This window comes from Rhodanobacter sp. FW104-R8 (genome assembly GCF_001617365.1).
Taxonomy (GTDB): domain Bacteria; phylum Pseudomonadota; class Gammaproteobacteria; order Xanthomonadales; family Rhodanobacteraceae; genus Rhodanobacter.
Genome location: NZ_LVJR01000023.1, coordinates 1 through 115,343, shown reverse-complemented (window position 1 = coordinate 115,343; position 115,343 = coordinate 1). Strand labels below are relative to the sequence as shown.

Below are 115,343 nucleotides of genomic sequence, written 5' to 3'. Positions count from 1 at the left end.
GCGGGTATGGCAGAAGCTGGGCGGCGCCCGGCCGGCGCAGTTGTCCGGCCACAGCCTCGGCGAGTACAGCGCGCTGGTCTGCGCCGGCGCGCTGTCGCTGCACGACGCGGCGGCGCTGGTGGCCGAGCGCGGCCGGTTGATGCAGGCGGCGGTGCCGGCCGGCGTGGGCGCGATGGCGGCGATCCTCGGCGGTGACGACGTACAGACCGCGCAAGTGTGCGAGGAAGTGGCGCAAGGGCAGGTGGTGGCGCCGGCCAACTTCAATTCGCCGGGGCAGCTGGTGATCGCCGGCAACGCCGAGGCGGTCGATCGCGCCCTGGCCCGGCTGGCCGAGCTGGGCGTGAAGAAGGCGATCAAGCTGGCCGTGTCGGTGCCCTCGCACTGCATGCTGATGCGCGGAGCCGCCGACCGGCTGGGCGAGCGCATGGCCGCGTTGAGCTGGCAGCTGCCGTCGATCCCGGTGATCCAGAACGCCGAGGCGAAGAGCTATGCCACGCTCGAGGAGATCCGCGGCGCCCTGCAGCGCCAGCTGTACCTGCCGGTGCGCTGGACCGAATGCGTGCAGGCGCTGGCCGCCGGCGGCGCCACGCGCATCGCCGAATGCAGCCCGGGCAAGGTGCTGGCCGGCCTGGTCAAGCGCATCGACAAGAGCGTCGAGGCGCGCGCGATCGGCACCCCCGTCGAATTCGACGCCGCCCGCGCGGAGTGGGGCTAGGCAGCGACGGCTTTTGTGAAGAGTGCAGCCAAGGATGGCTGCTTCTTGATCCTCGCGATCATGGACGATCGCATTAACGAACAGCACGAGAAGACGACATGACCCTCCCACTGCAAGGTGAAATCGCGCTGGTCACCGGTGCCAGTCGCGGCATCGGCGCGGCGATCGCGGACGAGCTGGCGGCGATGGGCGCCACCGTGATCGGTACGGCCACCAGCGAGAGCGGCGCGGCCGCGATCGGCGATCGGCTGGCCGCGCACGGCGGCCACGGCCGCGTGCTGAACGTCACCGACGGCGCCGCGGTCGAGGGCCTGGTCGACGCGATCGCGAAGGAATCCGGCGCGATCTCGATCCTGGTCAACAACGCCGGCATCACCCGCGACCAGTTGCTGCTGCGCATGAAGGACGAGGACTGGCAGGCGATCATCGACACCAACCTCACCTCGGTCTACCGCACTTCCAAGGCGGTGTTGCGCGGCATGATGAAGGCGCGCAAGGGCCGCATCATCTCGATCGCCTCGGTGATCGGACTCACCGGCAACCCGGGCCAGTCCAACTACGCCGCGGCCAAGGCCGGCATCATCGCGTTCTCCAAGTCGCTGGCGCGCGAGATCGGCAGCCGCGGCATCACCGTCAACGTGGTGGCACCGGGCTTCATCGACACCGACATGACCCGCGCGCTGCCGGAGGAATCGAAGCAGGCGCTGCTCGGCCAGATCGCGCTGGGCCGGCTGGGCGAGGCGGCGGACATCGCCCGGGCGGTGGGCTTCCTGGCTTCGCCGGCGGCGGCCTACATCACCGGGGAAACCCTGCACGTCAACGGCGGCATGTACATGCCGTAGGACAGGTGGACGCAGTTGTCGCCAGCGGCCCCATTTTAGGCGACAATTGCACTTTCGCGCCGGTCATGGGGGGACAGCGTGCCTTCGTCATCGGCCAATCGTGGCGGCCTCGCGGTTTAGCCACTACAATGCGCCGGCCTTTCGCGGGCCTCGCGCCGGCACAGACAAATCAATTACTCCTTGAGAGGTATGGGCAACATGAGCACCATCGAAGAGCGCGTCAAGAAAATCGTCGTCGAGCAGTTGGGCGTGAAGGAAGATGAAGTCACGGCGAACGCTTCGTTCGTGGACGATCTGGGCGCAGATTCGCTGGACACGGTGGAACTGGTGATGGCGCTCGAGGAAGAGTTCGAGACCGAGATTCCCGACGAGGACGCCGAGAAGATCACCACCGTGCAGCAGGCCGTCGATTACATCAAGGCCCACTCCAAGGATTGATCGCCACGGAATTGATCGCCGCCGGCCGGGCCGGCCTGCTTCGCGCGGGTCGATCCATCCACGCGGCGGCACCGAACGCTGCGCCATCTTGGCGCAGTTTTCGTTTCTGCAATTTGTAACGTCCGATCCCGTATGGTGGGCGGCCCGCCCGCCGGACACGAACGGGCTGCGTTCCCCGCTCTCCGCGCGGGACGGCTGCCGGCAACGGCAGATCCACGCAATCACGTAAGGAACATCAGCATGAGCAAGCGACGTGTGGTAGTGACCGGCATGGGCATCATCTCGCCGGTCGGCAACGACATCGCCAGCGCCTGGGAACGTGTCCTCAAGGGCGTCAGCGGGATCGGTCCGGTCACCCACTTCGACACTTCCGCTTATTCCACGCGCATCGCCGGCCAGGTCAGCGGCTTCGATCCGGCCGAATGGATGCCGGCGAAGGACGTCAAGAAGATGGACCCGTTCATCCACTACGGCGTGGCGGCGGGCACCCAGGCCTTGCGCGATTCCGGGCTGGAAGTGACCGAGGCGAACGCGCCGCGCATCGGCGTGGCGGTCGGTGCCGGCATCGGCGGCCTGTACACGATCGAGGCGACCACGCTGGAACTCGCCGCGAAGGGGCCGCGCCGGGTCTCGCCGTTCTACGTGCCCAGCTCGATCATCAACATGGTCTCGGGTCAGCTGTCGATCATGTTCGGGCTGAAGGGGCCGAACATCGCCTGCGTGACGGCGTGCACCACCGGCGCGCACAACATCGGCCTGGCCGCACGGATGATCCAGTACGGCGACGCCGACGCGATGATCGCCGGCGGCGCCGAGTTCGCCACCACCGGCACCGCGATGGCCGGCTTCTGCTCGGCCAAGGCCATGTCCACCCGCAACGACGAGCCGACCAGGGCCAGCCGTCCGTGGGACAAGGACCGCGACGGCTTCGTGCTGTCCGACGGCGCCGGCGTGCTGGTACTGGAAGAGTACGAACATGCCAAGGCGCGCGGCGCGCGCATTTATGCCGAGCTGGTCGGCTTCGGCATGAGCGGCGACGCGTTCCACATGACCGCACCCAGCGAGGGCGGCGAAGGCGCTGCACGCTGCATGCAGACCGCACTGAACGACGCCGGCCTCAACCCCGCCGACGTGCACTACGTCAACGCGCACGGCACCTCCACGCCGCTGGGCGACCTGGGCGAGGTGATGGCGGCGAAGAAGGTGTTCGGCGACCACGCCTACAAGCTGGCGATGAGCTCGACCAAGTCCACCACCGGCCACCTGCTCGGCGCGGCCGGCGGCGTCGAGGCGATCTTCAGCATCCTGGCGCTGCGCGACCAGGTGATGCCGCCGACGATCAACCTGGACGAACCGGGCGAAGGCTGCGACCTCGATTTCGTGGCGCACACCGCGCGCGAGGCGAAGCTTGACGTGGCGATCTCCAACTCGTTCGGTTTCGGCGGCACCAACGGCACGCTGGCTTTCCGCCGCGTCTGAGCGTGACCTGCCATCGCCGTACTTTGACCGGCCGGCGCGACCTGCTCGCGCCGGCCGCTTCGTTTCCCGGCCGCTATCCGTGCCTGCTGGAAAGCGTGGTGCACGGCACCGCGCAGTCGCGCTACGACATCCTGTTCGCGTTTCCGGGCGAGCGGCTGACCCTGCATGCCGACGGCGTCCTGCGCGATGACGCGGGTGTCGTGCGCGAAGGGCGTTTCCTCGATGCGCTGGATGCGGCCTGGCGGGCCGAGCGGCTGCCGCTGGAGCGCGACGGGCTGCCGTTCCATGGCGGCTGGGTGCTGCTGCTGGCCTACGAGCTGGCCGGCGAGATCGAGCCGACGCTGAAGCTGCATGCGCCGTGTGCCATCCCGCTGGCACTGGCCGTGCGCTGTCCGGTGGCGGCGATCGTCGACCATCGACGCGATTGCACGATCCTGGTCGCCGAGGCGGGCCACGAGCACCTGCTCGACGTGCTGGAGGCCGATCTCGCCGTCGCGTCGCCGATGCCGCCGCTGGCGGCCCCGGTCGCCTGGGAGGAGGATGCGCCGCAGCGATTCCTCGACGGGGTGGCGCGCATCCACGAGCATCTGCACGCCGGCGACATTTTCCAGGTGAACCTGTCGCGCGCCTGGCGCGCGCGCTACGCGCCGCCGCCGATGCCGGCGGCGCTCTACGCGGCGCTGCGCCGGGCCAATCCGGCGCCGTTCGCCGGCCTGTTGCAGCAGCGTGGCTGGGCAGTGGCGAGTTCCTCGCCGGAGCGGCTGGTCGAGGTGCGCGACGGCGTGGCGCAGACCCGGCCGATCGCCGGCACCCGCCCGCGGCTGCCCGGCGACGACGAGGCGGCGCGCATCCGCGAACTGAGCGCGCACCCGAAGGAGCGCGCCGAGCACGTGATGCTGATCGACCTGGAGCGCAACGACCTCGGCCGCGTCTGCGTGCCGGGCACGGTCGAGGTGGACGAGCTGATGGTGGTGGAGAGTTACGCCCACGTTCACCACATCGTCTCCAATGTACGCGGACGCCTGCGCGCCGACGTGACGCCGGGCCAGGTGATCGCCGCCACCTTTCCCGGCGGCACCATCACCGGTTGCCCCAAGGTGCGCTGCATGGAAATCATCGCCGCGCTGGAAGACGCGCCGCGCGGCGCCTACACCGGCGCACTGGGCTATCTCGATCGCAACGGTGGGCTCGACTTGAACATCCTGATCCGCACCCTGACCCTGGCCGGCGATGAAGTCAGCCTGCGCGCGGGCGCCGGCATCGTGGCCGACTCGGTGGCGGCGAGCGAGCTGGACGAGACCCGCGCCAAGGCGCGCGGCCTGCTGCGCGCGCTGGGAGTGCCGGACTGATGACGGCGCGCCTGCTGGTCAACGGCGTGGCGACGGAACAGGTGCCGGCGCTGGATCGTGGTCTGGCCTATGGCGACGGCCTGTTCGAAAGCATCCGCCTGGTCGGCACGGCGGCGCCGCTGTGGACGCGCCATATGCAGCGATTGACCGAAGATTGCGCACGTTTGCGGATACCGGCGCCCGATCCGGCGCAACTGTGGCATGAGGCGTTGGAAGTCAGCCGTGGGATGCCGCAGTCGGTATTGCGCATCACCGTCACCCGTGGTCCCGGCGAGCGTGGCTACGGCTTGCCGTCATTGCCGCGGCCGACACGGGTGGTGGCCGCATTCGCACCGCCACCGGTTGCCGCCGGGATCCATGCGCAAGGCGTACGCATGCGCGTGTGTGACATCCGCCTGGCGGAACAGCCGCTGCTGGCCGGCATCAAGCACCTGAACCGGCTGGAGCAGGTGTTGGCACGCGCGGAATGGAATGACCCGGCGATCGCCGAAGGCGTGCTGCTCGATAGCCACGAGCGGGTGATTTCGGCGACCATGGCCAACCTGTTCGCGGTGGTCGACGGCGAACTGCTGACGCCGGTGCTGGATCGTTGCGGCGTGGCCGGCGTGGCCCGCGCCGAAGTGCTGGCGGCGTGTCCGCAGGCGCGGGCCGGCGAGCTGACGCTGGCCATGCTGCGTAGCGCCAGCGAGGTTTTCCTCAGTTCGAGCGTGCGCGGCATCGTGCCTGTACATTCGCTGGATGACCGCGGCTACGCGCCGGGCGCGACGACCCGCCAGCTGCAGCAGCATTGGCGCAACCTGGGATTTCCGATGGAGCAGGACGGATGAGCGACAAACCGACGCGCAAGCGCGCATGGCCGCGGCTGCTGCTGATCGTGCTGCTGGTGGCTGCCGGCGCGCTGGCCTATGGCTGGAACGACTACGCCCGCTTCGGGACCACGCCGCTGAACGTGACGGCGCGGGGCGAGAGCATCGACGTCGGTCGCGGCAGCAGCTTCAAGGCCATCGTGGGCGAGTTGCGCCAGCGCGGATTCAGCACGGCCAATTCGTGGTACTGGCGGCTGCTGGCCCGGCAGACGCACGTGGCCGGCAGGCTGCACGCCGGCGAGTATGCGCTGGAGCCGGGCATCACGCCGCGCCAGCTGCTTGCGAACATGGCGGCCGGCAAGGTGTTGCAGCGCAATGTCACCATCGTCGACGGCTGGACCTTCGGCGAGCTGCGCCAGGCGCTGGCCAGGGCCGAGAAACTGAATCACGACAGCGCCGGGCTGGACGATGCCGCGATCATGCAGAAGATCGGCGCCGGCGGCGAAACGCCGGAAGGCCGTTTCCTGCCCGAGACCTACGCCTACGTGAAGGGCGACGGCGACCTGGACATCCTCAGGCGCGCGCATGCCGCAATGGTGAAGACGCTCGATGAACTGTGGGCGGGACGCGCGCAGGGCCTGCCGCTGGCCTCGCCGTACGAGGCGCTGATCCTGGCTTCGATCGTGGAGAAGGAGACCGGCCGACCGGACGAGCGCGCGCAGATCGCCGGCGTATTCGTGCGGCGCCTGCGCAACCACATGCTGCTGCAGACCGACCCCAGCGTGATCTACGGCATGGGCGCGAGCTACGCCGGCAACATCCACAAGAGCGACCTCACCACCGACACGCCGTACAACACCTATACCCGCGCCGGCCTGCCGCCGACGCCGATCGCCCTGCCGGGCAAGCCAGCGCTGGTGGCGGCGCTGCATCCGGCCGATGGCGACACGCTGTATTTCGTGGCCCGCGGCGACGGCGGGCACGTGTTCTCGCGCACGCTGGAGGAACACAATCGCAACGTCGACTGCTACCAGCGGAAGCGCTGCCGATGACCACCGCGCGCGGAAAATTCATCAGCCTGGAAGGCGGCGAGGGCGCCGGCAAGAGCACCTTGCTGGCAGGCCTGCGTGCGTACCTCGAACGGCATGGCGTTGCCCTGGTGCAGACGCGCGAGCCCGGCGGCACCGCCGTCGGCGAGGCGGTGCGCGCGATCGTGCTCGACCCGGCCCTGAGCGGGCTGGCCGCCGAGACCGAACTGCTGCTGATGTTCGCCTCGCGCGCGCAACTGGTGCGCGAGGTGATCGGGCCGGCGCTGGCAGCCGGGCAATGGGTGCTGTGCGACCGCTTTGCCGACGCCAGTTACGCCTACCAGGGCGGCGGCCGCGGCCAGCCGGCGGAGCGCATTGCGGAACTGGAACGCTGGGCCTGCGCCGGCGTGAAACCCGACCTGACCCTGCTGCTCGACCTGCCGGTGGCGACCGGCCGTGCCCGCGCCGCGGGCCGCGGCGACGCCGACCGCATCGAGGTCGAGGCGGATGCGTTCTTCGAGCGGGTACGCGCCAGCTATCGCGAGCGTGCCGCGGCCGAGCCGGCGCGCTTCCGGGTGATCGACGCCAGCCAGTCACCTGCTGCCGTGCTGCAGGCCGCCATCCAGGCGCTGGCGCCATGGTTCGGGGAAGCGCAGGCATGAACGGGCTGCCCTGGCACGCCGAACACTGGACGCGGTTGCAGGCGCGCCGGCAGCGCGAGGCGCTGCCGCACGCCCTGCTGCTGTGCGGTGCCGCGGGCCTGGGCAAGCGCGCGTTTGCGCAGCGCTTCGTGCGGGGCCTGCTGTGCGGCGAGCCAGCGGGCGGCGACGCCTGCGGGCACTGTCGCAGCTGCCTGCTGCTCGCCGCGGGTTCGCACCCGGACCTGGTGGCGCTGGGCTTCGGCTTGCGCAAGGACGGCGTGCAGCGCAGCGAGATCGTGGTCGACCAGATCCGCGAACTGTCGGCGCGGCTGGCCATGAGCAGCCAGTTCGGCGGCTGGCAGGTGGCGGTCATCGACCCGGCCGACGCGATGAACCCGGCTGCCGCCAACGCGCTGCTGAAGACGCTGGAGGAGCCGGCGGCGCAGACCATGCTGATCCTGCTGGCCGATGCGCCGTGGCGTTTGCCGCAGACCATCCGCAGCCGTTGCCAGCGGATCGAGTTCCAGTTGCCCGCCACGGCGGATGCGCTGGCCTGGCTGCAGGCCCAGGGCGTGCGCGATGCGCCGGCCGCACTCGCCGCGGCCGGCGGCAATCCCGGCCTGGCCAGGGCCTGGGCCGGGGAGGGCGCATTGGAGCGACGGCAGGAAGTGCGCAAGGATCTGGCCGCACTGGCCGCGGGCCGCGGCCAGCCGACTGAGGTGGTCAAGCGCTGGCTGGACAGCGAGCCGGCACAGCGGCTGTGGTTCGCCGCGCAGGCTGCCGCCGACGAGATCAAGGCGCGCGCGCTGCCGGGCAACGGGCCGCTGGCCAGCACGCTGGATGTCGAGGCGCTCGGCCACTGGTACGACGCGGCCAACCGCACCCGCGAGGGCCTGCGCGGGCCGTTGCGCGCCGACCTGCTGCTGCTGGAACTGCTGGCGCAATGGCGGTGAGCGGAGCGCACGCCAGCGTGTCGCCGGCGACGGATCGAGCCGGCGGGCTGCCGCCTTTTTCCGCGCGCACCCGCCTGCTGGTGGTGGCGCCGCATCCGGACGACGAAACCATCGCGACCGGCCTGCTGATCCAGCAGGTGCGTGCGGCAGGCGGCGAAGTGCGGATCCTGCTGCTGACCGCGGGCGACAACAATCCGTGGCCGCAACGCTGGCTGGAACGGCGCCTGCTGATCCGTGCCGCCGATCGCCGACGCTGGGGGCGGCGGCGCCATGCGGAAGTGCTGCAGGCACTGCAGACTCTCGGCGTGCCGGAGCCGGCGCTGCAGTCGCTGGGCTGGCCGGACATGGGCCTCACCGAGGTGCTGCTGCAGGCGAATGGCGCGGCGATGGCGACGCTGGCCACGGCGATCGGCGAGTTCCGCCCCGATCTGGTGGCAGTTCCGGCGCTGTCGGATCGTCATCCCGACCATGGCACCGCCCATGTGCTGGTGCGCCTGGCGCTGGCCGGGCAGGCGCGGCCGCCGGCACTGCTGACGTACCTGGTGCACGGCCGGGAAGAGAGTCACCGCTCCGTTGAGATCCGCGGTACGGCGGCGCAGTCCGCGAACAAGCGTGCGGCGCTGGCGGCGCATCGCAGCCAGATGGCCCTGAGCGGCAAGCGCCTGGCCCGGCTTGCCGCCCGTCCCGAGCGCTATGCGTATGCGGAGGTGGCGGAAACCTCGCCCGGCGCCGCGACGGCATTGCCGTGGCAACCGCCGATGTGGCTGCGGCCGTGGTTGCAGCTCAGCGTGGCCAGTGCGGCGGGGGTGCATAGCTGGCGCTGGCGCGACGCCCCCCTGCAGCGCGACCCGGCCGGTTGTTTTCACCTGCCGCCGGCCGGAGCGGAACATCCCCGCTTCGTGCGGCTGGCGCTGACCTTGCGTTCGCCATGGATCTTCGATCATTGGGGCTGGTGCGAGCTGCCGGGCCGATCCCGCGGTGCCGCGGCGGCTCTCGCGCAGGCCGGTTGACCGGGCTGCCCTCGCCGAAGCGTCGTGACGGTGGTGCCGGTGGGGCGCAGCGTCTAAGATCGGCGGCGTCGATCGGGCGGTTCCGGCGCCCGACAGGAGCCCAGCATGAAACCCATGGCCGCCCGTCAGGGCATCATCTCGTTGAAAATCAAGGATGCGGCTTCGCTGTACAACGCCTATATGCCGTTCCTCAAGCATGGCGGCCTGTTCGCGGCGACGGCGCAATCCTATTCGCTGGGCGACGAGGTGGTGCTGCTGGTGACCCTAGCCGAGGAGACCGAGCGTCTGTCGGTGGTCGGCAAGGTGGTCTGGATCAGCCCGGTCGGCGCGCAGGGCAACCGCACCGCCGGCATCGGCATCCACTTCAACGAATCGGGCGATGCCGAAGCCGCCCGCAGCCGGATCGAAAACATCCTGGCTGGCACGCTGACCTCCGAGCGCCCCACCCACACCATGTGATGGCGTCATCATGGTGCCTGCACGCAGTCGGGTGTTAATGCGCATCACATCGGTCGTCAAGGCTTGTTGTGCCCATGCGCACTGATACAATGGCGGGATTCGCGGATCCATCCCGCGAGACATCGGATGCCTGCGCGCGGCGGCAGAGCCTGCAGGCAAGGCTGAAAAGTCCACGGCCGTGTCGGCCTGCCGAATCGAAGTCGCCGGACCGTGCGTTGCTGGATGCAAATCCCCGCGGTCACTGATGCGCCCCTGGCGCGGAGGTAAGTTGCATCGTGCTTGCCGAATACTGGCCTGTCCTGTTGTTCATCGGCGTTGCCGTCGGCCTTGGCGTGGCATTGCTGGCCATCGGCCTGCTGGCCGGGCCGCGTCGCCCCGAATCCGAGAAGCTCTCGCCCTACGAGTGCGGTTTCGAGGCGTTCGAAGACGCCCGCATGCGCTTCGACGTGCGCTACTACCTGCTCGCCATCCTGTTCATCATCTTCGATCTGGAAATCGCCTTCCTGTTTCCGTGGGCAGTGGTGTTCAAGCAGATCGGCCTCATCGCGTTGATCGAGATGGGCCTGTTCCTGCTGCTGCTGGTCGTCGGTTTCGCCTACGTGTGGAAGAAGGGAGCACTCGAATGGGAGTGATGGATTCCGTCAGCCGGGTGATGCACAACCCGGAGCCGCTGAACCTGGTCGACGACATCCTGCGGCCGGCGGGCGACAACCCGGTGGTGCAGCGCGGTTTCGCCACCACCAGCATCGACGCGCTGATGAACTGGGCGCGCACCGGCTCGATGTGGCCGATGACGTTCGGCCTGGCCTGCTGCGCGGTGGAGATGATGCACGCCGGCATGTCGCGGCTGGACCTGGACCGCTACGGCGTGATCTTCCGGCCCAGCCCGCGCCAGTCCGACGTGATGATCGTGGCCGGCACCCTGGTCAACAAGATGGCCCCGGCGCTGCGCAAGGTCTACGACCAGATGCCCGAGCCGAAATGGGTGATCTCGATGGGCAGCTGCGCCAACGGCGGCGGCTACTACCACTATTCCTATTCCGTGGTGCGCGGCTGCGACCGCATCGTGCCGGTGGACATCTACGTGCCGGGCTGTCCGCCCACGGCCGAGGCGTTGATCCACGGCATCCTGCAACTGCAGAAGAAGATCCGCCGCACCAGCACCATCGCGCGCTCTTGAATGGCACGTTTCTGAAGGCGCAGTCCATGACCGATACCCAAAAGACCTCGCTGGCCGGGCAGCTCGCTGCGCGATTCGGCGACACGCTGGCCGTCACCACCGTGCGTAACGAGACCGTGGCCGAACTGGCCGCCGCCGACCTGTTCGCGGTGGCCACCGCGCTGCGCGACGAGCCGGCGTTCCGCTTCAGCGAATTGATCGACCTGTGCGGCATCGACTACCTCGGTTATGGTCAGGTCGAGTGGGATACCGAAACGGTTTCCGGCACCGGTTTCTCGCGCGGCGTGGAAGGCCAGGCACAGGGGCGTTTCGACTGGGCCGGACGTCCGCGCGGCAACGGCGAGAACCAGCCGCGCCGGTTCGCCGCGGTGATCCAGCTGCTCTCGATCGAACACAACCGCCGCCTGCGCCTGCGCGTGTTCTGCGAGGACGACAGCCTGCCGGTGGTGCCGTCGCTGACTTCGGTGTGGCCGGGCGTGAACTGGTTCGAGCGCGAGGCGTTCGACCTGTACGGCATCATCTTCGACGGTCACCCGGACCTGCGCCGCATCCTCACCGACTACGGGTTCGTCGGCCATCCGTTCCGCAAGGACTTCCCGCTGATCGGCAACGTCGAGGTGCGCTACGACCCCGAGCAGCAGCGGGTGATCTACGAGCCGGTGTCGATCGAGCCGCGCGTGCTGGTGCCGCGCACCATCCGCGACGATGCCGACCTGATGCAGGCCAGGGCCGAAGCCGCCGACCACTGGCGGGAGAATTGAGCATGCAGGAAATTCGCAACTACACGATGAACTTCGGCCCGCAGCATCCGGCTGCGCACGGCGTGCTGCGCCTGATCATGGAGATGGACGGCGAGACCATCGTCCGCACCGATCCGCACGTCGGCCTGCTCCATCGCGGTACCGAGAAGCTGGCCGAATCCAAGCCGTTCAACCAGTCGATCGGCTACATGGACCGGCTCGACTACGTGTCGATGATGTGCAACGAGCACGCCTACGTGCGCGCGATCGAGACCCTGCTGGGGATCGAGGCGCCGGAGCGCGCGCAGTACATCCGCACCATGTTCGACGAGATCACCCGCATCCTGAACCACTTGATGTGGATCGGCTCGAACGCGCTCGACCTGGGCGCGATGGCGGTGATCCTGTACGCGTTCCGCGAACGCGAGGAACTGATGGACGTCTACGAGGCGGTGTCGGGCGCGCGCATGCACGCCACGTACTACCGCCCGGGCGGCGTCTACCGCGACCTGCCGGAGCAGATGTCGAAGTACCGCGAGTCGCCGTGGCACAAGGGCGCCGACCTGAAGCGCATCAACAGCTGGCGCGAAGGCTCGATGCTCGACTTCCTCGACGCGTTCACCGCCGACTTCCCGTCGAAGGTGGACGAGTACGAGGAACTGCTCACCACCAACCGCATCTGGAAGCAGCGCACCGTCGGCATCGGCGTGGTCAGCCCGGAGCTGGCCCAGCAGTGGGGCATGACCGGCGCGATGCTGCGCGGCTCGGGCGTCGAATGGGACCTGCGCAAGAAGCAGCCGTACGCGAAGTACGCCGAGATGGATTTCGACATCCCGGTCGGCGTCAACGGCGACTGCTACGACCGCTACCTGGTGCGCGTGGAAGAGATGCGCCAATCCAACCGCATCATCCGGCAGTGCGTGGAGTGGCTGCGCGCCAACCCCGGCCCGGTGATGGTGAAGAACTTCAAGGTGGCGCCGCCGTCGCGGGTCGAGATGAAGCAGGACATGGAAGCGCTCATCCATCACTTCAAGCTGTTCACCGAGGGCTACTGCGTGCCGGCCGGCGAAACCTATTGCGCGGTCGAGGCGCCCAAGGGCGAGTTCGGCTGCTACCTGGTTTCCGACGGCGCCAACAAGCCGTTCCGCGTGCACCTGCGCGCCCCGGGCTTTGCCCATCTGTCATCCATGGACACCATCGTGCGCGGCCACATGCTCGCCGACGTGGTGGCCATGATCGGTACCTACGACCTCGTGTTCGGCGAAGTGGACCGCTGAGCCGGCACGACGGAGAAACGCATGAAAGCCACCGGACATTACGAGCAGGTCAGGAACGTCGACCCCCTCGTCGAACTCAACGAGCATACCCGCCATCACATCGACGAGTGGGTGGCCAAGTTTCCGCCGGACCGCAAACGCTCGGCGCTGATCCAGGCGCTGTTCGGCGCGCAGGAGCAGAACCACGGCTTCCTCACCGACGAGCTGATCACCGCGGTCGCGAAGTACCTCGACCTGCCGGCGATCTGGGCCTACGAGGTGGCGAGCTTCTACTCGATGCTGGAGACCAAGCCGGTCGGCCGCAACAACGTGGCGATCTGCACCAACATCTCCTGCTGGCTCAACGGCGCCGAGGGACTGGTGCACCACTGCGAGAAGAAGCTGGGCATCAAGCTGGGCGAGAGCACGCCGGACGGCCGCGTCTACCTGAAGAAGGAAGAGGAGTGCATCGCGGCCTGCGTGTATGCGCCGGCGATGACGGTGAATGGTCACTATCACGAACACCTGACCATCGAGAAGCTCGACGAGATTCTCGACGGCCTGAGCATGGATGGCCCGGACCACGCCCACGATGCCGAGGGGAAGCACTGATGGCCGTCGGACCCGCTCCGCAGGAACACCAGGTGGTCTACACCACGCTGCATTTCGACACGCCGTGGTCGATGGAAAGCTACGAGAAGGTCGATGGCTACAAGGCATGGAGGAAGATCCTCGCCGAGAAGCCCGACCCGGTTTCGCTGGTCGACGAAATCAAGAAGAGCAGCCTGCGCGGCCGTGGCGGTGCGGGCTTTCCCACCGGCCTAAAGTGGTCCTTCATGCCGAAGGGCGACATGCAGAAATACATCCTGTGCAACTCGGACGAATCCGAGCCGGGCACGGCGAAGGATCGCGACATCCTGCGCTACAACCCGCATGCGGTGATCGAGGGCCTGGCGATCGCCTGTTACTGCACCGGCTCGACGGTGGCCTACAACTACCTGCGCGGCGAGTTCCACCACGAGCCGTACGAGCATTTCGAGGCGGCGCTGAAGGAAGCCTACGCGGCTGGCCTGCTCGGCAAGAACGTGCAGGGCACCGGGCTGGACGTGGACGTCTACGCGGCGCTCGGCGCCGGCGCCTATATCTGCGGCGAAGAAACCGCGCTGATGGAATCGCTGGAAGGCAAGAAGGGCTGGCCGCGCTTCAAGCCGCCGTTCCCGGCCAACTTCGGCCTGTACGGCAAGCCGACCACGATCAACAACACCGAGACCTATGCCTCGGTGCCGGCGATCCTGCGCAACGGCGCCGACTGGTTCCTCAACCTCGGCAAGCCGAACAACGGCGGCCCGAAGATCTTCTCGGTGTCCGGCCACGTCAACCGCCCCGGCAACTACGAGATCCGCCTGGGCACGCCGTTCGCCGAGCTGCTGGCGATGGCCGGCGGCGTGCGCAACGGGCACAGGATCAAGGCGGTGATCCCGGGCGGCTCCTCGATGCCGGTGCTGCCGGGCGAGACGATGATGGGCCTCACCATGGATTACGACGCGATCCAGAAGGCCGGTTCGGGCCTCGGTTCGGGCGCGGTGATCGTGATGGACGAGACCACCTGCATGGTGCGCGCCTGCGAGCGCATCAGCCAGTTCTACCACATGGAATCCTGCGGCCAGTGCACGCCGTGCCGCGAGGGCACCGGCTGGATGCACCGCGTGCTGACGCGCATCGTCGCCGGCAAGGGCAATGCCGACGATCTGCATCGCCTCAAGACGGTGGCCGGCCAGATCGAGGGCCACACCATCTGTGCCTTCGGCGAGGCGGCAGCCTGGCCGGTGCAGGGTTTCCTGCGCCATTACTGGCATGAGTTCGAATACTACGTCGAGCATGGGCACTCCATGGTCGACGCCACGCGTGGAGCCGCGGCATGAGCGCGCAGCCGACCCAGAACACCGCGCCGAACCTCGTCAACATCGAGGTCGACGGCAAGCCGATCCAGGTACCCAAGGGCTCGATGATCATCGAGGCCACCGATCGGGCCGGCATCCCGATTCCGCGTTTCTGCTATCACCGCAAGTTGCCGATCGCGGCGAGCTGCCGGCAGTGCCTGGTCGAGGTGGAGATGGGCGGTCGCCCGATGCCGAAGCCGCAGCCGGCCTGCGCCACCCCGGTGGCCGAAGGCATGAAGGTGCTGACCCGCTCGGACAAGGCGCTGCACGCGCAGCGCAACGTGATGGAATTCCTGCTCATCAACCACCCGCTGGACTGCCCGATCTGCGACCAGGGTGGCGAGTGCGAGCTGCAGGACATGGCGCTGGGCTACGGCCGCAGCGTGTCGCGCTTCACCGAGCGCAAGCGCACCGTTACCGACGAGAACATCGGCCCGCTGGTCGCCACCGAGATGACGCGCTGCATCCATTGCACGCGCTGCGTCCGTTTCATCAGCGAGATTGCCGGCACCTACGAGTTCGGCAGCATGGACCGTGGCGACCGCCATGTGATCGGCACGTATATCGGCAAGAACGTCGAGAGCGAGCTCTCGGGCAACATCATCGACGTCTGCCCGGTCGGTGCGCTCACCGACAAGCCGTTCCAGTTCAAGGCGCGCGCGTGGGAGCTGGTCGCCAAGCCGTCGATCGGCTATCACGACGCGCTGGGCTCCAACCTGTGGCTGCACACCCGCCGCGGCGAGGTGCTGCGCACGGTGCCGCGTGACAACGAGGCCGTCAACGAGTGCTGGCTGTCCGACCGCGACCGCTACAGCCACCAGGGCATGGTCGCCGCCGACCGCATCGGCGCGCCGGAAGTGAAGCGCAACGGCCAGTGGCAGGCGACCACCTGGGAAGACGCGCTGCAGGCCGCGGGCGAGGCGCTGAAGAAGGTGCCGGGCAGCGAGCTGGGCATCCTGCTGCATCCGGCCACCTCGAACGAGGAGGGCGACCTGCTGATGCGGCTGGCGCGCGGCTTGGGCAGCGCGCACGTCGACCACCGCCTGCGCCAGCTCGACTTCGCCGACCACGCCGTGGCGCAGCCGTTCGCGCTGCCGGTGACGGAAGTCGACCAGATCCGGGCCGCCTTGCTGGTCGGTTCCGACCTGCGCCATGAAATGCCGCTGCTGAACCATCGCCTGCATCAGGCGGCCAAGAAGGGCGCGAAGGTCTACGCGGTCAATCCGGCGCACTTCGATTTCAACTACAAGCTGGCCGGCGAGGCGGTCGTGGCGCCGCAGGCGCTGGTCGACGCGCTGCTGGCGCTGGCCAGGGCTGCCGTGGCCGCCGGCGCGGCCGCGCCGGCGGCACTGGCCGAGGCGGTTGCCGCGGCGCAGTACGACCAGGGCGACAGCGACGCGATCGCCGCGCTGAAACAGGCTGCATCGGAGCAGGGCAAGGCGGTGGTGATCCTCGGCGAGGCCGCCGTGACCCATCCGCAGGCCTCGTGGCTGCGGGCGGTCGCGCGCTTCGTCGCCGATGCCACCGGCGCCGGCTACGACGAACTGCCGGTCGGCGCGAATGCCGTCGGCCTGGCGCGGCTCGGCGTGGTGCCGGGCAACGGCGGCCTGGACGCGCAGGCGATGCTGGCGCAGCCGCGCAAGAGCTACCTGCTGTACGGCGTCGAGCCGCCGCACGACTTTGCCGATGGCGGCGCGGCCTTGCGGGCGCTGCATGGCGCGGACCAGGTGGTGGCGTTCAGCGCCTATGCCAGTGCCGCGCTGCGCGAGGTGGCCGACGTGATCCTGCCGATCGCGCTGTTGCCGGAGATCGACGCGACCCTGGTCAACGTCGATGGGCTGGCGCAGGGCGTGGCCGCCGGCGCGAAGGCGCCGGGCCAGGCCCGGCCGGGCTGGAAGGTGTTGCGTGCGCTGGGCGGCGCCCTGCAACTGGTCGGCTTCGAGTTCGACGATCTCGCCGGCCTGCGCGACGGCATCGCCGAGCGTGCGGCGATGCCGCGCAGCGGCCTGGCCGTGCGCACGGCCGTCAATGGCCTGACCCGCCTGGCCACCTGGCCGATCTACCGCAGCGATGCGGTATTGCGTCGCGCGACGGCGTTGAATGCGCACCCGCTGAACCGTGCGCCCGCGGTGCGCCTGAATGCGGCGGAAGCCGGCCGGCACGGCCTCGCCGCCGGCGACCAGGTACGCGCCGCCGACGCGCTGCTGCCGCTGGTGATCGATGCCGCCGTGCCCGACGGCACGGCGTGGATCGAGGCGGCCCAGGATCTCACCGTCACGCTGCCGCCCTACGGCGCGGCCATCACCTTGGGCAAGGCATAAGCATCATGGCTGATCAACTCATCAACCAGATCGTGTGGCCGATCATCTACATCCTATGCATCGTGCTGCCACTGGTGCTCGCGGTGGCGATGTTCGTCTACTGGGAGCGCAAGGTCCTCGGCTGGATGCACGTGCGCATGGGGCCGAACAAGGTCGGCCCGTTCGGCCTGCTGCAGGCCTTCGCCGACGTGGTGAAGCTGCTGATCAAGGAAGTGATCCTGCCGACCAAGGCCAACCGCTTCCTGTACTACACGGCGCCGATGATCGCGCTGGTGCCGGCACTGGCGGCATGGGCGGTGGTGCCGTTCAGCGGCAGGATGGTGCTGTCCAACGCCAATGCGGGCGTGCTGTACCTGCTGGCGATGACCTCGATGGGCGTGTACGGCATCATCATCGCCGGCTGGGCGTCCAACTCGCGCTACGCACTGCTCGGCGCGATGCGTTCGGCGGCGCAGGTGATCTCCTACGAGCTGGCGATGGGCCTGTGCCTGGTCTGCGTGCTGGTGCTGGCCGGCTCGCTCAACCTCAGCACGATCGTCAACGCGCAGGCCGGCAGCAAGGGCATCTTCGACTGGTTCTGGCTGCCGCTGCTGCCGGTGTTCGTGGTGTATTTCATCTCCGGCGTGGCCGAGACCAACCGCGCGCCGTTCGACGTGGCCGAAGGCGAGTCGGAAATCGTCGCCGGCTTCCACGTGGAATATTCCGGCTCGGCATTCGCGCTGTTCTTCCTGGCCGAATACGCCAACATGATCCTGCTCAGTTTCCTCGCCGCGGTGCTGTTCATGGGCGGCTGGCTGTCGCCGTTCCCGGCCTCGTGGGGCTTCATCGGCCACGGCGGTTTCCCCTGGCTGCTGGTCAAGGCGTTCCTGTTCTCCTTCATGTTCCTGTGGTTCCGCGCCACTTTTCCCCGCTATCGCTATGACCAGATCATGCGGCTGGGCTGGAAGGTGTTCATTCCCATCGCCATCGCGTGGGTCTTCGTGGCCGGTTGCCTGAAGTACTGGGGCCTGGTCAGCATCGGCACGGGGGCATAAGCCATGAATCGCGTTACCGGTTATTTCAAGAGCCTGCTGCTGGTCGAGCTGTTCCAGGGCATGGGCGTGACCCTGCGCTACCTGTTCAAGCCGAAGTACACGATGCGCTACCCGATGGAGCACATCCCCAAGTCGAACCGCTTCCGCGGCCTGCATGCGCTGCGCCGCTACGCGAACGGCGAGGAACGCTGCATCGCCTGCAAGCTGTGCGAGGCGGTGTGCCCCGCGCTGGCGATCACCATCGACTCGGCGCCGCGCGAGAGCGACGGCCAGCGCCGCACCACCCGCTACGAGATCGACCTGTTCAAGTGCATCTACTGCGGCTTCTGCGAGGAGAGCTGCCCGGTCGATTCGATCGTCGAGACCTCGATCCACGAATACCACTTCGAACACCGTGGCGAGAACGTGGTGAACAAGCAGCAGCTGCTTGCCATCGGCGACCGCTTCGAACAGCAGATTGCCGCCGACCGCACGCAGGATGCGGCGTACCGCTGAGGCCAACGATGAACCCCCAACTGTTGCAACTCATCTGTTTCTACGCCTTCGGCTTCGTCACCGCCGCCGCGGCATTGTCGGTGATCACGCTGAAGAACAGCGTGCACGCGGTGCTGGCGCTGGTGCTTACCTTCTTCAGTGCGGCCTGCCTGTGGCTTCTGCTCGAGGCCGAGTTCCTGGCGCTGGCGCTGATCGTGGTCTACGTGGGCGCGGTGATGGTGCTGTTCCTGTTCGTGGTGATGATGCTCGACATCGATCAGGAGAAACTGCGCGAGGGCTTCGTGAAATTCCTGCCGGTCGGCCTGATCGTGGCGGCGGTGATGCTGGTCGAGATGCTCGGCCTGATCGGCGTGCGCGCGATGCAGGCGAAGGTCATGGGCGCCGACCCCGCGCTGGCCGCGGGCATGAGCAACAATACCGAATGGCTGGGCCATGCGCTGTACACGAAGTTCCTGCTGCCGTTCGAGATCGCCGCGCTGATCCTCACCGTGGGCATCGTGGCGGCCGTGGCGCTGACCCTGCGCGAGCGCCGCGACGCGCGCTACGAATCGGCCAGCCAGCAGGTCAAGGTCAATCCGCGCGACCGCGTGCGCATCGTGAAGATGGCCGCCGTCCGCCCCGACGAACCGACCGCCCCCCAGGAGCCGCAGCCATGATCTCGCTCGCGCACTACATCGTGCTCGGCGCGGTGCTGTTCTGCATCGCCGTCGCCGGCATGTTCATCAATCGCAAGAACGTGATCGTGCTGCTGATGTCGATCGAGCTGATGCTGCTCGCCGTGAACATGAACTTCGTGGCGTTCTCGCGTTTCCTCGGCGACGTGGCGGGGCAGGTGTTCGTGTTCTTCATCCTCACCGTGGCGGCGGCGGAAGCCGCCATCGGCCTGGCGATCCTGGTGCTGCTGTTCCGTACGCGCAGCACCATCAACATCGCCGACATCGACAGCATGAAGGGCTGAACACATGGGTCTTTCCACCTCCATCCTGCTGACGATCGCGCTGGCGCCGCTGGTGGGCTGCGTGCTGGCCGGTTTCCTGGGCAAGTTCCTGGGGCGCGCCGGTTCGCACGGCGTCACCATCCTCGGCGTGGCCGTATCGTGCGCGCTGTCGTTCTACGTGCTGTACCAGCTCACCATGGGCGGGGCGGCCGAGTACAACCAGAACATCTACACCTGGTTCCAGATCGGCCCGTTCAACGCCAGCGTCGGCTTCATGGTCGACCGCCTGACCGCGCTGATGCTGGTGGTGGTGAGCTTCGTGTCGCTGCTGGTGCACGTCTACACCATCGGCTACATGGCCGACGACGACGGCTACACGCGCTTCTTCAGCTACATCTCGCTGTTCACCTTCTCGATGTTCATGCTGGTCATGAGCAACAACTTCATGCAGCTGTTCTTCGGCTGGGAAGCGGTGGGCCTGGTGTCGTACCTGCTGATCGGCTTCTGGTACAAGCGGCCGACCGCGATCTTCGCGAACCTGAAGGCGTTCCTGGTCAACCGCGTGGGCGACTTCGGCTTCCTGCTCGGCATCGCGGCGGTGCTGTATTTCCTCGGCACGCTGGACTACGCCACCGCGTTCGCCGCGGCCCCCGGCCTGGCCGGCAAGGCCCTGCAGATCACCGCGAACACGCAGTGGGACGCGGCCACGGTGATCTGCATCTGCCTGTTCGTCGGCGCGATGGGCAAGTCGGCGCAGGTGCCGCTGCACGTGTGGCTGCCCGACTCGATGGAAGGCCCGACCCCGATCTCCGCGCTGATCCATGCGGCGACGATGGTGACCGCCGGCATCTTCATGGTGGCGCGCATGTCGCCGCTGTTCGAGATGTCGTCCACGGCGCTGAGCTTCGTGCTGGTGATCGGCGCCACCACCGCGCTGTTCACCGGGCTGATCGGCATCGTGCAGAACGACATCAAGCGGGTGATCGCGTACTCCACGCTGTCGCAGCTGGGCTACATGACGGTGGCGCTGGGCGTGTCGATGTACTCGGGCGCGGTGTTCCACCTGATGACCCATGCGTTCTTCAAGGCGCTGCTGTTCCTCGGCGCCGGCTCGGTGATCATCGCGATGCACCACGAGCAGGACATGCGCTACATGGGCGGCCTGCGCAAGTACATGCCGGTCACCTGGATCACCATGTGGGTCGGTTCGCTGGCGCTGGTGGCGGTGCCGTTCACCTCGGGCTTCTACTCGAAGGACGCGATCATCGAGGCGGTCGGCCTGTCGCATCGCTGGGGCGCGCACTATGCCTATTTCTGCGTGATGGCCGGCGCGCTGGTGACGGGCCTGTACACGTTCCGCCAGATGTACCTCACGTTCCACGGCAAGGAGCGCTTCAAGGTGGTCGAGCCGCATGGCCACGGCCATCACGACGGCCATGACGACCATGGCCATCACGAGCCGGGCGTGCTGGCGCATGCGCCGAAGGAATCGCCGTGGGTGGTGACGCTGCCGCTGGTGCTGCTGGCGACCCCGTCGCTGCTGGTCGGATTTTTCACGGTCGGCCCCACGCTGTTCGGCAACTGGTTCCGCGGCGCGATCCGCGTGGACGAGGCGAACGACGTGCTGGCCGAGCTGGGCCACGAGTTCCATGGCGCGGCGGCGATGGCCCTGCATGGATTCACCCAGTTGCCGTTCCTGCTGGTGCTGGTCGCCTTCGCGGTCACCACCTACATCTACCTGTTCAACCCGGCGCTGGCGGACCGGATCAAGTCGGCGCTGCGGCCGCTGTGGACGGTGCTCGACCGCAAGTACTGGGTCGACGACGTCTACTTCGCGCTGTTTGCCCGTGGCAGCGTGCTGCTGGGTCGCGGCTTCTGGAAGGCCAGCGAGACGGCGCTGATCGACGGTGCGATGGTCAACGGCTCGGTGAACCTGGTGCATCGCGTCGCCGCCACGATGCGCCGCCTGCAGTCGGGCTACCTCTACCACTACGCCTTCGCGATGATTCTCGGCCTGATCCTGCTGCTTGGCGGATACTGGCTGGTCGGGTCCGGGCTGGCCGGGCACTAAGGGAAACGGGATCCATGTTCAATCACTTGCTCAGCCTGCTGATCTGGCTACCCGTCGTCGGCGCCATCCCGGTGCTGCTTGCCGGTTCGGCCCGGCCCAATCTCGCCCGCTGGCTGTCGCTGCTGGTGGCGGTGCTGACCTTCGTGGCCAGCCTGTTCCTGCTGGTGCAGTACAACCCCGCCGGCGCCGTGATGCAGCTGGTCGAAAGCCACCTGTGGATCGCCTCCTGGGGCGTCCATTACGGCCTGGCGGTCGACGGCATCTCGGTGGCGCTGATCGTGATGACGACCTTCGTCGGCGTCCTGGTGATCGCCGGCGCGTGGGAGGTCATTCAGGACAAGCCGCACCAGTACATGGCCGCGATGCTGGTCCTCGAGGGTCTGCTGATCGGCGTGTTCTGCGCCACCGACGCGCTGCTGTTCTACGCGCTGTTCGAGGCGATCCTGATCCCGATGTTCATCCTGATCGGCATCTGGGGCGGCCCGCGCCGCGTGTACGCGACGCTGAAGTTCTTCATCTACACGTTCTTCGGCTCGGTCTTCATGCTGATCGCGCTGCTGTACCTGTACCAGAAGGCGCACACGTTCGACCTGGCCACGCTGGCGGCGCTGCCGCTGACGTTCAAGGAGCAGGCCTGGATCTTCTTCGCGTTCCTGATCGCGTTCGCGATCAAGGTGCCGATGGTGCCGGTGCACACCTGGCTGCCGGACGCCCACGTCGAGGCGCCGACCGGCGGTTCGGTGGTGCTGGCGGCGGTGATGCTGAAGGTCGGTACCTACGGCATGCTGCGCTTCATCCTGCCGATCGTGCCCGATGCCGGTGCGCATTTCGCCTGGCTGGTCATCGTGCTCAGCCTGATCGCGATCGTCTACATCGGTTACGTCGCGCTGGTGCAGGAGGACATGAAGAAGCTGGTGGCGTACTCGTCCGTGGCGCACATGGGCTTCGTCACGCTGGGCATCTTCATCGCGTTCATGCTGGTGCGCGAGCAGGGCAGGACCGACACGGCGATGCTCGGCATGCAGGGTGCGATGGTGCAGATGATCTCGCACGGTTTCGTCTCCGGCGCGATGTTCACCTGCATCGGCGTGATGTACGACCGCATGCACACGCGCCTGATCAAGGACTACGGCGGCGTGATCAACGCGATGCCGTGGTTCGGCTTCTTCTACGTGCTGTTCGCGATGGCCAACTGCGGCCTGCCGGGCACCAGCGGTTTCGTGGGCGAATTCATGGTGATCCTGGCCAGCTTCACCGCCAATCCGTGGGTTGCGCTGTTCGCCGCGTTCACCCTGATCATCGGTGCGGGCTACACGCTGTGGCTGGTCAAGCGCGTGCTGTGGGGCGCGATCACCAATCCGCACGTGGCGGAGATGAAGGAGATCAACGGACGCGAGACGTTCGTGCTGGCCGCCTTCGCCGCCGCCGTGCTGGCGCTGGGCGTCTGGCCGCAGCCGCTGGTCCACCTGATGGACAGCTCGGTGTCGCAGCTGGTGCAGCAGCTGGCCATTCACAAGATTTGATCGGGACCCGACATGCCAACCTTGAATGACATCCTGATCCTGCTGCCGGAATTCTATTTGGTAGGGGCCGCGTGCGTGCTGTTGCTCGCTGACGCCTTCATGAGGCCGGCGCAGCGTCCCTGGCTGCACTGGATCTCGATCGCCGTGCTGCTGGTGGCGATCTACCTGGTGATCGCCGGCCAGCCGCCGCAGGCGGTGACCGCGTTCGGCGGCATGTTCGTGCGTGACGACGTGGCCGAGATCCTCAAGGTGTTCGCGCTGGGCACCACCGCGATGGTGTTCGTCTACGCCCGTCCGTACCTGATCGACCGCAAGCTGGTCAGCGGCGAGTTCTACACGCTGATGATCTTCGCCGTGCTCGGCATCATGCTGCTGGTGTCGGCCGGCAACCTGGTCACCGTCTATCTGGGGCTGGAGCTGCTGTCGCTGTCGTCGTACGCGCTGGTGGCGCTGAACCGCGACGCGAAGCTGCCGCCGGAGGCGGCGATCAAGTACTTCGTGCTGGGCGCGCTGGCCTCGGGCATGCTGCTGTACGGCATGTCGATGGTCTACGGCGCTTCCGGCATGGGCGGCACGCCGACCCTGGACCTGGCGCAGCTGCACAACGTGATGAGCTACACCACGGCGCCGACCCTGCTGCTGTTCGGCCTGGTCTTCATGGTCGTGGGCGTCGGCTTCAAGCTGGGCGCCGCGCCGTTCCACATGTGGATCCCCGACGTCTACCAGGGCGCGCCGACGCCGGTCACCACCTTCATCGCCTCGGGCTCCAAGCTCGCCGCGTTCGGCATGGCCTACCGCCTGCTCGATGCGGGCATGGGCGACCTGTCGCAGCACTGGCAGCTGATGCTGGCGGTGCTGGCGGTGGTTTCGCTGGCGATCGGCAACCTGGTCGCGATCGTGCAGACCAACCTCAAGCGCATGCTGGCGTACTCGACCATCTCGCACATGGGCTACCTGCTGCTCGGCCTCTCCGCCGCCGGTCCGGAGGGCTATGCCGCGGCGATGTTCTACGCGATCTGCTACGCACTGATGGGGGTGGCCGCGTTCGGCGTGATGCTGGCGCTGACCCGTGCTGGTTTCGAGTGCGAGGAAATCGCCGATCTCAAGGGGCTCAACCAGAAGTCGCCGTGGATGGCGTTCCTGATGCTGCTGGCGATGTTCTCGCTGGCCGGCGTGCCGCCGCTGTTCGGCTTCTGGGCCAAGGTGCTGGTGCTGGAGGCGGCGATCCACGCGAACATGCTGTGGCTGGCCATCGTCGGCATCGTATTCGCCATCATCGGCCTGTACTACTACCTGTACGTGGTCAAGGTGATGTACTTCGACGAGCCGGTCGCCGGCAGCGAGTTGCGGGTGCAGCCGGACAAGCCGCTGCGCATGGTGCTGTCGCTGAACGCGCTGTCGCTGCTGGTGCTGGGCTTGTACTGGGGACCGCTGCTGGGCTGGTGCCGACGCGCGTTCGGGTTGTGAGCAAGGGGTCCTGGCTCCGGCGAGGAAGGATTGCGTCGAGGCTTGCAAGAAACCGGCCACCCCGGTAAACTCTTCAGACTCTGATGCGGGGTGGAGCAGTCTGGCAGCTCGTCGGGCTCATAACCCGAAGGTCGCAGGTTCGAATCCTGCCCCCGCTACCAGATCTTTCTTGATGCAAGAAAGCCTCCTCGTGAGGCTTTTTTGTTGGGCGCAGGGATGCGTCGTGCGGGGGCGCCTCGGGTAGCACCCGCACCGGAAAGAGCTGCATGGAGTGGGACATCGGCGAGATAGGGAAATGGGCCGTTGGAGCCCATTTTTTGTTTCTGCGATTCTCACAGGTGATCTGGGAAGGCTACCCATGGATACACAGGCACTGGTGCAACGTTTCAGCGGGGTCCTGGCCGATCTGGGCCTGGAATGCCTCGGCGTGGAGTTCACCCCGTCGCACGGGCAGAGTACCCTGCGCGTTTATCTGGACTTGCTGGACAAGGAAGCGGGCGACGGCGAGCGCCGCGAGGTCGGTATCGAGGATTGTGAGACCGCCAGCCGCGAGTTGTCTGCCCTGCTCGACGTGGAAGACCCGATTCCGGGCCATTACGTGCTGGAGGTTTCCTCGCCGGGCCTGGATCGGCCGCTGTTCACCGCTGCGCAGTTTGCGCGGGCCGGCGGGCAGGAAGTGAAGGTGCTGCTGAGGGCGCCGCTTGAAGGTCGTCGTCGCCTGCGTGGCAAGCTGGTTTCGGTGGAAGGCGGGCGCATCGTGCTGGAAGCCGAAGGCAAGACGTTCGAATTCGACCACGCGCTGGTGGAAAGTGCGCGCGTGGTGCCGGACTGGGTGGCGCTCGGTTATGCGCCGCAGCCCAAGCCCGGCGGCAAGGCGCCCGGCAAGAAGCGGGCTGGCTGAATTGAATGGTGCGGCCATGGAAGGTCGCTTACTGATCTTCGCGCTCATGGACGAACGCAGAGAAACCGAATTGAACAGTGCGGCCAAGGAGGGCCGCCTCTTGATCCTCGCGTTCAGGGATGAACGCAAAAGTTACCGATCGGACGCCGCAGGGCGTTTATGGAGCTGCTGCAATGAGCAAAGAACTTTTGCTGGTCGTCGACGCGGTCGCCAATGAAAAGGGCGTGCCGGAGGAAGTGATTTTCGAAGCCATGGAGGCCGCGCTGGCCTCGGCCGCGAAAAAGCGCTATCCGGACGAGGAGCCGGACATCCGCGTGTCGATCGACCACAACACCGGCGAGTACGAGACGTTTCGACGTTGGGAAATCATCGCCGACGACGGCGAGATGGAGTCGCCGTCGTATCAGCTGCGCCTGATGGACGCGCTGGACGAGCGCGCCGACGCCATGGTGGGCGAGTATATCGAGCAGCAGATCGAGAACGCCGAGTTCGGCCGCATCGCGGCGCAGGCTGCCAAGCAGGTGATCGTGCAGCGCGTGCGCGAGGCCGAGCGCCAGCAGGTGGTCGACGCGTTCGCCGACCGCGTGGGGGAGCTGGTCACCGGCATCGTCAAGCGCGTGGAGCGCGGCAACATCTACCTCGACCTGGGCGGCAACGCCGAGGCGTTCATCCCGCGCGACAAGACGATTCCGCGCGAGTCGGTGCGCGTGGGCGATCGCGTGCGCGGCTACCTGTACGAGGTGCGCTCCGAGGCCCGTGGCCCGCAGCTGTTCGTGTCGCGCGCCGCGCCGGAGTTCATGATCGAGCTGTTCAAGCTGGAAGTGCCCGAGGTCGGCCAGGGCCTGGTCGAGATCAAGGGCTGCGCGCGCGACCCGGGCGACCGCGCCAAGATCGCCGTGCTGGCGCATGACACGCGCACCGATCCGATCGGCGCCTGCATCGGCATGCGCGGTTCACGCGTGCAGGCGGTGTCCAACGACCTCAACGGCGAGCGCGTGGACATCATCCTGTGGCACGAGAACCAGGCCCAGTACGTCATCAACGCGATGGCGCCGGCCGAGGTGCAGTCCATCATCATGGACGAGGAAAAGCACTCGATGGACATCGCGGTGGCCGAGGACAAGCTCTCGCAGGCCATCGGCCGCGGCGGCCAGAACGTGCGCCTGGCCAGCAAGCTCACCGGCTGGCAGCTCAACGTGATGACCCAGGACCAGGTCACCGCCAAGAGCGAGGCCGAACAGGAGGCCGCGAAGGCGCTGTTCATGGAGAAGCTCGAAGTGGACCAGGAAATTGCCGTGATCCTCGTGCAGGAAGGCTTTTCCAGCATCGAGGAAATCGCCTACGTGCCCAGCGCCGAACTGCTGGCGGTGGAGGGCTTCGACGAGGACATCGTCGAGGAACTGCGCGCCCGCGCCCGCGATGCGCTGCTGACCGAGGCACTGGCGGTGGAGGAGGGCGTCGACGAACATCAGCCTTCCGACGAGCTGCTTGCGCTGGAAGGGATGGACGAGGCGACGGCCTACGCGCTGGCCGCGCGCGAGGTGACCACGGTCGACGACCTGGCCGACCTGGCGGTGGACGACATGATCGATATCGAGGGCATGGACGAGGAACGCGCCGCAGCGCTGATCATGGCCGCGCGTGCGCCGATGATCGCGCGGCTGGAGAAGGGCGGCTAACCGCAGGCGGCGGCGCCCCGGACGGGCGTGCCGAGAAAGGCCATGAGGGGCCTTTCACCATGGATGGGGGTGGCGGTGCAGATGGTGCCGCACAGATGATAAGCGCGGGAACGGCGGAGCAAAGAACACGATGTCGGACGTCACGATCAAACAACTCGCCCAGGTGCTGGGCATGCCGGTCGACAGGCTGCTGACGCAGCTTGGCGAGGCGGGCATGAAATTCTCCGACCAGGAGCAGGTCATCAGCAGCACCGAGAAGGTGAAGCTGCTGGGCTTCCTGCGCCGCACGCACGGCAAGGGCGGAGTCGCCGCGGAGGTCGAGGACAGCGCGCCGCGCCAGATCACCCTCAAGCGGCGGACGGTCGGCGAATTGAAGGTGGCCACGCCGGGCGGCCGCGGCGCCACCGGCGCAGCCAAGACGGTCAACGTCGAGGTGCGCGCCAAGCGGACCTACGTCAAGCGCAGCGTGATCGCCGAGGAAGCCAGCGTCGAGCCCGAGCGCGAGGAGGCCGTGCGCAAACTGCAGGAATCGCAGCAGCAGCGCGAGCAGGAAGAACGCGAGCGGATCGAGGCCGAGCATCGCCGCCAGGTCGAAGCGCAGCAGCGCGCCCTGGACGAAGAGCGGCAGCAGGAGGAAAAGGCGCGGATCGAGGTCGAGGCAGCCGGTACCGCCGAGCCGGATACGACCGAGCCCGTCGCGGCGGCAGTGGAGACGCCGGCTGCCGAGGCGGCGCCGGCAAGCGCGGGTGGCGAGGCGGACGCATCGGTCCAGCGGATCGACCAGCGCGAGCTGGGCATGATCCTTCCGCGCATCCATGAACCGCGCAAGCGCGAGAAGCTGGTCAAGCCGGTCGCGGCGCCTGCCGCTGCGGCCGCTCCGGCCGTGCGTCCCGCCGCGGGTGACGGGACCGCGGCTGCCGCGGCCGAAGGCGGTCGCGGCAAGTCCAAGCATCCACGCGAACGCAACGACATTGCCGGGGACAAGGAAGGGCGCGAGAGCGCCAGCAAGCGTTTCGCCGGCGGCCAGATGCATCTCAGCGAGGCCGACCGCGCCCGCCGTTCTTCCAGCGGCAAGCGCGGCAAGGCGGCCCGCGGCGGCGGCCGCGAGCTTTCGCCGCGTGGCGGCGGCAGCGCACCGACCGGCTCGCACGGCTTCTCGCGGCCGACCGCACCGGTGGTGCGCGAGGTGGTCGTGAGCGATACCAACATCGTCGCCGAGCTGGCCCAGAAGATGGCGGTCAAGGGCTCCGAGGTGGTCAAGGCGCTGTTCAAGATGGGCGTGATGGCGACCATCAACCAGACCATCGACCACGACACTGCCGTACTGGTGGTCGAGGAACTCGGCCACACGCCGGTGGCCGACAACCAGAACAACGCCGAGGAGACGCTGGCGGCGCATACCCAGAACATCGAACTGGAGGGCGAAAAGGTCACGCGGCCGCCGGTAGTGACGATCATGGGCCACGTCGACCACGGCAAGACCTCGCTGCTCGATTACATCCGCCGCACCAAGGTTGCTTCCGGCGAAGCCGGCGGCATCACCCAGCACATCGGCGCCTATCACGTGGAGACTTCCAGGGGCGTCATCACGTTCCTGGATACCCCCGGCCATGCCGCCTTCACCTCGATGCGCGCCCGCGGCGCGCAGTCGACCGACATCGTGGTGCTGGTGGTGGCCGCCGACGACGGCGTGATGCCGCAGACGGTGGAAGCGGTGAAGCATGCGCGCGCCGCCAAGGTGCCGCTGATCGTCGCGGTCAACAAGATGGACAAGGACGGCGCCAACCCGGACAACGTCAAGCAGGGCCTGGTGCAGCACGAAGTCGTGCCGGAAGACTGGGGCGGCGACGTGCAGTTCATACCGGTATCGGCCAAGACCGGCGCGGGTGTCGAGGATCTGCTCGATGCGATCTCGGTGCAGGCCGAAGTGATGGAGCTGAAGGCCGTGGCCGATGGCCGCGCTTCCGGCGTGGTGATCGAATCCAGCCTGGATCGTGGTCGCGGCCCCGTCGCGACGGTACTGGTGCAGCAAGGCACGCTGCGCAAGGGCGATTTCGTGGTCTGCGGTGTCGAATACGGCCGCATGCGCGCGCTGATCGATGAAACCGGCAAGCAGGTGGCCGAAGCCGGCCCGTCGATCCCGGTGCAGGTGCTCGGCCTGTCCGGCGTGCCGGAAACCGGCGACGATTTCGTCGCTGTCGAGGACGAGCGGCTGGCCCGCGAGGTCGCCGAGGAGCGCCAACTCAAGCGGCGCGAGACGCGGATGGTCAGCAAGAGCAACCGGCTCGAGGACATCATCGCCAAGATGGGCCAGGGCGTGGAGCAGCAGACGCTCAACATCCTGGTCAAGGGCGACGTGCAGGGCTCGGTCGAGGCTTTGCGCGAGTCGCTGACCCAGATCGGCAACGACCGGGTCAGGGTCAACGTGGTGGCTTCCGGCGTCGGTGGCATCACCGAGTCCGACGCCACTTTGGCGGCTGCTTCGAAGGCGCTGGTGATCGGCTTCAACGTGCGTGCCGATGCTTCGGCGCGCAAGGTGATCGAGACGAACGCTGTGGATGTGCGCTACTTCTCGATCATCTACGACGTGATCGATCAGGTGACCCAGGCGGCCACCGGCCTGCTCGGCATGGAAGTGCGCGAGGACATCATCGGCACCGCCGAGGTGCGCGACGTGTTCCGCAGCTCGAAGTTCGGCGCCGTGGCCGGCTGCATGGTCACCGAGGGCGTGGTCAAGCGCAGCAAGCCGATCCGCGTGCTGCGCGACCACGTGGTGATCTTCGAGGGTGAGCTGGAATCGCTGCGCCGCTTCAAGGACCTGGTCGACGAGGTGCGCGCCGGCATGGAATGCGGCATTGCCGTGAAGCAGTACAACGACGTCAAGCCGGGCGACCAGATCGAGTGCTTCGAACGCACCGAAGTGGCGCGTACGCTCTAAAGCAGAAACGAGTGGGCAGGAGTGAGAAATGAGAGAAGCGCAAACGCGCTCTCTCGTTTCTCACTCCTCATCACTCACTACTCAGGTTTTTTTCATGCCCTCCCGCGATTTCAAACGTACCGACCGCATTGGTGCCGAACTGCGCCGCGAGCTGGGCTTGCTGGTGCATGCGGCCGTGCGCGACCACGGCTTGCCGTCGACCAGCGTGTGCGACGTGGAAATTACCCGTGACCTGGACTGGGCCACGGTGTGGGTGACCACCATGCTTCCCGAGCAGGGGTTGCCGGCGGTGAAGGCGCTCAACGAGATGAGCCACGAGATCCGCCACGCGCTGGCGCACAGCGGCATGCGCATGCGGCGGGTGCCGGAGCTGAAATTCAAGTACGACGATTCGGTCGACAAAGGCGAGCGCATCGAGTCGCTGCTGCGTCAGCAGGCGCGGGACCTGGCGCCGCCGGACGGCGGCAAGCAGGGTTGAACCGCAGCCATTGGGCACCGCCGAGCCGATGAGCCGTCCGCCGCGCATCCAGTTCCGTGATCTGCACGGCATCGTGCTGCTCGACAAGCCGCTGGGCCTGAGCTCCAACCAGGCGCTGCAGGCCGTGCGCCGGCTGCTGCGCGCGTCCAAGGGCGGCCATACCGGCGCGCTCGATCCGCTGGCCACCGGCCTGCTGCCGCTGTGCTTCGGCGAGGCGACCAAGCTGGCCGGCAGCCTGCTGGGGGCACGCAAGGCCTATCTGGCCGAGTGCCGGCTCGGCCTCACCACGGATACGGCCGACAGCGAGGGCGAGCTCGTTCAGCAACGCCCGCTGCCGCCGCTCGATGCTGCCGCGATCGAGGCGGCGCTGGCCAGATTGCGCGGCCGCATCCTGCAGGTGCCGCCGATGTACTCCGCGCTGAAGCGGGGCGGCGAACGGCTGTATGCCAAGGCGCGGCGCGGCGAAACCGTCGAGGTGGCGCCGCGTGAAGTGGATGTGTACCGGCTGGAGTTGCTGGCGCGCACCGATGACACGCTGCAGTTGCTGGTGGAGTGCGGTTCGGGCACCTACGTCCGTTCGCTGGCGGTGGACCTGGGCGAGGATCTGGGCTGCGGCGCCCACCTGACCGCGCTGCGCCGGATCTGGGTCGAACCGTTCCGCGAGCCGCGGATGGTGACCCTGGCGCAGCTGGAGCAGGCGGCGGAGCAGGGCGACGAGGCCTTGCTGGCATGGCTGCTGCCGGTCTCGGCCGGCCTGTCCGATTTGCCGGTATTGCGGCTCGATGAGACGCAGAGCATGGCGATCTCGCGCGGCCAGCAGATTACCCTGTCGGGCCTGCCGGAAGCCGGGCGCTGCGTGGCGTACGCCAGCGATGGCGCGTTGCTGGCGTTGTTGGAACCCGACGCCGAGGGGCGTGCCCGCATCCTGCGCGGCTTCAACCTTCCGCCGGATTGACGAATTCGCAAGGTTTGCCCGCGTCGCACTTGTTGTAACACCGCTCCCATCAGTAGAATAGACAAGTTATTTCAACGCTTTCATTCAACTAGGCGAAGCTTGCGCTTGCGTCATCGCGATGACGCAAGCGCAAGCTTCGCATCGCCTTCCAAGGAAACGCATATCCATGTCCCTTACCGCAGAACAGACCGGCAAGATCATTGCTGATTTCGGCCGCGTGCCGAACGACACCGGTTCGACCGAAGTCCAGGTGGCGCTGCTGTCCGCCCGCATCGACCATCTCACCGGCCACTTCAAGGAACACAAGCAGGACCATCACTCCCGCCGTGGCCTGCTGAAGCTGGTCAACCAGCGCAAGCGCCTGCTCAGCTATCTGAAGGATCGCGATCTTGCGCGCTATCAGACCCTGATCGAACGCCTCGGCCTGCGTCGGTGATCCCTGCGTTCGTCCACGAACGCGAGAATCAAGGAGCGGCCACCCGTGGCCGCACTAATTCAGCCATTGCGTTCGTCATTGAACGCGAAGATCAAGAGGTGGCCATCCATGGCCGCACTCTTCAAAAAGGCAGGAAATCAACGTGGCAAAAGTAACCAAGTCATTCCAGTACGGTAACCACCAAGTCACACTGGAGACGGGCGAAATTGCCCGCCAGGCGTCTGGTGCGGTGATGGTCAGCATGGGGGGTACGGTGGTGCTGGTCACCGCCGTGGCCGCCGCCAAGCAGAAGGAAGGCCAGGATTTCTTCCCGCTCACCGTCGACTACGTGGAGAAGTTCTACTCCGCCGGCCGCATTCCCGGCGGCTTCTTCAAGCGCGAAGGCCGCCCGACCGAGAAGGAGACGCTGACCTCGCGCCTGATCGACCGCCCGGTGCGCCCGCTGTTCCCCGACGATTTCAAGAACGAAGTGCAGGTGATCGCCCAGGTCGTTTCGCTCGACCCGGAGATCGACGGCGACATCCCCGCGCTGCTCGGTGCCTCCGCCGCGCTGAGCCTGGCCGGGATCCCCTTCAAGGGCCCGATCGGCGCTGCCCGTGTCGGCTACGCGAACGGCCAGTACCTGTTGAATCCGTCGGCCACCGAGCTGAAGACCTCCCAGCTGGACCTGGTCGTCGCAGGCACCGCCGGCGCCGTGCTGATGGTGGAATCCGAAGCCCATCTGCTGTCCGAGGACGTGATGCTCGGCGCGGTGATGTTCGGCCACCGGCAGATGCAGGCCGCGATCCGCGCGATCGCCGAGCTGGCCACCGAGGCCAGCCGCCCGTCGCTGGACTGGCAGGCGCCGGCCCGCAACGAGTCGCTGGTCGCCGCGCTCAAGGGCGCCGTAGGCAACAAGCTGGCCGAAGCGTTCCAGGTGCGCGACAAGCTGCAGCGCCGCGACGCGATCGCCGCGATCAAGGCTGACGTGCTGGAGTCGCTGAAGGCGCAGGCCGAAGCGAATGCCTGGTCGTCCGGCGAGCTGGCCAAGGAATTCGGCGAGCTCGAATACCACACCCTGCGCGACAGCGTGCTGAAGACCAAGGTGCGCATCGACGGCCGCCAGCTGGATGACGTGCGTGCGATCACCGCCCGCGTCGGCGTGCTGCCGCGCACCCACGGCTCGGCGCTGTTCACCCGCGGCGAGACGCAGGCCCTGGTCGTCGTCACCCTGGGTACCACGCGCGACGCGCAGATCATCGACGCGCCCGTCGGCGAGTCGAAGGATCCGTTCCTGTTCCACTACAACTTCCCGCCGTTCTCGGTGGGCGAGGCCGGCCGCTTCGGTGCGCCGAAGCGCCGCGAGATCGGCCATGGCCGCCTCGCCAAGCGTGGCGTGCAGGCGGTCAAGCCGACGATCGAGGAGTTCCCGTACGTGCTGCGGGTGGTCTCGGAGATCACCGAGTCCAACGGCTCCTCGTCGATGGCCTCGGTGTGCGGCTCCTCGCTGGCGATGATGGATGCCGGCGTGCCGCTGAAGGCACCGGTGGCCGGCATTGCGATGGGCCTGGTCAAGGAAGGCGAGGACTTCGTCGTGCTGTCCGACATCCTGGGCGACGAGGACCACCTCGGCGACATGGATTTCAAGGTGGCCGGCAGTGCCGAAGGCATCTCCGCGCTGCAGATGGACATCAAGATCGACGGCATCACCGAGGAGATCATGAAGGTGGCGCTGGCCCAGGCCAAGCGCGGCCGCCTGCACATCCTCGGCGAGATGAACAAGGCGATCAGCACCGCCCGTGCGGAAATGAGCGAGTACGCCCCGCGCCTGATCACCATCAAGATCCATCCGGACAAGATCCGCGAAGTGATCGGCAAGGGCGGCGCCACCATCCGCTCGATCACCGAGGAGACCGGCACCACGATCGACATCAGCGACGACGGCACCATCATCGTCGGCTCGGTCAACCGCGAGGCGGGCGAAGCGGCGCGCAAGCGCATCGAGCAGATCGTTTCCGACGTCGAGCCGGGCCGCATCTACGAAGGCAAGGTCGCCAAGCTGATGGATTTCGGCGCGTTCGTCACGATCATGCCGGGCAAGGACGGTCTGGTGCACGTGTCGCAGATTTCCGACGAGCGCGTGGAGAAGGTCTCCGACAAGCTGAAGGAAGGCGACATCGTCAAGGTCAAGGTGCTCGAAGTGGACAAGCAGGGCCGCATCCGCCTGTCGATGAAGGCGGTGACCGAAGAAGAGCGCGCCGGCGTCTGAGTTTCCGGACAAGGCGATTCCACGAGGCCCGGCCCATGCCGGGCCTCGTGCGTTTTGGCGCCGATGATTTTGTGCAACGGGCTTTTGCTAGGATGCCGTGGAACCTTGCGCGAGGATGCACCGATGACCGACCCGGCCAATGATTTCATCAGGGACTACCAGGCGCTGGCGCAGCAGTCGTGGGATGCCTGGGCGCGCCAGTTCCAGCCGCAGCCCGCGGCGAATCCGTTCGCCCCGCCGCCGGCACCGGTTGCCGGCAACGACATGCTGGAGCGTACGCTGGCCGGCCTGAAGGGGTACTTCGACTGGATGCAGGCGGCCGCTGCCGGCGGCACCGCCCCGCAGCCGGGCAGCGACTGGCGCCAGCAGCTGCAGCAGATGTTCGGCAGTGCCAGCCAGCCGTTCGCGCAGGCGTTCGGCGGCATCGACAGCGCCGGCGCGGAAGGCTTCGCGCGGCAGTGGCAATCGTGGATGCAGGCAGCCCAGCACAGCGGTTTCGGCGACCTGCCGGGTGCGCACGGGCCGACCCCGGCGTTCGGCCTCAACCGCGAGCAGCAGATGCAGCAGCAGGCCCTGACCGCCGCGTTGCTGGAAGCGATGCAGGCTTCCGCCCGGTACCAGGAGCTGATCCAGCGCGCCAACACGCAGGGCATGCAACGCCTGCAGGACCGACTGGCCCGGCATGCCGAGCCGGGCCGCCAGATCGATTCGCTGAAGGGGCTGTACGACCTCTGGGTGGACGCCTCGGAAGAAGCCTATGCCGAGATCGCGCTGTCCGACGAGTTCCGCGAAGCCTACGGCGAGATGGTCAATGCGCAGATGCGCGTGCGCAAACTGCAGCAACAGCAGACCGAGCAGCTCTGCCAGCAGCTCGGCGTGCCGACGCGCAGCGAAGTGTCCAGCCTCGGCGAACGATTGCAGGCCATGCGCCGCGAGCTGGCGGCGCTGAAGCGCCAGCTCGCCGAGAATCGGGCAGCGGTACCCGCAGTGAGCAAGGCCGCGCCGGCCAGGCCCGCGGTGGCGGCGAAGAAGGCGCCGGCCAAAGCGGCGCGCAAGCCGGCCGCTGCGTCCGGCCACAGCCAGCGCCAGCACCAGTAAGGAGACCCGCGATGCAAACGCCATTGCGCATCGACCCGGCCAGGATGCTGGCCGACATCGCCACGTTCCAGCGCAAGCTCGCCGCCGGCATGGGCCACTTGCGCGACATGCGCGAGCCCGAGTACGCGAACACCCCGCGCGAGCTGGTCTACAGCGAGGACAAGCTGAAGGTATGGCACTTCACCGGCCACGGCAGGGCGACCGCGAAGACTCCGCTGCTGATCGTCTACGCGCTGGTCAACACGGTGTGGATGACCGACCTGCAGGCCGACCGCTCGATGGTGCGCAACCTGCTGGCGCAAGGCGAGGACGTCTACCTGATCGATTGGGGCTATCCCGACGGCGCCGATCGCTGGCTGACACTGGACGACTACCTCAACGGCTACCTCGACCGCTGCGTGGATGCGGTGCGCGAGCGCCACGGGCTGGAGGCGATCAACCTGCTCGGCATCTGCCAGGGCGGCGCGTTCTCGCTGTGCTACACCGCGCTGCACCCGGGCAAGGTGAAGAACCTGGTCACGATGGTCACCCCGGTGGATTTCCACACGCCGGACAACATGCTGTCGAGCTGGTGCCGCAACATGGACGTGGACCTGTTCGTCGACGCCATGGGCAACATCCCGGCCGGGCTGATGAACTACGTCTACCTCACGCTCAAGCCGTTGCGGCTGAACCAGCAGAAATACATCGGCCTGGTCGACATCCTCGACAACCCGGTCGAACTGGAGAACTTCCTGCGCATGGAACGCTGGATCTTCGACTCGCCCGACCAGGCCGGCGAAGCGTTCCGCCAGTTCATCAAGGATTTCTACCAGGGCAACAAGCTGGTCAAGGGCACGCTGGAGATCGGCGGCCAGACAGTCGATCTGGGCATGATCACCCAGCCGGTGCTGAACATTTTCGCCGAGCAGGATCACCTGGTGCCGCCGGACGCGTCGCGCGCGCTGGGCAAGCACGTCGGCAGCACCGACTACACCCAGCTGGCGTTCAAGGGCGGCCACATCGGCATCTACGTGTCGGGCCGCGCACAGCGCGAGGTGCCGCCGGCGATCCACCAGTGGCTGCGCCAGCGCGACTGAACCGTCCTCGCCTGCCGTGTGAAATACGCACGCGGCAGGCGATAATGGACGGATGACCGCATCCACCGACACCCACGATTCCATCCGCGCCGTGCAGTGGCAGGGCGATCACCTGCGCCTGCTCGACCAGCGCCTGCTGCCCGGCGAGGAACGCTGGATCGACTGCCGTGACGCGGCGCAGGTCACCCAGGCGATCCGCGACCTGGCCGTGCGCGGCGCCCCGGCGATCGGCATTGCCGCCGCGTGGGGCGTGGCGATGGCGGCGCAGCAGGGCGTGCCGCTGGAGCCGGTACTGGCCACGCTGCGCGCCGCGCGTCCCACCGCGGTGAACCTGATGTGGGCGCTGGACCGGATGAAGCGGCGCATCGCGGCCGGCGCCGATGAGGGCGCGCTGCTGCGCGAGGCGCAGGCGATCCAGGACGAGGACCTGGCGGCGAACCGGCGGATGGGCGAGCTGGGTGCCGGCCTGATTTCATCCGGTTCGGGCGTGCTGACCCATTGCAACACCGGCTCGCTGGCCACTGCCGGCTATGGCACCGCGCTGGGCGTGATCCGCGCCGGCGTGGCGGCGGCGCGGATCGCGCGGGTCTACGCCGGCGAAACCCGGCCGTGGCAGCAAGGCGCGCGGCTGACCATGTGGGAGCTGGTGCGCGACGGCATCCCGGCCCGGCTGATCGCCGATTCCGCCGCCGCGCACCTGATGAAATCCGGCGCGGTGCAGTGGGTGATCGTGGGCGCCGACCGGATCGCCGCGAACGGCGATACCGCGAACAAGATTGGCACCTACCAGCTGGCGATCGCTGCGAAGTACCACGGCGTGAAATTCATGGTGGTGGCGCCATCCTCCACCGTCGACATGGCCACCGGCAGCGGCGAGGAAATCGAGATCGAGCTGCGTGACCCCGCCGAGTTGCTCAACGCCGCCGGCCGCCGCGTCGTGGTCGAGGGCGCGCAGGCCTGGAACCCGGTGTTCGACGTGACGCCGGCGGAGCTGATCGACGCCATCGTGACCGAGCGCGGCGTGATCGAGCGGCCGAACAGCCTGGCGATGCAGGCCATGTTCGGATGATGAAACTCTCGCGCGAGGTCGCGCTGTTCGCCGTCGGCGGCGTGCTGGGATTGCTGGTCGACGCCGGGATCGTGCAGGCACTGGTCGGCTGGGCGGGCTGGAATCCCTATCTTGCCCGCGTGCTGTCGTTCCTGGTCGCAGCAACGGTCACCTGGTGGTGGAACCGCCGCTACACCTTTGCCGCACGCAGCAGTGAGCGCGCGGCACATGCCGAATGGCTGCACTGGCTGGGGCTGATGAGCCTTGGCGCGGTGGTCAATTACGGGGTTTACGCCCTGCTGCTGGCGGGCTTCCCGCTGCTGCAGCGCTGGCCGGCACCGGCCACCGCGGCCGGTTCCGCCGTGGCCGCACTGATCAATTTTTCGACAGCGCGCGGGATGCTTTTCAAGTCCACCAGGACGTTATCCTAAGTCATTGATTTATATTGACTAAATACTGCCGTTTTGACGTCGTTCGTGCTATACTCCACAGGTTGATTTCGGGTCGCTTGCGCATGCGCTTGAGGCGCGGTGCCAGCGTCCTTTTTTCGTTATCAGGGAAGCCGATTCATGGCAGAACTCGCCAAAGAAGTGATTCGCGTCAACATCGAAGACGAGATGCGCCAGAGCTATCTCGATTACGCCATGAGCGTGATCGTGGGCCGCGCCCTCCCGGATGTCCGTGACGGTCTGAAACCCGTGCATCGCCGCGTGCTGTTCGCGATGAACGAACTCGGCAACGTGTGGAACAAGCCGTACAAGAAGTCGGCCCGCGTGGTCGGTGACGTGATCGGTAAATACCATCCGCACGGCGACCAGTCGGTGTACGACGCCATCGTGCGCATGGCGCAGCCGTTCTCGCTGCGTTACCTGATGGTCGACGGCCAGGGCAACTTCGGTTCGGTCGACGGCGACAGCGCTGCCGCGATGCGATACACCGAGGTGCGCATGTCGCGGCTCACCCACGAGCTGCTGGCCGACATCGACAAGGAAACCGTCGACTTCGGCCCGAACTACGACGAGAGCGAGCAGGAGCCGCTGGTGCTGCCCACCCGCGTGCCGAACCTGCTGGTGAACGGCTCGGCCGGCATCGCGGTGGGCATGGCCACCAACATCCCGCCGCACAACCTCAACGAGGTGATCGCGGCGACCATCGCGCTGATCGACGAGCCTTCACTCTCGATCGACGACCTGATGCACTACATCCCGGGGCCGGATTTCCCGACCTGGGGCATCATCAACGGCTCCTCCGGCATCGTCGAGGCATACCGCACCGGCCGCGGCCGCATCCTGGTACGCGCCAAGGCGGAGATCGAGACCGAGCCGAACGGCCGCGAGACGATCATTGTCCACGAGCTGCCGTACCAGGTGAACAAGGCGCGGCTGATCGAGAAGATCGCCGAGCTGGTCAAGGAAAAGAAGCTCGAGGGCATCAGCGAGCTGCGCGACGAGTCCGACAAGGACGGCATGCGCGTCGTCATCGAGATCCGCAAGGACGCGATGGGCGACGTGGTGCTGAACAACCTGTTCCAGCAGACCCAGCTGCAGGTGACGTTCGGCATCAACATGGTGGCGCTGCTGGACGGCCAGCCGAAGCTGCTGAACCTGAAGGACATCCTCGAGGCGTTCATCCGCCATCGGCGCGAGGTGGTCACCCGCCGCACCATCTTCGAACTGCGCAAGGCGCGAGCCCGTGCGCACATCCTCGAAGGCCTCACTGTCGCGCTGGCCAACATCGACGAAATGATCGAGCTGATCAAGACCTCGGCCTCGCCGGCCGAGGCGCGCGAGCGCATGCTGGCGCGCAAGTGGCAACCGGGCATGGTCGGCGCGCTGCTCTCCGCTGCCGGCGCCGGCGCCTCGCGCCCGGAGGACATGGACCCGCGCGACGGCCTCAAGGCCGACGGCTACCAGTTGTCCGACGTGCAGGCGCAGGAAATCCTGGCGATGCGCCTGCACCGCCTGACCGGGCTGGAGCAGGAGAAGCTTTCCGACGAGTACCGGCAGATCCTGGAAACCATCCGCGGCCTGATCGAGATCCTGGAAAACCCGAACCGCCTGCTCGAGGTGATCCGCGAGGAACTGGAGGTGATCAAGGCCGAGTTCGGCGACGCCCGCCGCACCGAGATCCAGCATTCGCAGGAGGACCTCAATGTTCTCGACCTGATCGCGCCGGAAGACGTCGTGGTCACGTTGTCGCATACCGGCTACGTCAAGCGCCAGCCGGCCAGCACGTACCGTGCGCAGAAGCGTGGCGGCAAGGGTCGTTCGGCGTCGGCGCTGAAGGACGAGGATTTCGTCGAGCAGCTGTGGGTGGTCAACACGCACGACACCCTGCTCACCTTCACCAGCACCGGCCGCGTCTACTGGCTCAAGGTCTACCAGATGCCGGACGCCGGCCCCGGCGCGCGCGGCAAGCCGATCATCAACCTGCTGCCGCTGGCCGCCGGCGAGAAGGTGCAGGCGGTGCTGCCGGTGCGCGAATACACCGACGACCGCTACGTGTTCTTCGCGACGAAGCACGGCACGGTCAAGAAGACCCCGCTAACCGAGTTCGCCTACCAGCTGCAGAAGGGCAAGCAGGCGATCAAGCTCGACGAGGGCGACGCGCTGGTCAACGTGGAACTCACCGACGGCAACAGCGACATCCTGCTGTTCGCTTCCAACGGCAAGGTCAACCGTTTCGACGAGGACACCGTGCGCTCGATGGGCCGCACCGCCACCGGCGTGCGTGGCATGCGGCTGGCCGAAGGCGCGCAAGTCGTTTCGCTGATCGTGGCTGCCGAAGGTGACATCCTCACCGCCACCGAACGCGGCTACGGCAAGCGTACCCAGCTCGACGAGTTCCCGAAGAAGGGCCGCGGCACCCAGGGCGTGATCGGCATCCAGTGCTCCGAGCGCAATGGCGCACTGGTGGCCGCGGTGCAGGTCACCGCGGCGCACGAGCTGATGCTGATCTCCAACCAGGGCACCCTGGTGCGTACCCGCGTGGCGGAAGTCTCTCAGCTCGGCCGCAACACCCAGGGCGTCACCCTGATCCGCCTGCCCGCCGACGAGACCCTGGTCAGCGTGGTGCGGCTGGAAGCGGACGAGGACAACGGCGAGGAGGCCGAATCCGCCGATATGCCGGGACCGGCCGATGACGGCGGCTCCCCGGCACAGGCCGGCGAGTAAGCCCGCGGCGAGCTGAGGAAAACCCCGGTCATGCCGGGGTTTTTCCTTTAGCGGCCGATCGCCACCAGCATCGCCTCGGCGCTGGAGACCCGCAGTTCGCCGGGCGCCTCGACCTGCAGCAGGCGCACCACGCCGTCTTCCGCGTACAGCGCAAAACGCCGCGCGCGCAGGCCCATGCCGAAGGCGGTGCCGTCCAGTTCCAGGCCCAGCGCACGGGTAAAGCTGGCGTTGCCGTCGGCCAGCATCAGCAGGCCCGGAGGGACCTGCTGGGCGCGGGCCCAGGCCTGCATCACATAGGCATCGTTGACCGCCAGGCACATCACCTTCACCCCGGCTTCGTGGAAGTCGGCGTAACGTTGCACGTAGCCGGGGAGATGCCGGCTGGAACAGGTCGGCGTGAAGGCACCGGGGACGGCGAACAGCACCACGCGGCTTCCGGCAAACAGTTCGCCACTGCGGCAGGGGCGGATCTCCTCGCCGACCGCTGACAGCTCGACATCCGGCAGCGACTGGCCGATCTGGATGGTCATGGTGATGGCTTCCTCCGTGGGCGGTCCCGCCATGCTAGCGCCGCCAGATGAGGTTTGTCGCCTTGAATCGGGAGCCATAAGAACCCACTTCCTGGACAGGCGGCGTCGAGCCGCAAAACCCCCATCGACGAGGAGATACGAGCATGAATCTGAGTCGCAATTTCCCCTGGAACCCGGCCAACATGGCCAATATCGGCGACATCCGCGAGGCTTTCGACCGCCTGCTCGGCAACCCAGCCGAGGCGGACCAGTCCAACGTGGTGACCAGCCAGTGGGCGCCGCGGGTGGACATCAAGGAAGAGGACAAGCGCTTCGTGATCTACGCCGACATTCCCGGCGTGGACCCGGAGAAGATCGAGGTGAGCATGGAGAAGGGCATCCTCGACATCAAGGGCGAGCGCACCGTGGAGAACCGCGAGCAGAACGGCAAGTTCACCCGGCTGGAGCGTTCGCACGGCCTGTTCTACCGCCGCTTTGCGTTGCCCGACAGCGCCGATGCCGATGGCATCACCGCCCACGGCAAGGATGGCGTGCTGGAGATCGTCATCCCGAAGAAGGCGGAGACCACGCCGCGCCGCATCACCATCAATACCGGCAGCTGAGACATCCCGCGAGTGTTGCGGAGGCGACCTGCCGCGGACGATGATCCGCGGCAGGTCGTCGCGTGTGGAAGGGATCGAATCGGCGGGAGTGGTGCGTGGAATTCAAAGACTACTACGAGATTTTGGGTGTGAAGCCCGATGCGAGCGAGGCCGAGATCAAGGCGGCTTATCGCAAGCTGGCGCGCAAGTACCACCCCGACAAGAACAAGGAGGCCGGCGCCGAGGAGAAATTCAAGGCGGTCAACGAGGCCAACGAAGTGCTCAGGGATGCGGAGAAGCGGCGTTCCTACGACCAGCTGCGCGCCGGCGGCTACCGGCAGGGCGAGCAGTTCCGGCCGCCGCCGGGCTGGCAGGGCCAGCAGGGTTTCGGCGGCGGTGACGACGGCGACTTCAGCGATTTCTTCGAGAGCCTGTTCGGCCGTGCCGCCGGCGGCGGCCATCGCGGCCAGCCGCGGCCGCGACGCGGCCAGGATGTGCAGGCTTCGGTGCAGATCGACCTGCAGACCGCGTTCGACGGCGGCCGCACGCGGCTGGCGATGCAGGATCCGGCCGGTGGCGAGCGCGTGCTGGAGGTGAAGATTCCCGCCGGGATCCAGCCGGGACAGGTGATCCGCCTGTCCGGCCAGGGTCGCAGCGGCGCCGCCGGCGGACCGAACGGCGACCTGCTGCTGGAGGTGGGCATCCGTGACGATGCGCGTTTCCGTCTGGACGGCCACAACGTGGTGCACGTGTTGCCGATCGCCCCGTGGGAAGCGGCACTGGGTGCCACCGTGCCGGTGCCGACCCTGGCCGGCACGGTCGACCTGCGCATCCCGGCGGGCTCGCAATCGGGCCGCAAGCTGCGCCTGAAGGGGCGCGGCATGCCGGGCGCGCATCCGGGTGATCAGCTGGTGGAGCTGTCGATTCGCACGCCACCGGCCGACAGCGACAAGCAGCGTGCCGCCTACGAGGCGCTGCATGAGGCGTTCAAGGGTTTCGATCCGCGCCATTGAGCCGGCGGATCGCATGAATGAAAACGGCGCCCGTGGGCGCCGTTTTCGCAGAAGCCGGGGGCAGGGATCAGCCGGGCAGGAATTCCTGCAGCGCCTTGAGCAGTTCCTCTTCCTTGATCGGCTTGGTCACGTAGGCCTTGGCGCCCTGGCGCATGCCCCAGACCCGGTCGGTTTCCTGATCCTTGGTGGTCACCAGGATGATCGGGATATGCGCGGTCTCGGCGTTCTTGCTGATCGTGCGGGTGGCCTGGAAACCGTTGAGGTTGGGCATCACCACGTCCATCAGGATCAGGTCGGGCTTCTCCGCCTTGGCCACTTCCACGCCGGCGGCACCGTCCTCGGCGGAAAGGGTCTCATGCCCGAGTTTTTCGACGATCCGCTTGATGCCAAGCAGTTGCGACGGGGAGTCGTCGACGATCAGGATGCGTGCCATAAGGTGATAATCCCCTGCGAGTTTCGATAATTCTAAGCCGTGGCGATGGTACTTCCAAGCACGGTTTCGTCAAACCGTGTTGCCGATGCGCACCACGGTGCGGCCGAAGGAATCACCGGCGAGCATACGCGCAAACACGCCGGGCAATTCGTCGAGGCCGGTTTCACGGGCGGCGATACGGTCGAGGTGCCGCGGCTTCCAGTCGCCGGCGAGCTGCCGCCAGACCCTGTCGCGGAGATCGCGCGCGGTGCCGGCCGAGGCGATGCCGAGCAGGCTCACGCCGCGGATGATGAACGGCATCACCGTGCTGTCGAAGGCGACGCCGCCGGCGTTGCCGCAGATCGCCACGTTGCCGTACGGGCTGACCAGCGGCAGCAGGCCGCCGAGCATGCTGCCGCCGACGTTGTCCAGCGCGCCGCCGAAGCGGGCGGAGTCCATGGGCTTGCCGCTGAAGGCGAGCTGGTGGCGGTCGACGCACTCGCTGGCGCCGAGGCCGCGCAGGAAATCGAAGTGGTCGGCCTTGCCGCTGATCGCATGTACCTCGTAGCCGGCGCGGCTGAAGATGTCGATTGCCAGCATGCCGACGCCGCCGCTGGCGCCGGTTACCGCGACCGGGCCCAGCGCGGGCGTCTGCCGGTTGTCCTGCATGCGCAGCAGCGCCAGTGCCGCGGTGAAGCCGGCGGTGCCGATGATCATGCTTTCGCGCAGGTCCAGGCCGGCCGGCAGCGGGATCGTCCAGCGTGCGTCGAGGCGCGCGTATTCGCCGTAGCCGCCATCGCGCGTCTCGGACAGGCCGCTGCCGGTGCACAACACCGCGTCGCCTTCCCTGAAGGCGGGATCGGTCGAGGCGACCACGTGGCCGGCAGCGTCGATGCCGCCGTTCAGCGGGTAATTGCGCAGGATCCGGCCCTTGCCGGTGCCGGCCAGCGCATCCTTGTAGTTGACCGAGGAGTACGCCACCTTGACCAGCACTTCGCCGGGCGAGAGCGCGTCGGTGCCCATGGCCTCGATGCCGGCGCGGTAGCCGGCGTCGTCGTTGTGGATGCGGAACGCGCGGAAGCTGGTCATCTCGATGTCCCTCGGCAGCCGTTCAGGCGCTGACGCTGCTGGTGTCGATCCACTTGGGGATGTAGCTGCCCTGGTAGGTCCGCATCCAGTCGAACAAGGTGGCTATCTCGTCGCCGAACCAGATGCTGTCGCGCTGCTCGGGGCGCACGAAGCGCTCGTCGACCATGTGCTCCATCATCGTGCGCAGGTCGCGGTAGTAGCCGCGCACGTCGAGGAAGGCGCAGGGATAGCGGTGCAGGCCGAGCTGGGCCCAGGTCAGCATCTCGAACATCTCGTCCATCGTGCCGAAGCCGCCGGGCAGGGCGACGAAGGCATCGGACAGTTCGTACATGCGCGTCTTGCGCTGGTGCATGGTCTCGACCACCACCAGCTCGCTCAGGCCCGGATGCGCCACCTCGAGTTCCACCAGCTGGCGCGGAATCACGCCGATCACCCTGCCGCCGCCGGCGAGCACCGCATCGGCCACCACGCCCATCAGGCCGACCTTGCCGCCGCCATAGACCAGCGCGATGCCGCGCCGGGCCATTTCCGTGCCGAACGCGCGCGCCTGTTCGGCGTACTCGGGATGCCGGCCGCTGCTGGAGCCGCAGTAGACGCAGATGGCGGTGGGTTGGGGCATGCGGATTCTGTTGAAACGCGTTTTCGTAGGAGCCCGCTTGCGGGCGATGCTCTTGGTTGGGATCAGAGCAGAAGCATCGCCCGCAAGCGGGCTCCTACAGCAGACGAAACGGCCCGCCCATGTCGCCACGAGCGGGCCGCGTTGTGGATGCGAAGGCGATCAATTGCCCTTGTGGATGGCGCGCTTGTCGACCGACAACGCGGCCTCGTGCACGGCCTCGGACAGGGTCGGGTGGGCGTGGACGATGCGCGCCAGGTCCTCGGACGAGCCCTTGAACTCCATCGCCACCACGCACTCGGCGATCAGCTCGGAGACGCCCGGGCCGACCATGTGCACGCCGAGGATGCGGTCGGTTTCGGCGTGGGCGAGCATCTTCACCTGGCCCACGGCCTCGTTCATCGCCACGGCGCGGCCGATGGCGGCGAACGGAAAAGTGCCGACCTTGTACGGAATGCCGGCGTCCTTCAGTTCCTTCTCGGTCTTGCCGGCCCAGGCGATTTCCGGCTCGGTGTAGATCACCCACGGCACGGTGTCGAGGTTGACGTGGCCGGCCTTGCCGGCGATCCACTCGGCCACCGCCACGCCTTCCTCGGAGCCCTTGTGCGCCAGCATCGGGCCGCGCACCGCGTCGCCGATCGCCCACACGCCGTCGACGCCGGTATGGTTGTGCTCGTCGACCACGATGCGGCCGCGCTCGTCCAGCTTTACGCCGGTGTCGTCGGCCAGCAGGCCGGCGGTGTAGGCACGGCGGCCCACGGCGACCAGCAGCTTGTCGACGACGAGCTGCTGCTCGCCATCCTTGTCGGTATAGGTGAGGTGCACACCGTCCTTCTTCGCCTCGGCCTTGTTGAGTTTGGCGTTGAGCTTGATGGTCAGGCCCTGCTTGGCGAATTCCTTGGCAGCGATCTTGGCCACGTCGGCGTCGGCGACAGAGAGGAAGTCCGGCAACGCCTCGATGATGGTGACTTCGGCACCCAGGCGCTTCCACACGCTGCCCAGTTCCAGGCCGATCACGCCCGCACCGATCACGCCCAGGCGCTTCGGCACTTCGGTGAAGTCCAGTGCGCCGGCGTTGTCGACGATCGCCTTGCCGTCGAATTTCGCGAACGGCAACTCGATCGGCACCGAGCCGGAAGCGAGGATGACGTTGGTCGCACTGATCGTCTGCTTGGCGCCATCGGCACCAGTGATCTCGACGTTGTTGCCCTTGAGCAGCTTGCCGGTACCGAAGTACGGCGTGATCTTGTTCGCCTTGAACAGCTGCGCCACGCCGCCGGTGAACTGCTTGACGATCTTGTCCTTGCGGCCGACGAAGGTGGGCACGTCGATCTTCGCGTTGTCGGCGGTGATACCGTGCACACCGAAGTTGTGCGTGAGGTTGTGGAACTGGCGCGAGGAATCGAGCAGCGCCTTGGACGGGATGCAGCCCACGTTGAGGCAGGTGCCCCCGAGTGCTTGCTTGCCGTCCTTGCCGGCGAAGGCATCCACACAGGCGGTCTTCAGGCCCAGCTGCGCGGCGCGGATCGCGGCCACATAGCCGGCCGGACCGGCGCCGATGACGATGACGTCGAATTTGTCGCTCATGAAAATCTTCCTTTTCGGCGAGTCAGTTCACTCGCGGATGTAGCGGAGATGGGCATCAAGACTGAAAACGCAACACTTGAAAACGATGCATCCACAAAATTCAGACAGAGAGCCTCGTTGCCGATTTGCCTTGATCGCCGAGGCGATCAAGGCGGGGCGGCGATTAGAGGCCGAGCAACATGCGCTGCGGGTTCTCCAGCTGGTTCTTGATGTCGACCAGGAACAGCACCGCGTCCTTGCCGTCGATGATGCGGTGGTCGTAGCTGAGCGCGATGTACATCATTGGCGCGGCGATGATCTGGCCGTTCTCGACGATGGGGCGCTCCTTGATCGTGTGCATGCCGAGGATCGCGCTCTGCGGCGGGTTGACGATCGGGGTGGAGAGCAGCGAGCCGAAGGTGCCGCCGTTGGTGATGGTGAACGTGCCGCCCTGCAGGTCGTCCAGCGACAGCTTGTTCGCGCGCGCCTTGGCGGCGTAGTCGGCGATGCCCTGCTCGACGTCGGCGAAGCTCATGTCCTGCACGTCGCGCAGCACCGGCGTGACCAGGCCCTTGTCGGTGGACACGGCGATCGAGATGTCCTGGTAGCCGTGGTAGACCACGTCGTTGCCGTCGACCGACGCGTTGACGAACGGATAGCGCTTCAGCGCCTCGGCGGCGGCCTTGACGAAGAAGCTCATGAAGCCGAGCTTGATGCCGTGTTCCTTCTGGAACGCGTCGCCCAGCGCCTTGCGCATCTTCACCACTTCGGCGAGGTTCACCTCGTTGAACGAGGTGAGCATGGCGATCGAGTTCTTCGACTGCATCAGGCGCTCGGCGATGCGCGCGCGCATGCGGGTCATCGGCACGCGCTCTTCCGGACGCGCGCCCGGGGTCGGCTTCGCGGCGGGTACGGCGGCGGCCGGGGCGCTGCCGCCCTTGCCGTAGTTGACCAGGTCTTCCTTGGTCACGCGGCCGTCGCGGCCGGTGCCGGCGACCTTGGACGGGTCGATCTTCTCTTCGGTGGCCACGCGCAGGCCGGCCGGGGAAAGATCCTCGGTGCCCTTGGCGGCGGCCTTCGGCGCGGCCGGCGCGGGAGCCGCAGCAACGGGCGCAGGCGCGGGTGCCGCCGCCGCGGGGGCCGGGGTGGCAGCCACGGCACCGGCCTCGATGATCGCGATGACCTGCTCGCTGTTCACCGTGTCGCCGACCTGGTGCCTGATTTCCTTCAGCACGCCGTCGACCGGCGAGGGCACCTCAAGCACCACCTTGTCGGTTTCGAGGTCGACCAGGTTCTCGTCGCGCTTCACCGCGTCGCCGGCCTTCTTGTGCCAGGTGGCGATGGTGGCATCGGAGACGGACTCAGGCAGGACGGGGACTTTGAGTTCGATGGACATAACGGGCCCTTAGGTAGGCACTCATCCGTGAGTGCGAAGATCAAAAAAGCGACCATCCGTGGCCGCACTATTCGAAGGAGCTTACTCCGCGGAGTGGTCGGTGCCGACCGGGGCGACCAGCGCCTGTTCGACGAGTGCCGCCTGTTCGGCGACATGGGTGTTGTGGTGGCCGGCGGCCGGCGCCGGCGAGCGAGCGCGCCCCGCGTAGGAGAGGCTGTGCTTGGCTCCGATGCAGGCCTGCAGGTGGTGGCGGATCTGGAACCAGGCGCCCTGGTTCATCGGCTCTTCCTGGCACCAGATCACTTCCTTGGCGGAAGGGTACTTGTCCAGCTCGGCGCCGACCTCGGCGCGCGGGAACGGGTACAGCTGCTCGACGCGCACGATCGCCACGTCGGCCAGCCTGCGCTTCTCGGCTTCCTCCAGCAGGTCGTAGTAGACCTTGCCCGAGCACAGCACCACGCGTCTGACCTTCTTGGCGGCCAGCTCGCGATGCTCGCCGATCACCAGCTGGAAGCTGCCGTTGGCCAGCTCGTCCAGCGTGGACACCGCCAGCTTGTGGCGCAGCAGCGACTTCGGCGTCATCACGATCAGCGGCTTGCGCACCGGGCGCAGCATCTGCCGGCGGATCATGTGGAAATCCTGCGCCGGCGTGGTCGGCACGCAGACCTGCATGTTGTCCATCGCGCACAGCTGCAGGAAGCGCTCGAGGCGGGCGGAGGAGTGCTCCGGGCCCTGGCCTTCGTAGCCGTGCGGCAGCAGCAGCACCAGACCGCACAGGCGGTTCCACTTCGCCTCGCCGGAGCTGATGAACTGGTCGATCACCACCTGCGCGCCGTTGGCGAAGTCGCCGAACTGGGCTTCCCAGATGTTGAGCGTGTCGGGGTCGGTGGTGGAATGGCCGTACTCGAACGCCATCACCGCCTCTTCGCTGAGCAGCGAGTCGATCACCTCGACGTCGGCGCCGGCGCGCACGCTGGCCAGCGGCATCCAGGTGTGGCCGTCCTTCTGGTCGTGCAGCACCGCATGGCGGTGGAAGAACGTGCCGCGGCCGGAATCCTGGCCGACCAGGCGCATGTCGTAGCCGCCGTCGACGAGGGTGGCGTAGGCGAGGTTCTCGGCAAAGCCCCAGTCGGCCGGCAGCTCGCCCGCGGCCATCTTGCGGCGGTCGTCGTAGATCTTCGCCACGCGGGCCTGCAGGGTGAGGCCGGCGGGCAGGGCGAGGATCTTGCCGGCCAGCTCCAGCAGCTTCTGCTTCGGCACCGTAGTGTCGGTCGGCATCGACAGCTTGCCGCCGAGGAAGCGGGCCCAGTCGACGTGGCCGTCGCGCACCGGCGCCGGATCCAGCTCGGTCATCGGCGCGCCCGCTTCCAGCCGCTGGCGGTAGGCGTCGAACTGCTTCGCGGCCTCGCCCTCGGCCAGCACGCCTTCCTTCACCAGCTGCTGCTGGTACAGGTCGCGCGCGGTCGGGCGCTTGCGGATGATCTGGTACATCACCGGCTGCGTGGCGGCCGGTTCGTCGGCCTCGTTGTGGCCGTGGCGGCGGTAGCAGACCAGGTCGATCACCACGTCCTTGCGGAACTGCTTGCGGAACTCGTAGGCAAGCCGGGTCACCAGGATCACCGCCTCCGGGTCGTCGCCGTTCACGTGCAGCACCGGCGCATTGACCATCTTGGCCAGGTCGGTGCAGTACATGGTGGAACGGGCGTCCTGCGGATTGGAGGTGGTGAAGCCGACCTGGTTGTTGATGACGACGTGCAGGCTGCCGCCGATCCTGAAGCCGCGCGCCTGCGACATGTTGAACAGTTCCATGTTCACGCCCTGGCCGGCCAGCGCGGCGTCGCCGTGGATCAGCACGGCCATCGACTGCGTGTGCGCGGTGTCGCGGCGGCGGGTCTGGCGCGCATGCACCGAGCCGGTCACCACCGGGTTGACGATCTCCAGGTGCGAGGGGTTGAACGCCAGCGCCACGTGCACGCCACCCTTGGGCGTCTTGACGTCGGCGGAAAAGCCCATGTGGTACTTCACGTCGCCGGAGTGGGCCGGATCGTCGGGGTGGTCGAAGCGGCCCTCGAACTCGTCGAACAGGGTCTTCGGCGGCTTGCCCAGGATGTTGACCAGCACGTTGAGGCGGCCGCGGTGGGCCATGCCGATCACCAGCTCCTTGATGCCGTTGTCGCCGGCGGCGCGCACCACGTCGTCGAGCATCGGGATCAGGCTGTCGCCGCCTTCCAGCGAGAAGCGCTTCTGGCCCACATATTTCGTGTGGAGGTAGCGCTCCAGGCCTTCGGCGGCGGTGAGGCCGTCCAGTACGCGCTGCTTGCCGGCCTTGTCCAGGCCGCTCCGGCCGGTGGCCTGCTCGAGCCGGCTGTAGATCCAGTTGCGCTGCTCGTGGTTGCTGATGTGCATGAACTCAGCGCCGATCGTGCTGGCGTAGGTCTTCTGCAGGCGGCCCAGCAGCTCGCGCAGTTTCAGGCGCTGGCCGCCGCCGGCGTAGTTGCCGGTGTCGAATTCGGTATCGAGGTCGGCGTCGGAGAGGCCGTGGAAGGCGAGGCCGAGGTCCGGCGCGGGCATCTTCTCGGTCAGGCCGAGCGGGTCGAGGTCGGCGGCGAGGTGGCCGCGCGAGCGGTAGGCGGTGAGCAGGCGCAGCACGCCGGCCTGCTTGCGCGCGTGTTCGTCGCTCACCGGCGCGGCGGCGACGCCGTTGTGGCGCTGCTTCTGCGCGGCTTCGATGCGCGCGATGGCCGCGGCGTGGGAGACGTCCCCCGATTCGCGGCCCTTGAAGGAGGCAAAGTAGCTGGCCCATTCGGCCGGTACCGACGAGGCGTCGGCCAGCCAGGCGTCATACAGAGATTCGACGTAATCGGCGTTGCCGCCAGCGAGTTGGGAGGATTCGAAGAACTCGCGGATCAGGTTTGTAGTCACGTCACCACCGGCAGGGAAGGGATGCTTGCAGCCATCCGTGTGACCTTTGAAGTCGCGGTTTCCGTCCGGTTTTCAAGCCCGGCAGACCGCTCGTACGGATGACTGGGGAGAATCCCGACGATTATAGCCTTTGGCTGCTGCGACGCGGCAACCCGCGGGCCGCCCGGAACGGGCTGTTGGCGGGCATTTCGACGATGGTCTAAGGCACGTTTCGCCGCAGGTTGCGGTTTCATGCGGGTTTGCCACGCGGGTCGGCGTCGCCCGGGGGAAAGGGGCGGCGGTCCAGCCGGCTCAGAGATCCACCGATTGCAGCACGCTGGCGCGCTCGGAGCGCTCCCAGACCTCATCGAAATGCTGCTGCAGCGGCACCTGGGCCGGACGGTCGAGGCGGGAGGCGCGGCCTTGCACGCGGTCCGCCTCGGGCAGGAACAGATAGCCGCCGGCGTCGTTGAGCAGGCAGGCCGAGGCATAGGCCAGATCGGCCTCCTCCACCGGCGTGCGGATCTGGATCGCACTGGACAGGCGCTGCGCCAGCGCGATCAGGCGGTGGTCGTCGCGCTGGGCCGCGGCCGCGTCGTGCAGCAGGATGCGGATTTGCGCGGCGCGGCCGGAGTTCGCGATGCGCCGCAACTCGGCCAGTTCCTCCGTGCTGGCGTAGCAGTCGCTCTCCAGCAGCGGCAGGCGGATGGAGAGCCGGTGGCGGGCGTCGCCGAGCAGTAGCAGGCGCGCGGCGGCGATCTCGCTGCGGCTGCCGGTGGGCAGGGCGATGCCGTCGCGCGGCGGCTCCCGCAGGCCGGCAGCCGCGGGCAGTTCGAGACGCATGGCCCGGTGCGGCAGGCCGGCGTCCTCGAACTCGTCGCCGAATGCGGTGAAACCCTGGCGTTCGTAGAAGCCGATCGCGCCGACCTGGGCATCCAGCGCCACCTGCGGCCAGCCCAGCGCGCGGGCGCGGGCGACCAGTTCGCGCAGCAGCGCCATGCCGACGCCGCGACCGCGCCACGCCGGCAGCACCGCCATGCGGCCGATCTTGTGCTGCGGCGTGAGCCGGCCGCAGCCGATCGGCTGGCCGGCCTCGTCGCGCGCCAGCACGTGCCAGCAGTCCGCATCCAGTCCGTCGCGCTCGCGCTGCTCGGGCACCCCCTGTTCCCGGATGAACACGACCTCGCGCAGATCGAGCAGGGCGCTGCGCTGGTCGGTGCGCGACCAGTCGGCGGGCTCGACGTGGAAGTCCTGCAGTTTCATCGGCGGCGGGGTTTGCGCGGCAGCAGGTGGCCGTCGTTGACCAGGGCCAGCAGCAGGGCGCGCTCGGTGGCATCGAGCCTGCGCGCGACGGTGGGCGCGCGCTGCTCGCACAGCTGCTGCGCCAGCGCCGGCGTGGCCGGGTATGCCTGCCCGTTGGCGTACAGCGTGCAGCCGGACTTGCCGCGGCTCCAGGCGAACCGCGACCACGGGTGGCGCAGCAACTGCGCGCCGGCATCGAGCTGCTTCGCCAGCGCGGCGTCGGTCAGCGGCCTGTCCGGTGCCGCCGGCGCCTGCGCGCTGCGGTAGCGGGTGATGAAGCGGCCGAACCAGTCGCGCAGCAGCTCCTCGCGCAGGGCGGCGGCAAACGGCAGCGCGTCCTTCAGCCGCTCGATCGCGGCACGGTCGATCTCGCCGGTGGCGGTGGCCGGCCTGAGGTCCGGATCGGCGTAGCGCAATTCCTCCGGCAGGCGCTCGGCGATGTAGTCGGCCAGGTCGCCGGTCAGCTCGGCCTGGGAGGGCGCGCGCATGCCCACCGAGAACGTCATGCAGGGGCCGCCGAAGGCGACGCCGTCGTGCGGCACACCCGGCGGCAGGTACAGCATGTCGCCCGGCTCCAGCAGCCATTCGTGGGTCGGCTCGAAATGCACCAGCTGCTTCAGCTCCACGTCGGGACGGAACGCCTTCGGCGCCAGCGGGTCGTCGCTGATCGCCCAGTGGCGCTGGCCCAGGCCCTGCAGCAGGAACACGTCGTACTGGTCGACGTGGGCGCCGACGCCGCCGCCCGGCTCGGCGTAGGAGACCATCACGTCGTCCACGCGCCAGCTCGGCAGGAAGCGGAAATGTTGCAGCAGGCCGGCCACGTCCGCGTCCCACTTGTCGACATCCTGCACCAGCAGGGTCCAGTGACTGTCGGGGGTGCCGGCGAAGTCGGCCTCGTCGAGCGGGCCCGATTTGACTTGCCAGCGGTCGCGCTTCTCGTCGTGCACGATCAGCCGCGCCAGCGCGGCCGGCTCGCAGGCCAGGCCGGCCAGGTCGTCCGGCTGCAGCGGCGGCTGGAAATCCGGGAAGGCGTTGCGAACCAGCAGCGGCCGCTTCTGCCAGTAATCGCGCAGGAAACGCGCGGGCGGCATGCCCAGGGGCTGTTTCGCGGAGCCGCGGACTTCGATCGGAAAGGGGGCTGGCTTGGTCATGCGCGCATTGTAGCGGCGACCGGCAGGGGCGATGTCAGTGCAGCGCCTTCACCACGGTGTTGAGCCCCAGCACCAGCACCGCGGTGGCGGCCAGCAACGTCGCGGCCCGTGCCGGCATGTGCCGGACGAGCAGGGCGCCCAGCGGCGCGGCGGTCACGCCCCCGACGATCAGGCCGAGCACGGCCACGCCGTTGGTGGCGCCGACGTGCAGCAGGAAGCTGACGCTGGCGGCGGCGCTGACCACGCACTTGGCCAGGTGCACGGTGCCGATCACCGTGCGCGGCGTGGCGCCGCGGGCGACCAGGGTGGTCACGGTCAGGGCGCTCCAGCCGCCGCCGGCCACGGCATCGGCGAAACCGGCCACCAGCCCCAGCGGGCGGGCCGCGCGCGGCACCACGTCGTCATGGCTGCGGTCGCCCCGGGTCGCCCGCCGCAGCAGGAACACGCCCATGCCAAGCATGTAGGGGGTGAGCAGCAGCCGCATCCAGCTTGCAGGGACATGGGTGACCACGTAGACACCGATCACGGCGCCGATCACGCCGGGGATGGCCAGCGTCCAGAACAGCCGCCGCCGCACGTTGCCGGCCGCCAGATGGCTGAGGCCGGAGGCGCCGCAGGTGAAGGTCTCGGCGTAGTGCACGCTGGCGCTGGCCACGGCCGGCGGCAACCCCAGCCCAAGCAGCATCGCCGCGGAGACGACGCCGTAAGCCATGCCCAGCGCGCCGTCGACCAGTTGGGCGAACGCGCCCACGGCAGCGAAGGTGAGGAATTCGGAAAGCGGAGGCATGGCAGGAGACATCCGTGCGCGATGCAAAAGTGTAGCAAGTATCGGAAGCGGCCTCATGGCGCGGAAATAAGCTCTCGGCATATGCACATGCCGACACATCCTTTCCAAGAAGGGCGTCCGGAAAATATTTTTCACATCGAGAGTTTGGACGTCCAAATGGAGTCATCGTGAATACCGTCGCCGTGCCGAACCTTCCAGCGCCGAGCCTGGATGCCGAAAAGCTGACCAGGCTGATCCGCGAGCTGGAGAGCCTGACGGCGGCCCAGCTGTACTGGATCGCCGCGTGGAGCGCGGCGCAGGCGGCGCAGGCGCCGCAGGACATCCCCGTCGCGGTCGCCGGGCGGACCGCCGAGCGGCTGAGCATCGTCTACGGCAGCCAGACCGGCAACGCGAAGCGCATCGCCGAGCAGCTGGCCAGCCGGGGCGAGGCGGCCGGCCTGCCGGTGCGGCTGCTGCGCGCCGATGCCTACCCGCAGCGCGAGCTGGCGCAGGAACGCCACCTGCTCGTGGTGATCAGCACCCAGGGCGACGGCGAACCGCCGGACGACGCGCGCGGCCTGTTCGAGTTCATCAGCGGCAAGCGCGCCCCGAAGCTGCCGGCGCTGCAGTTCGCCGTGCTGGGGCTGGGCGATTCGAGCTACCCGCAGTTCTGCACGATCGGGCGCCAGCTCGACGCGCGGCTGGCCGAGCTGGGCGGTAGCCGCATCGCCGCCTTCGGCGAGGCGGACGTGGAACTCGAGGCGGTGGCCGGGCCGTGGGTGGAGCAGGCGCTGGAACAGGCGCGGGAGCGGCTGCGGCAGGCCGGCGCACCGGTGCGGGCGACCCCGCTGCACGTCGTGCCCAGCCGCAGCGCCTGGTCGCGCGAGCAGCCGTTCCAGGCCGCGGTGCTGGCCAACCAGCGCATCGTGGCGCGCGGCAGTGCGCGCGACGTGCGGCATGTCGAGCTGTCGCTGGAAGGCTCCGGCCTGCGCTACCAGCCCGGCGACGCGCTGGGCGTGTGGCCGCGCAATCCGCCCGCGCTGGTGGCGCAGTGGCTGGAGGTGCTGCAGCTCGATGGCACGGTCGAGGTGAGCCACCAGGGCCGCGCGTTGCCGTTGCGGCAATGGCTGGAGGGCGAGCGCGAGATCACCCGGCTCCATCGCGGCTTCATCGCCGCGCTGGCGACCGCCGGCGGCCATGACGAACTGGCCGGGCTGCTGCAGCCGGAGCGGTCGGCGCAGCTGGCGGCGGTGCTCGCCGGCGACCAGCCGATCGACTTGCTGCGCCGCTACCCGGCCGCCTGGCAGCCCGAGGCGCTGCTGTCCGCGCTGCGGCCGCTGGCGCCGCGGCTGTATTCGATCGCCTCCAGTGCGAAGGCGGTGGGCGAGGAGGTGCACCTGACCCTGGCCGTGGTCGATTACGAGGCGCACGGCAGCACGCACTGGGGCGCGGCCTCCTCGTTCCTCGCCGCGGCCGCCGAGGACGGCAGGCTGCCGGTGTTCATCGAGCCGAACGAGCGTTTCCGCCTGCCGGCCGACGGCTCGCGCGACATCATCATGATCGGCCCCGGCACCGGCGTGGCGCCGTTCCGCGCGTTCGTGCAGGAGCGGCGCGAAAGCGGCGCCGCGGGCCGCAACTGGCTGTTCTTCGGCAACCGCCACTTCGCCAGCGACTTCCTCTACCAGGTGGAGTGGCAGCAGGCGCTGCAGGACGGTTCGCTGCATCGGCTCGACCTGGCGTTTTCCCGCGACTCCGAGCAAAAAACCTACGTCCAGCAGCGCTTGCGCGAGCGTGGCGCCGAGCTGTACGCGTGGCTGCAGGGCGGCGCGCATGTCTACGTCTGCGGCGACTCCACGCACATGGCCCGCGACGTGCATGCCGCGCTGGTCGACGTGATCGCCGCCCACGGCCACCGTTCCGCCGAGGAGGCGCAGGCCTGGCTCGGCGATCTCCTGCAACAGGGCCGCTACGCCCGCGACGTGTACTGAGATTTATTTCTGCGCTCATCCGTGAACGCGAGAGTCAAGAAGCGGCCATCCATGGCCGCACTCTTCAGAAAAGCACCCCATGACCTCTCAGCTCGAACATATCAAGGCGGCCAGCCGCCATCTGCGCGGCACCATCGCCGAAGGGCTGGCCGACCCGGTCACCGGCGCGATCGGCGACGACGACACCAAGCTGCTGAAGTTCCACGGCAGCTACCAGCAGGACGACCGCGACCTGCGCGAGGAGCGCCGCCGGCAGAAGCTGGAGCCGGCGTACTCGTTCATGCTGCGCGCGCGCCTGCCTGGCGGCGTGGTGACGCCGGCGCAGTGGCTGGTGTTCGACCGCATCGCCCGCGAGCATGCCAACGGCACGCTGCGCATCACCACGCGGCAGACCTTCCAGTGGCACGGCATCATCAAGCGCCGGCTGAAGCCGACCATCGCGGCGATCCACGAGGCGCTGGCCACCACCATCGCCGCCTGCGGCGACGTGGTGCGCAACGTGGTCAGCACGGCGAATCCGGTGGAATCGGCCGCGCACGCCGAGGCGTATGCCTGGGCGACGCGGCTCTCCGCCGAACTGGCGCCGAAGACGCACGCCTATCACGAGATCTGGCTGGACGGCGAGAAGCTGCATGGCGGCGCTCGCCCCGTGGAAGAGCATGAACCGCTGTACGGCGCCACCTATCTGCCGCGCAAGTTCAAGATCGGCCTGGCGATCCCTCCGCTCAACGACATCGACGTGTTCGCCCAGGACCTGGGCCTGATCGCGATCGCCGAGCAGGGCGTGCTGCGCGGCTTCAACATCGCCGTCGGCGGCGGCATGGGCGCGACCCATGGCGACGCCACCACTTATCCGCGGCTGGCCAGCGTGATCGGCTTCGTCACGCCTGAACAATTGTTCGGCGTGGCCGAGGCGGCGATCGGCGTGCAGCGCGACTGGGGCGACCGTGCCGAACGCAAGCACGCGCGGCTGAAGTACACGCTCGACCGGCACGGCCTGGACGCGTTCAAGGCCGAACTGGAATCGCGCCTTGGGTACGCGCTTGCCGCGCCGCGCGCGTACCGCTTCGAACACAACGGCGACCGTTACGGCTGGGTCGAGGGCGGCGACGGCCGCTGGCATCTTACCCTGCATATCGAATCCGGCCGGCTCGCCGACACCGGCGAACGGCGCTGGCTCACCGGCCTGCGCGAGCTGGCGAAGGCGCATGCCGGTGACTTCCGCCTGACCTGCAACCAGAACGTGATCGTGGCCAACGTCGCGGCGGGCGAGCGCGAGCGCATCGACGCGATCGTGCGCGAGCACGGTCTGGACGGCTACCGCCGGCAGAGCGCGATCCGCCGCCACGCGATCGCCTGCGTGGCACTGCCCACCTGCGGCCTGGCGATGGCCGAGAGCGAACGCTACCTGCCGGCGCTGCTGCCGAAACTGGAGGCGCGGCTCGACCATCACGGCCTCGCCGACGCGCCGATCCTGCTGCGCCTGTCCGGCTGCCCGAACGGCTGCTCGCGGCCGTACCTCGGCGAGATCGCCCTGGTCGGGCGCGGGCCGGGGCGCTACGACCTGCGCCTGGGCGCCGACTTCAGCGGCCAGCGGCTGAACCAGGTCTACCGCGAGAACGTGGACGAGGCGGCGATCCTCGCCGCACTCGATCCGCTGTTCGCGCGCTACGCCGCCGAGCGCACGGACGGCGAGGGCTTCGGCGATTTCCTGCTGCGCGCCGGCATCCTCGCGCCGCTGCCGTCGCGGCGCATTCCGGCGGAGCTGGTCGCGTGAGCGCGGCGCTGCTCGAGCAGGCGCCGCACGAGCCGCGGGCGCTGGCCGAATTGAACGCCGTGCTGTCCCGGCTCGATGCCGAACGCCGGGTGGCGTGGGCGCTGGAAAACGTCGCCGGCGAGCACGTGCTGTCGTCCAGCTTCGGCGCGCAGTCGGCGGTCTCGCTGCACCTGGTGACGCGGCAGCGGCCGCAGCTGCCGGTGGTGCTGATCGACACCGGCTACCTGTTTCCCGAGACGTATCGCTTCGTCGACGAGTTGACCGAGCGGCTCGGGCTGAACCTCAAGGTGTACAGCTCGCCGCTCAGCCCCGCCTGGATGGAGGCGCGCCACGGGCGGCTGTGGGAGCAGGGCGTGGCCGGGCTCGACCGCTACAACCGGCTGCGCAAGGTCGAGCCGATGCAGCGCGCGCTGGCCGACCTGCACGCGGTGGGTTGGTTCGCCGGCCTGCGCCGCGGGCAATCGAGGAGTCGGGCGGCGATCGAGTTCGCCGGGATCCGCAACGGCCGCTGGAAATTCCACCCGCTGGCCGACTGGAGCGATCGCGACATCGGCCAGTACCTCGCGCGCCACGGCCTGCCCTACCACCCGCTGTGGCAGCAGGGCTACGTCTCGATCGGCGACAGCCACACCAGCCATCGCTGGGAGCCGGGCATGGACGTCGAGGACACCCGTTTCTTCGGGCTCAAGCGCGAATGCGGACTGCACAGCCTCGCGTAGGCTCGCCGCCCCGAACCCGCCGGCATCCCATCCGGCGCGGCGGGATGCCGATCAGGCTTCAGGCCGCATCGGGCAGCGCCGCGGGCGAACGCTCGCGCCAGTGCGGCACCGCCGACCACTCGGCCGGCACGGTATCGGCGGCGAGCGCACGCACCACGTCGCGGCGGTCCAGGTGCGGCGCGAATTGCGAGATGAACTCCAGCACGTATTCGCGCAGCACGCTCTCGCGGCGCAGCACGATCCAGGTCGTGCACTGGGGGAACAGATGGTCGGCCGGCAGCGCGTGCAGGTCGGTATCGCTTTCCAGCATCGCCATCTCGGCCAGCACGCCGACGCCCAGGCCGGTGCGCACGTAGGTCTTGATCAGGTCGGCGTCGCCGGCGGTCATCGCGATCTGCGGGCGCAGGTCGACGGCCTCGAACGCGCGCCTCAGCGACGAGTCGGCCTTCAGCGAGGAGTCGTAGCTGACCAGCGGCAGGGCGGCCAGCTCGTCGAGCGTGGGCGGCTGCCCGCGCGCGCCCAGCGGATGCCCATGCGGCGTCACGATCACCCGGTGCCAGCGGTAGGCCGGCAGCGCGATGCCCGTGGCCGGCGGCGCGCCGGCCGTGCTGATCACCGCCAGGTCGACGCGGCCGGCCTCCAGCTGGGCCAGCACTTCGCTGTCGCGGCCCGGCTGCAGGTGCACGCTGACCTGCGGATAGCTCTGGCTCAGCGCGCCGATCGCGGCGGGCAGGGCGAAGCGGGCCTGGGTGTGGGTGGTGGCGATGCGCAACTCGCCGTGCGCCTCGTTGCGCAGATTGGCGGCGATCGAGCGGATGTTGGCCGCCTCGGCGAGGATGGTGCGGGCGCGTTCGAGCACGTGGCGGCCGGCATGGGTTACCGCGTCCAGGCTCTTGCCCTTGCGCACGAACAGCTGGAAGCCCAGCTCGTCCTCAAGCTGCCTGAGCCGCTTGCTCAGGCCGGGCTGGGTGGCGTGGACGCGCTCGGCGGCCAGCGTGATGTTGAGGCCGGAGTCGGCGATGGCAACGAGGTAACGTAATTGGGTCAGCGTCATGGCGATGGTCTCGTGGGCGGTCGGGATCGTGGGATCGGGGCGCGGACGGAACACGGATACATCGCATGGCGCGAGCCGGCATCGTGCATGGAGCCTGGGCGCAGGCGGCCGGCCAGGGGTTGGGGGCGGGTTCGTTCTGGTTGGAAAGGGGAGTCATGATTGGACGTCTATACGTCTATTTTGGTGAATGGTCAAGTGCGGCGTGGTCCGGCATGCGTCATAACGCGGCGGCATATCGGCGGAAGCGCAAATCATTTGCCGGGGCGGTGACGGCTGCGTAGCGTGGCTTCGCCCTCCCTTGCGCGATGCGGTTCCGCCCGAATGAAGCTCTATCCCCTGTTCGCCGACCTGTCCCGCCGCGCCGTGCTGGTGGTGGGCGGCGGCGCGGTGGCCGAGCGCAAGGTGGCGGCCCTGCTCGGCGCGCAGGCGCAGGTCACGGTGAACGCGCCCACGCTCACGCCGCAACTGCAGCGCTGGGCGGCGGCGGGGCGCATCGCCCACCGTCCCGATGCGTTCCGCGAGGCCTGGCTGGAACGGGTCTGGCTGGTGGTGGCCGCCACCTCCGACGCCGAACTGAACCGGCTGATCGCCACCTTCGCCGAATTGCGGCGGATCTTCGTCAACGTGGTCGACGACGCGGCGCTGTCGAGCTTCCACGTGCCGGCGGTGGTGGACCGCGCGCCGCTGACCATCGCGATCTCCAGCGGCGGCGAGGCGCCGATGCTGGCACGGCTGCTGCGCGAACGGCTGGAAACCCTGCTCGACCATTCGCTGGGCGCGCTGGCCACGCTGGCGGCGCGCCTGCGCCGGCGCATCCGCCTGCGCCATCCGCAGCCGGCGGCGCGGCGCGGTTTCTACGAGGCACTGTTCGCCGGCCCGGTCGCCGCGCTGCTGCGCCAGGGCCGGCCGGACGAGGCGTGGCGGGCGGCCGAACAGGCGCTGGCGGCGCCGTCGCCCGCGCGGGCGGGCTCGGTGGTGCTGGTCGGCGCCGGCCCCGGCGATCCGGGCCTGCTGACCCTGCGCGCGCTGCGTGCGCTGAACGAGGCGGACGTGATCCTGCATGACCGGCTGGTCAGCCCCGAGGTGCTGGAACTGGCCCGGCGCGACGCCGAGCGGATCGAGGTCGGCAAGCAGGCCGGCCACCACCACACCACCCAGGACGGCATCCACGCGCTGCTACTGCGGCATGCGCGGGCCGGGAAGCGGGTGGTGCGGCTGAAGGGCGGCGACCCGTTCGTGTTCGGCCGCGGCGGCGAGGAGCTGGAATTCCTGCGCGCGCACGACATTCCGTATGAAGTGGTGCCCGGCATCACCGCGGCGGTGGCTTGCGCGGCCCATGCAGGCGTTCCGCTGACCCATCGCGACCACGCGCAGTCGGTGCGTTTCGTCACCGCGCACTGCCAGTCCTCGCACGACAGCCTGGACTGGGCCGCGTTGGCGCAGGAGCGGCAGACCCTGGCCGTCTACATGGGCGTGGCCGGGCTGGGCGAGCTGCAGGCCCGGCTGATCGGGCATGGCCGCGCCCCGTCGACGCCGTTCGCCCTGGTCGAGAACGGTTCGCGCCCGGAGCAGCGGGTGGTCACCGGCACCCTGGCCAACCTGGCCGAACGGGCCGTGGTTCACGGGGTGCGTTCACCAGCCTTGCTGATCCTGGGCGAAGTGGCATCGCTGGCCACTTCGCTGGCCTGGTTCGGGGCGCCGCCGCTGGGTGCCGCGGTACGCGACATCCGCCCCGCGCGCGCGGCCGCCCCGGTCGCCACCGACGTGCTGGCGGCGGTGCACCGCGCCTGACAGTAGTTTCACCTGGGCGCGAGCATGCTTTCGCGACCGCTTTTTCACCCTGCCAAACGGAGCCTTCCCGTGATCCACGACAGCATCCTCGACACCATCGGCAATACCCCGATCATCCGGCTCCATCGCCTCCCCCCGAAGCACGTCGAGTTGTACGTGAAGGTGGAGGCGTTCAACCCCGCCGGCTCGGTGAAGGATCGGCTTGCCCTGGCGATCATCCTCGACGCCGAACAGCGCGGCGTTCTGAAACCCGGCCAGACCGTGATCGAGGCCACCTCGGGCAACACCGGCGTGGCGTTGGCGGCGATCTGCGCGGCGCGCGGCTACCCGTTCGTGGCGGTGATGTCGGACACGTTCTCGCTCGAGCGGCGCAAGCTGATCCGCGCCTACGGCGGCAGGGTGGTGCTCACGCCAGGCGCCGCGCGCGGCACCGGCATGGTGGCGAAGGCGGTGGAGCTGGCGCAAAAACACGGCTGGTTCTTCACCAACCAGTTCGAGAACCCGGCCAACCCGGCCTATCACCGGCAGACCACCGCGCCGGAGATCCTGCGCGACTTCGCCGGCCGCCGGCTGGACTACTTCGTCACCGGCTGGGGCACCGGCGGCACGCTCACCGGCGTGGGCGAAGTGCTGAAAGTGGCGCGGCCGGAAGTGAAGGTCATCGCCAGCGAGCCGACCGGCGCGGCGCTGCTCTCCGGCAAGGAATGGCAGCCGCACAAGATCCAGGGCTGGACGCCGGACTTCGTGCCGGCCGTGCTGAACCCCAAGGTGGTCGACCGCATCGTGCCGGTCGACGACGTGCTGGCCCGCGATACCTCGCGCGTGCTGGCGCAGCAGGAAGGCATCTTCACCGGTATTTCCTCCGGCGCCACGCTGGCCGCGGCGCTGCACGTCGCCGCGGAGGCACCCGAAGGCTCGGTGCTGCTGGCGATGCTGCCGGATACCGGCGAGCGGTATCTGTCGACCTTCCTGTTCGAGGGGGTCAACGAGGGTTCGGACGAAGTCTGAGCGTGGTCATGGGCCGGTCGCCCTGGCTTGCCGGTGACCGCCCGAGATCGTTCCGCGTGCGGCGGCGGGTGCGCGTTTCGACGCCCCCGCTTCCCATTCCGCGATCAGCTTCTGGCCCACGCTGGCCAGCGCCCGGATCGCCGGCAGCAGCTCGCGGCCGAGTGGCGTGAGCGCGTACTCGGCCGACGGCGGCGAGGTGTCGAGCACGCGCCGCGTCACCAGCCCGCGCGATTCCAGCTCGCGCAGCCGCGCGCTCAGCACGCGCGCGGAGATGCGCGGGATGTCGTGGCGCAGTTCGCCGAAGCGGCGCGGTTCGGCGCTCAGGTACCACACCACGTTCGGCGCCCACGCGCCGCGCAGCAGCGCCAGGCTCTCGGTGAGCGGGCAGGCCGGCGGTGCGGTGACCTTGCTCTTGCGTACGGGCAGGCCCATCGGAATTCCATCGGAGAGTGCGGTAACCGGAGGGATACTACATTTTCCCGCTAACCGATGGTTAGGTGGTATCCATGGGTAACCATGATGGCTAGCATGCCGCCATCGCTGTGTCGCGTGCAGGCAGCCGCCTCGCGCGGCCGCAGCGGTGGTTCTTCCCCACGCCCCCAACACGGAGAAAACACATGAAGCTTTATTACTCGCCGGGCGCCTGCTCGTTGTCGCCGCACATCGTGGCGCTGGAAGCCGGCATCGCGCTGCCGCTGGAAAAGGTCGACGGCAAGGCCAAGCGCACCGAGGGCGGCGCGGATTTCTGGCAGGTCAACCCGAAGGGCTACGTGCCGGCGCTGGCGCTGGACAACGGCGAACTGCTGACCGAAGGCCCGGCGATCGTGCAGTACCTGGCCGACCTCAAGCCCGAGAGCGGCCTGGCGCCCGCCAACGGCACGCTGGCGCGCTACCGCCTGCAGGAGATGCTGGGCTACATCAACTCCGAGATCCACAAGAGCTACAGCCCGCTGTTCAAGCCGGACACGCCCGAGGCCACCCGCGCCGAGCGCAAGGCATACCTGCTGAAGCGCTACCAGTTGATCGAAGACGTGCTGGCTAAGCAGCTATGGTTGCTGGGCGACCATTTCACCGCCGCCGACGCCTACCTGTTCACCGTCACCAACTGGGCCAGGCACATCGACCTGGACCTGTCCGGCTTCCCGGCGTTGCTGGCTTTCCAGAAGCGCGTGGCGGAGCGGCCGGCGGTGCAGAAGGCGATGGAGGCAGAAGGGCTGATCAAGGCGGCCGCCTGATCGGTCGCCGCTCAAGCGCAAACGGCCGGTATCGCGAGGTGCCGGCCGTTTGCATTTGGTGGGATGGCGCAGGTTGTGCGGAGGGGTTTCGCGAACAGGGCTGGCTTCATTTTCGGCGCAAGCTTTTCTTCATGGAGTAAGTGAACTCGGCCCCGTTTTTCGCCCCTACGCTCCCTACAATTTAACCAAGCCACTTGAATTGATCTCCGCAAAGCGCGGCAGATTCTGTTGCCGAGATTCTCCATTATTTAAGCGTCGTAAAAATATAGGGAATTGACCATATGCGGTTGAAATGAAGTAGTGCAGCCCAAGGCCGTTCGCGTTCGGTCTTTTCACCGTCATCCGTAGTAGGTTCCATGGTCGGTTAGGAAAGAGCGCGCCATCAATTGCTCCGCTGAAATGCTTCATCGTATTGCCAGCTACAATTTGCTTGTCGAATTCTGGTTCTTGAGTGGATGCTGCTATTTCAATTCTATCGTCAACAAAAATATGCCAATAGATTTCATTCGTGGCGAAGTTTAACCGACCAAGATTTCGAGCTAGCACTTCGAATTCAATGCTTTCCTCATTTTCTCCTTTTAGTAATGCTTCAATCCGTAGCATGGGATGCCGATACCAGCGCACAACGGCGTAGGCCACAAGGATGACAGCCAATCCCGCAAATAGATTCGGCTCTCTCGCGTTTGGTGTGGTTGACGTCGGCCCGATCTTGCCATGGATGGCGTGTTGAAGGCAGGCTTGGTCGATGGAAACACTCTTTACTCAAGCCCTCGGGCTCGCCGCGCCGTGGCGCGTGGTCAACGTCGACTTTCAGCAGGCTGCAGGCCGCATCGTATTCACGGTCGAGAACACGGCGAAACGGCTGACCTGCCCGGCGTGCGGTGCCGCCGATCAGCCCATCCATGATCGCCTGTCGCGCCGCTGGCAACACCTGCACTTCTTCCAGTACCGGGCCATCATCGGGGCCAACGTGCCGCGCGTCGGCTGCCGGGAGTGCGAGAAGACCACGCAAGTCGGGGTGCCGTGGGCGCGTGCGGGTGCGGGGTTCACGGAAACGCTGGAAGCCTTCGTCATCGCATTGTGCATGCAGATGCCGGTGGACGCGGTGGCGCAGCTGCTGGGCGTTTCCGACGACCGCATCTGGCGTGTGTTGGACTTCCACGTCAACGCGGCGCGTGCGCGCGAAGACTACGCCGAGGTGCGCCGGATCAGCGCGGACGAGCGCAGTGCGCGCAAGGGGCAGCGCTTCCTGACCCTGTTCTGCGACCTGGATGCGCGCCGCCTGCTGTTTGCCACGCAGGGCCGCACCGCCGCGACGTTCAAGGCCTTCGCCGAGGATCTGGCAGCGCACGGCGGCGACGCCGAGGCGATCACCGACGTCAGCCTGGACTTGGGCGCGGCCTACCAGGCCGGCACGCGCGAGCACTGCCCGAACGCCAAGGTCAGCTTCGACCCGTTCCATGTGGTGGCGCTGGCCAACGCGGCGCTGGATCAAGTGCGGCGCGCCGAGGTCAAGCAGGTGGGTGACCTGAAACACATCCGCTGGGGCACGCTCAAGGATGCAGCGAACTGGACGCGCGCGCAGATCGACCAGATGCACTGGCTGCAGCGCACGAACCTGCAGACGGCGCGGGCGTGGCGGCTCAAGCAGGCGCTGCGCGACGTGTTCGCTCGCGGCGGCATGATCGAGCAGGCCGAGGCGCTGCTCGATGGCTGGATCCGCTGGGCCCGGCGTTGCCGGCTGACGCCGTTCAAGCGGTTGGCGGCCACCATCAAGAAGCATCGGGACGGCATCCTCGAACACTTCCGCTCCGGCCTCAGCAACGGCTTTGCCGAAGGGATCAATGGGCGCATCCAGGCTGCCAAGGCGCGCGCCCGTGGCTACGGCACCGACCGCCACCTGATTGCCATCAGCTACCTGATCTGCGCCAAGCTGGGGTTCGGGGAGCAATGGAACGGAAAACCGGGATAAGGGAAAATTACCACTTAAAAACATTGATTTAGATGTTTTTCGGATGATGACATCTCCCCGTCAGTCATCCTCGCCATCGTCCGGATTCCGTAACGGACGCAACTCCCCGCGGGCTACGGCCTCGGGCACGGCAAAGGAATACCGTCCAAGCATGTTGATGTGGTCGTGGGTTAGCGGCGAGAGTCGTGCGACATCCTCATCGCGTACGGGAAAGCCTTCTTGACGTAACTGGTCCAATGCCGCCTCCATGTAGATGGTGTTCCACAAGACAACCATGTTGAGTACCAGACCCAGCGCCCCTAGCTGGTCCTCCTGACCTTCTTGGTAGCGCTGCCGAAGTTCGCCGCGTTTTCCATGAAAGATCGCACGCGCAACGCTGTGGCGTCCTTCACCGCGATTGAGCTGAGTCAGTGTTCCGCGTCGTTTCGCTTCGTCGTCGATATAGGTCAGCGTATGTAGCGTTTTTTCAATCCTTCCAAACTCCGCCAATGCTTGTGCCAGGCGAGTGGGACGGTCGCCAATCTGCAAGGTCCGCATGATGCCGTTTGCCGATACGCACCCCAGTTTCAACGAGCCCACGAGCCGCAGAATGTCATCCCACTGCTGCTCGATCAATGGCATGTTCACACGCTGGCGTGCCACGGCGTTGAGATCACCATAGTCCGCCTGCGCATCAATACGCCAAAACCGCGTGCCGCCGACATCGGCCAAGCGCGGACAGAATCGATACCCCAATAGACGGAATAATCCAAACACCACATCGCTGTAGGCGCCGGTGTCGGTCATGATCTGGGTCGGTTGCAATTCGGTCGGCTGTTCCAGCACGACGCCCAGCAAGATCAAGCTGTCGCGTAACGTGCCCGGCACGGTGATGTCATTGAGGCCGCTGAACTGATCAGAGATCAGGTTGTACCAAGTCACGCCGCGCTCTCGACCAAAATACTTCGGGTTGGCGGCGGCATGGACGGTGCGCACGGGAACGACGAAGCGCATGCCGTCGGCCGAAGCCACCTCTCCCCCTCCCCACTGCTGGGCGAGTACCAAGCGGTTCTGGGCCGCCACCAAGATGGCATTGGCCGGTGTGATGGTGTCGTTGCGGAAGTAATTCTGGTCGACCCACGACAGACGCGACCGCTTCAGGGCGGCCATATCCGAGCGAATGAGTGGTTCGAATCCGGTATTGCTCGCTTCGGCCAGCAAGACGGCGCAGATACTGATCGGGAGATCCGCGGCGCGAGCGGAGCGTTCAGTGAGATGCGTGAAGGCATCGGTGAAACCGGTACGCGCGGCGATCTCCAGCAAAATTTCCTCGATGTCCACACGCGGAAGACGCGCATTGACCGCGGTGCGCAATGCCAGAAGGGACGCGGGTTCTTCGAGCTTGTCGAGGGAACTGACGACCAATTCGTTCGTTCCTTCGAAGCGCACGGCTGGGTTGTCCGGCAGTCGGGAAGCGACTGCTCGATAGGTGTCATCCAGTTCTTTGGTGATCGCGAGGAGCGTCGGCGAGGGTGTCGGTGATAGACCCAGCGTGCGGCAAATGATGGGACGCGCGGTTTCCCATTCATTGCCGTTGAGCAAGCCTGCGCGCGGATCGGCATACTTCCAGCTGGGAGCGACGAACACGTCACGTCGGCGCAATGACGTGTACAGTTCATCGAGCACGCAGAAGGTATAGGCCCGGTGATCGATACTGCCGTCCTCGCGTACTGCATAGCGCTGCCAGCGTTTGCGAATCACCTCGCGAGGGACATCGTCATCGACCTTGAATCGTCCGGGGTGCGTACGAAGCCACTCATAGGCAGCAACAACCGCCTCACCCGCCGGACTTGCTCCGAAACGAAGGTTCTCCAAGACGAAGGGCAGAAAGCGGCGAATGCGTCGGTAGCGCTCACTCAGTTCGCTATAAAACACATCGTCGGGTGGCCGCACCAAGTTGCTCACTTCCTGAAGCGCCCGTGCAAGGATGTCACGAGGCACCTTGGCGAACAGCGTCTTGCGCAACGTCTTGTCAGGGAGTGTGGTGTCCAACACCACTTGGCAGGCATCGGCCAATAGGGTGGCAGCCCGATCAAGGTCTTTCAGCGTGCGCAAACGCGTCTTTCGATCCTCTTTCCGTGCCGTGGCAAATACGTCCCGCAGTAGCATTTCCAAGACTTCGACGGCATCGTCGTGCGCGGTGGCTTCCAGGCAGTGCACGAAAGCTACCAGGGTGGCCAAGCGCCGAATATCGGGCAAACGGCTAACCGCGCTGGCTTTGGCAGCTCCCGCAAAGCGGGCCAGTGCCGTGACTCGACTGGCCGGAAGATGGGCTACGGTAGGTAGCTCGATGCCGAGTTCGCGGACCACCTGCAGCCGGGTCAGCGCTTGGATGAGTGACGGGCCACTGACTCGGACGGGACCTGATCGCAGCTGATCCAGATGCGAATTTCGGCTGCCGGCCGGCACGGTCAGCAAGCGCTCCAGTCGTTCGCGCTGCTCATCGGAGAGGCTGGTTCCCAATCGCCGCCATAGGTGCTCTTCGACGCGACTCTTTACACGGGCGACAAACCGTTCGAGCGTGCTGCGACCGGGCAGCAGCACCTTATGTGTCAAGAGCCATGCCGTTGCCCGCTCAAACAGAACGCTGGGTCGCTCCGTTCCCGTCCAGCACAACGCATACAGCCAACGCCCCAATCGAAAGCCGACGGACGGTTCGGTGATTTCGACAAAGCCGCAATGACGACGAATATCACTCTGATGATCCCATCGTAGCTCCCCCGTGCGATAGCCATGGAGGGAGGGATCGGTGTCCGTAATCCCCAACTGTTTGGCAACGGTGGACAGCACCAGCGAAGGAAGATCCAGTGGGTCATCGAGGAACGCGCCAAGGTAACGGAGTGTCGTGAGCTGTAACGCGATACCTAGACGATTCGCGTGGCCGCGCCTGCGAGCGATATACACACGATCTGCATCGTCGAGATGGAAATAGCGCGCCAAATCATCGCTGGAAGGTGGGCCGTTGTATCGACCATAGCTCTCACGTTGTTCCTCGGTGACGTAGCTCACAGGCATCAGGGCTTCTTCCATAGAAAGTCGATGCGGGTATGCCATCACAGAAAAATGTGTCTGACCAGAGTGTGCTGCCATCTACCCCGTTCACTCACTCGGCAAGGCCTTATTCCCAGCGACAATCGTTCGCAGTGTTGCGAATCGACGCATCGAGTGTGTCTTAACGAACAGTTGAGAAATGGTTGAGGGGCAGCACGAGCCTCGCTCGCTACTGTGCCGCGGATGTCATAGCGCGCAGGGATATTCGTGGCCCCGATCCGCCTCACCGTTGTGGTGCCCGCGTACAACGAAGCGGAAGTGCTCCCCCTGTTTCATGCGCGTCTTGTCGGCGTGCTCGATGGGATGGCGCTCGATGCGCGGGTGATCTATGTCGATGACGGAAGTCGCGATGGCACATGGCTCGTACTCAACCGGCTGATGGGCCAAGACCCGCGCATCGGCACGCTGCGCTTGAGCCGCAACTTCGGCAAGGAAGCCGCACTGACCGCGGGTCTCGACGCCGTGACGGATGAGGCCGATGCCATCGTCATCATTGATGCCGATCTGCAAGATCCCCCCGAACTCATTCCGGACCTGCTGACACGCTGGCGCGATGGCTACGACGTGGTTTACGCCACTCGCGAACACCGTGAAGGCGAGAGCTGGTTCAAGCGAGCGACGGCACATCTCTTCTATCGATTGATGGCGCGCATGGCGGCGTTCAACGTGCCGCACGATACCGGTGATTTCCGCCTGATGTCGGCGCGTGCGGTGGCCGCGCTGCGCCAGTTGCGCGAGCGCCAACGTTTCATGAAGGGCCTGTTCGGCTGGATCGGCTATCCCCATACGGCGGTCATGTATCAGCGCAGCCCGCGCCAGGCGGGTCGCACCAAATGGAACTACTGGCGGCTGTTCAATCTGGCAGTGGAAGGCATCACTTCGTTTTCCATTTTGCCACTGCGACTGGCCACGGCAGTGGGTGTGGCCACATCGGTGTGCGCTTTCAGCTACGGCGCAGGGGCCTTCATCAAGGCCGTGCTGTGGGGTGATCCGGTCAAAGGGTATCCCTCGCTGATGGTCGTGGTCCTGGTGCTGGGCGGTCTACAACTGCTGGCATTGGGCGTGGTCGGCGAATACCTCGGCCGTGTGTACGCCGAGGTCAAACAGCGGCCGATCTATCTGATCGAAACGGCGTGTCAGGTGCCGATGATGCCCCCGCTACACAGCACGGCACGCGCCGACGCGCCGCCATCGGTGGCCGTCGCATCGCTTCCCACCAAGGACCCTCGATGAGCGTCAAGCACATGGCTCAGAACGATGTTCGTCCAGCGGGTGCGTGGCACGCGCGATTCAGCGCAGCCGCCGTGCTACTGGGGATCGGATGGCTCGCGGCCTGGTTCTACGGATTGGCTGGCCGTGCGCTCGCCGAACCCGACGAGGGACGGTATGCGGAAGTGGCCCACGAGATGTTCACGAGCGGCGATTGGATCACGCCCCGCCTGGATGGCTTCAATTTCTTCGACAAGCCGCCCTTGCATTACTGGGCCAGCGCGACGGCCTATGCGCTCTTCGGTGCGCATCCGTGGAGCGCACGCCTGTGGTGCGCGCTTACCGGTTTGCTGGCGATCGTGGCGATCGGCTGGGCCGGGGCGCGGCTTTTCGGTCGTGAGGCGGGCGGCTACGCGGCCGTCATCCTCGGCAGCTCGTTACTGTTCGTCTTTGCCGCGCATATCAATACGCTGGATATAGGGGTTGCGGCGTTTCTCGCCGTGGGCATGGCGTGTTTTCTGGTCGCGCAATTCGATCCGACCGCACGGCATCTGCGCACGCGACTGAATCTGCTGATGTGGGCAGCGCTGGCCTTGGCGGTGCTGTCCAAAGGGCTCATCGGCGTGGTGTTGCCCGGCATGATCCTGGGCATCTTCATGCTGTGGCAGCGTGACTGGGGGGTACTGCGGCGCGTGTCCCTCGTGCCCGGTGTACTGGTGCTGCTGGTGCTGTGCGCGCCTTGGTTCATTTTGATATGCCGCCTGCATCCGGATTTCTTCGACTATTTCTTCATCCGGGAGCATTTCACGCGGTTCTTGACCTCGGCCGACGGTCGCTCCAAGGTCTTTGGGTTCTTTCTCCCCGTCGTGCTCCTCGGCCTGTTTCCCTGGACGTTGCTGTTGCCGTGGAGCAAAACCAGTTGGCGTGCCATTGGTGCCGGTGGTCCCGCACAACGCTTCCTGCTGGTATGGGTGGGCGTGGTCTTCGTGTTCTTTTCGTTCTCGCATTCCCAGCTGCCGTTCTACATTTTGCCGGTGTTTCCTGCTTTGGCGCTGCTGCTGGGTCGTGCAGCCACGGTGCTGTCGCTGCAGGCCTTGGTGCGCCGTTTTTGGTGGGTCGCCACGCTCACGACCCTGGGTGCCGCCACCGCCACGGCAATCGCGCTCGCCGCGCGCACGGCGATCCCGAAAGCCGTGTTGCAGGATGTGTTGAGCGGCTTGTCTTTGGCCTTGGTGCTGATGGCGCTCGCCGCGATGGTGGGCACCTGGGCGTTGCATCGCGGCCGGCGCCGTACGGCCATCCATGGGCTTGCCCTGGCCACCTTGATCGCGTGGCAGCTCACGCTAGTGTCATCGCAGCCCTTGAACGACATGCGTTCCGCGGATCCGGTCGCTCGCCTCATCCAACCGGAGCTCGGACCGCACACCGAAGTATTCACGGTGCATGCCTATTTGCGGGCGTTGCCGTTCTACCTCGGGCGGCCAGTTACCGTGGTCGACCAGGATTCCGATGATCTGACGCCCGGCTTGGCGTCGCGGCCTGATGGCTACATCGCCGACCTCGCCACGTTCGAGCAGCGCTGGCGCGCCAGCCACGATGCGATCGCGTTGGTCGCGGACGACCTGGTGGGACAGCTGCGCAGCGAAGGGCTGCCGTTTCGTGAGCTGGGCCGGGAAGCCACCGGTGTCATTATCACGCGACACGAAACGGCGCCGCCCTTGCGGTCGACGCCATGACGGGGCGCCGATGATGCGTGATGACACTGACGGGAAGGCAGGGTTCGCACGATGCCCTTTCCCTCGAAGGAACCGACTGATCTCCTGCGCGGAAGATTCATGAATAAGCACGCTACACGCCTCCTGGTCATCGGACTGACGCTCGGTTTGACCGCCTGCGCAAGCTATCGGCCACGACCGCTGGAACCGGCCACCACCGTCGCTGCCTTCGAGCAACGGTCGCTGCGCGATCCGGGGCTGCAGGTGTTTCTGCAACGCCATGACGCCACGCCGACCACGACCACGACGCCATCCTCCTGGGATCTGCGCTCCCTCACGTGGGTGGCTTTGTACTATCAGCCGGATCTTGATGTGGCGCGCGCGAAATGGCGCGTTGCCGAGGCGGCGGTGATCACGGCCGGCGCCCGTCCGAATCCGACGTTGGATTTCACCAATCAGTACAACGTCGATGCACCCGCTGGCGTCGGGCCCTGGACGGTGGGCCCGACGCTCAATGTGCCGATCGAGACGGCAGGTAAGCGCGGCGACCGGATTCGACAGGCGCAGCAACTGGCCGAAGCGGCACGCTTGAATATCGCGGAGACCGCGTGGCAGGTACGCCGTCGCGTGCGCAGCAGCTTGCTTGGCGTGTATCCCACCGTGCCCTTGCTGCGTCGACAACAGGAGCGACAAGCGGAGCTGGTCAGGTTGATCGAACGGCGCACGGCAACCGGGGAGGCATCGCAACCGGAGCTCACCCAGGCACGCATCACGCTCAACCAGCTCAGCTTGAATCTGCAGGAGGCGCAGAAGCGTCTCGCAGAAAACCGGGTGCAGTTGGCCTCGGCCCTGGGCCTGCCCGTGAGTGCGCTTGATGGCATCACGCTGTCGCTGACGGCGTTCGAGCAGGTACCACCCCTGAGCGCGCTGCCGTCGCATGACGTGCGACGGCAAGCGCTGCGGGATCGACCCGACGTCCGCGCGGCACTGGCGGACTACGAAGCCAGTCAGGCCGCGTTGCAAGGCGAAGTGGCGAAACAATATCCCGACATCACGCTCGGTCCGGGCTTTCTGTGGGATGCCGCACAGGCCAAGTGGTCGTTGGGGTTGTCACTGGTACTGCCGTTGCTCAACCACAATCAGGGCCCGATCGCCGAAGCCCGAGCGCGTCGTCAGCAAGCGGCCGCCAACTTTCTTGCCGTGCAAGCGCAGGCGATCGGCGAAGTCGATCAGGCGCTGGCCGGTTATCGCCAGGTCGTCCGCAAACTCGCCACGGCCGATGCCTTGCTGGCGGCCCAACGCAAGGCATCCCTTTCCGCCGAAGCGCTGTACCGGGCGGGCGAAACGGATCGGTTGAGTCTGATCGGCGCCCAGGTGGAATTGGCCGCGGCCGAACTGGCCCGTCTCGATACCCTCCTGCAGGCCCAGCAATCGCTGGGCGCGCTCGAAGATGCCATGCGGCACCCCTTGGGTGCACTTGCGACCGACATTCATACCCTTGAAAACGCGCCCCGCATGCAGGATTCCCAGCCATGAACAAGAAATCCATTCTCGCGGCCCTTCTGGGTGCCATCGTGCTGGCGCTAGCGGTCTGGGGATTCCTGGCCGGCCAGAAGGAGCGTGCTACGGAGGCCCAGCGCGAGACACCGGTGAAGGCGCCGTCGCGCGTCTCGCAAGTGCAGGATCTGACGGCGGTCACGCTGGATGCCGCGGATCAAAAGCAGAGTGGGATCGTCGTGGTCACGCCACAGTCCATGGCCCATCGTCCGATGCTGCAGACGTTCGGTACGGTGCTGGATGTGGCGGATCTGATCGCGTTGCGCAACGCCGACGTCGCCGCCCAGGCCCAGGCGGACAAAGCCGACGCCGCGCTGCAGGCTTCCCACGCCGAATACCAGCGACTGCAGTCGTTGCATCGTGACGAACGGAACATTTCCGACAAGGCCTTGCAGGCGGCCGCCGCGGTGTGGCATGCCGACCAAGCCGCGTCGCGGGCAGCGCAAGCCGCGCTGACCGCCGCGCAACAGACCGCGAGCCAGCAATGGGGCGACGTCCTGGCGAAGGCGGCGGCCGCGAATACGTCGTTGTTTACGCGTCTGGCCACCCGCCAGCAAGTCCTCGTCCAGGTGGTGCTGCCCGCGGTCACCGCACTCGCCCCCCCTGTCCAGGCGCGCGTGCAGACCGTCAACGGGGACTTTCACGCCGCCACCTTGATCTCGCCCGCGCCACGCACGGACCCCCGTTTGCAAGGGCTCAGTTTCTTCTATGCCGTGTCCGCTGAGGGTCTCCTGCCTGGCATGGCGATCACCGCGTATCTACCCTCGGGCACGGTGGTCCAGGGAACGATGATTCCCGGCTCGGCGGTGGTGTGGTGGCAGGGTCGCTCGTGGGTCTATAGCCGCAACCAGCCCGATCGTTTTGTGCGCCATGCGCTGCCGGTCGACAACCCGGTGGACGGTGGCTGGTTCGTGGCCCAGGGATTTGCGCGGGGCGAACCGATCGTGGCGACGGGCGCGCAACTGCTGCTGTCGGAAGAGCAGCGTTCACGCATTGCCGTCGGTGAAGACGGAGACAAGCAATGAGGCAGGACGCACCGGGTCTGCTGGCGGCGATCGTCCGCTTCTCGTTGCGGTTTCGCGGCGTGGTGCTGGTGCTGGCGGGCATCCTGATCGTCTATGGCGCGCTCACGCTGTCGCGCAGCAAGTACGACGTGTTTCCTGAATTTGCCCCGCCGCAGGTGTCGATTCAGACCGAAGCCCCGGGGTTGGCGCCTGAACAGGTGGAGGTATTGGCGACCCAGCCGATCGAGAACGCGATCAACGGTCTGCCGGGACTGCAGGCGCTGCGCTCGCAATCGATCCAGGGCTTGTCGGTGATCACTATCACCTTCAATCCGGGCAGCGACATCTATCGGGATCGGCAGAATCTCGGGGAACGTCTCGGCGCGCTCGCCACCCAGCTGCCGCAAGGCGTGCAGGTGCCCGTGATGTCGCCGCTGACCTCTTCCACCAGTGTGGTGCTGGATATCGGTCTGACCTCCGACAAGCGATCACTGATGGAGCTGCGCACGCTGGCCGACTGGACGCTGAAACCGGCGTTGCTGGCGGTACCGGGCGTCGCGAAGGTCGCGGTGTTCGGCGGTGACACCAAGGAATACCAGGTCCAGATCCGCCCGGAGCAATTGCTCAAATACAATCTCGCGGTTGACGACGTCCTGACGGCGGCGCGGCGGGCCACGGGGGTGCGTGGTGCCGGTTTCATCGACACGCCCAATCAGCGCATCGTCCTGCAGAGCGACGGTCAGGCGCTCGCCGTGCAGGAGATCGCCGGTACCATCGTGCGGCATCAGGCGGGCGGCAATGTCACCTTGGGCGATGTCGCGCAGGTGGTCGTCGCGCCGGAGCCGCCCATCGGAGCGTCCTCGGTCATGGGCCATCCGGCTGTGCAACTGGTGATTTCCGAGCAATACGGCGCCAATACGCTTGTCGTGACTCAGAGCGTGGAAAAGGCGTTGGCCAGCATGAAGTCCGGTCTGACCGCGCAGGGCATCACCCTGCATGCCGATCTGTTTCGTCCGGCCAATTTCATCACGACCGCAACCGGCAACATCAAGTCCTCGCTGCTGATCGGCGGCGTGCTGGTCGTGATCGTGCTGATGCTGTTCCTTTACAACCTGCGCACGGCCGCGATCTCGCTGGTGGCGATCCCGTTGTCGCTGCTCGCCGCCGTGACGGTGCTGGAATACTTCGGCTTCAGCCTCAACACTATGACCTTGGGTGGATTGGCCATCGCCATCGGTTTGCTGGTGGACGATGCGGTGATCGTGGTGGAGAACATCTACCGCCGACTGCGCGAGAATCGCCATGCCGAGGTACCGCGTCCCGTCTTCGCGGTGCTGCTGGACGCCTCGCTGGAAGTGCGCAGCGCGGTGGTCTATGCGACGCTGGCGATCGCGCTGGTATTCATTCCCGTGCTGACCATGTCGGGCATCGCCGGCCGTCTGTTCGCGCCGTTGGGCATTGCCTATGTGCTGGCGACACTCGCCTCGCTGCTGGTGGCCATGACGGTCACCCCAGCCTTGTGCTACTTGCTGTTGGCCAACCGCCCGTTGCCGGAACGCGAGGCTCCCTTGGTGCGTTGGACCAAGGACCGGTATCGCGGCGTGCTGTTGCGGGTAGAGACCAGCTACCGTGCGGTCATGACCGTGGTCCTCGTGCTGACGCTGATGGCGGTGGCGGCGCTGCCGTTCTTCGGGGGCGGCTTTCTGCCGGAGCTGCGTGAGGGCCATTTCATCGTCCACATGTCGGCGGTGCCGGGAACCTCGCTGCAGGAGTCGATCCGTATCGGCAACCATGTGACTGCCGCGCTGCTGAAGCTGCCCTTCGTTCGTTCGGTGGCGCAGAACGCGGGACGTGCCGAAAAGGCGGATGACACGTGGGGCACGCAATACAGCGAATTCAACGTCGATCTCAAACCTCTCAGCGGCGATGCCGCCGAAGCGGCCGTCTCGGATATTCGCAAGGCGCTGGCACCGTTTCCCGGCGTCAACTTTGCGGTCAAGACCTTCCTGACGGAACGTGTCGAAGAAACCCTGTCGGGCTTTACCGCCGCCGTGGCGGTCAATATCTACGGCAACGACCTGGACACACTCGACACCAAGGCGGCGGACGTCGCGAAAATTCTGGGGCAGCTGCCTGGCGCAGCGGATGTCCAGGTGCAGTCACCGCCGGGGACGCCGCAGTTGGTGGTGCGCCTGCGCAAACAAGCGTTGGCCCGCTGGGGGTTCGATGCCGTGACAGTGCTCGATGCCATCCGCACCGCGTATCAAGGCGACCAGGTCGGTCAGGTCTACGACGGTAACCGCGTGTTCAATGTCTCAGTCATCCTCGCGCCTCAACAACGCGGAAAGGTGGCCGAAGTGGGGGCATTGCCGATACGCAACGCCGCCGGCACGTATGTCCCGCTGAAGGAACTGGCCGACATCTACGAAGATGCGGGGCGCTACGTCGTGTTGCACGACGGCGCCCGACGCGTGCAGACCGTGACCGCCAATGTGAGCGGGGGCAACGTGTCGGCCTTTGTCGCCGCCGCCAAACAACAGATTGCCGCCAAGGTCGCGCTGCCGCCCGGCAGCTACGTGGAGTTTGGTGGTGCAGCGGCGGCGCAGAGCCAGTCCACGCATGATCTGCTGATCAACTCACTGATCGCCGGTGTCGCCATCGTCTTGTTGTTGTTCATGGTGCTCGGCAGCATGCGCAGTTTGTTGCTGGTGCTGGCCAACCTGCCGTTCGCGCTGGTCGGCGGCGTGCTGGCGGTGTTCGCCACCGGCGGCGGCCTTTCCATCGGCTCGATGGTGGGCTTCGTCACCCTGTTTGGCATCACCTTGCGCAACTCGATCATGCTGCTGTCGCACTACGACCATCTGGTCAACGTCGAAGGCATGACCTGGGGGCCGGAGGCCGCCCTGCGCGGCGCGCAAGAACGCCTCTCGCCCATTTTGATGACGGCGCTGGTCACCGCCTTGGGGCTGCTTCCACTGGCGATTGGCAGTGGTGCTCCGGGTCGCGAGATCGAGGGACCGATGGCGCTGGTCATTCTCGGCGGGCTGGTTACCAGCACGGCGCTCAATCTGCTGGTGCTGCCCACGCTGGCCCTGCGTTACGGTCGTTTCCAGCGCGATACGCCGGAAGACGCCAACCCCGCGGTGGCCTAACGATCATGTTGCGCGTGCTGCTCATCGAAGACAATCGCGACTTGGCCACCACTCTGTGGGATTACCTGGAGTTGCATGGTTTCGCGGTGGATCATGCCTACGACGGCATGACCGGGTTGCGTCTGGCGTTGACGGGCACGCACGATCTGATCGTGCTGGATCTGGGGCTGCCACGTCTGGATGGCCTGGAGGTCTGCCGTCATCTGCGCGCTGCCCAGCACGACATGCCGGTGTTGATGTTGACGGCCCGCGAGACCCTGGACGACAAGCTGCGCGGTTTCGCCGAGGGTGCGGACGATTACCTGGTCAAACCGTTCGCTATGAAGGAACTGGTGGCGCGGCTGCATGCGCTGCATCGACGCGTGCAGCCCCTGCTCGGTGCGCCCCTGCAGGTCGCTGATCTCGAATACGATGCCGCTCGTTTTCGGGTTCGCCGTGGGGGTGTTTCCGTCACGGTGACCCGTGCCGGCCTGCGCCTGCTGGAGGTGTTGATGCGTCGCTCGCCGCTCGTGGTGAGCCATGCGGATTTGGCACGGGCGCTGTGGGGCGAGGCGGTGGGTGACCCCAATGCCATGCGCACGCACCTGCATGCCCTGCGGCAAGCGATCGACAAACCCTTCGAGAAACCCCTACTGCACAGCGTGCATGGTATCGGCTACCGTTTGGCGGATGACGATGCGTCCTAGATTCACTCTCCGCACCCGGATTATCTTGGCGTTCCTCGCCTTCGGCGTGGTGTTGTCCAGCTTGTTCGCCGCCGTGGCCCTCACCTCGATGGCCGACTTCGAACGCATCCTGATGACGGAGTTGCTGCAGGTCGAAACCAGCAACCTGATCGCACACCTTCACATTCAACCCAGTACGCCCCTACCAGCCTCGCAGCGGATCTATGCGTATGTGAGCCGAGTGAGCGATCGCCATGATGTACCCGCAGAAATGGCCGGCCTGCCACCGGGGACACACATACTGGATCGCGAAGGGAATCGGGAAACCTATGTCGCCGTCTCGGACGACGGCGCACAGCGGCTGTACTTCGTCATCGATCTGAGCGACATCGCCCAGCGCGAAGTTTTCCTGCGCTGGTTGATGGCCGGTGTCATCCTGATCGGCACGCTAGTCTCAGGCGCGCTGGGCCTTCTCCTGGCCGGTCGGCTGATTGCCCCGGTTCAGCGACTGGCGCAATGGGTCGAGGCATCGGCGCCGCCCCGTCGTGATAACCGGCTTCGTACCCACTTCGCCAATGACGAGGTCGGTGCATTGGCGGTCGCCTTCGAGCACTACCAGGCACGTTTGGATGCGTTCCTGACGCGCGAACGGGAGTTCACCGCAGACACCAGTCATGAATTGCGTTCACCGCTGTCGGTGATACAGGCAAGCGTCGATCTACTGGCGGAAGACCCCACGGTAAGCCTTCCCGGCCAACGTGCCATCGAGCGGGTGCGGCGGCGTACCACTGAATTGACCGATCTGCTCGATGCACTGCTTTACTTGGCCCGTCACGAGACGGACATGGCGATCGTTGCCGAACCTGTTCCGGTGTGGGCCATATGGCAACACCTCGTCGACGAGCAGATGCAGGCCACGTCGACGTCGGTGAAATTGCACGGCGATGCCAGCGTCACCGTGCTGGCTCCCCCACGTGCCGCATCGTTGGTGTTTGGGCAATTGCTACGCCGAGCGGTCGAACTTTCGAATGGGGCCGCGGTATCCGTTGCCATTACCTCCGCGGGCATCGAACTCAGCCCCTGGCCGGAGGCTGGTGAGAAGACGCCGCCGAATGTCGACCAACAGCGGTCCGACAATGGCTTCGGGTTGACCTTGATCAGTCGTCTATGCGAACGGTTGGGATGGACGGTGCGCTGGCCACAGCAGCCCGGTGAGCCGTTGACGCTCACCTTTGCGGACTCCAACCATGCATGACGGCCGCCCCGATACGTCACAGACCGCCGCTGACTCGGGAAAGAGGGACCCATGGGACCCCATCCCGTTCGTTGAACGCGAACGATGAGGCCAACCGTTTCCAAGACCGTCATCGTGCTCGGCGTCGTGAGCTTTCTCAACGAACTGTCGTCGCAGATCGTTGCACCGCTGATCCCGCTGTTGCTGGTCACGACGTTGGGTGCGGGTCCGGTGGCGATGGGCCTCGTCGATGGCGTGGCGGATGCGGTCGCCAGCGGGTTTCGTTTGTGGGCCGGTCGTCGCTCAGATGTGCGTGGGCGCCGGCGCAAGATCTTCGTCATCATGGGCTATGGTCTGTCGAGCATCGCGCGACCGCTCGTGGGACTGGCGCTCAACTGGCCGATGGTGCTGTTGCTGCGCAGTCTCGACCGCGTCGGCAAGGGGGTGCGTGGTGCCCCCCGCGATGCGTTGGTGGCCGATGCCACGCCGGCGGCATTGCGGGGGTATGCGTACGGCATCAATCGCGCCTTTGATTACGCCGGCGCGGTCGGCGGCAGCCTGATCGCTGCGGCGGCATTGCTGTGGATCAGCCATCGCATCAGCGTGGTCATCATGCTATCGGCCATTCCCGCGGCCCTCGCGCTGGTGGTTTTGATGACTCTCGTCAAGGATGTGCCGGCGAAAACGATCAAGCCAGGAACGGCGCCAGCGCCTTTGCGCTGGCGTGCGTTGACCGTTCCATCGCGGCGTTTCCTGACCGTCTTCATGCTTTTTGCCTTCGCCAGTGCGTCGGAGAGTTTCATTCTGTTACGTGCTCACGAAATCGGTATGGGCAATGTCCAGGTGCTTCTGCTTTGGGCCGTGTTGTGCGCTGTGCAAGCAGGGGTCGCCTGGCGTGCCGGAAAGGTTTCCGACCGTTTCAACAAAGTCGGGGTCGTGACCTTCACCTGGTTGGCCTACGGCGTGGGCTTGCTGCTGTTCGCGTTCGTGGAAAATATCCTGGGCCTGTGGATCGTCGTGATCGTCTATGCGTTGCTCAGCGGCGTCGGCGAAGGCGCGGAAAAAACGCTGGTCAGCACCTTGGCGACGGAAGCTGACCGCGGTACCGCCTTCGGGTGGTTCACGATGATTTCGGGGTTGGGAGCCATCCCTGCCGGGTTGATGTTCGGCGTCATTTGGCAGCAGTCCACCGCAGGTACCGCGTTCGGGGCGTTCGGCGTCCTGGCCATCGTGAGCGCGGTACTGTTGTGGGTGATCTTGCCGACACGGCGTGCGGCAACTATCTGAAGGATGGACAGCGTGCTTATTCAATCGGCTATCTCCAGCAAACATGCGACTGCTCTCTCGTCGCGTCAACACTCAATGAGTTATTCAAGCATGTCTATCAGATCGATCGCCTTGAATGAGGGCGTCCGCCGAACCTTTTTCTTCTTCCTCGCGGGCGGTACTGGATTCCTGCTCTATCTGTGCATTTCGATGGTCTTGCATTATGTGTTTCACGTCGGCGAGGTCGTTTCAGCGATCTGCGGAACGTTACTGCCCATTCCGCCGACATTCTGGATGCAGCGCCGGCTTACATTTCAAAGTGATGCGCCGAAGCGACAGGCACTCCCACGCTATGCGGCGCTCCAGCTGGGCAATGCGGCACTCGTTTCGGGGCTCACCGCATGGGGGACAACCATGGGATTGTCGGGAGGTCTGATCTTTCTCATTGCAGGAATCACGGGCGCTTTGATTTCCTATGTCGTCCAGTCAAAGCTGGTGTTTCACAGCCACTGATACGGTAATTGCATCGACCGAATGCGTTCGGTCGATGTAGTGCACTTTGGTGCGCATTTTCCGCCGCACCATGTCTCCCATTAGGGATGCTCTGATCAATGAAGTTCGAAACAGCCGTCCAGACGGCCGTGCCAAAACTTCCGGTCTTGTTACATAGAAAGATGACTTTTGAGCAGTTCCAGCACTGTCACGGTGCCGTTTTGCGCCGAATCACCATGATTGGGTGCCTCACGGGCGCACCTCCCCTACGGAAGTCAGCAACGTTCGCCGTGCCATCCAAAGATTTGAGAGTGCGAACAACGTCAGTACCTGCGCGGTGTTCTTGAATAGTCCCTTGAAACGCACTTTTTGATAGCCGAACTGGCGCTTCACCACCCGGAACGGGTGCTCTACCTTGGAACGAACCGCTGCCTTCATGTGTTCGGTGTGCTTCACCGCTTCCTTCAACTCACCTTCGGGCATCGCCTTGACGCTGCCGCGTTTGGCAGCGATGTACCAAGTGCGACCGCGCTTGGCTGCTCGCTTCTCGGCACCCTGGTAACCGGCATCGGCGTACACCGTCTTCTCTTTGCCGTGCAGCAGCTTGTCTACTTCCGTCACGTCACCCACGTTTGCTGGTGTGGTGGTCACCGTGTGCACCAAGCCCGATTCAACGTCCACTCCGATGTGCGCTTTCATGCCGAAGTACCACTGCTGGCCTTTCTTCGTCTGATGCATTTCGGGGTCGCGCTGCTTGTCGCGGTTCTTCGTCGACGACGGAGCCTGGATGATCGTGGCATCCACGATAGTGCCCTGACGCAAGAGCAAGCCCTGTTTACCGAGGTAGGAGTTCACCGTTTCGAGAATCCGAACCGCCAAGCCGTGCTGTTCCAGAAACCGGCGGAATTTGAGAATCGTTGTCTCATCCGGGATCGCCTCCTCGTTCAACTCCAACCCAGCGAAGCGCCGCATTGACTCGATCTCATACAGCGCGTCTTCCATCGCAGGATCGCTCAGCGCATACCATTGCTGCATGAAGTGGATGCGCAGCATGGTCGCTGCTGGCATGGGCGGTCGGCCACGTCGGCCAGACGTCGGATAGGCGGGTGCGATCAACGCCAACAGCGCTTCCCACGGCACCACCTTGTCCATCTCTCCAAGAAATTTCTCCCGCCGCGTCGGCTTCTTCTTGGACTCGAAACTGAGCGAGGCAAAGGAACGTTGCTTCATCGACGGGTGCTTCCTGAGGTCTGTCGCTATGATGCCGCAGATCGGGAATAAATCAGAGCATCCTTAGCTGGTTGTCTTATGTCATTCCGTTCAAACCGTTTCGACGCGCTGCGCATGCTGTGGCCCTGGCTCCCCCTGTGGATGGCTGTCGCGTTGGTCGCGATCTTCATGCACGGCCCGATGCCGATGTATTCCACCCGTACGCTCGCGGTGGCGTGGGACATGTGGCATCGGCACAGCTTCATCGTGCCATCCCTCAACGGCGCGCCTTACAGCGACAAACCGCCCATGCTGTTCTGGCTGATTCATGTGGGATGGGCTGTCGGAGGCGTGGGCGACGTCTGGCCCCGTGTGCTCGAAGTTTTGATGGGGGCTGTCGAGTTGGTGCTTGCCACCGTGCTCGCACATCGTTTGTTCCCCGAACGCGCGGCGGTCGCGCGAACGACTCCATGGGTGTTATTCGCCTTCAGCTATGCGTTCTTGTTCGGCCTGCAAACCATGTACGAAGTGCTGCTTGCCGCCAGTGTTCTTGGTGCCTTGGTCAGTCTTGCCCCGAGCTCGCGTCGTGAAGCGCCTTGTTTCATCGGATTCGCACTGGCGATCGGCGTGGGGTTGCTTACCAAAGGCCCGGTGATGCTGTTGCACGTCGCCTTTCCCTGGTTACTGGGTCCACTGTGGAATGACTGGGCGCGGCGTGAATCACGGCGGTGGTACGCCGGCGGTCTGCTCGCTGTACTGACCGGATGCGGCATGCTGCTAGCGTGGGCGCTCACGGCCGCCTCGATCGGTGGCCCCACCTATCGCGAGCAATTGCTGTTCCACCAGACGGCAGGGCGCGTGGTGGAAGCGTTCGCGCATGCGAAACCGCTCTGGTGGTACCTGCCGCTACTGCCGCTGTTGGTGTTTCCGTTCGCGCTATGGCCGAGGCTGTGGTTCGCACTAGGGGCCCTGCGGCGTCCGTTCGAACCAGGACTGCGTTTCGTGTTCGCTTGGCTGGGTCCGGTGTTACTGGTGTTCTCGCTGATCAGCGGCAAGCAGCCGTATTACCTGTTGCCGGAATGTGCGGGTTTCGCCTTGCTGTTCGCCGCCGCCGTGGCTCGGAAACATGCTCCTCCGGGAAGGAGCCGTTGGCTCGGTCCGTGGCCGTTGGCATTCTTGTCCGTGGGAGCTGGTCTGTCCCTGTTTGCACTTCCGCAGCTCATTGCGCGCGGGGTAGTCCGTGATCCGCAGCTCGCCACGCTGGGGGCTTTCAGCAGCGCGTTCGGCGTGTTCTATATTTTGCTCGGTGGCCTGCTTCTGCCAAGAAGGGGCGAGTTGCACCGCATTGCTTTGGTGGGCCTTGTGGGTGCCGTCGCCGCCAACGGTCTATTCACGCTCACCTGGTGGCCGGCTTTCGATCTCAAGCCGGCGGCGGTGTTACTGGCACGTGCCGAAGCTCAGGGCAGACCCATCGCCAATGTGGAAACGTACGACGGTCAGTTCGACTTTCTGGGCCGATTGACACGGCCCATGACGCAGCTGTCCGAAGGCGAGTCGGTGCAAGTGTGGGCAAAGGCACATCCCCGAGGATGGATCGTGAGCTACCCAGCCACGGTGACATCTCTCGATCGACGTATAGCTCTTTATGTACAGCCGTTTCGTGGCGTGTGGTTGACCATATGGCCAGCCAGCGAATTGGCCGCCGGCCGCGAAGGCCTGCCGAAGGCGAACTAAACAACCGCACCCTTTGGACGAATTTTCCAACTGAACCCGGTTGAAAAAAGCACGCTATCAAATTTTCAAATAATCATCACACGCGGTGATGAGTTCTCGCAGTGTCGGCTCATCCGCATCAGGACGGGCCGCCAGCAGGGCGCGAAGTTCCCCAATCTGTTTATTGTCTGGAATCAGTTCGGACGGACTTTCCCACATCCAGTCGATCACGATCGGCAAAAGTTGGGTGGCAGACAACGTGGCCACTTCATGCCGGGTGGGTACATACATGCCCGCCCGAAAAACGGGGCTATCCAGCCCATGACTTTCCCTGGCCGCCTTGAAAGCACTGGCGGGCATGCCGAAACGATCGTCGGGGTCAGTCATGGCAGGTCTCCTTCTCTTTGCTGCGAGGCGTCGGCTCGCGTTCTCGTTGTGCTTGCATGCCGTGAATCTTCTTCTGCGTGGAGGTAAATCGATGTCGTGCCGATCGAGCTGTGGCGAAGATTCTGCTGGATGTGGTGGATCGGTGTTCCGTCTTCGGCCTGATGCGTGGCGGCCGTATGCCGTAGCCAATGAGTCGACGCCCGCCGCACTCGGGAGGCTTTGGCGGCATCTTCCTTTTGGAGCGTATCCGCAACATGCCGGAAGGTGGCCTTGACGATCTGATAGATCGCCGTGGGAGTGAGCGCAGAAGCGCGGCCGGCGATCCCCAGAATGGCCGGTATCTTGCCATTGTCGGCCGGCGCGGGCGGCAACCCATGGAAGCCGCGATAGCGCGCGAAATCCTCCATGAGATGGTCGCTGAGGGGGATCTGACCCTCGACGCCGCCTTTGCCCACGACATGGAGCCACCACCGACCACGAACGCGCTGGAAATCGCTCTCGCAGGCCGCGGCGGCCTCGGAAGCCCGTAAAGCCGTTTCGTACAGGAAACGCAGTACCCAACGAGCGCGTTCGTAGCGTTGGCAATCCCGGTTCGTCGACCGTGGCCAACCGTCGATGCTGTGAAGCACGTCGTCCCAAAGGGATCGGTCCAGATAGCGCTCGATAGCACGGGGCATCCCGCGACGCGCCCGTCGCCGCTGCAGCACAAACGGACTGCCGGCGAGATAGCCGGCGCGTACGAGATAGTTGAACAGCCCTGCGAGGATGCCCAAGGCCTGACGTCGGCTGCGCTCGGCCAATGGTCCCGTGAACAGGCGCCGATGCTCACCACGACGGGCCAGACTGTCGTCGCACCAAGTGGCGGGCGGATGGCAGAGAAATGCTTCGTAGGCGATCACATCCTCGCGGGTGAGGCTCGACACCGGCTTGCCACGTATTTGCGTGGCCCAGAGCAGCAGCCGTTCTGCCTCCTTGCGGTAGCTGCGAAAGGTATGGGGCGAGTCGTGATATTCCGCCAGCCACAGGCCGATCGCCGCCACGTCGTCATTGGCCGCAATCTGTCGGGCCACGTTCGCCGGAGCACGGTTGGTTCCGGCGCATCCCGACAGGACAGGAGGCAGGGCCTGGGGTACGGCGAGGCTCAAAGGATGTTCAGTCATGCTTTCCGATGTCCAATGCCGCGGGACCACCAGCGTACTGCTGAATTACTTTCGATTATAGGGATTATCATAACTTTCTTGATTTAATCATTACACATATAACGTAATACTATGATATACATGATTCATATCCTGCGAAATTGACCCGCCAGCAACTGAGAATGCCCATGAGCCGTGTCAGTGATACCCGCCAACGTACCCGCGAAGCCGCTGCCCAGCTCGTTGTCGGCGGCAAACGACCCCACGAAATCACGGTCGACCAGATCTATACGGCCATCCAGCAGGGCAGCCGCACGACGATCAATGACGAGTTGAAGCTGTGGAAGGACGAACGTACAAAAGCGGACGCCCTCGGCGCCGATCTCCCGGCCGCTGTGGCCGATGCGATGCGCACCCTGTGGGTGTCCGCTGTCGAGCAGGGCGAAGCGGTATTTGCCGAACAGCGGGGCGCCTTGGAGACCGCTTTGGCGGAGGCCGAGCAGCAGCGGAATGCAGCCCTGCAAACGCGCGCCGATGCCATGGAGATGGCGACAGCACTGACCGAACAGTGCGAAACACTTCGACATGAAGTTGCCGCGCAGCAAGGTGTCACCTTGTTTTAGGTGCAAATAGTAACGCTTAGCCTCGTCAAGCAACTCTTTGATTTGACGGGGAATAATGTAGGCGCCCGGGAAGCAATCTTCATAAAATCAACAGTTTGCTGTTAGCCTCAGATCTTCTCCACGGAAAGGCCGGAGGTAGGCATGCAGTACTGGCAGGCGCCGTATCTTGGGCTGCGCACCATTCCCAAGGAGCTCAATCAGTTCGAGCTCCATGCCTTCTTCACTTACTCGGCCAAGGAACGGCGCGTCATTCTCGCCAAGCGCGACGCGCTGCACCGGCTGGGCCTGGCGTTGCAGATCGGCTTCATCCGGATGACTGGCAGCGTGCTTGCGGCCGTCAAAGTAGTCCCTGCCGAGCTATGGGCACATCTAGGCAAAACGCTGGAGATCACGACGCCGGATATTGCCTCGCTCCGCTCGCTATATCGCCGCCGGCCGACCTTGTTCGCGCACCAGAACGCCGCCATGGAAACGTTGGGTTTTGGTCGCATGTCCGAACACCAGCGCCGTGCCCTGGTGCGCTACCTGCGTGTCGAGGTGCTGTCCGAGTTCGATCGTCATCGTTTGAAAACACACGTCAAAACGTGGCTGTACGAGCACGGCATCCTCATTGAGGGCGAGCGCCCACTGAAGAGCGCCATCGATGTCGCGCTAAAGCTGGCCGAGGATGAACTCGGCACCGTGCTGCAGAAGGACGCCCCTTTCACTGTCCTCGATGCGTGGGTGCGGGCCTGCGACGAACCCCATCGCTCTGGTCTTTCCTTTCAGGAATGGCTTGCGCAAGCACCACGCCGGCAGTCGCTCCCCCAGATTCGCGAACAGTTCGAGCGGATCCAATACCTGACCCAACTCGGTGTGGCCGCACACCCCATGCCTTCCGTGTCGGATCACATCAAGCGCCATTACGCCCAGGCGATGGCAGATCGGCCACCCGCGGCGAGTAAGCGTATTGCGGCAACGCGCCGGACCATCGAGGTCGCCTGTTACCTGCAGACGGCGCTGTGCACCGCCACGGACCGGGTGCTGGCCATGACGCGCCAACACGTAGCCGATCTTTGGGGCAACGGGATGCGCGCCGTGGTCCAATCCGCCGAGGCGCGTGCGCGCACGCTGACCACCTTTGCGAAGGAAGTCCGCGAGCTGGCCCTCGATCGCTCCCTTCGCGAAGAGGATCTGCGTGCGGCGATTCTGCGTGCGGTGGAACAGGTCGGCGGCGGCAAGAAACTCAGCCGAGCGCACCTGACCCGTGAACAACTCCTCCTCAAAAACAACCGCCACTCGCGCTCGCTGTTGAAAATGCTGTGTGCGCTTCCCTTTGAGAGCGTGGCGCCGCACCCGGTTCGTCAGGCGCTGGACGCCTTGCGCGAGATCTATCTGCAGCGCAAACCAGCACTGCCCGAGGCGATACCGGTTCACCTCGGCAAAGTGTGGGACGACATGCTGGCAAATCCCGACCGGCAACGTGCCCTGCAGGCCTTCGAGGTGGCGACGCTGCTGGCGTTACGCCGTGCCCTGAAGAACGGCAGCGTGTATGTCGCGCACAGTTTCAGCTTCCGCAGTCGCGAAAGCATGCTGATTCCGTCCGCGGAATGGACCAAGAGCAAGACGCATCATTACGCGCGCTTGAAGCTGCCCCGCGACGCGAAGGAATTCACCGGTCCGCTGGTCGAGGAAGTGTCCAAGCAGCTCCAGCACCTGAGTGAAGCCGCGCAGGCTGGCGACGTCACCGTGGACAGAGACGGTGTGCACTTGCCCAAACTCCCGGCGGAGGACGTGCCGGAAGCCGTGATGGTGCTTCGGGATGCCCTGATGGAGCGCATGGGAGCGGAAGAGCTGCCGGGCGTCATGATGGAAGTGGACAGCCACACCCGCTTCAGCTGGACGCTGCTGGGCCGCGAGCCGCGCTCGATCGATGAGTTGCGCTTGGTGTATGCCGGTCTTCTTGCGCACGGCACGGCATTGTCCGCCGCCGATACGGCGCGCATGATGCCGGGCCTCTCCGCGGATGCCGTCAATCAGAGCATGCGTTGGATCGCCCAAGAAAAGCGCTTACGGGAAGCCAATACCGCCGTCTTCGAGTACATGCACAGCCACCCCATTGCCGAATCCTGGGGACGCGCCGATCTGGCGTCCGCGGACATGATGAGTCGTGAAACCGTCAAGAGCAGCCCCCTGGCACGTCGCGACCCGCGCACGAAGAAGAAGTCGATTGGCATCTACACGCACATCCATGACCGCTGGGGCATCTTTCACGACCAGCCCGTCGTGCTCGGCGAACGGCAACAGGGTGTGGCCTTGGAAGGGGTCCTTCGCCAAAGCACGGTCACGATCAACCAATTGGCGGTGGATACGCACGGTCAAACCGAATTCGGCATGTTCTTGGCGAAAACGGTGGGAAAGGATATGTGCCCACGGCTGCGTGATGCCAGCGCACACAAGCTGTATGTGACCCCGGCGATGACGGTGCCCGAGGGGCTGCGCAGCGTGATCGCCAAGAACCGAGCGCATCCTGAGAAGGTGGAGCCCGTATGGGATGAATGGGTCCGCATGGCGGCCTCCACCCATGTCGGCAAAGCGAGCGCGGTCGACATCCTGTCCCGCTTCGGCTCCGCCGCGGCCGGTGAGCAGTTGTACGACGCGGGCGTCCAGATCGGCCGATTGCTACTCACGCTCTATCTGTGCCGCTGGTTCACGCTACCCGACTTCCGCCGGGAAATCCTGCGCACCCTCAATCACGGGGAACGTGTCCATGTGCTGGAGCATGCGCTGGAAACGGGCAAGGTGCCGCGGCATCAGATGAGCCACAACGCGCGCCTCCGAAGTGTCTCCTCCGCCATCACGCTGTTGAGCAACATCGTCATGGCGTGGACCACGGCGCGCATGCAGCAATCGCTCGCGACCTTGCCCGCCGACATCGCAGCCCTCGCGGTGCCCGAGAACCTGCGCCATATCGCGCCGATCCAGGAGCGTCTCGTGAATTTTCGCGGGCTGTTCCTGTTCCCGGTCGAGCGGTACATGGCGCGGTTGCTGCCCACCCTGCAGCCGGTCAGGCCGGTGCTGCGGAACATGCGTTAACGTCGTTGGAAGCCGCCACGCGTTCGCACGGAATCCCGCATGACCTCCCAACGCAAATCGCCCGCCGAAGCGGCTGCCGGATTAAAGCTGCCACCGGATGTGTCCTTTCACCGCGACCCTTTGCCGGACGGTATCGCCTACGTCTTTCGGCACGCCGAACTGGGGGAGTTGGGACGCCTGCGCGTCACAGGTACCGCGTCCGGCGAAACCTGCGTGGTCACCGACATCGCCGGCGACGAACGGGAGGCGATGTTTGCCCAGCGGCGCGCGATATTGGAACCCCTGTCGCACCAGATCGTGACGGCGCTGGAGTCCATTCGCGGTCCGAGCAGTACGCCACCACCACCCTTGGCGGCAAAGCACTCGCTGCCCGGCGGCACCATCCCCGTCGAAGAAGTGCGTTGCGACCGCTGCGGTGCATGGGTGGCTTTGCTGGTGTTTGCCGAAGGCGCCACCGATCATGGTCGGTTCGAAGACGTCGCGCGGCAGATGTACCCGCACTACGCGGTCACCACGGTGCCGACCTACATCATTGGTCCCGAGCAAGGCAGCACGCCCGCCAATTTCCGAGCCGCCATCCTGAAGGTATGGCCGCAGCGCGAACCGATCACGACGTTGACCCCTGACCAGTTTCGGTCGCGCATCACGCGGCTGCTGACGGGGCATTGCCGATAAGCCGGCGAACAGCTTGCCTTCATGTCCGGCTGATCCACCAAAGAGTGCGCCAGGCTGTCAGGCGTCGCCGGCAGGACGTCTCAACGGCCATGCAGGGAGGCGATGAGGGGGCAGGTAATGGTGCCGCGATGCGAATGACATTGCGCGACCAATCGAGCCAGTACGGTTTCCATGCGCTTGAGGTCTTTCAGGCGTCCCCGCACGTCGGCCAGGTGCTGCGCGGCGAATTGTGCCGCCTCACTGCAATGGGTGCCGTCCTCCAGGGCGAGCAACTGTGCGACTTCGTCGAGGCTGAAGCCCAAACGCTGCGCTGACTTGATGAATTTCACACGAGCGACATCGGTATCACCATAGCGGCGGATGCTGCCATAGGGTTTGTCCGGTTCCGGAAGCAGCCCCTTGCGCTGATAAAACCGGATGGTTTCCAGGTTGACCCCCGCGGCTTTGGCAAACGCACCGATGGTCAGTTGTTCCGATGGCTTCCCCATACCCATTGACTCCGTACATGACTACGGACATAGCGTACACCCACCTCACCCCCTGGGAGACGTTCGTGTTCATTCACTTCTACACGGTGCCGCTCGTGTGCGAGGCGGTGCCGCAGATCGGTTGCGGGTGCCTTGCCAAACCCGTTTTGGCACGCCTGGAGGTTCATCCTGATATTGCAGAGGTTTGGCTGCACCATCGCGGTGACGTGATCGCGATCAAATGGCTGCGTGAGCTTCGGGTCGACCAGCAGGTCGGCCTCCTGCGTGCTGCCCTCGGCGGTGACAGCCAGGTTGCTTTGGTAGCTGCCACGACGGCGTCGGCGTTGCTTGCCACATTTCCGAACCCTTCATACTGGTACCGGCGCGAGACGGTCGATCAGCTCAGTCAGGAGGAGGCGCACACCATGGCCGCCCGTCTCGTCCAGCGGCTGTCGCAAGCACGCGTTCCGTTGCCCGATGGGGCCGCGCTGCAATGCGATCTCGCGTGTGCGCTGCTAGAGGTTCTTGTGGCAGACGAGGCCTTGCCTATCGAAGCTCGACTTGCCCGGCTACTCGGGGTGGCGCGAAACACATTCCAGCAGCATCTCGGACCGAACGCGCTGCCGCAGCTGGAGGCGTGGTTGACGCCCGCTGCGCTCCTGCCCGAGGCCGCGGGTTGACGTGCCGACTTCGCGTCAGATCGTGGGTACGACTCCGTGCTTCAGGACCGACATCTGCGATCCGCCGCGTCTCAGGCTACGACAGGACGGCTCCGCCACGCGAGTTGGATCATGACTGACGTTTGCGTGTGCCACAGCGTGACCGAGGAGGACATTCGCCACGCGGTGGTGGCCGGGGTGCGCAGTTTCGAAGCATTGCAGTGGCTCACCGGCTGCTCGGGTGGCTGCGGAGGCTGCGAGCAGGAAGCACGCCAGCTGCTAAGCGACATCATCACGGAAATCGCATGCGCACATCCGACCTTCCATCTCAGGCCGAGCCACGATGGGCAGTAGGACGTCGGTCAAGGCTCCCGCGGTCTTGGCAATCCACGCTTGATGTCGTACCGAAGTACGGCAGTAGGCTCTGCGCCATGGGCGGAGATTGACCGGACGCGCGGTTCGAAGATGAGGATGGCTGCTGGTCGACACGGGAAAGTTTCTGCATGGGTTACCGATTGTCATTTTCAAAGAAGGCCAGAGTGTTTCTGGCCACGTACTGGAGAGTTGAGAATGAATACCGCATCGATTCTGAAATCCGTTCTGGCGGGAGGACTCACGTTGGGTCTGACCACAGTCGCAGCGGCCGCAGGCATGCAGAGCAAACCGATGTCAATGAGTCATATGGAGAAGTGTTACGGCATCAACGCTGCGCAGAAGAACGACTGCAAAGCAGCAGGCCACTCCTGCGCCAGCCAGGACACCAAGGCCCGCGATCCAAACTCTTTCGTCGCGGTGCCCAAGGGCTTGTGCGAGAAGATCGACGGCGGCAAACTCGAACCGGCACAGAAGGGCTGAGCAACACCACGATGCACGACGCGAGCACGCTCGCGGCGCCACCGATCTCGGCTCCTTCTGGAGTCGGGATCGGTCTGCGTGCGCCACACATGCAGCGGGTGTTGAGCGAACGTCCGCGCGTGGCGTGGTTCGAGGTGCACAGTGAGAATTTGTTTGCCGACGGCGGAGCACTGCATGCGGCGATCGAGCATGTGCGCGCCGACTATCCGCTGAGCCTGCACGGTGTCGGCCTCTCGCTGGGATCAGCCGACACATTCGACGACGAGCATCTGGCGACGCTGTGTGCGCTGGTGCAACGCTTCGAACCGGGGCTGGTCTCCGATCACATTTGCTGGGGCGCGATCGGCGGCATCCACCTCAACGACCTGCTGCCGCTACCGTTCACCCGGGAGGCGCTGGACCTGATAGTGACGCGCGTGCAGCAGGTGCAGGACGCGCTGGGCCGCGAGTTCCTGGTCGAGAACGTTTCCAGCTATCTCACGTTCCAACACGCCGAGATGAGCGAGTGGGAGTTCGTCGCCGAATTGATACGTCGCAGTGGCTGCGGCCTGTTGCTCGACGTCAACAATGTCTACGTCAACAGCGTCAATCACGGCTTCGACGCGCATGCCTATCTGCGTGCGATGCCGCGCGCGGCGGTGCGCGAGATCCACTTGGGTGGATTTATTCGCAAGACCGATCTCGCGGTACCGCTATTGATCGACAGCCACAGCCGGCCGGTGGATGCCGAAGTCTGGGCGCTTTATGCCGGGGCACTGGATCTGTTCGGCCCCGTACCCACCCTGATTGAGTGGGATCAGGACATCCCCGAACTTGAGGTGTTGCTGGCGGAAGCCGGCCGCGCGGAGGCCCTGCTCAATGGTCACCGCACCCACATTGCTTGAGTTGCAACGCGGTTTCGCCAACGCCGTGCTCGATCGCGGCAGTGACCTCGCGCAGTGGGTTGTCGGTGCCGGCCTCGCCCCCGCTGCACGGTTGCAGGTGTACGGCAACGCCATCGCCAGTACGCAGATCGAAACGCTGCGCGCCACGTACCCCGCGGTGCAAGCGCTGGTCGGCGAGGCCTTCTTCGAGGCCGCAGCGACGCGCTATCGCCTGCATCATCCGTCGACGCGCGGCAACCTGCAGGCGTTCGGCGGCGCCTTCGCCGCGTTTCTGGCCACGATGCCCGAAGCGGCAGCACTTGCCTATTTGCCTGATGTGGCGCAGTTGGAGTGGCTACGCCAGCAGTCCGCACTGGCCGCTGAAGCATCGCCACTGGCTCCGGCCACGCTCGATGACACGACATCGTTGTCCTGGCGGTTGCATCCCAGCGTGCGCCTGCTGGGCAGTACGCATCCGGTGCTGACGATCTGGCGTTACGCCACCGCCCCCGAAGGCGAGCGGCTGCAGCTGGATGGTCGCGGCGAACAGGTCGTGTTGTGGCGTGACGGCGGCGAGGTGGCGATGACCGTGCTGGACGCAGCGAGCTTCGCCTGCATCGCCGCGCTGATCGATACGCGTGATCTGGAGGCCGCGTATGCGGCGGCTCGGGCCATCGACGGAGCATTCGATCTCGCGGTTTGTCTGCGCAGTCTGCTGAAGCACCAACTGATTGCAGCGGGTTGACGCTAAAAATTCTTGCGCTTGACTCTGTACCTAAGTACGCGAATAGAGTGCTCCCATAGTCGCCCCCATCCACGCAGAGCCCTCCATGAAAAATACCCAAGTCGTCAAGAAAACAGGTTCCGGCGCTCTTCTGGCCGGGGGTATCACCGCACTACTGGCGTCGACCTGTTGCCTTGGTCCCCTGGTCTTGGTCGCCCTTGGGTTCAGTGGCGCCTGGATCGGCAACCTGACTGTGCTTGAGCCGTACCGCCCGTACTTTATCGGTGCAGCGCTGATCGCGATGGTCTTCGCCTGGCGACGCATCTACCGGCCTGCTACGGCGTGCGCGCCTGGTGACGTCTGCGCTGTGCCGCAGGTCAGGACCACCTACAAAGTCTTGTTCTGGATCGTCGCAGCCCTGGTGCTCGTGGCGCTGACCTTTCCCTATCTCGCCACGCTGTTTTACTGACCCGTCGGAGGATCCACCCATGAAGAAACTTGCCGCTCTCATCGTCCTTGCCACCGCCATTTCCGCGCCTGCCTGGGCGGCTACGAAGACCGCCACCCTGTCGGTGTCCGGTATGACGTGTGCCGCATGTCCCATCACCGTCAAGAAAGCGCTGTCCCAGGTTCCCGGTGTCGAAAAGACCGAGATCCTGTTCGACAAGAAGGAAGCCGTTGTGACCTTCGATGATGCCAAGACCAGCACCCGGGCACTCGTCAGCGCCACGACGGATGCGGGCTACCCCTCCACCGTTAAGAATTGAAGCGCCCGAGGTCATTCCCATGTCTCTCACTCCACTCACACGCACCGCCGACAAAGCGGGCGTAATCGGGGCCATCGTCACAGCGATGGGATGCGCTGCTTGCTTTCCTGCACTCGCCAGCCTGGGCGCCGCGATCGGATTGGGCTTTCTGAGCCAGTACGAGGGCGTATTCATCCATTACTTGCTGCCACTGTTTGCGATGGTCGCCTTGCTTGCCAACGGGATCGCCGGCTTCCGTCATCGGCAGTGGTTACGCATGGCCCTTGGCGTGATCGGACCGGTCTTGGTGCTGATCGGGGCCTTGCGCATGGCGGCGTGGCTGCTCTATCCCGGGCTGGTCTTGATGGTCGCGGTATCCATCTGGGATCTGGTATCGCCGCCGGGAAAGGGGCACCGCGGTGCGAAGCGAGACGACGCCTGCTGTTGAACACTCACCCCACCTTCCGCGGGTGGAGATGTGGGATCAAACCCCGTGGAGTACCGGCGTTCGTTGGATCACCCTATCGGAGATGACACCCATGAAAGCATGGCTGAGTGCCAAGAAAACCGACCTCATCACGGCCGCGATCGTCATCGGCATCGTGCTTTTGTTGATCGTCGTGGTGCCCTATTGCTGCTAACGGAAGGTGCCGTCACTGCGATGGTTGATGGGGCCCTCTATTGATTCAACGGTGTGCCGCTCTGCTTCGAACCGAAGCGACACGCGTTCATTTGCCAGGAACATCATGAACGAACAAACCCTCTCTGTGATCGGCATGACGTGCGCCGATTGCGCCCGACATGTTGAAAAAGCGCTCCGGGCGTTGCCTGACGTCGTCGCCGCTGACGTCGCCTACCCGCAAAATGTGGCGCACGTCCGTAGTACCCAGCCATTGACGGTGGAGCAACTCAACGCGGGTCTGCCGCAAAACTACCGGATCGCCGCCGCCTCGGCACCGCAAGCCGACACACTCGCGCGCAAGTCCTCCATGCTCGACCAGGCCTTGGGCTCGCTGGGTGGTTGGTTCAAGCCGCGTGGCGATGTCGACCGCACGCCCACCGCTTCGGAGCAGCGACTGCACGTTGCTGTCATCGGCACGGGCGGCGGGGCCATGGCGGCAGCGCTGAAGGCCGTTGAACTCGGCGCCCGGGTGACCGTCATCGAGCGCGGAACCGTCGGTGGTACCTGCGTCAATATCGGCTGCGTGCCGTCGAAGATCATGATCCGCGCCGCGCACGTGGCCCACCTGCGTCGAAGCAGTCCGTTCGATGACGGCATCTCCAGTACGGGGCCGGTGGTTCGGCGTGACCGACTGCTCGCCCAACAGCAAGGTCGTGTCGACGAACTGCGTCACGCCAAGTACGAGGGGATTCTCGATACCAACCCCAACATCCAGCTGCTGCGTGGCGAAGCGCGTTTCAAGGACGCACACACGCTCGTCGTCACGTCGACGACGGGGCGTGGTGAATCGGAGGTGTCTTTCGATCGCTGCCTGATCGCCACGGGTGCCCACGCGGCGGTGCCGCCCATCCCCGGCTTGAAGGACACCCCGTATTGGACGTCCACCGAGGCATTAGCCAGTGACGCGATTCCGCCGCGGCTCGCCGTCATCGGCTCGTCAGTGGTTGCGGTGGAATTGGCGCAAGCCTTCGCGCGGTTGGGCAGTCACGTCACCATCTTGGCGCGCAGCAGCTTGTTCTTTCGCGAAGATCCGGCCATCGGCGAGGCGATCACGGCGGCGTTCCGTGCCGAAGGCATCGAGGTGTTGGAGCACACCCAGGCCAGCCAAGTTGCCCATGCCAACGGTGAATTCGTGCTCACCACCGGGCACGGCGAAGTGCGTGCCGATCGGTTGCTGGTGGCCACGGGCCGGACCGCCAACACGCGTGACCTCGCGCTGGAGGCGGCGGGTGTTGCGGTGAATGCTCAAAACGCCATCGTGGTCGATCGCGGTATGCGAACCAGTGCGCCGCACATCTATGCTGCGGGCGATTGCACCGACCAGCCGCAGTTCGTCTACGTGGCGGCCGCCGCCGGTACACGTGCCGCCATCAACCTGATGGGGGGCGAGGCGACCTTGGATCTCACCACCATGCCGGCGGTGGTGTTCACGGAGCCCCAAGTCGCGACCGTAGGCCTTAGCGAGGCGGAAGCGCACCTGCAGGGTATCGAGACGGATAGCCGCACACTTTCACTCGATAACGTGCCGCGGGCGCTCGTCAATTTCGACACCCATGGCTTTATCAAGCTGGTGGCCGAAGCGGGTAGCGGCCGGCTCATCGGGGTGCAGGCGGTGACGCCGGAAGCCGGCGAGATCATCCAGGCGGCCGCACTGGCGATCCGGGCGCGCATGACCGTGCAGGAGCTTGCCGATCAGTTGTTCCCGTACCTGACGATGGTCGAGGGCCTGAAACTGGCGGCACAGACCTTCACCAAGGACGTCAAGCAACTTTCCTGCTGTGCCGGATGAGGAGACGGGGTGTTCGATGAACGCCTACACCGTGTCACAGCTGGCTAAAGACGCCGGCGTGAGCGTGCATATCGTGCGTGACTACCTGGTGCGCGGGCTGCTGCATCCGGCCGCGCGCACCGATGGAGGTTATGGCGTGTTCGACGCGAACGCCCTGCACCGGCTTTGTTTCGTGCGGTCCGCGGTCGAGGCAGGGGTCGGCCTGGACGTCGTGACGCGACTGTGCCGGTCGCTGGATGCATCGAATGCCGATAAGACGGTGATGTGCCTGGCAGAGGTAGGCGGAATCGTCGATGAGCGGCGGCAGGCATTGGTGGGGTTGGAGGCGCAATTGAGCGCGCTGCGGGCAGAGGTTGGTCGACACGAAGAGGCACGGCGATGAACGGTCACGAGCGCAAATCCATCACGGGTTACCTGTGGGCCGGGCTGGCTGTGCTGACGTGCCCGTGTCACCTCCCGATCCTGGCCGCGCTCTTGGCGGGTACGACGGCCGGCGCCTTTTTCAGTGCGCACTGGGTCATCGCGGCACTGGGGTTGATCAGCTTGTTCGGGCTATCCGTGTGGCGGGCGATACGTGCGTTTGGAGGACGCGTATGAGCGGTTTGATGCACGGCCGGCTTGAATTCGTCGAGGGCCGATCGGACGCATCCGCATGCCCTTGAGCGCCAGGTGAAAACGATCGCCATGGATTCGCGTGAACTGAACTCACCGGAGGCCATTGCCGACTTCGTGGACGCCTTTTACGCCAAGGTGAGGGTTGATGCCGCGCTTGGACCGATCTTCAAAGACGTTGACCTGCAGCAACATATACCAAAGATTCGCGCGTATTGGCGCAAGATGCTGCTCGGTGACCATGAGGGCTATCGACGCAACATGATTGCCCAGCACATGGCGCTGCACACGCGACATTCCTTGCACCACCACCACTTTCAGCGGTGGTTGGCGTTATTTGTGGCAACCGTGGACGAGCAATTCCGCGGGCACGCCGCCATCCAGGCCAAGCGCCTTGCGTCCACGATCGCTGTCAACCTCGAAGCGCTGCTCGACGTCCGTCGGAAGTAAAGGAGCATGGCATGAACCCAAATGAGAGTTTCGACCTGATCGTGATCGGGGCCGGTACCGGCGGTACGGGCGTCGCCCGCATGGCTGCGGCGGCAGGCTGGAAGGTCGCCGTGGTCGATAGCTTGCCTTATGGCGGTACGTGCGCCTTACGCGGGTGTGACCCCAAAAAAATGCTGATCGCCGTGACCGAGGGCGTCGACTGGGCGCGCAACTTGAAAGGCAAGGGGCTTCGGGCGCAAACCGCTGTCGATTGGCCCGACATGATCGCTTTCAAGCGCAGCTTTACCGACCTCATGTCAGGTCGGATCGAAGCCGGGATGCAGCGGGCCGGTGTCGTTCCCCTGCATGGCCAGGCCCGCTTCACCGGACCAAACACGATTGAAGTGAATGGCGAACTCCTGACCGCTCGGCATTTTCACCTTGCCACCGGCGCCCGGCCGATGACCTTGAATATCCCGGGCGAAAACCTGCTGATCACCAGCACCGACTTCCTCGAATTGCCGGAGCGGCCGGACAGGGTCGTCTTCGTCGGCGGCGGATTCATCGCGATGGAATTTGCCCACATCTGCAAACGCGCCGGCTCAAGGGACGTCACGGTACTAGAAATGATGAAGCGCCCGTTGGGCAATTTCGACCCCGACATGGTCGGCATGCTTTCCGAAGCGACCGCCGATCTGGGCATCGACCTGCGGACCGAGGCCAGGGTGTTGACGATCGAGCAGGACGGCGCCGGGTTCATCGTGACCTATGAAACGCCGCAAGGCACCCAGACCATTGCCTGCGACAGGGTGGTGCATGCCACCGGGCGCGTGCCCAACATCGAGCATCTCAACCTGGACGCCGCGGGCGTGGCCTACGGCCGTAAGGGCATCCAAGTCAGTCCCTTCATGCGCACGACCAACCCGGCGATCTTCGCGGCCGGCGACTGCGCGGACAGCGGCCCCAATCTCACCCCGGTCTCGGCCAACGAGGGCCGGATCGCGGGCAAGAACCTGCTCGCCGGAAAAGACGAGCGCGCGATCCACTACCCGCCGATCCCCAGCGTCGTCTTCACGCTTCCGCCCGTGGCGTCCGTCGGGCTGTCCGAAGACGCGGCACGCGAGCAGGGGCTGGACTTTGACGCGCATTTCGAGATAACCGCGCAGTGGTATTCCTCCCTGCGCGTGGGCGCGCGACACAGCGCCTACAAGGTGTTGGTCGAGAAAGGCAGCGGGAACATCCTGGGCGCGCATCTGATCGGCCCCGGCGCCGAGGAACAGATCAATCTGCTCGCCATGGCCATGGGCGCTGGACTGACGGCGAACAAGCTCAAGGGCATCATCTTTGCCTATCCCAGCTATGCCTCGGACATCAGTTCGATGGTGTAGCAGGCGCGCCAAGCAAAAAGTCCGCACGGCGTGTAGCTTTCCTGACGTGACCTAGTGCAGCACCTCAACCCACGCGAGGCGCATAACGAACTCGTCAAGACAAGGGCAGCCTTCGCGTTTCCTCTCATGCATCGAAGAGTCCAAGCCAGCACACCCTCTGCCATGCATTTAGCGCAACCCCCATCGCCTCGTGCCGGTACCGCCCGGTTGTTTTCGGTGCTCACCCTGGATGGGGACGGCGCCCGCGGTTATTTGACACTCAAGATTCTCGAATGCGTCGAAGCGTATTTGAATACGCTGACTGATAACGCGCTGCCGCTGGGGGCGCGTTTCGACCTCATCTGTGGTACGTCGACGGGCGGGATCATCGCACTGGCGCTGGCACTGGGCCGACCGGTGAGCGAGATATCCGCCCTGTATGAAAGACACGTGCCGCGCATCTTCGGTTCAACGATGCGGCGCTTCGGGTGGATGAGAAATTTCCGCCCCCGTTACCGCAGCGACGCCTTACGCGAGGCGATGCATGCGTTCTTCGGCGACCTCACCTTAGGCGCGGTGCAGACGGATGTCTGCGTCACCGCGGCCTCGCTGACCAATGCACGACCCCATCTCTTCCGCAGCGATTACGCGAAGCCAGGCCCATGGCGTGGCGAAGATCGTCTCGCCGATCTGGCATTAGCCACCTCGGCGGCGCCAACCTTCTTCGCCGCCCACGCGACGGAACGCCTGAGCGATCTCGTCGATGGTGGGCTCTACGCCAACAACCCCGCGCTACTCGGTGTGGTGGAGGCGTTCCAGTTCAGCCGCCCGAGTCGGCGCGGTATCGCGCCGCCTCACGACCTTGGTGCCACGTGCCTGGCACAACTGGCCGTATTGTCGATAGGCACCGGTGAGCAATGTGCCATGCCCTATACCCCAGAACGCTTGCGTAACGGCGGTTTGCTGGCCTGGGGTGCGCACTTCCACAACGTCATCGACGAAAGCCAGTCGCAGTACACCAATCTGTTGGCGGCGGGCCTGCTGGGTACCGCCTACCACCGCATCAACCCGCGTCTGGATTTTCCGATGGCCATGGATGGGGTCGTGCCCGGATAAGGGTAAAATTGGGTCATAAGCCTCAAACAAGGCTTACGCGTCTCACTTCTTGCCCTGTTTCTTCCGAGGCGTTGCTGGCGACTTCCGTTCGTCCAGCAGCGTACTGATACGCGACTCGGCGGTGATAGCCCGAGTTTCGAGCGACTGCATCGCCGTTCCCAAACCTTCCAATTGCCCGCGAGCTGCGGCCAGTTCGATGGCCATGCGATCGCGATCCGCGACAGCCGCGGCCAATGCCCCCAAGCGGGTATCACGCTCGGCCAGTTCACGACGGTGATGTCCTGCTTCGGTGCGCAGCTCCGCCAAACTGGCTTGTTGTCGCTCCAGTCGTTCTCGCGTTTTGACCATCTGCTGTTCTGCGCGCCGCTGGCCTTCGCGAGCTGTATCGATCTCCTGCAGCATGCGGGCTTGGGCGGCCTCCAGCCGCTCGTTCGCTGTATCACGTTCGACCTGAAAAGCCGCATCCCGGCTCGCAATCACGGCTTGGAATTCTTCGGCCTGGTCAGTTTGCGCTTGACGGATGCGTTCGATCTGTTCGGCGGTGTCGGTCTGGAGTGCGATGAGTTTCTGCTGCAGTGCCTGGCCATCCTGAAGCGCTTGATTCTTCGCGGTGGCCTCGAACTCCACTCGCGTTTGCAGCGTGGTGATCTGCTGTCGAAGTGTTTCGCACTGTTCGGTCAGTGTCGTTGAGGTCGCCAATGCGTCGTCGCGCGCCTGCGTAACCGTAGCGTGCTGCTGCTCCGCATCTGCCACGGCAGCTTCCAAAGTGCTCCGCTGTTCGGCGAACACCACCTCGCCCTGTTCGACGGCCACCACCCACAGGGCACGCATGGCGTCGGCCACAGCAGCCGGGAGATCAGCACCGAGCGCATCGGCCTTCGTACGTTCGTCCTTCCACTGCTTCAGCTCGTCATTGATCGTCGTACGGCTGCCTTGCTGGATGACGGCGTAGATCTGGTCGACGGTGATTTCGTGCGGCCGCTTCGCACCGGCAACGAGTTGGGCGGCGGCTTCACGGGTACGCTGACGGGTATCGCTGACACGGCTCATGGCAAATTCCCAGTCGCTCGGAGGGTCAATTTCGAAGGATAAGAGAATGTATATCATAGTATTACGTTATATACGTAATGATTAAATCAAGAAATTTACGATAACTCCTATAATCGAAAGTCTTTTGGCAGTACGCTGTGTTTTCCGTGGCGTCGGACATCGGAAAGCATGACTGAGCCTGCAGTGACCCTTTTGGCGTTGCCCCAAGCCTTGCCGCCCGCCCTGTCGGGAGGTGTCGGCACCAACCGCGCACCGGCCAGTGTGGCGCGGCAGATCGCCGCCAACGACGACGTGGCCGCGATCGGCCTGTGGCTGGCGGAATATCACGACTCGCCGCATACCTTCCGCAGCTACCGCAAGGAGGCCGAGCGATTGCTGCTTTGGGCCACCCAAGTGCGTGGCAAGCCGGTGTCCAGTCTCACCCGCGAGGATGTCATCGCCTATGAGGCGTTTCTTGCCCAGCCACCGGCGACCTGGTGCGACGCCGGTCTCGCCCGTCGCGGTGAGCATCGGCGACTGTTCATCGGGCCGCTGGCCGAGCGCAGTCGCCGGCAGGCCTTGGGCATCCTGGCGGGGCTGTTCAATTACCTCGTGCGCGCTGGCTATCTCGCGGGCAGTCCGTTTGTGCTGCAGCGCCGACGGGCACGCCGCGGCCCCCGCCGCACGATCGAACGCTACCTGGACCGTGCCCTCTGGGACCAGGTGCTACGCGTCGTCGACGGCTGGCCACAGACAACTGCGCGGGAACGGCAGCGCTACGAACGCGTTCGCTGGATCCTTCGCTTTCTCTATGAAACCGCCTTGCGGGCCGCCGAAGCCGCGGCCGCCAGCGAGGGCGATTTTCAGCCTATTCGTGGCCGGTGGTGGCTGCATACCGTGGGGAAAGGCGGCGTCGAGGGCACGATTCCCCTAAGCGACGGTCTCATGGAAGACTTTGCACGCTATCGGCGCTTCCATGGACTGCCGGCGTTGCCTTCGGGCGACGGCACAGCCCCGGCCATTCTGGGCATCGCCGGACGGTCTTCCCCGCTGACACCCACGGCGGTCTACCAGATCGTCAAGGACACCTTCCGGCGCGTGGCCGACGAGCTGCAAAAGCACGATGGTGCCCAAGCCGCGCGGGTGCGGCGGGCCTCGACCCATTGGCTGCGGCATACGGCCGCCACGCACCAGGCCGAGGACGGCACCCCGATCCACCACATCCAGCAGAATCTGCGTCACAGCTCCATTGGTACGACCTCGATCTATATTCATGCGGAAGAGGATGCGCGACATGCCAGCACCACGAAGCCACGCATCGAGCCATCGGTGTCCCACGGAGACGTGCCATGACTGACCCCGACGACCGCTTTGGCATGCCAGACAGTGCGTTCAAGGCCGCCCGGAAAAGCCACGGCGTGAATAGCCCGGTTTTTCGGGCGGGCATGTATGTCCCGACTCGGCAGGAAGTAGCTACCCTTTCTGCCGCCAAACTCCTCCCGATCGTGGTCGACTGGATGTGGGAAAGCCCGTCGGAGTTGATCCCGAACAACGACCAGATTTCGCAGCTTCGCGCGATACTTCTGGCGCGTACCGATGCCGGCGAACCCGAGGTACGCGAACTCATTGTGGCCTGTGAGGATTATTTAAAGGTGTAACCACATTGCCCGTAGCAAAGTGGACAATCGGCCGGAATTTCAACTTGCGTACACACAAATGGGCACACGCTCGACACTGTTGCGTTTGGCAACTCATCGTTGGGACAGCCATATGACTACTTCACGCAAATCACTACTTTCGACGCTTGGCTCTCTGGCGCTCGCATTGGCCCTCAGTGGCGTCGCCGTGGCCCAAGACAGCACGCCCACAAGCGGCATGGACAAGATGGGTGCGATGCACTCGGACATGAAGGGCATGCACGACAACATGATGGGCATGCACATGATGCCGGCGACGGTGACGGCGGCCGATACGAAGACCGGCGTGGTTGATGTGACGACTGAGGGCATGGCCTTGAAGGTGCATTTCCCACCGTCCGCCATGGCCAGCCTGAAGGCCGGCGACAAAATCACCTTGCATATGGGTTTCAGCAAGCCGTGAATCCCCTGAACCCACCTCCAGAGTTGAGGGTGTCAGGTCACACGGGTAAGCTCCCCCTATGACCTTCTCGCTACGTCTGCTTGCTCGTTCACGTCGCCTTCGGGCGATGGGCGTGTTGGCGTGGCTGATGCTGGTCATCAACTCATTGGCCGCTGCACCGATGGGCATGACGGGAGGTCCTCACTCCCATCCCATGCACGCAACGGTCGCGGCGGTCAGTGAACACTGTCACCACCATGTGGCCGTCAAGGCATCCCGATCCTGTTGCGACGATCAGGCCGGTTGCTGCGGTGGCATGACGGGACACACCTGCAATTGTGCCGCGATGTGCAGTACCACGTTGCCACCCGGACCAGCAGTTGCCCTGATCTCGACTGCGATCACCGCCCGCTACGCCTTGCCGCTGCCCAGCAGCGCGCCTTCGTTGAATACCGCCCCTCCGTTGCGACCACCGGCGGTCTGACTCTCCCTCGTTGCTAATGAGCTTTGCGTTCGATCGTCGCGTGTCGGCGATCGCAAGCAATCGGCTGTGATCGGTATCGGTAATGTTCGATATCACCTGCCTTGGAGAGATCCCATGAACTTGTTTTCCCCGCCCCCGGCGGATCTGTCGCGGCGTCGTTTCGTGCAAGGCGTGGCCATCGGCGGTGCCGTAGCCGGCCTGGGCCTGCTGCGTCCTTCGAATGCCTGGGCGCTGACCAGCCCCGGCCAGCCCACCGTGCTGAGCGGCACCGATTTCGCACTCGATATTGCCGAAACACCGGTCAACTACACCGGCGCCACGCGTCTGGCGACCACCGTCAATGGCGGCATCCCGGGTCCAATTCTGCGCTGGAAGGAAGGCACTACGGTGAACCTTCGAGTGACCAACCGGTTACGCGTGCCGACCTCGATCCATTGGCACGGCATCATCCTGCCGTTCCAGGAAGATGGGGTGCCGGGTATCAGCTTCGACGGCATCGCTCCCGGCGAAACCTTTCTCTACCAGTTCAAGGTGCGCCAGAGCGGTACCTATTGGTACCACTCGCACTCGGGCTTCCAGGAACAGACGGGTTTGTATGGCCCGTTGGTGATCGAACCGGCCAGCCCGGATCGCCATCCGACCGATCGCGATTACGTGGTGATGCTCAACGACTGGACCGATGAAAATCCCGAGCGCATCTACGCCAAGCTAAAGAAGCAGAGCGACTACTACAACTTCGCCCAGCCCACGGTGCCGGATTTCTTTCGCGATGTGCGCGAGAAGGGGCTGGGCCAGGCCTTGGCCATGCGCAAGATGTGGAACGAGATGCGCATGAACCCGACCGATTTCGGCGACGTCTCCGGCTACACCTACACCTACCTGATGAACGGTGCGGCGCCGGCGGGCAACTGGACCGGCATCTTCAAACCCGGCGAGAAGATCCGGTTGCGCTTCATCAACGGATCGGCGCAGACGATCTTCGACGTGCGCATTCCGGGCCTGAAGATGACGGTGATCTCGGCCGATGGCCAGGACGTCGAGCCGGTGTCGGTCGACGAATTTCGCATCTCGGTGGCCGAAACCTACGACGTGATGGTCGAGCCGCAGGACGAGCGCGCGTACACGCTGTTCGCCCAGTCGATCGATCGCAGCGGCTACGCTCGCGGCACGCTGGCGCCGCGCGCCGGCATGGAAGCAGACGTGCCCAAGCCCGATCCCATTCAGTGGCTGGCCATGCAGGACATGATGGGTGCGATGGCGATGGGTGATGCCGGTCACGGGAACATGCAAGGCATGTCGGGCATGAGCGGCATGCAGGGCATGCAGGGCATGGCCGGCATGGATCACGGTGCGATGCCGGGCATGGCACCTGCGCCAGCGCCTGTGGTGCGCCACGCCCGCACCGAATACGGCCCCGGCGTGGACATGCATGTGGACATGCCGCGTACCAACCTCGACGACCCGGGCATCGGCCTGCGCGACAACGGTCGACGCGTGCTGACCTACGCCGACCTGCACACCATCGGCGGACCGATCGACGCGCGCGAACCCAGCCGGGAGATCGAGCTGCACTTGACCGGCAATATGGATCGCTTCATCTGGTCGTTCGATGGCGTGAAGTTTTCCGACGCCAAGCCGGTGCATTTCAACAGCGGCGAACGGCTGCGCATCGTGCTGGTCAACGACACCATGATGAACCATCCGATCCACCTGCACGGCATGTGGAGCGAGCTGGAGAATCCCGAAGGCCAGTTCCAGGTACGCAAGCACACCATCAACGTGCAGCCGGCGCAGCGCATCACCTATGCGGTGTCGGCCGACAACCCCGGTCGGTGGGCCTACCACTGCCACCTGCTGTATCACATGGAAGCGGGCATGTTCCGCGAAGTGGTGGTGTCATGAAAATGAATCGCCGCAGCACCTCAGTCGTCCCGCTGCGTTCCGCGTTGCTGGCCGCAATATTGCTGGCGTTGCCACCGGTGGTCACGGCGCAGAGTGCACCCGCGTCCAGCAGCACATCGTCGATGGACATGAGCTCCATGCCAGGCATGGATCACGGCAGCATGTCCGGTATGGCCATGCCGGCTGCTGCGAGCAGCACGGCGAAGCCGGCAACGAAACCGCCTGCCAAGAAAGCCAGGAAGAAACCCGTCGCAGCCCCGCCGACGCCGGCTTCCCACAACATGGATGGCATGAAGGGCATGGATCACAGCAGCATGCCTGGCATGGATCACCGCGCGATGTCGGACATGCCCACGCCCGCCAAACCTGCCGCATCGGCAGCACCCGCCGGCGACATGTCGGGGATGGATCACTCGTCGATGCCCGGCATGAGCCCGGAAGCGATGCAGGGGATGGACCACAGCGGCATGGCCGGTATGGATCACGGCGCGATGCCGAAGAAGGATCAAGGCGACATGACCGGCATGGGTGCGATGCCGGGCATGACGATGGGCCCGATGCAGGGCGGGAGTCCGCCAGCGAATGCGCGCAGCTCCGACTACTCCGACGGCGTCGGCTACGGCTCCATGAAAGGCATGGACATGGCCGACAACGCACCGCTGGGCAGGCTGTTGATCGACCAGTTGGAAGCCTTCCACGGCCGCGATGCCAACGGCCAGAGTTGGGAAGCCGAAGGCTGGTACGGCAACGACGAGAACAAGCTGTGGGTACGCACTGAAGGCGAGCGCAGCCGCGGCAAGCTGGAAGACGGCGACCTCGAAGCGTTTTGGAACCACAACATCGCCACGTTCTGGAGCACTCAGCTCGGCGGTCGCCAGGACGTGGGCGAAGGCCCCAAGCGCACGTGGGCGGCCTTTGGCGTGCAGGGCCTGGCACCGTACTGGTTCGAGGTGGAAGCGACGGGTTACGTCGGGGCTTCCGGTCGTACAGCCGCGCGTCTGCGCGCCGAATACGAAATGCTCTTCACCCAGCGCCTGATCCTGCAGCCGGAAGCGGAGATCAACCTGTACGGCAAGAACGATCCGCAACGCCGGATCGGTAGCGGCGTGTCCGACATTCAGTTCGGCTTGCGTCTGCGCTACGAGATCCGTCGTCAGTTCGCGCCGTACATCGGCGTGAACTGGGTGCGTCGCATCGGCACCACCGCCGACTACGCGCGGCAGGATCATCAACCCGTTCTCGACCGGCAGATCGTGGCCGGCGTTCGCATCTGGTTTTAAGGGGAAACATCATGAAACAGCACATCAAGCATCACAGCATCACCGTCGCCGTTGTTCTTGGCGTCCTTGCCATCGGTGCAGGCGCGTTCGTGTACTCCGGCATCTACAACATCGGCGCCGACGACCATCACACCAAGCCGGTGTTCGCGGTCATGCAGACCCTGCGCGAGCGCTCCATTCATGTCCGCTCGGAAGACCTCACGGTTCCGGATCTCAACGATCCCCAGCTGATCCTGAAAGGGGCCGGCCAGTACGCGGCTATGTGTACCCAGTGCCACCTCAAGCCGGGCATGAAGGACTCGGAGCTTCGCCCCGGACTGTACCCGCAGCCACCGAATCTGTCACAGACGCGGGTCGATCCGAAGGACGCGTTCTGGATCATCAAGCACGGCATCAAGATGAGCGCGATGCCGGCATGGGGTGGCAGTCACGACGATCCCACCATCTGGAGCATGGTCGCGTTCCTGCAGAAGCTGCCGGCCATGACGCCGGAGCAATACAAGGACATGGTGGCGAAGGCGCCGCCGGATGAAGACATGGACATGGGCGACGAAGGCGGCCATAGCCACGGTGGGGCTGCTGACGAGGACGCTCACGGTGCTGCCGACATGAAAGACATGGTCATGTCCGGCGAGGCCGGTCACAGCCATGGCGCCGCTCCAGAGGATAGCCATGATCATGCGTCGACCACCGCGCCTGCAGCCGAAACCCCGCTGTCGCTGGATGGAATGAAGCCAAAGGCGGCACCAGAGGCCGAAGCTGTGGCACAGGCGTTCCACACGGCCTTGCAGCATGGCGATCGAACGGCGGTGCTTGCCCTGCTGGCACCTGATGTCACCATCAGCGAAGGCGGGCATACCCAGACGCGTGACGACTACGCGAACGGCCATCTCGGCGAGGACATCGCGTTCCTGAAGAGCGCGAGGATCACACCCGTCTCGCTCGGTTCGATGCCGATGGGCGACACCGCGATGGTCGGCAGCGAGAGCGACATCCAAGCCATGGTCAAGGGCAAGCCGACCATGTTGCGCAGCCGCGAACTGCTCAATCTCAAGAAGGACGGCAAAGACTGGAAGATCGTCTCGATCCAGTGGCAATCCGCACCGGTATCGGGAGAATGACCGTGAAGCGAATGAGCATCTCAGCCATGAATGCAAGAAACGTTTTGTTCGCAGCCATCTCCGTTGTTTCCTTCAGCGCGCTTGGTGCCTGCACCTACCCCGTCGATGCGCAGTCCAGCCAGCCATCCTCCGCGACAATCCATGCCGCAACAGCAAGCTCACCGGCCGCATCGCTTCCAGTCATGCTGGTGCACAAAAGCGCTACGTGTGGATGTTGCGGCGCGTGGGTCGACCATATGCGTGCCGCGGGCTTCAACGTCGACGTGCGCGATGTCGACGACCTCGATTCGGTGAAGAGTCAGGTCGGCATTCCGTTCGGCAAAGGGTCATGCCATACCGCCGAAGTGGGCGGCTATTTTGTCGAAGGCCATGTGCCGGCGCCGGACATCAAGCGGCTCCTGGCTGAAAAGCCCGATGCCAAGGGCCTCGTCGTGCCGGGCATGCCGGCCGGTTCGCCGGGCATGGAGATGCCCGATGGCCGCGTCCAGCCTTACGTGGTTGAGCTGGTCGGCCGCGACGGCACGACGTCCGACTTCGCCCGCCACGGACACTGACACGTCGATCAACGTCAAGCCATTGCCATCGTCATGGGAGGATGCATGAACACCCATCATCACCACACGGGCGCCGACAACCACGGACGTCACACCCAACCCGGCGCAGTGACAACCGCGATCGATCCGGTTTGTGGCATGCAGGTCGATCCACACCAGACCGCCCATCACGCCGAACATGATGGAGTAACGCATCATTTTTGTTCGGCGCGCTGCCTGGAAAGTTTCACGAGGGATCCGGCCAAATATCTGACCCGGCGACCCGATGGTGCCCCCGTGCAGGCACCGACGGGAACGATGTATGTCTGTCCGATGCATCCGCAAGTGCGCCAGGACGGTCCCGGCATCTGCCCGATCTGCGGCATGGCACTGGAGCCGGAAATGCCAGGACTGAACGATGAGGACCATCCCGAACTGCGTGATTTCAGCCACCGCTTCTGGTGGACCTTGCCGGCAACGCTGGTGGTGCTCGTACTGGCGATGTTCGGCCACCACTTCCCCCGATTGCCGGTGGACGCCCGGACCTGGATCGAGCTGGTACTGACCACGCCGGTGGTGTTGTGGGCAGGCTGGCCCTTCTTCGTTCGATGCGTGCAGTCGGTCCGCAACCTCAGTCCCAACATGTGGACCCTGATCGGCATCGGCGTCGGCGCGGCGTTCGGCTACAGCATCGTCGCCACCCTTGTACCGGACCTGTTCCCGGAGTCATTCCACGAACACGGCCGCGTGGGCGTCTACTTCGAAGCCGCCGCGGTGATCGTCTCGCTGACCTTGCTCGGCCAGCTACTCGAACTGCGTGCCCGCTCGAAGACCTCGACTGCCCTGAAAGCCCTGCTAGGGCTGGCCCCCAAAACCGCACGCCGCCTGCGCGACGATGGCGGCGAGGAGGATGTCGAACTCAGCCGCGTTCACGTCGGTGATCGCCTGCGCGTACGCCCCGGCGAAAAGGTGCCGGTGGACGGCGAAGTCATCGAGGGACACTCCCATGTCGACGAGTCGATGCTGACCGGGGAGCCCGTCCCGGTCGAAAAGGCCATCGGCTCCAGCGTGATCGGCGCGACCCTCAACGGCACCGGCAGCCTGGTGATCCGGGCGGAGAAAGTCGGCTCGGCGACCGTGCTGTCGCAGATCGTGCAACTGGTCGCACAGGCGCAACGCTCGCGCGCACCGATGCAGCGCATGGCCGACAAGGTAGCTTTCTGGTTCGTGCTCGCGGTCCTCGCGATCGCCGTCGCGACCTTCTTCGTGTGGGGACTGTTCGGCCCGGACCCGTCGTGGACGTTCGCAGTGCTCAACGCGATCTCGGTCTTGATCATTGCCTGCCCTTGCGCGCTGGGATTGGCCACGCCGATGTCGATCATGGTGGCGACCGGCCGCGCCGCCGGGGAAGGCGTGTTGTTCCGTGATGCCGAGGCGATCGAGAACCTGCGCAAGATTGACACCCTGATCGTGGACAAGACGGGAACCTTGACCGAGGGACGTCCGGCGTTCCACACCGCGCTCGCGGCCGAAGGGTTCACCGAGCAGGAGGTGCTGCGCCTGGCGGCCAGCCTCGATCAGGGCAGCGAGCACCCACTGGCCGACGCGATCGTCGCGGAAGCCCGCCATCGTAACCTGACGCTAGAAACGCCGGAGAGCTTCGAGTCGTCCACCGGCATCGGGGTACGCGGCAAAGTGGGAGGCGCCATCCTGGCGATCGGCAATACCGCGCTGATGCACGAGGTCGGGGTCGATGCCTCCGTTCTTTCCATCCCGTCCGAAGAGCTGCGCCGGGCCGGTGCCAGCGTGATGTATCTGGCGGTCGATGGCGTCCTGGCCGGCCTGCTCGCGGTGGCCGATCCGATCAAGGCCACCACCGAAGATGCCATCGTGGCACTGCACGATGCGGGCCTGAACATCGTGATGGCCACCGGTGACGGCGTCACCACCGCCCATGCGGTCGCGCGTACCCTGGGCATCGACGAAGTACATGGCGAGGTCCGCCCGAAGGACAAAATCGAACTTGTACAACAGCTGCAAGCCGAGGGACACCGGGTCGCGATGGCTGGCGACGGGATCAACGACGCACCCGCGCTTGCCGGCGCCGATGTCGGCATCGCCATGGGCACCGGCACCGACGTGGCAATGTCGAGCGCGCAGGTGACGCTGGTGAAGGGCGACTTGCGCGGCATCGTGCGGGCACGGTCGATTTCCAACGACACCGTCGCCAACATGAAGCAGAACCTGGGCTTTGCGTTCCTCTACAACGCGCTGGGTGTACCGATTGCGGCCGGCGTGCTGTACCCCGTGACGGGCCTGTTGCTCAGCCCGATGATCGCCGCTTTGGCGATGAGCCTGAGCTCCGTGTCGGTGGTTGCCAACGCATTGCGACTGGGCCGAAAACGGCATGGCTGAGATGACCAACGCCGGCGAATGAAGCGAAGCGAATCCAGCGCGATGCCTTCGCCGGCACGCGGGAGTACGCCACCATGTGTTTCCTTCCTCACGCCCAGCACACCTTGGTATCGGGCTTGGCGACCACCCCGTTCTCCAGGAGGGCCGGGGTTGGCCGGCAAGAACAGCGAAGGAGACCGGGCCGACAATCTGTAGTTGATTCAGGTCAATGAAATTCTTGGTATTTTGGAGATATAGTGTTGCCTATGGCCCGTCCTTTCCGCATGCATCGCGCCACACGTCGCCGCCTTATCTGGCTGGTGACGCTGCTGCTGCTTTGGCAGCAGACGGCACTGGCTGCCTACGTTTGTCCGACGGTCCCCGAAGCGACACCGGCGGCTGCGCTGATGACTTCGATGTCGGGCATGGACGGCGGCTGTGCGCAGAATCAGGATGCCCCCGCCAGCCCGCTGTGCCAAAAGCATTGCACGCCCGATCACGCGACGCAGGTTGAAGCGCATACGACGGCGGTGCCATTAAGCGTGTTGCCGGCAATGCCATCGATGCTGATGGCGCCCGCCGTCGTTGCGCTGCCATCGAATCGCGCGCTCCAACGGGCCGGGCATCTGCGCGCGCCGCCACCTCCGCCCATGTTGTTGTTCTGCTCACTCCTGATCTGATCTGACACGTTGCGGCATTGACGTATGTGGCGTCGCGCCTGCATGGCGCGACGCAGATCGCAGACCAGCGGAGTATTCACCCATGTTGTCCCATCACTTTGCCCGGCGCCTGATGGTGCCGGGTCTGGCCGCGCTCCTGTGGGGAGCCTTGGCCACGGCGGCCGGTGCCATCGAGCCACCGCTGACGCTTGAGGCGGCCGTTCGGCAAGGCCTGGCGCGGGCGCCGCAACTTGAAGCGCGTACCGCCGATACGGCGGCAGCCCGCGAGGAAGGTGCGCGCGCCGGACAGTTGCCGGATCCCACCCTGACGCTCGGACTTTCCAATTTCCCCGTCACCAGCCCAGGGGCTTTCAGCCTGCGCTCGGACAGTATGACCATGCGCACCGTCGGCGTGATGCAGACGATTCCATCGCGAGCGGCGCGCGACGCCGAGCGCGGTTTGGCCGCTGCGCAGATTGACGCAGCCGAAGCCGATTACGTCGGCGCCGCGCAAACGGTGCGCGAACGCATTGCCGATGCGTGGATCGAGGTATGGGCCACACAACAGAAACGTGCGCTGCTGGGCGAGTTGCGCGGCGAAAGCGCATTAGCCGTGCTGATTGCGCAGGCGCGGCTGCGCGGTGGCGACGGCAGCGCCACCGACGCGCTGGCGGCGCGCACGGATGCGGCCACACTGGACAACCGACTGGAGGCCGTTGACGCCGATCTCGCCGCAGCACATACGGGGTTGCAGCGTTGGCTTGGTGAGGACGCGGCCACCGTGGCCGACACGCCTGATTTCCAGGTGCTGCCGGTAGCGCCTGCTCGACTTGAGCAAGCCATTGATCAGCAGGCACCCATGCAGGCGTGGCAAGCACGCGAACAGGTAGCTGAGGCCGCACTCGCCCAGGCACGGGCTGCCAAACACCCGGATTGGAACGTGTCGGTGGAGTATGGCCGGCGCGCGCCGTATCTCTCGGACATGGTGACCTTGCAGGTGGGTGTGAGCCTGCCGCTGTTCACCCGCAACCGGCAGGATCGGGGAATCAGCGCCAAGCAGGCGCAATGGGATGCAGTGCAGGCCGATCACGAAGATGCGCGTCGCGCCCAGCGCGAAGCGGTGGCGCGTGCGGTGGTGAATTGGCAGGGTTGGGGACGACAAGTCCAGCGCTATCAGGACACGTTGCTGCCACTCGCACGGGATCGTGCACGCACGGCGCTGGCCAGCTACCGCGGTGGTGGTGCGCTGCAGCCATGGCTCGATGCTCGTCGCGATGAAATCGAACAGCGGCTGGCCTACGCCGAGGCACTGGCGACCCATGCGCGCCTGTGGGCCGCGCTGGCCTATCTGCTACCCAATTCGGAGACGACGCCATGAAGCGCGCACACTTGAAACCTGCCCTGATGATTTTCGCCGGCGTCTTGCTCGCGGCGGTACTGCTGGTGGTTGGCTATCTCGGCGGTCGCCGGCATGCACCGTCGGCATCGGCGTCGACTGGCAACGCGGCATCAGCAACGGATGCCGGTGAGCGAAAAGTCCTGTACTGGTACGACACGATGGTGCCGCAGCAGCATTTCGACAAGCCGGGCCTGTCGCCGATGGGCATGCAGATGGTGCCCAAGTATGCCGATGATGGTGGACCCAAGGATGTCATCCAAATCGATCCCACCACCGTGCAAAACCTCGGCGTGCGCACGGCACTAGTCGAGCGGCGGGTGCTGGCTTCGGCCATCAGGGTGCCCGGTACGATTACCTGGGACTTGCGCCAGGCCAGCACGATCAGCGCGCGGGTTGATGCGGTAATCAGCAAGCTTGATGTGCGCGCGCCGTATACCGTGGTCGCTGCCGGCGCACCGCTGGCGCAGTTGCTGGCGCCGCAATGGAACAGTGCGTTGGCGGAATATCGCGCGCTGGAGCAGGCGCGGTCCGCCGACGCGCGCGAGCTGCGCTCCGCAGCGCGGCAACGGCTGCAGGTGTTGGGGCTGACAGCGGCGGATATTCAGTCGTCGCGTCATGGCGCGGATGCGGCGATCACACTGCACGCCCCGCAAGCGGGCGTCGTCACGACACTGGATGTGCGTGAAGGCCAGCGCGTCACTGCAGGCCAGACCCTGATGACCTTGAACGGTCTGTCCACCGTGTGGGTCGAGGCGGCACTCCCGCAGGCGGTGGCCGGCACGGTGCGCAGCGGCACGCCGGTGGGGGTCACGGTCGATGCCCTGCCGGGTCGGTCGTTCCACGGCACCGTGGAAACCTTGCTGTCGGACGTGGATGCGGTGACGCGCACCCAGCGCGCCCGCATCGTGCTCGACAATCCCGACGGTGCCTTGAGTCCGGGCATGTTCGCTACCGTGCAACTCAACCCGACTCCGGACGTGGCCGTACCGGTGGTACCGGACGACGCGCTGATCGCGACGGGCACCCACACGCGAGTCATTCTCGCCGAGGGAGATGGCCACTTTCGTGCCGTATCGGTGCGCATCGGGCGGGCGGCCGGCGGCTATACGGAAATTCTCGATGGCCTCGCGGGTGGTGAGAAAGTCGTGGTCTCCGGCCAGTTTCTGATCGATTCCGAAGCGAGCCTGTCCGGTGCGCTGGAGCGTCTGAATGACGCCCCCACCAAACCGGCGCCGGCCACGAGCGTGCCCATGCCGGGCATGCCGATGGGAGACCGACCATGATCGCCGCCCTGATTCGCGCGGCGATTGCGCATCGCGTGTTCGTGCTGTTGGCTGCACTGGCCTTGGCCCTGATGGGCATGTTCTCGGTGACGCGCACGCCGGTCGACGCGCTGCCCGACCTGTCTGACACCCAGGTGATCATCCGCACCAGTTACCCGGGCCAATCGCCGCAGGTGGTCGAGGATCAGGTCACCTATCCATTGGCCACCACCATGCTCTCGGTACCTGGCGCGACGACGGTGCGCGCCTTTTCGTTCTTCGGCGACTCCTACGTCGATGTGTTGTTCGATGACAGCACTGACTTGTACTGGGCACGTTCGCGTGTGCTGGAGTACCTGAGCCAGGCGCGGGATCGCCTGCCGGCCGGAGTCACGCCTGCCCTCGGCCCTGATGCCACGGGACTCGGCTGGATCTACGAATACGCGCTGGTGGATCGTACCGGTCAGCACGATCTTGGCCAGTTGCGTGCGCTACAGGACTGGTTCCTGCGCTATCAGCTCAAAACCGTGCCGAATGTCGCCGAGGTCGCCACTTTGGGCGGCATGGAGCGCGCCTGGCAGATCGTGCCCGATCCGCAGGCGCTGGCGGCGCGCGGCGTCACCGTGGCGCAGCTGGTCGATGCGGTACGCAGCGCGAACGGCGCCAACGGTGGCTCGGTGATCGAACAGGGCGAAGCGGAACTGATGGTACGCAGCGAAGGCTATCTGAAGAGCCGCGCGGACTTCGAGAACGTGCCGATCACCACCAACGCCGGCGGTGTGCCGGTGCTGCTGCGCGATGTGGCGACGGTGCGGCGGGGCCCGACGTTTCGCCGTGGCATTGCCGAGCTGGACGGGCAAGGTGAAGTGGTCGGCGGCATTATCGTGATGCGCACGGGCAAGAACGCGAAGGCCACCATTGCCGCCGTGAAAGCACGGCTAGCGGAACTGCAGCGCAGCCTGCCGGCCGGCGTCGAGATCGTGCCTACCTACGACCGCTCGCAGCTGATCGACGCCGCGGTGGAGAACCTGTGGAGCAAGTTGTTCGAAGAATTCCTGGTGGTGACGCTGGTCTGCGTGTTGTTTCTGGGGCACCTGCGCTCG

The 115,343-nt window shown here is 65.7% G+C and carries 103 protein-coding genes, 1 tRNA gene and 1 pseudogene (1 of these 105 running past the window's edge); 86 read left to right on the top strand and 19 right to left on the bottom strand.

The window, feature by feature from the left end:
- The 38 genes from fabD to gyrA form a co-directional block, all read left to right on the top strand.
- On the top strand, positions 1–715 hold the 3' portion of the coding sequence (gene fabD, locus RHOFW104R8_RS07015; protein WP_068091085.1) for an ACP S-malonyltransferase. Its footprint begins 233 nt before the window's first position; 715 of the gene's 948 nt are visible here — the last part of the coding sequence; the start codon falls outside the window, past its left edge; the stop codon is at positions 713–715.
- A 98-nt stretch (positions 716–813) separates the two neighbouring features.
- Positions 814–1,557 (top strand): 3-oxoacyl-ACP reductase FabG, encoded by a 744-nt coding sequence (fabG, locus tag RHOFW104R8_RS07010; protein WP_068091083.1) that lies wholly within the window; start codon positions 814–816, stop codon positions 1,555–1,557.
- 198 nt (positions 1,558–1,755) lie between these two features.
- The gene (gene acpP, locus RHOFW104R8_RS07005; RefSeq protein ID WP_007513179.1) at positions 1,756–1,995 is read left to right on the top strand and encodes an acyl carrier protein; all 240 of its coding nucleotides are present in this window, start codon (positions 1,756–1,758) and stop codon (positions 1,993–1,995) included.
- A 240-nt stretch (positions 1,996–2,235) separates the two neighbouring features.
- Positions 2,236–3,474, top strand: coding sequence for a beta-ketoacyl-ACP synthase II (gene fabF / locus RHOFW104R8_RS07000; protein ID WP_068091081.1), 1,239 nt, complete (start codon positions 2,236–2,238; stop codon positions 3,472–3,474).
- A 2-nt stretch (positions 3,475–3,476) separates the two neighbouring features.
- Positions 3,477–4,823, top strand: coding sequence for an aminodeoxychorismate synthase component I (locus RHOFW104R8_RS06995; RefSeq protein WP_068091078.1), 1,347 nt, complete (start codon positions 3,477–3,479; stop codon positions 4,821–4,823).
- Positions 4,823–5,650 (top strand): aminodeoxychorismate lyase, encoded by an 828-nt coding sequence (gene pabC / locus RHOFW104R8_RS06990; RefSeq protein ID WP_068091076.1) that lies wholly within the window; start codon positions 4,823–4,825, stop codon positions 5,648–5,650. Before RHOFW104R8_RS06995 ends, pabC begins: the two co-directional genes overlap by 1 nt.
- The gene (gene mltG / locus RHOFW104R8_RS06985; protein ID WP_068091074.1) at positions 5,647–6,681 is read left to right on the top strand and encodes an endolytic transglycosylase MltG; all 1,035 of its coding nucleotides are present in this window, start codon (positions 5,647–5,649) and stop codon (positions 6,679–6,681) included. The genes pabC and mltG overlap by 4 nt, the downstream gene beginning before the upstream one ends.
- Complete coding sequence (gene tmk, locus RHOFW104R8_RS06980; RefSeq protein WP_068091071.1) at positions 6,678–7,319, top strand: dTMP kinase; 642 nt, start codon at positions 6,678–6,680, stop codon at positions 7,317–7,319. The genes mltG and tmk overlap by 4 nt, the downstream gene beginning before the upstream one ends.
- A complete protein-coding gene (gene holB / locus RHOFW104R8_RS06975) occupies positions 7,316–8,251 on the top strand; it encodes a DNA polymerase III subunit delta' (RefSeq protein ID WP_068091068.1) in 936 nt (311 codons plus the stop codon). The genes tmk and holB overlap by 4 nt, the downstream gene beginning before the upstream one ends.
- Entirely contained in the window at positions 8,242–9,261 is a 1,020-nt protein-coding gene (locus RHOFW104R8_RS06970) for a PIG-L deacetylase family protein (RefSeq protein ID WP_068091066.1), read from the top strand. The genes holB and RHOFW104R8_RS06970 overlap by 10 nt, the downstream gene beginning before the upstream one ends.
- 105 nt (positions 9,262–9,366) lie before the next feature.
- Positions 9,367–9,720: a PilZ domain-containing protein gene (locus RHOFW104R8_RS06965; RefSeq protein ID WP_068091064.1), complete on the top strand. Its 354-nt coding sequence runs from the start codon at positions 9,367–9,369 to the stop codon at positions 9,718–9,720.
- A gap of 275 nt (positions 9,721–9,995) precedes the next feature.
- Complete coding sequence (locus RHOFW104R8_RS06960; protein ID WP_068091061.1) at positions 9,996–10,352, top strand: NADH-quinone oxidoreductase subunit A; 357 nt, start codon at positions 9,996–9,998, stop codon at positions 10,350–10,352.
- Positions 10,343–10,900, top strand: coding sequence for an NADH-quinone oxidoreductase subunit B family protein (locus RHOFW104R8_RS06955; protein ID WP_007513194.1), 558 nt, complete (start codon positions 10,343–10,345; stop codon positions 10,898–10,900). The genes RHOFW104R8_RS06960 and RHOFW104R8_RS06955 overlap by 10 nt, the downstream gene beginning before the upstream one ends.
- A gap of 26 nt (positions 10,901–10,926) precedes the next feature.
- Positions 10,927–11,661, top strand: coding sequence for an NADH-quinone oxidoreductase subunit C (locus RHOFW104R8_RS06950; RefSeq protein WP_068091142.1), 735 nt, complete (start codon positions 10,927–10,929; stop codon positions 11,659–11,661).
- Between the two features lie 2 nt (positions 11,662–11,663).
- A complete protein-coding gene (locus RHOFW104R8_RS06945) occupies positions 11,664–12,917 on the top strand; it encodes an NADH-quinone oxidoreductase subunit D (RefSeq protein ID WP_068091059.1) in 1,254 nt (417 codons plus the stop codon).
- Positions 12,918–12,938: 21 nt separating this feature from the next.
- Positions 12,939–13,508, top strand: a complete 570-nt coding sequence (nuoE, locus tag RHOFW104R8_RS06940; protein WP_068091057.1) for an NADH-quinone oxidoreductase subunit NuoE — start codon at positions 12,939–12,941, stop codon at positions 13,506–13,508.
- On the top strand, positions 13,508–14,818 hold the full coding sequence (gene nuoF, locus RHOFW104R8_RS06935; RefSeq protein ID WP_068091055.1) for an NADH-quinone oxidoreductase subunit NuoF: 1,311 nt from the start codon (positions 13,508–13,510) through the stop codon (positions 14,816–14,818). The genes nuoE and nuoF overlap by 1 nt, the downstream gene beginning before the upstream one ends.
- Positions 14,815–17,157 (top strand): NADH-quinone oxidoreductase subunit NuoG, encoded by a 2,343-nt coding sequence (gene nuoG, locus RHOFW104R8_RS06930; RefSeq protein ID WP_068091053.1) that lies wholly within the window; start codon positions 14,815–14,817, stop codon positions 17,155–17,157. Before nuoF ends, nuoG begins: the two co-directional genes overlap by 4 nt.
- A gap of 5 nt (positions 17,158–17,162) precedes the next feature.
- The gene (gene nuoH, locus RHOFW104R8_RS06925; RefSeq protein ID WP_068091052.1) at positions 17,163–18,191 is read left to right on the top strand and encodes an NADH-quinone oxidoreductase subunit NuoH; all 1,029 of its coding nucleotides are present in this window, start codon (positions 17,163–17,165) and stop codon (positions 18,189–18,191) included.
- 3 nt (positions 18,192–18,194) lie between these two features.
- Positions 18,195–18,686, top strand: coding sequence for an NADH-quinone oxidoreductase subunit NuoI (gene nuoI, locus RHOFW104R8_RS06920; protein ID WP_068091050.1), 492 nt, complete (start codon positions 18,195–18,197; stop codon positions 18,684–18,686).
- Positions 18,687–18,694: 8 nt separating this feature from the next.
- The gene (locus RHOFW104R8_RS06915) at positions 18,695–19,342 is read left to right on the top strand and encodes an NADH-quinone oxidoreductase subunit J (protein WP_068091047.1); all 648 of its coding nucleotides are present in this window, start codon (positions 18,695–18,697) and stop codon (positions 19,340–19,342) included.
- Positions 19,339–19,644, top strand: a complete 306-nt coding sequence (nuoK, locus tag RHOFW104R8_RS06910) for an NADH-quinone oxidoreductase subunit NuoK (RefSeq protein ID WP_068091045.1) — start codon at positions 19,339–19,341, stop codon at positions 19,642–19,644. The genes RHOFW104R8_RS06915 and nuoK overlap by 4 nt, the downstream gene beginning before the upstream one ends.
- A 4-nt stretch (positions 19,645–19,648) precedes the next feature.
- Positions 19,649–21,694 carry an NADH-quinone oxidoreductase subunit L gene (nuoL, locus tag RHOFW104R8_RS06905; RefSeq protein ID WP_068091043.1) on the top strand — a complete coding sequence of 682 codons (2,046 nt, stop codon included), beginning with the start codon at positions 19,649–19,651 and terminating at the stop codon, positions 21,692–21,694.
- Between the two features lie 14 nt (positions 21,695–21,708).
- Positions 21,709–23,217 (top strand): NADH-quinone oxidoreductase subunit M, encoded by a 1,509-nt coding sequence (locus RHOFW104R8_RS06900; RefSeq protein ID WP_068091041.1) that lies wholly within the window; start codon positions 21,709–21,711, stop codon positions 23,215–23,217.
- Between the two features lie 12 nt (positions 23,218–23,229).
- Complete coding sequence (gene nuoN / locus RHOFW104R8_RS06895) at positions 23,230–24,684, top strand: NADH-quinone oxidoreductase subunit NuoN (RefSeq protein ID WP_068091039.1); 1,455 nt, start codon at positions 23,230–23,232, stop codon at positions 24,682–24,684.
- Positions 24,685–24,768: 84 nt separating this feature from the next.
- Positions 24,769–24,845: transfer RNA gene (locus RHOFW104R8_RS06890), tRNA-Met, on the top strand.
- A 197-nt stretch (positions 24,846–25,042) separates the two neighbouring features.
- Positions 25,043–25,585 carry a ribosome maturation factor RimP gene (rimP, locus tag RHOFW104R8_RS06885; RefSeq protein ID WP_068091036.1) on the top strand — a complete coding sequence of 181 codons (543 nt, stop codon included), beginning with the start codon at positions 25,043–25,045 and terminating at the stop codon, positions 25,583–25,585.
- Between the two features lie 173 nt (positions 25,586–25,758).
- Entirely contained in the window at positions 25,759–27,264 is a 1,506-nt protein-coding gene (nusA, locus tag RHOFW104R8_RS06880) for a transcription termination factor NusA (protein WP_068091034.1), read from the top strand.
- 130 nt (positions 27,265–27,394) lie between these two features.
- Positions 27,395–30,202 (top strand): translation initiation factor IF-2, encoded by a 2,808-nt coding sequence (gene infB, locus RHOFW104R8_RS06875; RefSeq protein WP_068091032.1) that lies wholly within the window; start codon positions 27,395–27,397, stop codon positions 30,200–30,202.
- 94 nt (positions 30,203–30,296) lie between these two features.
- Positions 30,297–30,680, top strand: coding sequence for a 30S ribosome-binding factor RbfA (gene rbfA, locus RHOFW104R8_RS06870; protein WP_068091030.1), 384 nt, complete (start codon positions 30,297–30,299; stop codon positions 30,678–30,680).
- A gap of 28 nt (positions 30,681–30,708) precedes the next feature.
- Positions 30,709–31,635 (top strand): tRNA pseudouridine(55) synthase TruB, encoded by a 927-nt coding sequence (gene truB / locus RHOFW104R8_RS06865; protein WP_068091137.1) that lies wholly within the window; start codon positions 30,709–30,711, stop codon positions 31,633–31,635.
- Positions 31,636–31,801: 166 nt separating this feature from the next.
- A complete protein-coding gene (gene rpsO / locus RHOFW104R8_RS06860; RefSeq protein ID WP_007513234.1) occupies positions 31,802–32,071 on the top strand; it encodes a 30S ribosomal protein S15 in 270 nt (89 codons plus the stop codon).
- A 142-nt stretch (positions 32,072–32,213) separates the two neighbouring features.
- Positions 32,214–34,319, top strand: coding sequence for a polyribonucleotide nucleotidyltransferase (gene pnp, locus RHOFW104R8_RS06855; protein WP_068091028.1), 2,106 nt, complete (start codon positions 32,214–32,216; stop codon positions 34,317–34,319).
- Positions 34,320–34,442: 123 nt separating this feature from the next.
- The gene (locus tag RHOFW104R8_RS06850) at positions 34,443–35,417 is read left to right on the top strand and encodes a poly(R)-hydroxyalkanoic acid synthase subunit PhaE (protein WP_068091026.1); all 975 of its coding nucleotides are present in this window, start codon (positions 34,443–34,445) and stop codon (positions 35,415–35,417) included.
- Positions 35,418–35,428: 11 nt separating this feature from the next.
- Entirely contained in the window at positions 35,429–36,496 is a 1,068-nt protein-coding gene (locus tag RHOFW104R8_RS06845) for a class III poly(R)-hydroxyalkanoic acid synthase subunit PhaC (RefSeq protein ID WP_068091024.1), read from the top strand.
- 52 nt (positions 36,497–36,548) lie between these two features.
- Positions 36,549–37,565, top strand: a complete 1,017-nt coding sequence (gene mtnA / locus RHOFW104R8_RS06840; RefSeq protein ID WP_068091022.1) for an S-methyl-5-thioribose-1-phosphate isomerase — start codon at positions 36,549–36,551, stop codon at positions 37,563–37,565.
- Entirely contained in the window at positions 37,562–37,975 is a 414-nt protein-coding gene (locus RHOFW104R8_RS06835; protein WP_235605135.1) for a GtrA family protein, read from the top strand. The genes mtnA and RHOFW104R8_RS06835 overlap by 4 nt, the downstream gene beginning before the upstream one ends.
- A gap of 138 nt (positions 37,976–38,113) precedes the next feature.
- Entirely contained in the window at positions 38,114–40,717 is a 2,604-nt protein-coding gene (gene gyrA, locus RHOFW104R8_RS06830; RefSeq protein ID WP_068091017.1) for a DNA gyrase subunit A, read from the top strand.
- A 47-nt stretch (positions 40,718–40,764) separates the two neighbouring features.
- On the opposite strand, the gene RHOFW104R8_RS06825 is transcribed toward gyrA, so the two are convergent.
- Complete coding sequence (locus RHOFW104R8_RS06825) at positions 40,765–41,247, bottom strand: peroxiredoxin (protein WP_068091135.1); 483 nt, start codon at positions 41,245–41,247, stop codon at positions 40,765–40,767.
- Positions 41,248–41,390: 143 nt separating this feature from the next.
- Here RHOFW104R8_RS06825 and RHOFW104R8_RS06820 point away from each other — a divergent pair, with 143 nt between their 5' ends.
- A complete protein-coding gene (locus RHOFW104R8_RS06820) occupies positions 41,391–41,849 on the top strand; it encodes an Hsp20/alpha crystallin family protein (protein ID WP_068091015.1) in 459 nt (152 codons plus the stop codon).
- A gap of 95 nt (positions 41,850–41,944) precedes the next feature.
- Positions 41,945–42,841: a DnaJ C-terminal domain-containing protein gene (locus RHOFW104R8_RS06815; protein WP_068091013.1), complete on the top strand. Its 897-nt coding sequence runs from the start codon at positions 41,945–41,947 to the stop codon at positions 42,839–42,841.
- Positions 42,842–42,908: 67 nt separating this feature from the next.
- On the opposite strand, the gene pilH is transcribed toward RHOFW104R8_RS06815, so the two are convergent.
- The 9 genes from pilH to RHOFW104R8_RS06770 all read right to left on the bottom strand — a co-directional run bounded on the left by pilH (position 42,909) and on the right by RHOFW104R8_RS06770 (position 54,061).
- The gene (gene pilH / locus RHOFW104R8_RS06810) at positions 42,909–43,274 is read right to left on the bottom strand and encodes a twitching motility response regulator PilH (protein ID WP_008435575.1); all 366 of its coding nucleotides are present in this window, start codon (positions 43,272–43,274) and stop codon (positions 42,909–42,911) included.
- Between the two features lie 69 nt (positions 43,275–43,343).
- Positions 43,344–44,342, bottom strand: coding sequence for a YhdH/YhfP family quinone oxidoreductase (locus RHOFW104R8_RS06805; protein WP_068091011.1), 999 nt, complete (start codon positions 44,340–44,342; stop codon positions 43,344–43,346).
- Positions 44,343–44,364: 22 nt separating this feature from the next.
- The gene (locus RHOFW104R8_RS06800; protein WP_068091010.1) at positions 44,365–44,961 is read right to left on the bottom strand and encodes a TIGR00730 family Rossman fold protein; all 597 of its coding nucleotides are present in this window, start codon (positions 44,959–44,961) and stop codon (positions 44,365–44,367) included.
- A 159-nt stretch (positions 44,962–45,120) separates the two neighbouring features.
- The gene (lpdA, locus tag RHOFW104R8_RS06795; RefSeq protein ID WP_068091008.1) at positions 45,121–46,545 is read right to left on the bottom strand and encodes a dihydrolipoyl dehydrogenase; all 1,425 of its coding nucleotides are present in this window, start codon (positions 46,543–46,545) and stop codon (positions 45,121–45,123) included.
- Positions 46,546–46,708: 163 nt separating this feature from the next.
- On the bottom strand, positions 46,709–47,920 hold the full coding sequence (gene odhB, locus RHOFW104R8_RS06790; RefSeq protein WP_068091006.1) for a 2-oxoglutarate dehydrogenase complex dihydrolipoyllysine-residue succinyltransferase: 1,212 nt from the start codon (positions 47,918–47,920) through the stop codon (positions 46,709–46,711).
- A gap of 81 nt (positions 47,921–48,001) precedes the next feature.
- Positions 48,002–50,842, bottom strand: coding sequence for a 2-oxoglutarate dehydrogenase E1 component (locus RHOFW104R8_RS06785; RefSeq protein ID WP_068091004.1), 2,841 nt, complete (start codon positions 50,840–50,842; stop codon positions 48,002–48,004).
- A gap of 291 nt (positions 50,843–51,133) precedes the next feature.
- Complete coding sequence (locus RHOFW104R8_RS06780) at positions 51,134–52,084, bottom strand: GNAT family N-acetyltransferase (RefSeq protein ID WP_068091002.1); 951 nt, start codon at positions 52,082–52,084, stop codon at positions 51,134–51,136.
- Positions 52,081–53,274, bottom strand: coding sequence for a cupin domain-containing protein (locus RHOFW104R8_RS06775; protein WP_068091000.1), 1,194 nt, complete (start codon positions 53,272–53,274; stop codon positions 52,081–52,083). Before RHOFW104R8_RS06775 ends, RHOFW104R8_RS06780 begins: the two co-directional genes overlap by 4 nt.
- Before the next feature lie 34 nt (positions 53,275–53,308).
- Complete coding sequence (locus RHOFW104R8_RS06770; protein ID WP_068090998.1) at positions 53,309–54,061, bottom strand: sulfite exporter TauE/SafE family protein; 753 nt, start codon at positions 54,059–54,061, stop codon at positions 53,309–53,311.
- 167 nt (positions 54,062–54,228) lie between these two features.
- On the opposite strand from RHOFW104R8_RS06770, the gene RHOFW104R8_RS06765 reads away from it, so the two are divergent.
- The 3 genes and pseudogenes from RHOFW104R8_RS06765 (at position 54,229) to RHOFW104R8_RS06755 (ending at position 58,524) form a co-directional block, all read left to right on the top strand.
- Positions 54,229–56,028 carry an assimilatory sulfite reductase (NADPH) flavoprotein subunit gene (locus tag RHOFW104R8_RS06765; RefSeq protein WP_068090996.1) on the top strand — a complete coding sequence of 600 codons (1,800 nt, stop codon included), beginning with the start codon at positions 54,229–54,231 and terminating at the stop codon, positions 56,026–56,028.
- Between the two features lie 76 nt (positions 56,029–56,104).
- Positions 56,105–57,805 (top strand): annotated as a pseudogene (cysI, locus tag RHOFW104R8_RS06760) (assimilatory sulfite reductase (NADPH) hemoprotein subunit); the annotation flags it as partial.
- On the top strand, positions 57,802–58,524 hold the full coding sequence (locus tag RHOFW104R8_RS06755; protein ID WP_068090992.1) for a phosphoadenylyl-sulfate reductase: 723 nt from the start codon (positions 57,802–57,804) through the stop codon (positions 58,522–58,524). The pseudogene cysI and the gene RHOFW104R8_RS06755, both read left to right, overlap by 4 nt.
- 58 nt (positions 58,525–58,582) lie before the next feature.
- Here RHOFW104R8_RS06755 and RHOFW104R8_RS06750 read toward each other — a convergent pair whose 3' ends face one another.
- Positions 58,583–59,578, bottom strand: coding sequence for a LysR substrate-binding domain-containing protein (locus tag RHOFW104R8_RS06750; protein WP_068091133.1), 996 nt, complete (start codon positions 59,576–59,578; stop codon positions 58,583–58,585).
- Positions 59,579–59,899: 321 nt separating this feature from the next.
- Here RHOFW104R8_RS06750 and cysG point away from each other — a divergent pair, with 321 nt between their 5' ends.
- On the top strand, positions 59,900–61,369 hold the full coding sequence (cysG, locus tag RHOFW104R8_RS06745) for a siroheme synthase CysG (protein ID WP_068090990.1): 1,470 nt from the start codon (positions 59,900–59,902) through the stop codon (positions 61,367–61,369).
- A gap of 69 nt (positions 61,370–61,438) precedes the next feature.
- Entirely contained in the window at positions 61,439–62,377 is a 939-nt protein-coding gene (gene cysK, locus RHOFW104R8_RS06740) for a cysteine synthase A (RefSeq protein ID WP_201028775.1), read from the top strand.
- Between the two features lie 6 nt (positions 62,378–62,383).
- Here cysK and RHOFW104R8_RS06735 read toward each other — a convergent pair whose 3' ends face one another.
- Entirely contained in the window at positions 62,384–62,809 is a 426-nt protein-coding gene (locus RHOFW104R8_RS06735) for a helix-turn-helix domain-containing protein (protein ID WP_068090986.1), read from the bottom strand.
- Between the two features lie 185 nt (positions 62,810–62,994).
- Here RHOFW104R8_RS06735 and gstA point away from each other — a divergent pair, with 185 nt between their 5' ends.
- Positions 62,995–63,612 (top strand): glutathione transferase GstA, encoded by a 618-nt coding sequence (gene gstA, locus RHOFW104R8_RS06730; protein ID WP_068090984.1) that lies wholly within the window; start codon positions 62,995–62,997, stop codon positions 63,610–63,612.
- Positions 63,613–63,786: 174 nt separating this feature from the next.
- On the opposite strand, the gene RHOFW104R8_RS17305 is transcribed toward gstA, so the two are convergent.
- Positions 63,787–64,251: a hypothetical protein gene (locus RHOFW104R8_RS17305; RefSeq protein ID WP_153021643.1), complete on the bottom strand. Its 465-nt coding sequence runs from the start codon at positions 64,249–64,251 to the stop codon at positions 63,787–63,789.
- Between the two features lie 106 nt (positions 64,252–64,357).
- Between RHOFW104R8_RS17305 and RHOFW104R8_RS06725 the strand changes: the two genes are divergently transcribed.
- Complete coding sequence (locus tag RHOFW104R8_RS06725) at positions 64,358–65,584, top strand: ISL3 family transposase (RefSeq protein ID WP_068090982.1); 1,227 nt, start codon at positions 64,358–64,360, stop codon at positions 65,582–65,584.
- A 60-nt stretch (positions 65,585–65,644) separates the two neighbouring features.
- On the opposite strand, the gene RHOFW104R8_RS06720 is transcribed toward RHOFW104R8_RS06725, so the two are convergent.
- Entirely contained in the window at positions 65,645–68,638 is a 2,994-nt protein-coding gene (locus RHOFW104R8_RS06720) for a Tn3 family transposase (protein ID WP_027484971.1), read from the bottom strand.
- A 243-nt stretch (positions 68,639–68,881) separates the two neighbouring features.
- On the opposite strand from RHOFW104R8_RS06720, the gene RHOFW104R8_RS06715 reads away from it, so the two are divergent.
- The 9 genes from RHOFW104R8_RS06715 (at position 68,882) to RHOFW104R8_RS06675 (ending at position 80,989) form a co-directional block, all read left to right on the top strand.
- Positions 68,882–69,907 carry a glycosyltransferase family 2 protein gene (locus RHOFW104R8_RS06715; protein ID WP_027484972.1) on the top strand — a complete coding sequence of 342 codons (1,026 nt, stop codon included), beginning with the start codon at positions 68,882–68,884 and terminating at the stop codon, positions 69,905–69,907.
- A complete protein-coding gene (locus RHOFW104R8_RS06710; protein ID WP_027484973.1) occupies positions 69,904–71,619 on the top strand; it encodes a glycosyltransferase family 39 protein in 1,716 nt (571 codons plus the stop codon). Before RHOFW104R8_RS06715 ends, RHOFW104R8_RS06710 begins: the two co-directional genes overlap by 4 nt.
- 99 nt (positions 71,620–71,718) lie before the next feature.
- Complete coding sequence (locus RHOFW104R8_RS06705) at positions 71,719–73,134, top strand: TolC family protein (protein ID WP_007509092.1); 1,416 nt, start codon at positions 71,719–71,721, stop codon at positions 73,132–73,134.
- Positions 73,131–74,180: a hypothetical protein gene (locus RHOFW104R8_RS06700; RefSeq protein WP_007509090.1), complete on the top strand. Its 1,050-nt coding sequence runs from the start codon at positions 73,131–73,133 to the stop codon at positions 74,178–74,180. Before RHOFW104R8_RS06705 ends, RHOFW104R8_RS06700 begins: the two co-directional genes overlap by 4 nt.
- Positions 74,177–77,311, top strand: a complete 3,135-nt coding sequence (locus RHOFW104R8_RS06695) for an efflux RND transporter permease subunit (RefSeq protein ID WP_007509087.1) — start codon at positions 74,177–74,179, stop codon at positions 77,309–77,311. The genes RHOFW104R8_RS06700 and RHOFW104R8_RS06695 overlap by 4 nt, the downstream gene beginning before the upstream one ends.
- A gap of 8 nt (positions 77,312–77,319) precedes the next feature.
- The gene (locus tag RHOFW104R8_RS06690) at positions 77,320–77,997 is read left to right on the top strand and encodes a response regulator transcription factor (protein WP_027484974.1); all 678 of its coding nucleotides are present in this window, start codon (positions 77,320–77,322) and stop codon (positions 77,995–77,997) included.
- A 25-nt stretch (positions 77,998–78,022) separates the two neighbouring features.
- A complete protein-coding gene (locus RHOFW104R8_RS06685; protein WP_231381761.1) occupies positions 78,023–79,231 on the top strand; it encodes a HAMP domain-containing sensor histidine kinase in 1,209 nt (402 codons plus the stop codon).
- A gap of 84 nt (positions 79,232–79,315) precedes the next feature.
- Positions 79,316–80,497 (top strand): MFS transporter, encoded by a 1,182-nt coding sequence (locus RHOFW104R8_RS06680; protein WP_007509081.1) that lies wholly within the window; start codon positions 79,316–79,318, stop codon positions 80,495–80,497.
- 90 nt (positions 80,498–80,587) lie between these two features.
- Positions 80,588–80,989 carry a GtrA family protein gene (locus tag RHOFW104R8_RS06675; RefSeq protein WP_007509079.1) on the top strand — a complete coding sequence of 134 codons (402 nt, stop codon included), beginning with the start codon at positions 80,588–80,590 and terminating at the stop codon, positions 80,987–80,989.
- Between the two features lie 228 nt (positions 80,990–81,217).
- On the opposite strand, the gene RHOFW104R8_RS06670 is transcribed toward RHOFW104R8_RS06675, so the two are convergent.
- Positions 81,218–82,198 (bottom strand): IS5 family transposase, encoded by a 981-nt coding sequence (locus RHOFW104R8_RS06670; protein ID WP_007509076.1) that lies wholly within the window; start codon positions 82,196–82,198, stop codon positions 81,218–81,220.
- A 78-nt stretch (positions 82,199–82,276) separates the two neighbouring features.
- On the opposite strand from RHOFW104R8_RS06670, the gene RHOFW104R8_RS06665 reads away from it, so the two are divergent.
- Positions 82,277–83,911: a glycosyltransferase family 39 protein gene (locus RHOFW104R8_RS06665; protein ID WP_027485181.1), complete on the top strand. Its 1,635-nt coding sequence runs from the start codon at positions 82,277–82,279 to the stop codon at positions 83,909–83,911.
- 57 nt (positions 83,912–83,968) lie between these two features.
- Here the strand turns inward: RHOFW104R8_RS06665 and RHOFW104R8_RS16895 are convergent, their stop codons facing one another.
- Together RHOFW104R8_RS16895 and RHOFW104R8_RS06660 are read right to left on the bottom strand one after the other, a co-directional pair.
- Positions 83,969–84,277, bottom strand: a complete 309-nt coding sequence (locus RHOFW104R8_RS16895) for a hypothetical protein (RefSeq protein WP_043795550.1) — start codon at positions 84,275–84,277, stop codon at positions 83,969–83,971.
- Complete coding sequence (locus RHOFW104R8_RS06660; protein ID WP_027485182.1) at positions 84,274–85,437, bottom strand: site-specific integrase; 1,164 nt, start codon at positions 85,435–85,437, stop codon at positions 84,274–84,276. The genes RHOFW104R8_RS16895 and RHOFW104R8_RS06660 overlap by 4 nt, the downstream gene beginning before the upstream one ends.
- A gap of 167 nt (positions 85,438–85,604) precedes the next feature.
- On the opposite strand from RHOFW104R8_RS06660, the gene RHOFW104R8_RS06655 reads away from it, so the two are divergent.
- The 3 genes from RHOFW104R8_RS06655 (at position 85,605) to RHOFW104R8_RS06645 (ending at position 89,789) form a co-directional block, all read left to right on the top strand.
- Positions 85,605–86,039, top strand: a complete 435-nt coding sequence (locus tag RHOFW104R8_RS06655) for a DNA-binding protein (RefSeq protein ID WP_231381786.1) — start codon at positions 85,605–85,607, stop codon at positions 86,037–86,039.
- Between the two features lie 141 nt (positions 86,040–86,180).
- On the top strand, positions 86,181–89,114 hold the full coding sequence (locus RHOFW104R8_RS06650) for a Tn3 family transposase (RefSeq protein WP_008209282.1): 2,934 nt from the start codon (positions 86,181–86,183) through the stop codon (positions 89,112–89,114).
- Between the two features lie 39 nt (positions 89,115–89,153).
- Positions 89,154–89,789 carry a hypothetical protein gene (locus tag RHOFW104R8_RS06645; RefSeq protein ID WP_008209284.1) on the top strand — a complete coding sequence of 212 codons (636 nt, stop codon included), beginning with the start codon at positions 89,154–89,156 and terminating at the stop codon, positions 89,787–89,789.
- Positions 89,790–89,869: 80 nt separating this feature from the next.
- On the opposite strand, the gene merR is transcribed toward RHOFW104R8_RS06645, so the two are convergent.
- A complete protein-coding gene (gene merR, locus RHOFW104R8_RS06640) occupies positions 89,870–90,277 on the bottom strand; it encodes an Hg(II)-responsive transcriptional regulator (protein WP_008209286.1) in 408 nt (135 codons plus the stop codon).
- Positions 90,278–90,342: 65 nt separating this feature from the next.
- On the opposite strand from merR, the gene RHOFW104R8_RS06635 reads away from it, so the two are divergent.
- The 14 genes from RHOFW104R8_RS06635 (at position 90,343) to RHOFW104R8_RS06570 (ending at position 100,098) form a co-directional block, all read left to right on the top strand.
- Positions 90,343–90,936: a hypothetical protein gene (locus RHOFW104R8_RS06635; RefSeq protein ID WP_153021737.1), complete on the top strand. Its 594-nt coding sequence runs from the start codon at positions 90,343–90,345 to the stop codon at positions 90,934–90,936.
- 111 nt (positions 90,937–91,047) lie between these two features.
- Positions 91,048–91,269 carry a bacterioferritin-associated ferredoxin gene (locus tag RHOFW104R8_RS06630; protein WP_015447712.1) on the top strand — a complete coding sequence of 74 codons (222 nt, stop codon included), beginning with the start codon at positions 91,048–91,050 and terminating at the stop codon, positions 91,267–91,269.
- Between the two features lie 216 nt (positions 91,270–91,485).
- A complete protein-coding gene (locus tag RHOFW104R8_RS06625) occupies positions 91,486–91,770 on the top strand; it encodes a DUF2282 domain-containing protein (RefSeq protein ID WP_015447711.1) in 285 nt (94 codons plus the stop codon).
- A gap of 11 nt (positions 91,771–91,781) precedes the next feature.
- Complete coding sequence (locus RHOFW104R8_RS06620) at positions 91,782–92,654, top strand: DUF692 family multinuclear iron-containing protein (RefSeq protein ID WP_015447710.1); 873 nt, start codon at positions 91,782–91,784, stop codon at positions 92,652–92,654.
- Positions 92,629–93,378 carry a DNA-binding domain-containing protein gene (locus RHOFW104R8_RS06615; RefSeq protein ID WP_015447709.1) on the top strand — a complete coding sequence of 250 codons (750 nt, stop codon included), beginning with the start codon at positions 92,629–92,631 and terminating at the stop codon, positions 93,376–93,378. Before RHOFW104R8_RS06620 ends, RHOFW104R8_RS06615 begins: the two co-directional genes overlap by 26 nt.
- Positions 93,379–93,463: 85 nt before the next feature.
- Positions 93,464–93,826 carry a mercuric ion transporter MerT gene (gene merT / locus RHOFW104R8_RS06610; protein WP_015447708.1) on the top strand — a complete coding sequence of 121 codons (363 nt, stop codon included), beginning with the start codon at positions 93,464–93,466 and terminating at the stop codon, positions 93,824–93,826.
- A 19-nt stretch (positions 93,827–93,845) separates the two neighbouring features.
- Positions 93,846–94,124: a mercury resistance system periplasmic binding protein MerP gene (gene merP, locus RHOFW104R8_RS06605; protein WP_015447707.1), complete on the top strand. Its 279-nt coding sequence runs from the start codon at positions 93,846–93,848 to the stop codon at positions 94,122–94,124.
- 19 nt (positions 94,125–94,143) lie between these two features.
- Positions 94,144–94,551, top strand: a complete 408-nt coding sequence (gene merC, locus RHOFW104R8_RS06600) for an organomercurial transporter MerC (RefSeq protein WP_015447706.1) — start codon at positions 94,144–94,146, stop codon at positions 94,549–94,551.
- Between the two features lie 298 nt (positions 94,552–94,849).
- The gene (gene merA, locus RHOFW104R8_RS06595; protein ID WP_015447704.1) at positions 94,850–96,574 is read left to right on the top strand and encodes a mercury(II) reductase; all 1,725 of its coding nucleotides are present in this window, start codon (positions 94,850–94,852) and stop codon (positions 96,572–96,574) included.
- A 16-nt stretch (positions 96,575–96,590) separates the two neighbouring features.
- Complete coding sequence (merD, locus tag RHOFW104R8_RS06590; protein WP_008214502.1) at positions 96,591–96,956, top strand: mercuric resistance transcriptional repressor MerD; 366 nt, start codon at positions 96,591–96,593, stop codon at positions 96,954–96,956.
- Positions 96,953–97,171 (top strand): broad-spectrum mercury transporter MerE, encoded by a 219-nt coding sequence (gene merE / locus RHOFW104R8_RS06585; protein WP_008214504.1) that lies wholly within the window; start codon positions 96,953–96,955, stop codon positions 97,169–97,171. Before merD ends, merE begins: the two co-directional genes overlap by 4 nt.
- 72 nt (positions 97,172–97,243) lie before the next feature.
- Positions 97,244–97,636: a group III truncated hemoglobin gene (locus tag RHOFW104R8_RS06580; RefSeq protein ID WP_231381787.1), complete on the top strand. Its 393-nt coding sequence runs from the start codon at positions 97,244–97,246 to the stop codon at positions 97,634–97,636.
- A gap of 11 nt (positions 97,637–97,647) precedes the next feature.
- Positions 97,648–99,003, top strand: a complete 1,356-nt coding sequence (locus RHOFW104R8_RS06575) for an NAD(P)/FAD-dependent oxidoreductase (RefSeq protein WP_008214509.1) — start codon at positions 97,648–97,650, stop codon at positions 99,001–99,003.
- A 216-nt stretch (positions 99,004–99,219) separates the two neighbouring features.
- Positions 99,220–100,098, top strand: coding sequence for a CBASS cGAMP-activated phospholipase (locus tag RHOFW104R8_RS06570; RefSeq protein ID WP_231381788.1), 879 nt, complete (start codon positions 99,220–99,222; stop codon positions 100,096–100,098).
- A gap of 42 nt (positions 100,099–100,140) precedes the next feature.
- On the opposite strand, the gene RHOFW104R8_RS06565 is transcribed toward RHOFW104R8_RS06570, so the two are convergent.
- Positions 100,141–101,148 (bottom strand): DNA-binding protein, encoded by a 1,008-nt coding sequence (locus tag RHOFW104R8_RS06565; protein ID WP_027485184.1) that lies wholly within the window; start codon positions 101,146–101,148, stop codon positions 100,141–100,143.
- Positions 101,149–101,316: 168 nt separating this feature from the next.
- Here RHOFW104R8_RS06565 and RHOFW104R8_RS06560 point away from each other — a divergent pair, with 168 nt between their 5' ends.
- The 12 genes from RHOFW104R8_RS06560 to RHOFW104R8_RS06505 all read left to right on the top strand — a co-directional run.
- Positions 101,317–102,480 carry a site-specific integrase gene (locus RHOFW104R8_RS06560; RefSeq protein WP_027485185.1) on the top strand — a complete coding sequence of 388 codons (1,164 nt, stop codon included), beginning with the start codon at positions 101,317–101,319 and terminating at the stop codon, positions 102,478–102,480.
- Entirely contained in the window at positions 102,477–102,785 is a 309-nt protein-coding gene (locus RHOFW104R8_RS06555) for a hypothetical protein (RefSeq protein WP_027485186.1), read from the top strand. Before RHOFW104R8_RS06560 ends, RHOFW104R8_RS06555 begins: the two co-directional genes overlap by 4 nt.
- A 112-nt stretch (positions 102,786–102,897) precedes the next feature.
- Positions 102,898–103,227, top strand: coding sequence for a hypothetical protein (locus RHOFW104R8_RS06550; protein WP_027485187.1), 330 nt, complete (start codon positions 102,898–102,900; stop codon positions 103,225–103,227).
- A gap of 577 nt (positions 103,228–103,804) precedes the next feature.
- Positions 103,805–105,592, top strand: a complete 1,788-nt coding sequence (locus tag RHOFW104R8_RS06545) for a copper resistance system multicopper oxidase (protein ID WP_027485188.1) — start codon at positions 103,805–103,807, stop codon at positions 105,590–105,592.
- Positions 105,589–106,872: a copper resistance protein B gene (locus tag RHOFW104R8_RS17790; protein ID WP_027485189.1), complete on the top strand. Its 1,284-nt coding sequence runs from the start codon at positions 105,589–105,591 to the stop codon at positions 106,870–106,872. Before RHOFW104R8_RS06545 ends, RHOFW104R8_RS17790 begins: the two co-directional genes overlap by 4 nt.
- 11 nt (positions 106,873–106,883) lie before the next feature.
- Entirely contained in the window at positions 106,884–107,993 is a 1,110-nt protein-coding gene (locus tag RHOFW104R8_RS06535; protein ID WP_027485190.1) for a c-type cytochrome, read from the top strand.
- 26 nt (positions 107,994–108,019) lie between these two features.
- Positions 108,020–108,547 carry a DUF411 domain-containing protein gene (locus RHOFW104R8_RS06530; RefSeq protein WP_395121386.1) on the top strand — a complete coding sequence of 176 codons (528 nt, stop codon included), beginning with the start codon at positions 108,020–108,022 and terminating at the stop codon, positions 108,545–108,547.
- A 138-nt stretch (positions 108,548–108,685) separates the two neighbouring features.
- Complete coding sequence (locus RHOFW104R8_RS06525) at positions 108,686–110,941, top strand: heavy metal translocating P-type ATPase (RefSeq protein WP_395121387.1); 2,256 nt, start codon at positions 108,686–108,688, stop codon at positions 110,939–110,941.
- Positions 110,942–111,186: 245 nt separating this feature from the next.
- Positions 111,187–111,600: a hypothetical protein gene (locus tag RHOFW104R8_RS06520; protein WP_027485193.1), complete on the top strand. Its 414-nt coding sequence runs from the start codon at positions 111,187–111,189 to the stop codon at positions 111,598–111,600.
- A gap of 82 nt (positions 111,601–111,682) precedes the next feature.
- Positions 111,683–112,957, top strand: coding sequence for a TolC family protein (locus RHOFW104R8_RS06515; RefSeq protein ID WP_027485194.1), 1,275 nt, complete (start codon positions 111,683–111,685; stop codon positions 112,955–112,957).
- An 11-nt stretch (positions 112,958–112,968) separates the two neighbouring features.
- Entirely contained in the window at positions 112,969–114,261 is a 1,293-nt protein-coding gene (locus RHOFW104R8_RS06510; protein WP_027485195.1) for an efflux RND transporter periplasmic adaptor subunit, read from the top strand.
- A partial coding sequence (locus tag RHOFW104R8_RS06505; RefSeq protein ID WP_161487796.1) for an efflux RND transporter permease subunit occupies positions 114,258–115,343 on the top strand: 1,086 nt, incomplete at its 3' end. The genes RHOFW104R8_RS06510 and RHOFW104R8_RS06505, both read left to right, overlap by 4 nt.

Bases quoted from the DNA above. Each gene is read 5' to 3' on its own strand.
- fabG (WP_068091083.1), top strand. From the start codon at position 814: ATGACCCTCCCACTGCAAGGTGAAATCGCGCTGGTCACCGGTGCCAGT.
- acpP (WP_007513179.1), top strand. From the start codon at position 1,756: ATGAGCACCATCGAAGAGCGCGTCAAGAAAATCGTCGTCGAGCAGTTG.
- fabF (WP_068091081.1), top strand. From the start codon at position 2,236: ATGAGCAAGCGACGTGTGGTAGTGACCGGCATGGGCATCATCTCGCCG.
- pabC (WP_068091076.1), top strand. From the start codon at position 4,823: ATGACGGCGCGCCTGCTGGTCAACGGCGTGGCGACGGAACAGGTGCCG.
- mltG (WP_068091074.1), top strand. From the start codon at position 5,647: ATGAGCGACAAACCGACGCGCAAGCGCGCATGGCCGCGGCTGCTGCTG.
- tmk (WP_068091071.1), top strand. From the start codon at position 6,678: ATGACCACCGCGCGCGGAAAATTCATCAGCCTGGAAGGCGGCGAGGGC.
- holB (WP_068091068.1), top strand. From the start codon at position 7,316: ATGAACGGGCTGCCCTGGCACGCCGAACACTGGACGCGGTTGCAGGCG.
- RHOFW104R8_RS06970 (WP_068091066.1), top strand. From the start codon at position 8,242: ATGGCGGTGAGCGGAGCGCACGCCAGCGTGTCGCCGGCGACGGATCGA.
- RHOFW104R8_RS06965 (WP_068091064.1), top strand. From the start codon at position 9,367: ATGAAACCCATGGCCGCCCGTCAGGGCATCATCTCGTTGAAAATCAAG.
- RHOFW104R8_RS06955 (WP_007513194.1), top strand. From the start codon at position 10,343: ATGGGAGTGATGGATTCCGTCAGCCGGGTGATGCACAACCCGGAGCCG.
- RHOFW104R8_RS06950 (WP_068091142.1), top strand. From the start codon at position 10,927: ATGACCGATACCCAAAAGACCTCGCTGGCCGGGCAGCTCGCTGCGCGA.
- RHOFW104R8_RS06945 (WP_068091059.1), top strand. From the start codon at position 11,664: ATGCAGGAAATTCGCAACTACACGATGAACTTCGGCCCGCAGCATCCG.
- nuoE (WP_068091057.1), top strand. From the start codon at position 12,939: ATGAAAGCCACCGGACATTACGAGCAGGTCAGGAACGTCGACCCCCTC.
- nuoF (WP_068091055.1), top strand. From the start codon at position 13,508: ATGGCCGTCGGACCCGCTCCGCAGGAACACCAGGTGGTCTACACCACG.
- nuoG (WP_068091053.1), top strand. From the start codon at position 14,815: ATGAGCGCGCAGCCGACCCAGAACACCGCGCCGAACCTCGTCAACATC.
- nuoH (WP_068091052.1), top strand. From the start codon at position 17,163: ATGGCTGATCAACTCATCAACCAGATCGTGTGGCCGATCATCTACATC.
- nuoI (WP_068091050.1), top strand. From the start codon at position 18,195: ATGAATCGCGTTACCGGTTATTTCAAGAGCCTGCTGCTGGTCGAGCTG.
- RHOFW104R8_RS06915 (WP_068091047.1), top strand. From the start codon at position 18,695: ATGAACCCCCAACTGTTGCAACTCATCTGTTTCTACGCCTTCGGCTTC.
- nuoK (WP_068091045.1), top strand. From the start codon at position 19,339: ATGATCTCGCTCGCGCACTACATCGTGCTCGGCGCGGTGCTGTTCTGC.
- nuoL (WP_068091043.1), top strand. From the start codon at position 19,649: ATGGGTCTTTCCACCTCCATCCTGCTGACGATCGCGCTGGCGCCGCTG.
- RHOFW104R8_RS06900 (WP_068091041.1), top strand. From the start codon at position 21,709: ATGTTCAATCACTTGCTCAGCCTGCTGATCTGGCTACCCGTCGTCGGC.
- nuoN (WP_068091039.1), top strand. From the start codon at position 23,230: ATGCCAACCTTGAATGACATCCTGATCCTGCTGCCGGAATTCTATTTG.
- rimP (WP_068091036.1), top strand. From the start codon at position 25,043: ATGGATACACAGGCACTGGTGCAACGTTTCAGCGGGGTCCTGGCCGAT.
- nusA (WP_068091034.1), top strand. From the start codon at position 25,759: ATGAGCAAAGAACTTTTGCTGGTCGTCGACGCGGTCGCCAATGAAAAG.
- infB (WP_068091032.1), top strand. From the start codon at position 27,395: ATGTCGGACGTCACGATCAAACAACTCGCCCAGGTGCTGGGCATGCCG.
- rbfA (WP_068091030.1), top strand. From the start codon at position 30,297: ATGCCCTCCCGCGATTTCAAACGTACCGACCGCATTGGTGCCGAACTG.
- truB (WP_068091137.1), top strand. From the start codon at position 30,709: ATGAGCCGTCCGCCGCGCATCCAGTTCCGTGATCTGCACGGCATCGTG.
- rpsO (WP_007513234.1), top strand. From the start codon at position 31,802: ATGTCCCTTACCGCAGAACAGACCGGCAAGATCATTGCTGATTTCGGC.
- RHOFW104R8_RS06850 (WP_068091026.1), top strand. From the start codon at position 34,443: ATGACCGACCCGGCCAATGATTTCATCAGGGACTACCAGGCGCTGGCG.
- RHOFW104R8_RS06845 (WP_068091024.1), top strand. From the start codon at position 35,429: ATGCAAACGCCATTGCGCATCGACCCGGCCAGGATGCTGGCCGACATC.
- mtnA (WP_068091022.1), top strand. From the start codon at position 36,549: ATGACCGCATCCACCGACACCCACGATTCCATCCGCGCCGTGCAGTGG.
- RHOFW104R8_RS06835 (WP_235605135.1), top strand. From the start codon at position 37,562: ATGATGAAACTCTCGCGCGAGGTCGCGCTGTTCGCCGTCGGCGGCGTG.
- gyrA (WP_068091017.1), top strand. From the start codon at position 38,114: ATGGCAGAACTCGCCAAAGAAGTGATTCGCGTCAACATCGAAGACGAG.
- RHOFW104R8_RS06825 (WP_068091135.1), bottom strand. From the start codon at position 41,247: ATGACCATCCAGATCGGCCAGTCGCTGCCGGATGTCGAGCTGTCAGCG.
- RHOFW104R8_RS06820 (WP_068091015.1), top strand. From the start codon at position 41,391: ATGAATCTGAGTCGCAATTTCCCCTGGAACCCGGCCAACATGGCCAAT.
- pilH (WP_008435575.1), bottom strand. From the start codon at position 43,274: ATGGCACGCATCCTGATCGTCGACGACTCCCCGTCGCAACTGCTTGGC.
- RHOFW104R8_RS06805 (WP_068091011.1), bottom strand. From the start codon at position 44,342: ATGACCAGCTTCCGCGCGTTCCGCATCCACAACGACGACGCCGGCTAC.
- RHOFW104R8_RS06800 (WP_068091010.1), bottom strand. From the start codon at position 44,961: ATGCCCCAACCCACCGCCATCTGCGTCTACTGCGGCTCCAGCAGCGGC.
- lpdA (WP_068091008.1), bottom strand. From the start codon at position 46,545: ATGAGCGACAAATTCGACGTCATCGTCATCGGCGCCGGTCCGGCCGGC.
- odhB (WP_068091006.1), bottom strand. From the start codon at position 47,920: ATGTCCATCGAACTCAAAGTCCCCGTCCTGCCTGAGTCCGTCTCCGAT.
- RHOFW104R8_RS06780 (WP_068091002.1), bottom strand. From the start codon at position 52,084: ATGAAACTGCAGGACTTCCACGTCGAGCCCGCCGACTGGTCGCGCACC.
- RHOFW104R8_RS06775 (WP_068091000.1), bottom strand. From the start codon at position 53,274: ATGACCAAGCCAGCCCCCTTTCCGATCGAAGTCCGCGGCTCCGCGAAA.
- RHOFW104R8_RS06770 (WP_068090998.1), bottom strand. From the start codon at position 54,061: ATGCCTCCGCTTTCCGAATTCCTCACCTTCGCTGCCGTGGGCGCGTTC.
- RHOFW104R8_RS06750 (WP_068091133.1), bottom strand. From the start codon at position 59,578: ATGACGCTGACCCAATTACGTTACCTCGTTGCCATCGCCGACTCCGGC.
- cysG (WP_068090990.1), top strand. From the start codon at position 59,900: ATGAAGCTCTATCCCCTGTTCGCCGACCTGTCCCGCCGCGCCGTGCTG.
- RHOFW104R8_RS06735 (WP_068090986.1), bottom strand. From the start codon at position 62,809: ATGGGCCTGCCCGTACGCAAGAGCAAGGTCACCGCACCGCCGGCCTGC.
- gstA (WP_068090984.1), top strand. From the start codon at position 62,995: ATGAAGCTTTATTACTCGCCGGGCGCCTGCTCGTTGTCGCCGCACATC.
- RHOFW104R8_RS06725 (WP_068090982.1), top strand. From the start codon at position 64,358: ATGGAAACACTCTTTACTCAAGCCCTCGGGCTCGCCGCGCCGTGGCGC.
- RHOFW104R8_RS06720 (WP_027484971.1), bottom strand. From the start codon at position 68,638: ATGCCTGTGAGCTACGTCACCGAGGAACAACGTGAGAGCTATGGTCGA.
- RHOFW104R8_RS06710 (WP_027484973.1), top strand. From the start codon at position 69,904: ATGAGCGTCAAGCACATGGCTCAGAACGATGTTCGTCCAGCGGGTGCG.
- RHOFW104R8_RS06705 (WP_007509092.1), top strand. From the start codon at position 71,719: ATGAATAAGCACGCTACACGCCTCCTGGTCATCGGACTGACGCTCGGT.
- RHOFW104R8_RS06700 (WP_007509090.1), top strand. From the start codon at position 73,131: ATGAACAAGAAATCCATTCTCGCGGCCCTTCTGGGTGCCATCGTGCTG.
- RHOFW104R8_RS06695 (WP_007509087.1), top strand. From the start codon at position 74,177: ATGAGGCAGGACGCACCGGGTCTGCTGGCGGCGATCGTCCGCTTCTCG.
- RHOFW104R8_RS06680 (WP_007509081.1), top strand. From the start codon at position 79,316: ATGAGGCCAACCGTTTCCAAGACCGTCATCGTGCTCGGCGTCGTGAGC.
- RHOFW104R8_RS06675 (WP_007509079.1), top strand. From the start codon at position 80,588: ATGTCTATCAGATCGATCGCCTTGAATGAGGGCGTCCGCCGAACCTTT.
- RHOFW104R8_RS06670 (WP_007509076.1), bottom strand. From the start codon at position 82,198: ATGAAGCAACGTTCCTTTGCCTCGCTCAGTTTCGAGTCCAAGAAGAAG.
- RHOFW104R8_RS06665 (WP_027485181.1), top strand. From the start codon at position 82,277: ATGTCATTCCGTTCAAACCGTTTCGACGCGCTGCGCATGCTGTGGCCC.
- RHOFW104R8_RS16895 (WP_043795550.1), bottom strand. From the start codon at position 84,277: ATGACTGACCCCGACGATCGTTTCGGCATGCCCGCCAGTGCTTTCAAG.
- RHOFW104R8_RS06660 (WP_027485182.1), bottom strand. From the start codon at position 85,437: ATGACTGAACATCCTTTGAGCCTCGCCGTACCCCAGGCCCTGCCTCCT.
- RHOFW104R8_RS06655 (WP_231381786.1), top strand. From the start codon at position 85,605: ATGAGCCGTGTCAGTGATACCCGCCAACGTACCCGCGAAGCCGCTGCC.
- RHOFW104R8_RS06650 (WP_008209282.1), top strand. From the start codon at position 86,181: ATGCAGTACTGGCAGGCGCCGTATCTTGGGCTGCGCACCATTCCCAAG.
- RHOFW104R8_RS06645 (WP_008209284.1), top strand. From the start codon at position 89,154: ATGACCTCCCAACGCAAATCGCCCGCCGAAGCGGCTGCCGGATTAAAG.
- merR (WP_008209286.1), bottom strand. From the start codon at position 90,277: ATGGGGAAGCCATCGGAACAACTGACCATCGGTGCGTTTGCCAAAGCC.
- RHOFW104R8_RS06630 (WP_015447712.1), top strand. From the start codon at position 91,048: ATGACTGACGTTTGCGTGTGCCACAGCGTGACCGAGGAGGACATTCGC.
- RHOFW104R8_RS06625 (WP_015447711.1), top strand. From the start codon at position 91,486: ATGAATACCGCATCGATTCTGAAATCCGTTCTGGCGGGAGGACTCACG.
- RHOFW104R8_RS06620 (WP_015447710.1), top strand. From the start codon at position 91,782: ATGCACGACGCGAGCACGCTCGCGGCGCCACCGATCTCGGCTCCTTCT.
- RHOFW104R8_RS06615 (WP_015447709.1), top strand. From the start codon at position 92,629: ATGGTCACCGCACCCACATTGCTTGAGTTGCAACGCGGTTTCGCCAAC.
- merT (WP_015447708.1), top strand. From the start codon at position 93,464: ATGAAAAATACCCAAGTCGTCAAGAAAACAGGTTCCGGCGCTCTTCTG.
- merP (WP_015447707.1), top strand. From the start codon at position 93,846: ATGAAGAAACTTGCCGCTCTCATCGTCCTTGCCACCGCCATTTCCGCG.
- merC (WP_015447706.1), top strand. From the start codon at position 94,144: ATGTCTCTCACTCCACTCACACGCACCGCCGACAAAGCGGGCGTAATC.
- merA (WP_015447704.1), top strand. From the start codon at position 94,850: ATGAACGAACAAACCCTCTCTGTGATCGGCATGACGTGCGCCGATTGC.
- merD (WP_008214502.1), top strand. From the start codon at position 96,591: ATGAACGCCTACACCGTGTCACAGCTGGCTAAAGACGCCGGCGTGAGC.
- merE (WP_008214504.1), top strand. From the start codon at position 96,953: ATGAACGGTCACGAGCGCAAATCCATCACGGGTTACCTGTGGGCCGGG.
- RHOFW104R8_RS06575 (WP_008214509.1), top strand. From the start codon at position 97,648: ATGAACCCAAATGAGAGTTTCGACCTGATCGTGATCGGGGCCGGTACC.
- RHOFW104R8_RS06565 (WP_027485184.1), bottom strand. From the start codon at position 101,148: ATGAGCCGTGTCAGCGATACCCGTCAGCGTACCCGTGAAGCCGCCGCC.
- RHOFW104R8_RS06560 (WP_027485185.1), top strand. From the start codon at position 101,317: ATGACTGAGCCTGCAGTGACCCTTTTGGCGTTGCCCCAAGCCTTGCCG.
- RHOFW104R8_RS06555 (WP_027485186.1), top strand. From the start codon at position 102,477: ATGACTGACCCCGACGACCGCTTTGGCATGCCAGACAGTGCGTTCAAG.
- RHOFW104R8_RS06550 (WP_027485187.1), top strand. From the start codon at position 102,898: ATGACTACTTCACGCAAATCACTACTTTCGACGCTTGGCTCTCTGGCG.
- RHOFW104R8_RS06545 (WP_027485188.1), top strand. From the start codon at position 103,805: ATGAACTTGTTTTCCCCGCCCCCGGCGGATCTGTCGCGGCGTCGTTTC.
- RHOFW104R8_RS17790 (WP_027485189.1), top strand. From the start codon at position 105,589: ATGAAAATGAATCGCCGCAGCACCTCAGTCGTCCCGCTGCGTTCCGCG.
- RHOFW104R8_RS06535 (WP_027485190.1), top strand. From the start codon at position 106,884: ATGAAACAGCACATCAAGCATCACAGCATCACCGTCGCCGTTGTTCTT.
- RHOFW104R8_RS06530 (WP_395121386.1), top strand. From the start codon at position 108,020: ATGAATGCAAGAAACGTTTTGTTCGCAGCCATCTCCGTTGTTTCCTTC.
- RHOFW104R8_RS06525 (WP_395121387.1), top strand. From the start codon at position 108,686: ATGCAGGTCGATCCACACCAGACCGCCCATCACGCCGAACATGATGGA.
- RHOFW104R8_RS06520 (WP_027485193.1), top strand. From the start codon at position 111,187: ATGGCCCGTCCTTTCCGCATGCATCGCGCCACACGTCGCCGCCTTATC.
- RHOFW104R8_RS06515 (WP_027485194.1), top strand. From the start codon at position 111,683: ATGTTGTCCCATCACTTTGCCCGGCGCCTGATGGTGCCGGGTCTGGCC.